Origin of the sequence: Streptomyces sp. NPDC050658 (genome assembly GCF_044457025.1) — a bacterium.
In the GTDB taxonomy this organism is placed as follows: domain Bacteria; phylum Actinomycetota; class Actinomycetes; order Streptomycetales; family Streptomycetaceae; genus Streptomyces.
In genome coordinates this window covers 1306686-1418106 of the sequence record NZ_JBITGM010000001.1, presented here as the reverse complement: position 1 = coordinate 1418106, position 111421 = coordinate 1306686, and the positions used below count along the sequence as shown (strand labels likewise).

The 111421-nt window shown below is 70.6% G+C and carries 108 protein-coding genes, 4 tRNA genes, 3 pseudogenes and 2 riboswitches (2 of these 117 only partly in view); of the genes and pseudogenes, 65 read left to right on the top strand and 50 right to left on the bottom strand.

Translation table 11 applies throughout. From position 1 onward, the window contains the following. From ACIBKX_RS06335 to ACIBKX_RS06300, 8 genes are all read left to right on the top strand, one after another. On the top strand, nucleotides 1-743 hold the 3' portion of the coding sequence (locus tag ACIBKX_RS06335) for an amino acid permease (protein WP_363271969.1). The gene continues 727 nt to the left of window position 1, outside the view; 743 of the gene's 1470 nt are visible here — the last part of the coding sequence; its start codon lies off the left edge, out of view; it ends in the stop codon at nucleotides 741-743. A 101-nt stretch (nucleotides 744-844) separates the two neighbouring features. Further along, complete coding sequence (locus tag ACIBKX_RS06330) at nucleotides 845-1267, top strand: M67 family metallopeptidase (RefSeq protein ID WP_363271968.1); 423 nt, start codon at nucleotides 845-847, stop codon at nucleotides 1265-1267. After that, a riboswitch (cobalamin riboswitch) is annotated at nucleotides 1231-1388 on the top strand. Its footprint overlaps the gene before it by 37 nt. A gap of 66 nt (nucleotides 1389-1454) precedes the next feature. Continuing rightward, nucleotides 1455-2423: an ABC transporter substrate-binding protein gene (locus tag ACIBKX_RS06325; RefSeq protein ID WP_363272057.1), complete on the top strand. Its 969-nt coding sequence runs from the start codon at nucleotides 1455-1457 to the stop codon at nucleotides 2421-2423. Continuing rightward, on the top strand, nucleotides 2420-3448 hold the full coding sequence (locus ACIBKX_RS06320) for an iron ABC transporter permease (RefSeq protein ID WP_363271967.1): 1029 nt from the start codon (nucleotides 2420-2422) through the stop codon (nucleotides 3446-3448). The genes ACIBKX_RS06325 and ACIBKX_RS06320 overlap by 4 nt, the downstream gene beginning before the upstream one ends. Continuing rightward, nucleotides 3445-4263: an ABC transporter ATP-binding protein gene (locus ACIBKX_RS06315; protein WP_363271966.1), complete on the top strand. Its 819-nt coding sequence runs from the start codon at nucleotides 3445-3447 to the stop codon at nucleotides 4261-4263. The genes ACIBKX_RS06320 and ACIBKX_RS06315 overlap by 4 nt, the downstream gene beginning before the upstream one ends. 69 nt (nucleotides 4264-4332) lie before the next feature. Continuing rightward, nucleotides 4333-4434: a putative leader peptide gene (locus tag ACIBKX_RS06310; protein WP_336605789.1), complete on the top strand. Its 102-nt coding sequence runs from the start codon at nucleotides 4333-4335 to the stop codon at nucleotides 4432-4434. A 154-nt stretch (nucleotides 4435-4588) separates the two neighbouring features. After that, nucleotides 4589-4867, top strand: coding sequence for a MoaD/ThiS family protein (locus ACIBKX_RS06305; RefSeq protein WP_363271965.1), 279 nt, complete (start codon nucleotides 4589-4591; stop codon nucleotides 4865-4867). A gap of 6 nt (nucleotides 4868-4873) precedes the next feature. Then, on the top strand, nucleotides 4874-5827 hold the full coding sequence (locus ACIBKX_RS06300) for a cysteine synthase (protein WP_363271964.1): 954 nt from the start codon (nucleotides 4874-4876) through the stop codon (nucleotides 5825-5827). Nucleotides 5828-6041: 214 nt separating this feature from the next. Here ACIBKX_RS06300 and ACIBKX_RS06295 read toward each other — a convergent pair whose 3' ends face one another. Further along, nucleotides 6042-6488 (bottom strand): type II toxin-antitoxin system PemK/MazF family toxin, encoded by a 447-nt coding sequence (locus ACIBKX_RS06295; RefSeq protein WP_363271963.1) that lies wholly within the window; start codon nucleotides 6486-6488, stop codon nucleotides 6042-6044. 259 nt (nucleotides 6489-6747) lie between these two features. On the opposite strand from ACIBKX_RS06295, the gene ACIBKX_RS06290 reads away from it, so the two are divergent. Next, on the top strand, nucleotides 6748-7500 hold the full coding sequence (locus tag ACIBKX_RS06290) for an MBL fold metallo-hydrolase (RefSeq protein WP_363271962.1): 753 nt from the start codon (nucleotides 6748-6750) through the stop codon (nucleotides 7498-7500). A gap of 73 nt (nucleotides 7501-7573) precedes the next feature. Here the strand turns inward: ACIBKX_RS06290 and ACIBKX_RS06285 are convergent, their stop codons facing one another. Next, entirely contained in the window at nucleotides 7574-8839 is a 1266-nt protein-coding gene (locus ACIBKX_RS06285) for a PTS transporter subunit EIIC (RefSeq protein WP_363271961.1), read from the bottom strand. A gap of 255 nt (nucleotides 8840-9094) precedes the next feature. Further along, a complete protein-coding gene (locus ACIBKX_RS06280; protein ID WP_363271960.1) occupies nucleotides 9095-10381 on the bottom strand; it encodes a PTS transporter subunit EIIC in 1287 nt (428 codons plus the stop codon). A gap of 224 nt (nucleotides 10382-10605) precedes the next feature. Between ACIBKX_RS06280 and ACIBKX_RS06275 the strand changes: the two genes are divergently transcribed. The 5 genes from ACIBKX_RS06275 to rdgB all read left to right on the top strand — a co-directional run bounded on the left by ACIBKX_RS06275 (nucleotide 10606) and on the right by rdgB (nucleotide 13420). Next, nucleotides 10606-10839, top strand: coding sequence for a PTS glucose/sucrose transporter subunit IIB (locus ACIBKX_RS06275; RefSeq protein WP_363271959.1), 234 nt, complete (start codon nucleotides 10606-10608; stop codon nucleotides 10837-10839). Nucleotides 10840-10944: 105 nt separating this feature from the next. Beyond that, nucleotides 10945-11694: a ribonuclease PH gene (rph, locus tag ACIBKX_RS06270; protein ID WP_363271958.1), complete on the top strand. Its 750-nt coding sequence runs from the start codon at nucleotides 10945-10947 to the stop codon at nucleotides 11692-11694. A 126-nt stretch (nucleotides 11695-11820) separates the two neighbouring features. Continuing rightward, a complete protein-coding gene (locus tag ACIBKX_RS06265; protein ID WP_363271957.1) occupies nucleotides 11821-12213 on the top strand; it encodes a hypothetical protein in 393 nt (130 codons plus the stop codon). A 177-nt stretch (nucleotides 12214-12390) separates the two neighbouring features. After that, the gene (locus ACIBKX_RS06260; RefSeq protein WP_363271956.1) at nucleotides 12391-12786 is read left to right on the top strand and encodes a hypothetical protein; all 396 of its coding nucleotides are present in this window, start codon (nucleotides 12391-12393) and stop codon (nucleotides 12784-12786) included. 28 nt (nucleotides 12787-12814) lie between these two features. Beyond that, a complete protein-coding gene (gene rdgB / locus ACIBKX_RS06255) occupies nucleotides 12815-13420 on the top strand; it encodes an RdgB/HAM1 family non-canonical purine NTP pyrophosphatase (RefSeq protein WP_363271955.1) in 606 nt (201 codons plus the stop codon). A gap of 50 nt (nucleotides 13421-13470) precedes the next feature. On the opposite strand, the gene ACIBKX_RS06250 is transcribed toward rdgB, so the two are convergent. From ACIBKX_RS06250 to bcp, 4 genes are all read right to left on the bottom strand, one after another. Continuing rightward, nucleotides 13471-13558 (bottom strand) — tRNA-Leu (locus ACIBKX_RS06250). A gap of 52 nt (nucleotides 13559-13610) precedes the next feature. Further along, a complete protein-coding gene (locus ACIBKX_RS06245) occupies nucleotides 13611-14285 on the bottom strand; it encodes an HNH endonuclease (protein WP_399375651.1) in 675 nt (224 codons plus the stop codon). Next, nucleotides 14282-14929 carry an HNH endonuclease signature motif containing protein gene (locus tag ACIBKX_RS06240; RefSeq protein WP_363271953.1) on the bottom strand — a complete coding sequence of 216 codons (648 nt, stop codon included), beginning with the start codon at nucleotides 14927-14929 and terminating at the stop codon, nucleotides 14282-14284. The genes ACIBKX_RS06245 and ACIBKX_RS06240 overlap by 4 nt, the downstream gene beginning before the upstream one ends. Before the next feature lie 137 nt (nucleotides 14930-15066). Further along, a complete protein-coding gene (bcp, locus tag ACIBKX_RS06235; RefSeq protein ID WP_363271952.1) occupies nucleotides 15067-15534 on the bottom strand; it encodes a thioredoxin-dependent thiol peroxidase in 468 nt (155 codons plus the stop codon). Nucleotides 15535-15700: 166 nt separating this feature from the next. On the opposite strand from bcp, the gene ACIBKX_RS06230 reads away from it, so the two are divergent. The 3 genes from ACIBKX_RS06230 to ACIBKX_RS06220 all read left to right on the top strand — a co-directional run bounded on the left by ACIBKX_RS06230 (nucleotide 15701) and on the right by ACIBKX_RS06220 (nucleotide 16936). Further along, on the top strand, nucleotides 15701-16030 hold the full coding sequence (locus ACIBKX_RS06230) for a DUF3618 domain-containing protein (RefSeq protein ID WP_363271951.1): 330 nt from the start codon (nucleotides 15701-15703) through the stop codon (nucleotides 16028-16030). 97 nt (nucleotides 16031-16127) lie between these two features. Next, nucleotides 16128-16430, top strand: a complete 303-nt coding sequence (locus ACIBKX_RS06225; protein ID WP_361186964.1) for a co-chaperone GroES — start codon at nucleotides 16128-16130, stop codon at nucleotides 16428-16430. 69 nt (nucleotides 16431-16499) lie between these two features. Further along, a riboswitch (guanidine-III (ykkC-III) riboswitch) is annotated at nucleotides 16500-16568 on the top strand. Nucleotides 16569-16615: 47 nt separating this feature from the next. Next, entirely contained in the window at nucleotides 16616-16936 is a 321-nt protein-coding gene (locus ACIBKX_RS06220; RefSeq protein WP_363271950.1) for a multidrug efflux SMR transporter, read from the top strand. A 15-nt stretch (nucleotides 16937-16951) separates the two neighbouring features. Here ACIBKX_RS06220 and ACIBKX_RS06215 read toward each other — a convergent pair whose 3' ends face one another. Beyond that, nucleotides 16952-19342 (bottom strand): transglycosylase domain-containing protein, encoded by a 2391-nt coding sequence (locus ACIBKX_RS06215; protein ID WP_363271949.1) that lies wholly within the window; start codon nucleotides 19340-19342, stop codon nucleotides 16952-16954. Between the two features lie 217 nt (nucleotides 19343-19559). Here ACIBKX_RS06215 and ACIBKX_RS06210 point away from each other — a divergent pair, with 217 nt between their 5' ends. From ACIBKX_RS06210 to ACIBKX_RS06195, 4 genes are read left to right on the top strand one after another with little or no spacing between them, the layout of a single operon-like run. Further along, nucleotides 19560-20381, top strand: coding sequence for an ABC-2 family transporter protein (locus tag ACIBKX_RS06210; RefSeq protein WP_363271948.1), 822 nt, complete (start codon nucleotides 19560-19562; stop codon nucleotides 20379-20381). 49 nt (nucleotides 20382-20430) lie between these two features. Further along, on the top strand, nucleotides 20431-21195 hold the full coding sequence (locus ACIBKX_RS06205) for an ABC transporter permease (protein ID WP_363272056.1): 765 nt from the start codon (nucleotides 20431-20433) through the stop codon (nucleotides 21193-21195). Nucleotides 21196-21204: 9 nt separating this feature from the next. Beyond that, the gene (locus ACIBKX_RS06200) at nucleotides 21205-22170 is read left to right on the top strand and encodes an ATP-binding cassette domain-containing protein (RefSeq protein WP_363271947.1); all 966 of its coding nucleotides are present in this window, start codon (nucleotides 21205-21207) and stop codon (nucleotides 22168-22170) included. A gap of 10 nt (nucleotides 22171-22180) precedes the next feature. Beyond that, the gene (locus ACIBKX_RS06195; protein ID WP_363271946.1) at nucleotides 22181-22921 is read left to right on the top strand and encodes a DUF1707 domain-containing protein; all 741 of its coding nucleotides are present in this window, start codon (nucleotides 22181-22183) and stop codon (nucleotides 22919-22921) included. 22 nt (nucleotides 22922-22943) lie between these two features. Here the strand turns inward: ACIBKX_RS06195 and ACIBKX_RS06190 are convergent, their stop codons facing one another. Further along, nucleotides 22944-24266, bottom strand: coding sequence for an SGNH/GDSL hydrolase family protein (locus ACIBKX_RS06190; protein ID WP_363271945.1), 1323 nt, complete (start codon nucleotides 24264-24266; stop codon nucleotides 22944-22946). A 443-nt stretch (nucleotides 24267-24709) separates the two neighbouring features. Between ACIBKX_RS06190 and ACIBKX_RS06185 the strand changes: the two genes are divergently transcribed. The 3 genes from ACIBKX_RS06185 (at nucleotide 24710) to ACIBKX_RS06175 (ending at nucleotide 27475) form a co-directional block, all read left to right on the top strand. After that, nucleotides 24710-25921, top strand: a complete 1212-nt coding sequence (locus tag ACIBKX_RS06185; RefSeq protein ID WP_363271944.1) for a DUF445 domain-containing protein — start codon at nucleotides 24710-24712, stop codon at nucleotides 25919-25921. A gap of 18 nt (nucleotides 25922-25939) precedes the next feature. Continuing rightward, a complete protein-coding gene (locus ACIBKX_RS06180; RefSeq protein ID WP_363271943.1) occupies nucleotides 25940-26929 on the top strand; it encodes a helix-turn-helix domain-containing protein in 990 nt (329 codons plus the stop codon). A 69-nt stretch (nucleotides 26930-26998) separates the two neighbouring features. Continuing rightward, nucleotides 26999-27475: a hypothetical protein gene (locus tag ACIBKX_RS06175; protein ID WP_363271942.1), complete on the top strand. Its 477-nt coding sequence runs from the start codon at nucleotides 26999-27001 to the stop codon at nucleotides 27473-27475. Between the two features lie 15 nt (nucleotides 27476-27490). On the opposite strand, the gene ACIBKX_RS06170 is transcribed toward ACIBKX_RS06175, so the two are convergent. Further along, nucleotides 27491-27793, bottom strand: a complete 303-nt coding sequence (locus tag ACIBKX_RS06170) for a hypothetical protein (RefSeq protein WP_363271941.1) — start codon at nucleotides 27791-27793, stop codon at nucleotides 27491-27493. 199 nt (nucleotides 27794-27992) lie between these two features. On the opposite strand from ACIBKX_RS06170, the gene ACIBKX_RS06165 reads away from it, so the two are divergent. Continuing rightward, on the top strand, nucleotides 27993-29240 hold the full coding sequence (locus ACIBKX_RS06165; RefSeq protein WP_363271940.1) for an NAD(P)/FAD-dependent oxidoreductase: 1248 nt from the start codon (nucleotides 27993-27995) through the stop codon (nucleotides 29238-29240). 26 nt (nucleotides 29241-29266) lie between these two features. Here ACIBKX_RS06165 and ACIBKX_RS06160 read toward each other — a convergent pair whose 3' ends face one another. After that, nucleotides 29267-29869, bottom strand: a complete 603-nt coding sequence (locus ACIBKX_RS06160) for a TetR family transcriptional regulator (protein ID WP_363271939.1) — start codon at nucleotides 29867-29869, stop codon at nucleotides 29267-29269. A gap of 99 nt (nucleotides 29870-29968) precedes the next feature. Here ACIBKX_RS06160 and ACIBKX_RS06155 point away from each other — a divergent pair, with 99 nt between their 5' ends. Both ACIBKX_RS06155 and ACIBKX_RS06150 read left to right on the top strand, forming a co-directional pair. Then, complete coding sequence (locus ACIBKX_RS06155; RefSeq protein WP_363271938.1) at nucleotides 29969-30661, top strand: nitroreductase; 693 nt, start codon at nucleotides 29969-29971, stop codon at nucleotides 30659-30661. A gap of 132 nt (nucleotides 30662-30793) precedes the next feature. Further along, nucleotides 30794-32347: an oxidoreductase gene (locus ACIBKX_RS06150; protein ID WP_363271937.1), complete on the top strand. Its 1554-nt coding sequence runs from the start codon at nucleotides 30794-30796 to the stop codon at nucleotides 32345-32347. 147 nt (nucleotides 32348-32494) lie between these two features. On the opposite strand, the pseudogene ACIBKX_RS06145 reads toward ACIBKX_RS06150, so the two are convergent. Beyond that, nucleotides 32495-32983, bottom strand: a pseudogene (locus ACIBKX_RS06145) (zinc-binding dehydrogenase); the annotation flags it as partial. On the opposite strand from ACIBKX_RS06145, the gene ACIBKX_RS06140 reads away from it, so the two are divergent. After that, nucleotides 32928-33056, top strand: a complete 129-nt coding sequence (locus ACIBKX_RS06140) for a hypothetical protein (protein ID WP_363271936.1) — start codon at nucleotides 32928-32930, stop codon at nucleotides 33054-33056. The pseudogene ACIBKX_RS06145 and the gene ACIBKX_RS06140 overlap by 56 nt on opposite strands. A 17-nt stretch (nucleotides 33057-33073) precedes the next feature. On the opposite strand, the pseudogene ACIBKX_RS06135 reads toward ACIBKX_RS06140, so the two are convergent. The 10 genes and pseudogenes from ACIBKX_RS06135 to ACIBKX_RS06090 form a co-directional block, all read right to left on the bottom strand. Then, nucleotides 33074-33208 (bottom strand): annotated as a pseudogene (locus tag ACIBKX_RS06135) (alcohol dehydrogenase catalytic domain-containing protein); the annotation flags it as partial. Nucleotides 33209-33464: 256 nt separating this feature from the next. Next, the gene (locus ACIBKX_RS06130) at nucleotides 33465-33854 is read right to left on the bottom strand and encodes a MerR family transcriptional regulator (protein ID WP_363271935.1); all 390 of its coding nucleotides are present in this window, start codon (nucleotides 33852-33854) and stop codon (nucleotides 33465-33467) included. A 98-nt stretch (nucleotides 33855-33952) separates the two neighbouring features. Continuing rightward, on the bottom strand, nucleotides 33953-34408 hold the full coding sequence (locus ACIBKX_RS06125) for a very short patch repair endonuclease (protein ID WP_363271934.1): 456 nt from the start codon (nucleotides 34406-34408) through the stop codon (nucleotides 33953-33955). A gap of 4 nt (nucleotides 34409-34412) precedes the next feature. Continuing rightward, nucleotides 34413-35528 carry a DNA cytosine methyltransferase gene (locus ACIBKX_RS06120; protein ID WP_363271933.1) on the bottom strand — a complete coding sequence of 372 codons (1116 nt, stop codon included), beginning with the start codon at nucleotides 35526-35528 and terminating at the stop codon, nucleotides 34413-34415. A 57-nt stretch (nucleotides 35529-35585) separates the two neighbouring features. Further along, on the bottom strand, nucleotides 35586-37484 hold the full coding sequence (locus ACIBKX_RS06115) for a DUF6339 family protein (RefSeq protein ID WP_363271932.1): 1899 nt from the start codon (nucleotides 37482-37484) through the stop codon (nucleotides 35586-35588). Between the two features lie 3 nt (nucleotides 37485-37487). Continuing rightward, on the bottom strand, nucleotides 37488-38384 hold the full coding sequence (locus ACIBKX_RS06110; RefSeq protein ID WP_363271931.1) for a hypothetical protein: 897 nt from the start codon (nucleotides 38382-38384) through the stop codon (nucleotides 37488-37490). Beyond that, nucleotides 38381-40327: a hypothetical protein gene (locus ACIBKX_RS06105; RefSeq protein ID WP_363271930.1), complete on the bottom strand. Its 1947-nt coding sequence runs from the start codon at nucleotides 40325-40327 to the stop codon at nucleotides 38381-38383. The genes ACIBKX_RS06110 and ACIBKX_RS06105 overlap by 4 nt, the downstream gene beginning before the upstream one ends. A 5-nt stretch (nucleotides 40328-40332) precedes the next feature. After that, nucleotides 40333-41376 (bottom strand): PD-(D/E)XK motif protein, encoded by a 1044-nt coding sequence (locus ACIBKX_RS06100; RefSeq protein ID WP_363271929.1) that lies wholly within the window; start codon nucleotides 41374-41376, stop codon nucleotides 40333-40335. Next, nucleotides 41373-43955, bottom strand: coding sequence for a Z1 domain-containing protein (locus ACIBKX_RS06095; RefSeq protein ID WP_363271928.1), 2583 nt, complete (start codon nucleotides 43953-43955; stop codon nucleotides 41373-41375). The genes ACIBKX_RS06100 and ACIBKX_RS06095 overlap by 4 nt, the downstream gene beginning before the upstream one ends. A gap of 445 nt (nucleotides 43956-44400) precedes the next feature. Beyond that, on the bottom strand, nucleotides 44401-45411 hold the full coding sequence (locus tag ACIBKX_RS06090; RefSeq protein WP_363271927.1) for an SEC-C metal-binding domain-containing protein: 1011 nt from the start codon (nucleotides 45409-45411) through the stop codon (nucleotides 44401-44403). 156 nt (nucleotides 45412-45567) lie between these two features. On the opposite strand from ACIBKX_RS06090, the gene ACIBKX_RS06085 reads away from it, so the two are divergent. The 5 genes and pseudogenes from ACIBKX_RS06085 (at nucleotide 45568) to ACIBKX_RS06065 (ending at nucleotide 49201) form a co-directional block, all read left to right on the top strand. Continuing rightward, entirely contained in the window at nucleotides 45568-46389 is an 822-nt protein-coding gene (locus ACIBKX_RS06085) for a class E sortase (protein ID WP_399375650.1), read from the top strand. Between the two features lie 195 nt (nucleotides 46390-46584). Beyond that, a pseudogene (locus tag ACIBKX_RS06080) lies at nucleotides 46585-46936 on the top strand (transcriptional regulator); the annotation flags it as partial. Between the two features lie 43 nt (nucleotides 46937-46979). Then, on the top strand, nucleotides 46980-47300 hold the full coding sequence (locus ACIBKX_RS06075; RefSeq protein ID WP_363271926.1) for a DUF6412 domain-containing protein: 321 nt from the start codon (nucleotides 46980-46982) through the stop codon (nucleotides 47298-47300). 105 nt (nucleotides 47301-47405) lie between these two features. Then, a complete protein-coding gene (locus tag ACIBKX_RS06070; protein ID WP_363272054.1) occupies nucleotides 47406-48179 on the top strand; it encodes a YidC/Oxa1 family membrane protein insertase in 774 nt (257 codons plus the stop codon). Between the two features lie 164 nt (nucleotides 48180-48343). Beyond that, nucleotides 48344-49201, top strand: a complete 858-nt coding sequence (locus ACIBKX_RS06065) for a fumarylacetoacetate hydrolase family protein (protein ID WP_363271925.1) — start codon at nucleotides 48344-48346, stop codon at nucleotides 49199-49201. Nucleotides 49202-49303: 102 nt separating this feature from the next. Here ACIBKX_RS06065 and ACIBKX_RS06060 read toward each other — a convergent pair whose 3' ends face one another. Further along, nucleotides 49304-49765, bottom strand: coding sequence for a heme-degrading domain-containing protein (locus ACIBKX_RS06060; protein WP_363271924.1), 462 nt, complete (start codon nucleotides 49763-49765; stop codon nucleotides 49304-49306). Beyond that, nucleotides 49762-50871, bottom strand: a complete 1110-nt coding sequence (locus ACIBKX_RS06055) for a Gfo/Idh/MocA family oxidoreductase (protein ID WP_363271923.1) — start codon at nucleotides 50869-50871, stop codon at nucleotides 49762-49764. The genes ACIBKX_RS06060 and ACIBKX_RS06055 overlap by 4 nt, the downstream gene beginning before the upstream one ends. A gap of 71 nt (nucleotides 50872-50942) precedes the next feature. On the opposite strand from ACIBKX_RS06055, the gene ACIBKX_RS06050 reads away from it, so the two are divergent. The 13 genes from ACIBKX_RS06050 (at nucleotide 50943) to ACIBKX_RS05990 (ending at nucleotide 63740) form a co-directional block, all read left to right on the top strand. Continuing rightward, nucleotides 50943-52058: an ROK family transcriptional regulator gene (locus ACIBKX_RS06050; protein WP_363271922.1), complete on the top strand. Its 1116-nt coding sequence runs from the start codon at nucleotides 50943-50945 to the stop codon at nucleotides 52056-52058. 209 nt (nucleotides 52059-52267) lie between these two features. After that, the gene (locus ACIBKX_RS06045; RefSeq protein ID WP_363271921.1) at nucleotides 52268-53056 is read left to right on the top strand and encodes a hypothetical protein; all 789 of its coding nucleotides are present in this window, start codon (nucleotides 52268-52270) and stop codon (nucleotides 53054-53056) included. 183 nt (nucleotides 53057-53239) lie between these two features. Then, nucleotides 53240-54040 carry a GntR family transcriptional regulator gene (locus ACIBKX_RS06040; RefSeq protein WP_363271920.1) on the top strand — a complete coding sequence of 267 codons (801 nt, stop codon included), beginning with the start codon at nucleotides 53240-53242 and terminating at the stop codon, nucleotides 54038-54040. Between the two features lie 139 nt (nucleotides 54041-54179). Further along, entirely contained in the window at nucleotides 54180-55304 is a 1125-nt protein-coding gene (locus ACIBKX_RS06035; protein ID WP_363271919.1) for a TIGR03364 family FAD-dependent oxidoreductase, read from the top strand. A gap of 5 nt (nucleotides 55305-55309) precedes the next feature. Continuing rightward, the gene (locus tag ACIBKX_RS06030; protein WP_399375649.1) at nucleotides 55310-56011 is read left to right on the top strand and encodes a phosphonatase-like hydrolase; all 702 of its coding nucleotides are present in this window, start codon (nucleotides 55310-55312) and stop codon (nucleotides 56009-56011) included. Beyond that, entirely contained in the window at nucleotides 56008-57084 is a 1077-nt protein-coding gene (locus tag ACIBKX_RS06025) for an ABC transporter ATP-binding protein (protein ID WP_363271917.1), read from the top strand. The genes ACIBKX_RS06030 and ACIBKX_RS06025 overlap by 4 nt, the downstream gene beginning before the upstream one ends. Beyond that, entirely contained in the window at nucleotides 57077-57946 is an 870-nt protein-coding gene (locus tag ACIBKX_RS06020) for a 2-aminoethylphosphonate ABC transporter permease subunit (protein ID WP_363271916.1), read from the top strand. The genes ACIBKX_RS06025 and ACIBKX_RS06020 overlap by 8 nt, the downstream gene beginning before the upstream one ends. Further along, on the top strand, nucleotides 57933-58760 hold the full coding sequence (locus ACIBKX_RS06015) for an ABC transporter permease subunit (RefSeq protein WP_363271915.1): 828 nt from the start codon (nucleotides 57933-57935) through the stop codon (nucleotides 58758-58760). Before ACIBKX_RS06020 ends, ACIBKX_RS06015 begins: the two co-directional genes overlap by 14 nt. Before the next feature lie 59 nt (nucleotides 58761-58819). After that, nucleotides 58820-59890 carry a 2-aminoethylphosphonate ABC transporter substrate-binding protein gene (locus tag ACIBKX_RS06010; protein ID WP_363271914.1) on the top strand — a complete coding sequence of 357 codons (1071 nt, stop codon included), beginning with the start codon at nucleotides 58820-58822 and terminating at the stop codon, nucleotides 59888-59890. A 124-nt stretch (nucleotides 59891-60014) separates the two neighbouring features. After that, a complete protein-coding gene (locus ACIBKX_RS06005; RefSeq protein ID WP_363271913.1) occupies nucleotides 60015-61568 on the top strand; it encodes an alkaline phosphatase family protein in 1554 nt (517 codons plus the stop codon). Nucleotides 61569-61639: 71 nt separating this feature from the next. Continuing rightward, nucleotides 61640-62419 carry an HAD-IIA family hydrolase gene (locus ACIBKX_RS06000; protein ID WP_363271912.1) on the top strand — a complete coding sequence of 260 codons (780 nt, stop codon included), beginning with the start codon at nucleotides 61640-61642 and terminating at the stop codon, nucleotides 62417-62419. A 103-nt stretch (nucleotides 62420-62522) separates the two neighbouring features. Then, nucleotides 62523-63059 carry a hypothetical protein gene (locus ACIBKX_RS05995; protein ID WP_363271911.1) on the top strand — a complete coding sequence of 179 codons (537 nt, stop codon included), beginning with the start codon at nucleotides 62523-62525 and terminating at the stop codon, nucleotides 63057-63059. A 15-nt stretch (nucleotides 63060-63074) separates the two neighbouring features. Further along, entirely contained in the window at nucleotides 63075-63740 is a 666-nt protein-coding gene (locus ACIBKX_RS05990; protein ID WP_363271910.1) for a class F sortase, read from the top strand. 305 nt (nucleotides 63741-64045) lie between these two features. On the opposite strand, the gene ACIBKX_RS05985 is transcribed toward ACIBKX_RS05990, so the two are convergent. Continuing rightward, complete coding sequence (locus ACIBKX_RS05985; protein WP_363271909.1) at nucleotides 64046-64813, bottom strand: GAF and ANTAR domain-containing protein; 768 nt, start codon at nucleotides 64811-64813, stop codon at nucleotides 64046-64048. Between the two features lie 162 nt (nucleotides 64814-64975). On the opposite strand from ACIBKX_RS05985, the gene ACIBKX_RS05980 reads away from it, so the two are divergent. Continuing rightward, nucleotides 64976-66010, top strand: coding sequence for a glycoside hydrolase family 6 protein (locus tag ACIBKX_RS05980; RefSeq protein WP_363271908.1), 1035 nt, complete (start codon nucleotides 64976-64978; stop codon nucleotides 66008-66010). A gap of 150 nt (nucleotides 66011-66160) precedes the next feature. Here the strand turns inward: ACIBKX_RS05980 and ACIBKX_RS05975 are convergent, their stop codons facing one another. From ACIBKX_RS05975 to ACIBKX_RS05960, 4 genes are all read right to left on the bottom strand, one after another. Continuing rightward, on the bottom strand, nucleotides 66161-68101 hold the full coding sequence (locus ACIBKX_RS05975; RefSeq protein ID WP_363271907.1) for a kelch motif-containing protein: 1941 nt from the start codon (nucleotides 68099-68101) through the stop codon (nucleotides 66161-66163). Continuing rightward, on the bottom strand, nucleotides 68098-70107 hold the full coding sequence (locus ACIBKX_RS05970) for a glycosyltransferase family 2 protein (RefSeq protein ID WP_363271906.1): 2010 nt from the start codon (nucleotides 70105-70107) through the stop codon (nucleotides 68098-68100). The genes ACIBKX_RS05975 and ACIBKX_RS05970 overlap by 4 nt, the downstream gene beginning before the upstream one ends. A gap of 301 nt (nucleotides 70108-70408) precedes the next feature. After that, nucleotides 70409-71140, bottom strand: a complete 732-nt coding sequence (locus tag ACIBKX_RS05965) for a FadR/GntR family transcriptional regulator (protein ID WP_363271905.1) — start codon at nucleotides 71138-71140, stop codon at nucleotides 70409-70411. 99 nt (nucleotides 71141-71239) lie between these two features. Next, nucleotides 71240-71313, bottom strand: a tRNA-Lys gene (locus ACIBKX_RS05960). 245 nt (nucleotides 71314-71558) lie between these two features. On the opposite strand from ACIBKX_RS05960, the gene ACIBKX_RS05955 reads away from it, so the two are divergent. From ACIBKX_RS05955 to ACIBKX_RS05915, 9 genes are all read left to right on the top strand, one after another. Next, nucleotides 71559-72890, top strand: a complete 1332-nt coding sequence (locus ACIBKX_RS05955) for a peptidoglycan-binding protein (RefSeq protein ID WP_363271904.1) — start codon at nucleotides 71559-71561, stop codon at nucleotides 72888-72890. 862 nt (nucleotides 72891-73752) lie between these two features. Further along, complete coding sequence (locus tag ACIBKX_RS05950) at nucleotides 73753-74901, top strand: SPFH domain-containing protein (RefSeq protein WP_363272053.1); 1149 nt, start codon at nucleotides 73753-73755, stop codon at nucleotides 74899-74901. Further along, nucleotides 74885-75553, top strand: coding sequence for a nucleoside/nucleotide kinase family protein (locus tag ACIBKX_RS05945; protein WP_363271903.1), 669 nt, complete (start codon nucleotides 74885-74887; stop codon nucleotides 75551-75553). The genes ACIBKX_RS05950 and ACIBKX_RS05945 overlap by 17 nt, the downstream gene beginning before the upstream one ends. 148 nt (nucleotides 75554-75701) lie before the next feature. After that, complete coding sequence (locus ACIBKX_RS05940) at nucleotides 75702-76304, top strand: lytic polysaccharide monooxygenase (RefSeq protein ID WP_363271902.1); 603 nt, start codon at nucleotides 75702-75704, stop codon at nucleotides 76302-76304. A gap of 127 nt (nucleotides 76305-76431) precedes the next feature. Next, complete coding sequence (locus ACIBKX_RS05935) at nucleotides 76432-76887, top strand: DUF3592 domain-containing protein (RefSeq protein WP_363271901.1); 456 nt, start codon at nucleotides 76432-76434, stop codon at nucleotides 76885-76887. A gap of 42 nt (nucleotides 76888-76929) precedes the next feature. Next, on the top strand, nucleotides 76930-78600 hold the full coding sequence (locus ACIBKX_RS05930) for an AMP-binding protein (RefSeq protein WP_363271900.1): 1671 nt from the start codon (nucleotides 76930-76932) through the stop codon (nucleotides 78598-78600). 247 nt (nucleotides 78601-78847) lie between these two features. Continuing rightward, on the top strand, nucleotides 78848-80152 hold the full coding sequence (locus tag ACIBKX_RS05925) for a sensor domain-containing protein (RefSeq protein ID WP_363271899.1): 1305 nt from the start codon (nucleotides 78848-78850) through the stop codon (nucleotides 80150-80152). Beyond that, nucleotides 80110-80790: a response regulator transcription factor gene (locus ACIBKX_RS05920; RefSeq protein WP_363271898.1), complete on the top strand. Its 681-nt coding sequence runs from the start codon at nucleotides 80110-80112 to the stop codon at nucleotides 80788-80790. Before ACIBKX_RS05925 ends, ACIBKX_RS05920 begins: the two co-directional genes overlap by 43 nt. A 67-nt stretch (nucleotides 80791-80857) precedes the next feature. Beyond that, on the top strand, nucleotides 80858-81139 hold the full coding sequence (locus tag ACIBKX_RS05915; RefSeq protein WP_363271897.1) for a hypothetical protein: 282 nt from the start codon (nucleotides 80858-80860) through the stop codon (nucleotides 81137-81139). Here the strand turns inward: ACIBKX_RS05915 and ACIBKX_RS05910 are convergent. The 9 genes from ACIBKX_RS05910 to ehuB form a co-directional block, all read right to left on the bottom strand. Continuing rightward, nucleotides 81114-83339 carry an MMPL family transporter gene (locus ACIBKX_RS05910; RefSeq protein WP_363271896.1) on the bottom strand — a complete coding sequence of 742 codons (2226 nt, stop codon included), beginning with the start codon at nucleotides 83337-83339 and terminating at the stop codon, nucleotides 81114-81116. The two genes, ACIBKX_RS05915 and ACIBKX_RS05910, sit on opposite strands and share 26 nt — an antisense overlap. A 192-nt stretch (nucleotides 83340-83531) precedes the next feature. Then, entirely contained in the window at nucleotides 83532-84215 is a 684-nt protein-coding gene (locus ACIBKX_RS05905; RefSeq protein ID WP_363271895.1) for a response regulator transcription factor, read from the bottom strand. Next, on the bottom strand, nucleotides 84148-85410 hold the full coding sequence (locus ACIBKX_RS05900) for a sensor histidine kinase (RefSeq protein WP_363271894.1): 1263 nt from the start codon (nucleotides 85408-85410) through the stop codon (nucleotides 84148-84150). Before ACIBKX_RS05900 ends, ACIBKX_RS05905 begins: the two co-directional genes overlap by 68 nt. A gap of 134 nt (nucleotides 85411-85544) precedes the next feature. After that, a tRNA-Lys gene (locus ACIBKX_RS05895) sits at nucleotides 85545-85618 on the bottom strand. An 81-nt stretch (nucleotides 85619-85699) separates the two neighbouring features. After that, nucleotides 85700-86458: an IclR family transcriptional regulator C-terminal domain-containing protein gene (locus ACIBKX_RS05890; protein ID WP_363271893.1), complete on the bottom strand. Its 759-nt coding sequence runs from the start codon at nucleotides 86456-86458 to the stop codon at nucleotides 85700-85702. A 188-nt stretch (nucleotides 86459-86646) separates the two neighbouring features. Then, nucleotides 86647-87462, bottom strand: coding sequence for an ectoine/hydroxyectoine ABC transporter ATP-binding protein EhuA (ehuA, locus tag ACIBKX_RS05885; RefSeq protein ID WP_363271892.1), 816 nt, complete (start codon nucleotides 87460-87462; stop codon nucleotides 86647-86649). Further along, entirely contained in the window at nucleotides 87452-88069 is a 618-nt protein-coding gene (gene ehuD, locus ACIBKX_RS05880; protein ID WP_363272052.1) for an ectoine/hydroxyectoine ABC transporter permease subunit EhuD, read from the bottom strand. Before ehuD ends, ehuA begins: the two co-directional genes overlap by 11 nt. Nucleotides 88070-88113: 44 nt before the next feature. Further along, entirely contained in the window at nucleotides 88114-88863 is a 750-nt protein-coding gene (gene ehuC / locus ACIBKX_RS05875) for an ectoine/hydroxyectoine ABC transporter permease subunit EhuC (RefSeq protein ID WP_363271891.1), read from the bottom strand. After that, the gene (ehuB, locus tag ACIBKX_RS05870; protein ID WP_399375648.1) at nucleotides 88860-89810 is read right to left on the bottom strand and encodes an ectoine/hydroxyectoine ABC transporter substrate-binding protein EhuB; all 951 of its coding nucleotides are present in this window, start codon (nucleotides 89808-89810) and stop codon (nucleotides 88860-88862) included. The genes ehuC and ehuB overlap by 4 nt, the downstream gene beginning before the upstream one ends. A 97-nt stretch (nucleotides 89811-89907) precedes the next feature. On the opposite strand from ehuB, the gene ACIBKX_RS05865 reads away from it, so the two are divergent. Next, nucleotides 89908-90408, top strand: a complete 501-nt coding sequence (locus tag ACIBKX_RS05865; RefSeq protein WP_363271889.1) for a DUF3830 family protein — start codon at nucleotides 89908-89910, stop codon at nucleotides 90406-90408. Between the two features lie 7 nt (nucleotides 90409-90415). On the opposite strand, the gene ACIBKX_RS05860 is transcribed toward ACIBKX_RS05865, so the two are convergent. Next, a complete protein-coding gene (locus ACIBKX_RS05860; protein ID WP_363271888.1) occupies nucleotides 90416-91819 on the bottom strand; it encodes an amidase in 1404 nt (467 codons plus the stop codon). A gap of 36 nt (nucleotides 91820-91855) precedes the next feature. After that, entirely contained in the window at nucleotides 91856-92857 is a 1002-nt protein-coding gene (locus ACIBKX_RS05855) for a D-2-hydroxyacid dehydrogenase (protein ID WP_363271887.1), read from the bottom strand. A gap of 297 nt (nucleotides 92858-93154) precedes the next feature. Between ACIBKX_RS05855 and ACIBKX_RS05850 the strand changes: the two genes are divergently transcribed. The 3 genes from ACIBKX_RS05850 to ACIBKX_RS05840 all read left to right on the top strand — a co-directional run bounded on the left by ACIBKX_RS05850 (nucleotide 93155) and on the right by ACIBKX_RS05840 (nucleotide 96228). Next, entirely contained in the window at nucleotides 93155-93991 is an 837-nt protein-coding gene (locus ACIBKX_RS05850; RefSeq protein WP_363271886.1) for a decarboxylase, read from the top strand. A 21-nt stretch (nucleotides 93992-94012) separates the two neighbouring features. Continuing rightward, nucleotides 94013-94750 carry an aspartate/glutamate racemase family protein gene (locus ACIBKX_RS05845; RefSeq protein WP_363271885.1) on the top strand — a complete coding sequence of 246 codons (738 nt, stop codon included), beginning with the start codon at nucleotides 94013-94015 and terminating at the stop codon, nucleotides 94748-94750. Nucleotides 94751-95130: 380 nt separating this feature from the next. Continuing rightward, the gene (locus ACIBKX_RS05840) at nucleotides 95131-96228 is read left to right on the top strand and encodes an LLM class flavin-dependent oxidoreductase (RefSeq protein ID WP_399375647.1); all 1098 of its coding nucleotides are present in this window, start codon (nucleotides 95131-95133) and stop codon (nucleotides 96226-96228) included. 16 nt (nucleotides 96229-96244) lie between these two features. On the opposite strand, the gene ACIBKX_RS05835 is transcribed toward ACIBKX_RS05840, so the two are convergent. Beyond that, a complete protein-coding gene (locus ACIBKX_RS05835; protein WP_363271884.1) occupies nucleotides 96245-98089 on the bottom strand; it encodes an EAL domain-containing protein in 1845 nt (614 codons plus the stop codon). A 339-nt stretch (nucleotides 98090-98428) separates the two neighbouring features. Between ACIBKX_RS05835 and ACIBKX_RS05830 the strand changes: the two genes are divergently transcribed. Continuing rightward, entirely contained in the window at nucleotides 98429-99709 is a 1281-nt protein-coding gene (locus ACIBKX_RS05830; protein WP_363271883.1) for a M6 family metalloprotease domain-containing protein, read from the top strand. Between the two features lie 57 nt (nucleotides 99710-99766). On the opposite strand, the gene ACIBKX_RS05825 is transcribed toward ACIBKX_RS05830, so the two are convergent. The 7 genes from ACIBKX_RS05825 to ACIBKX_RS05795 form a co-directional block, all read right to left on the bottom strand. After that, a tRNA-Lys gene (locus ACIBKX_RS05825) sits at nucleotides 99767-99840 on the bottom strand. Then, nucleotides 99831-100475: a bifunctional DNA primase/polymerase gene (locus tag ACIBKX_RS05820; protein WP_363271882.1), complete on the bottom strand. Its 645-nt coding sequence runs from the start codon at nucleotides 100473-100475 to the stop codon at nucleotides 99831-99833. The genes ACIBKX_RS05825 and ACIBKX_RS05820 overlap by 10 nt, the downstream gene beginning before the upstream one ends. Nucleotides 100476-100597: 122 nt before the next feature. After that, entirely contained in the window at nucleotides 100598-100951 is a 354-nt protein-coding gene (locus ACIBKX_RS05815; RefSeq protein ID WP_363271881.1) for a hypothetical protein, read from the bottom strand. Nucleotides 100952-101105: 154 nt separating this feature from the next. Next, complete coding sequence (locus tag ACIBKX_RS05810) at nucleotides 101106-102458, bottom strand: AAA domain-containing protein (RefSeq protein ID WP_363271880.1); 1353 nt, start codon at nucleotides 102456-102458, stop codon at nucleotides 101106-101108. Then, complete coding sequence (locus ACIBKX_RS05805; protein WP_363271879.1) at nucleotides 102455-104041, bottom strand: hypothetical protein; 1587 nt, start codon at nucleotides 104039-104041, stop codon at nucleotides 102455-102457. Before ACIBKX_RS05805 ends, ACIBKX_RS05810 begins: the two co-directional genes overlap by 4 nt. Beyond that, a complete protein-coding gene (locus ACIBKX_RS05800) occupies nucleotides 104032-105204 on the bottom strand; it encodes a hypothetical protein (protein ID WP_363272050.1) in 1173 nt (390 codons plus the stop codon). Before ACIBKX_RS05800 ends, ACIBKX_RS05805 begins: the two co-directional genes overlap by 10 nt. Next, nucleotides 105155-106141, bottom strand: a complete 987-nt coding sequence (locus ACIBKX_RS05795; RefSeq protein ID WP_363271878.1) for a phosphatase PAP2 family protein — start codon at nucleotides 106139-106141, stop codon at nucleotides 105155-105157. The genes ACIBKX_RS05800 and ACIBKX_RS05795 overlap by 50 nt, the downstream gene beginning before the upstream one ends. A 253-nt stretch (nucleotides 106142-106394) precedes the next feature. Here ACIBKX_RS05795 and ACIBKX_RS05790 point away from each other — a divergent pair, with 253 nt between their 5' ends. Then, nucleotides 106395-106988: a histidine phosphatase family protein gene (locus tag ACIBKX_RS05790; protein ID WP_363271877.1), complete on the top strand. Its 594-nt coding sequence runs from the start codon at nucleotides 106395-106397 to the stop codon at nucleotides 106986-106988. A gap of 123 nt (nucleotides 106989-107111) precedes the next feature. Here ACIBKX_RS05790 and ACIBKX_RS05785 read toward each other — a convergent pair whose 3' ends face one another. Next, the gene (locus tag ACIBKX_RS05785) at nucleotides 107112-108563 is read right to left on the bottom strand and encodes a tetratricopeptide repeat protein (protein ID WP_363271876.1); all 1452 of its coding nucleotides are present in this window, start codon (nucleotides 108561-108563) and stop codon (nucleotides 107112-107114) included. 266 nt (nucleotides 108564-108829) lie between these two features. On the opposite strand from ACIBKX_RS05785, the gene ACIBKX_RS05780 reads away from it, so the two are divergent. After that, a complete protein-coding gene (locus ACIBKX_RS05780; RefSeq protein WP_363271875.1) occupies nucleotides 108830-109297 on the top strand; it encodes a hypothetical protein in 468 nt (155 codons plus the stop codon). Nucleotides 109298-109526: 229 nt separating this feature from the next. Next, nucleotides 109527-110387 (top strand): fused MFS/spermidine synthase, encoded by an 861-nt coding sequence (locus tag ACIBKX_RS05775; RefSeq protein WP_363271874.1) that lies wholly within the window; start codon nucleotides 109527-109529, stop codon nucleotides 110385-110387. Between the two features lie 13 nt (nucleotides 110388-110400). Here the strand turns inward: ACIBKX_RS05775 and ACIBKX_RS05770 are convergent, their stop codons facing one another. Next, nucleotides 110401-110928 carry a hypothetical protein gene (locus ACIBKX_RS05770; RefSeq protein WP_363272049.1) on the bottom strand — a complete coding sequence of 176 codons (528 nt, stop codon included), beginning with the start codon at nucleotides 110926-110928 and terminating at the stop codon, nucleotides 110401-110403. 78 nt (nucleotides 110929-111006) lie between these two features. On the opposite strand from ACIBKX_RS05770, the gene ACIBKX_RS05765 reads away from it, so the two are divergent. Continuing rightward, on the top strand, nucleotides 111007-111421 hold the 5' portion of the coding sequence (locus ACIBKX_RS05765; protein WP_363271873.1) for a response regulator transcription factor. Its footprint extends 290 nt past the window's final position; only the first 415 of its 705 coding nucleotides appear in the window; its start codon is at nucleotides 111007-111009; its stop codon lies beyond the right edge, outside the window.

Genomic DNA, 111421 nt, shown 5'->3' with positions numbered 1-111421 from the left:
CCGCGGGCGAGTCCAAGGACCCGAAGACCGTCCTGCCCAAGGCCATCAACACCGTGCCGTGGCGCATCGCCGTCTTCTACGTCGGCGCGCTGATCATGATCCTGTCGGTCGTGCCGTGGACGAGCTTCGTGCCGGGCGTCTCCCCGTTCGTCGCCGCCTTCGACAAGATGGGCCTCGGCGTCGGCGCCGCGATCGTCAACTTCGTCGTCCTGACGGCCGCGCTCTCGTCCTGCAACTCCGGCATGTACTCCACCGGCCGCATGCTGCGCGACCTGGCGCTGAACGGCCAGGGCCCGCAGTTCTTCACCAAGCTCACGAAGAACGGCCTGCCGCTGGTCGGCACCACCTTCTCCGCCGCGCTGATGCTCGTCGGCGTGTGGATCAACTACCAGTGGCCGGGCGAGGCGTTCAACTACGTCGTCTCCTTCGCGACCATCTCCGGCATGTGGGCCTGGATCATGATCCTGGTCTGCCAGATCAAGTACCGCCGCAAGTCGGACCGCGGCGAGCTGCCGAAGTCGACCTTCCGGGCGCCGGGAGCTCCGTTCACCAGCTGGTTCGCGCTGCTCTTCATCGGCATGGTGATCGTGATGATGGGCATCGACAAGGACGCCCGCATCTCGCTCTACGCGGCCCCGGTCTGGGCGCTGATCCTGGGCGTCGGCTACCTGGTCATGAACAGGCGCAACGGTCAGGCGACGGGCGGCGGCGAGTCCGCGCCGCAGGACGCGATCAAGTCCTGACGCTCGCCTGATGCGGGCCGGACTGCGGCCCGGTCCCAGCATGTGGGCCCACCCGTACCACTCCTCGGTACGGGTGGGCCCCTCTGCTTATCCTGGCTCCCATGCTGACCCTGACCCAGGCCCTCCACGACCAGATCGTCGCGCACGCGCGCCAGGACCACCCCGACGAGGCCTGCGGCGTGGTCGCGGGTCCCGCGGGCAGCGGACGCCCCGAGCGGTTCATCCCGATGCTGAACGCGGCCCGCTCGCCCACGTTCTACGAGTTCGACTCGACCGACCTGCTCAAGCTCTACCGCGAGATGGACGACCGCGACGAGGAGCCGGTGATCGTCTACCACTCGCACACGGCGACCGAGGCCTACCCCTCGCGCACCGACATCACGTATGCGAACGAACCCGGCGCGCACTACGTCCTGGTCTCCACGGCGGACACCGACGGCGCCGGCGAGTTCCAGTTCCGCTCGTACCGGATCGTCGAGGGCGAGGTCACCGAAGAAGAGGTGAAGGTCGTCCAGGCATACTGAGCCTCACCTTTGAGGCGGCAGGACCCAGGAAGCCGGTGCGAATCCGGCGCGGTCCCGCCACTGTGACCCCGCCCTCCCCGGGCGGGTCAGTCAGGAACTGACCTGCCGCCTTCTCCCACGGATACAAGGGACGCGGAATCCCTTGGAGGAGGCAAGCCCGGTCATGCCCATACCCATGTCCATGCCCATGTCCCACCGCCTGCGCGCGCTCACCGCCGCGGCCCTGCTGGTCCCGCTCGCCGCGTGCTCGTCGTCCGCGGACTCCGGGAAGGACGGCTCCGGAGCGGGCCCGAAGGCCGCGGGATTCCCGTACACCGTCACCAACTGCGGCGTGAAGACGACGTACGACGCACCCCCGAAGCGCGCCGTGACGATGAACCAGCACGCCACGGAAGTGATGCTGGAGCTGGGCCTCGCCGACCGCATGGCGGGCACGGCCTATCTGGACGACAAGGTCCTCCCGAAGTACGCGAAGGCGTACGGGGACATCCCGGTCGTCGCCAAGGAGTACCCCTCCTACGAGAAGCTCCTGGCCGCGAACCCCGACTATGTCTACGGCGGTTACGCGAGCGCCTTCCAGGCGGGCGAGGGCCGCAGCCGCACCGCACTCGCCAAGTCCGGCATCGACAGCCGCCTCAACGTGGAGGGCTGCGCGAAGCGGCCGGTGTCGATGGACGACGTGTACCGCGAGGTGCGGGAGGTCGGCAGCACGTTCGGGGTGCGGGAGCGGGCGGACCGGTGGGTGAGCGCGGCGAAGCGCGAACTGGCCGCGACGGAAGGCAGGTCGAAGGACCGCGACCCCGTCCCGGTCTTCGTGTACGACAGCGGGGACAAGTCGGCGTTCACCCTGGGCGGCCGGGGGATCGGCAACGACATCATCAAGCGTGCGGGCGGCCGCAACGTCTTCGAGGACCTGGACAGGTCCTTCGGCGACGCCTCCTGGGAGTCGGTCGTCGACCGCAGGCCGGAACTGATCGTGATCCTCGACTACGGCGGCACGACCGTGGCCCAGAAGAAGCGCCGCCTTCTGGACGACCCGGTCCTGGCGGACGTCCCCGCCATCAGGCACAAGCGCTTCGCGGTGCTGCCCCTGTCGGACGCGGTGACGGGGGTGCGGGCACCGGCGGCGGTGAAGAAGCTGGCGGACCAGCTGTGAGGTTCTCTTTCGGGGCGGTCGTCGCCGGGCTCCTCCTGGCCCTCGCGGCGGCGGCGACCGCCGGACTGGCCCTGGGCTCGGTCCGTATCCCCGTGGCCGACGTCCTGGAGATCCTCGGCGGCGGAGCCGACCCCTCCCCGTTCCGCACGATCGTCCTGGACGTGAGACTCCCCAGAGTCCTGCTCGGCGCGGTCGTCGGCGCGGGCCTGGCCGTCATAGGCACGGTCCTCCAGGCGCTGGTGCGAAACCCCCTGGCGGACCCCTTCCTCCTGGGTGTCTCCTCCGGCGCCTCGGCCGGGGCCGTGGTGGTGATCGTCCTCGGCAGCGCCTTCGGCCTGGGCGCGGGCCTCGCCACCACCGTCACGATCCCGGCGGCAGCCTTCGCCGGGGCCCTGTTCTCCCTGGCCCTCGTCTACGCCCTGGCCCGCGCGGGGGGAAACTTCGCCACCGGCCGGCTGATCCTCGCCGGAGTCGCCGTCTCGTACATCCTCTCCGCCCTGACCAGCCTGATCCTGGTCACCGCGGACAGCGCGGACCACCTCAAGGAAGTCCTGTACTGGACGCTCGGCGGGCTCGGCAGCGCCCGCTGGGACATGCTGGCGCTGCCCGCGGGCGTACTGCTCGTCGGCACGGCGCTGCTCGTCGCCCTGGCCCGCCCGCTGGACCTGCTCCTCGTCGGCGAGGAGGGCGCCACGGTGCTCGGCCTGGACACGGCCCGGTTCCGGGCGGCCGTCTTCGTCCTGGCGTCGCTGCTGACCGGCGTACTCGTCGCGTACAGCGGAGCGATCGGCTTCGTCGGCCTGATGGTGCCGCACGCCGCCCGGATGCTGGTCGGCGCCGCGCATCGCGCGCTGCTTCCGGTGGCGGCGCTGATGGGCGCGGTGTTCCTGGTGGCGGCGGACCTCGCGGCACGCACGGTCGCCGCACCGCAGGACATCCCGGTGGGGGTGCTCACGGCGCTGACCGGCGGCCCGTTCTTCCTGTGGCTGCTGCGCGGGAGCCGGAGCGGGGAGGCCGTCATATGACCGTCCTGCGTACGGAGAACCTCTCCTACCGGGTACCGGGGCCGGGCGGCCGCCTCCTCGTCGACGACGTCACCCTGCACGCCGCCGATGGCGAGACCATCGGCATCGTCGGCCCCAACGGCAGCGGCAAGACGACCCTGCTGCGCTGCGTGTACGGCACCCTCGCGCCCACCGGCGGCCGCGTCCTCCTGGACGGCGACGACCTGGCGGGCCGGTCGGCGAAGGAACGGGCCCGCAAGATCGCCACGGTCCCGCAGGACGGCCAGGGCGGATTCGAGCTCACCGTCCGGCAGATCGTCGCGATGGGCCGCTCCCCGCACAAGCGCTTCTGGGAGGCGGACACGGCGCGGGACGATCGACTGGTCGACGCGGCGCTGCGCCGGGTCGGCGCGGACGGCCTCGCCCACCGCACGTTCGCCCGTCTCTCCGGCGGCGAGCGGCAACGCGCCCTGGTGGCAAGGGCGTTGGTGCAGGATCCGGCCGTGGTCGTCCTGGACGAGCCGACCAATCACCTGGACATCCGCCACCAGCTGGAGATCCTCGGCCTGGTCCGCGATCTGGGCACGACGAATCTGCTGGCCCTGCACGACCTCAATCTGGCGGCGTACTACTGCGACCGTCTGTACGTCCTGCGGGACGGCCGCCTGGCCGCGTCGGGCGCCCCGAAGGAGGTCCTGACCGGCCAGCTGCTCGCGGAGGTGTACGGGGTGGCGGCGGAGGTGGCGGTGCATCCGGCGACGGGGGCGCCGACGGTGACGTATCTGCCGTCGCGCGGACTGCCGGCCACGGGCGCCGACGGCCCGGCATCCACGTGATGGACGTAAATCGTCCGCGATGTGAGATCACATTCCAGAACCCGGACCGGGAATCGATACGATGACCGCATGGTTCCCCACGACGTGAGCGACAAGATGCCGGGCATGCTGCTCGTTGCGCGTCTGCACGTCGATTTGTGCAGGCTCTCGAGCGCGATCTGTTCGCGCTGACCGCTGCCGCCGTACGGCCGTGAGCCGCGGCGCACCCGTGCGTACCGGGCACCCGCACATACGCACCCGCACCGAAGCACCCGCACTGACGCACCCGCACGACCGGGCCGCCGCGCGCCCACCCACGTGACTTCTTCCGACAGGAGCCCCAGCCATGGCCATCGAGGTCCGCATCCCGACCATCCTCCGCACCTACACCGACGGCGCCAAGGCCGTCGAGGGCAGCGGGGACACCCTTGCCGCGCTCTTCGCCGACCTCGACTCGCGGCACGCGGGCATCGCCGAGCGCATCGTGGACGGCGACAAACTGCGCCGCTTCGTGAACGTGTACCTGAACGACGAGGACGTCCGCTTCCTGGACGGCATCTCCACCAAGCTCACCGACGGCGACAACGTCACGATCCTGCCGGCCGTGGCCGGCGGCATGGTCTGATCCCGGATGCCCCGCTACGACTCCCCGCTGGCGGCGGTGGGCAATACGCCCCTCGTCCGCCTGCCGCGGCTCTCCCCCTCCGACGACGTCCGCATCTGGGCGAAGCTGGAGGACCGTAACCCGACCGGTTCCATCAAGGACCGCCCGGCGCTCCACATGGTGGAACAGGCCGAGAAGGACGGCCGGTTGACGCCCGGCTGCACGATCCTGGAGCCGACCTCCGGCAACACCGGCATCTCGCTGGCGATGGCGGCGAAGCTCAAGGGCTACCGCATCGTGTGCGTCATGCCGGAGAACACCTCGCAGGAGCGGCGCGACCTGCTCGCCATGTGGGGCGCGGAGATCATCTCGTCCCCCGCGGCGGGCGGCTCCAACACCGCCGTCCGGGTCGCGAAGGAGCTGGCGGCGGAGCACCCGGACTGGGTGATGCTCTACCAGTACGGGAACCCGGACAACGCGGGGGCGCACTACGCGACGACGGGCCCGGAGATCCTCGCGGACCTCCCCTCCGTCACCCACTTCGTGGCGGGGCTCGGCACGACGGGCACGCTGATGGGCGTGGGCCGCTATCTGCGCGAGCAGAAGCCGGACATCAAGATCGTCGCGGCGGAGCCGCGCTACGACGACCTGGTCTACGGCCTGCGCAACCTGGACGAGGGCTTCGTCCCCGAGCTGTACGACGCCTCGGTCCTGACGACCCGCTTCTCGGTCGGCTCGGCGGACGCGGTGACGCGTACGCGCGAGCTGCTCCAGCAGGAGGGGATCTTCGCGGGTGTCTCCACGGGCGCCGCGCTGCACGCCGCGATCGGCGTCGGCAAGAAGGCCGTGGCGGCGGGGGAGACGGCGGACATCGTCTTCGTGGTCGCGGACGGCGGCTGGAAGTACCTCTCGACGGGCGTCTACACGGCCCCGACCACAGAGGCGGCCATCGAGACCCTCCAGGGCCAGCTCTGGGCGTGACTCCGCGGGGCTAGCTCTGGGGGTGACCCTGCCGCGCAGGTTCTGGGCGTGACATTCCGCGGCTCCGCCGTGTGACGGGCTCCGCCCCAGACCTCGCTCCTCGAACGCCGGACGCCGGACGTGCTGAATCTTCCAGCCCGTCCGGCGTTCGAGGACGAACTCGGCGGAGCCGCGACATGCCTCAGCCAGGACGGGGGCGGGGGCGGGGAATCGCCTACCCCGCCAGGTACCGCACCTGGTCCCACAGCGTCGGATCCACGACGCCGGCTCGTCTGCGGAACTCCCACACGGGTACGTCCCTCAGCTCGTCCGTCTCCAGGAAGCTGGGGCGGCCGTGCGTGTCCCCGACCGAGCCGGGCGGCAGCGGGATCACCCCGGGCCGCTCGTCGTGGTACTTGCTGGTGATCTTCGCGACCACCGCCGTCTCGCCCCGCACGGAGAGCACCAGGCACGGCCGGTCCTTGCCGCCGGGCCCGTCCTCGTACGGCACCCGCGCCCACCAGATCTCCGCGGGCCGCGGCCCGGGCATCGGCCCGCGGGCCCCGCGCGGCCGCGTCGCCGTGGTCCGCCCGCGCGGCCCGCGACCCCAGCCGTCCACCAGCACGGCGACCACGGCAAGCACCACCACAGCGCCGAGCGCGAGCCACCATGACGTATCCATACCGCTGACGGTACCGGCGCCCACCCGCTCCCGCGCTCCGCCCCCGTGAGCCCCCCGAACCGGTGACAGCGCAGGTGAGTTCCCCCACAACGGCCCGCGACGGAGGAGCGACCGGCACTTTTGCGCCTTACGCTCGACGGATCGAAGGTTCGAGGGTTCGAAGGCTCTTCGAGGGTTCGGAGGACTGACGGACCCCGCGCGGTCTCCCTCCCGCACGCCCCCGCACAACCCCCGTTTCGCCCCCGGAGGTTCCAGCTCCATGAAGCTCACCGTCGTCGGCTGCTCGGGGTCGTTTCCCTCCGCGGACTCGGCCTGCTCGAGCTACCTCGTCGAGGCCGACGGCTTCCGGCTGCTGCTCGACATGGGCAATGGCGCCCTGGGCGAGCTGCAGCGCCATGTCGGTCTCTACGACCTCGACGCGATCTTCCTCAGCCATCTGCACGCCGACCACTGCATCGACATGTGCGCCTATTTCGTGGCGCGCTACTACCGCCACGAGGGCGGCCGCTGCGCCCCCATCCCGGTCTACGGCCCGGAGGGCACGGAACAGCGCCTGACGACGGCGTACGCGGACACGCCGTCGGCCTCCTCGATGAGCGAGGTCTTCGACTTCCACACGGTCAAGCCGGCCTCCTTCGACATCGGCCCCTTCACGGTCCGCACGGAGAAGATGCGGCACCCCGTGGAGGCGTACGGCATCCGTGTCGAACACGGCGGTACGTCCCTGACGTACTCGGGAGACACCGGCCCCTGCGACGGCCTGGACGAACTCGCTCACGACACCGATCTGTTCCTCTGCGAGGCGGCCTTCACGCACGGCAAGGAGAACATCCCCGACCTGCACCTCAACGGCCGCGAGGCGGGCGACTCGGCCCGGCGTGCGGGCGCCCGGCGGCTGCTGCTCACGCACATCCCGCCGTGGACGGACCCGCAGGTGAACCTGGCGGACGCACGGGCGGTGTACGACGGCCCGACGGAGATCGCGGCGCCGGGCAGGTCGTACGAGATCTAGGCCGGTCCTCAGGGACAGCGAGGGCCCCGCACCGTGGAGACGGTGCGGGGCCCTCTGCGTCGAGCGAGGCGTGCTACTTCGACTCGGCCTTCAGGAGCTCGGCCAGCTCCTCGTCGGACTCGCGGCCCGGCGTCGGCAGGTTCCACTTGGTGATCGCGAAGCGGAACACCGCGTAGTAGACCGCGGCGAAGCAGAGGCCGACGAGGACGAGCATCCAGGGCTTGGTCGCGATGCCCAGGTTGAGGAAGAAGTCGATCGCACCGGCCGAGAAGCCGAAGCCGTCCTTCATGCCGAGGGCCCAGGTCAGGGCCATGGAGATACCGGTGAGCACCGCGTGGACCGCGTACAGGACCGGAGCGATGAACATGAAGGTGAACTCGATCGGCTCGGTCACACCGGTCACGAACGCGGTGAGCGCGAGCGAGAACATCATGCCGCCGACGACCTTGCGGCGCTCGGGGCGGGCGCAGTGCACGATCGCGAGGCAGGCCGCCGGGAGGGCGAACATCATGATCGGGAAGAAGCCGGTCATGAACTGTCCCGCGGACGGGTCGCCCTGGAGGAAGCGGGCGATGTCACCGCTCTTGCCCTCGTACGAACCGGCCTGGAACCACGGGAAGGAGTTCAGCAGGTGGTGCATGCCGACGGGGATCAGCGCGCGGTTGACGACACCGAAGATGCCCGCGCCCACGGCGCCGGAACCGACGAGCCACTCGCCGAAGTTGTGCAGACCCGTGCCGAGGACCGGCCAGATGTAGCCGAAGATGATGCCGATGAACAGACCCGCGAAGGCGGAGAGGATCGGGACCAGGCGGCGGCCGCCGAAGAAGCCCGCCCAGTCGGGCAGCTTCGTCCGGTAGAACTTCTGGTACAGCAGTGCCACGACGATGCCCATGACCACACCGCCGAGGACCTTGGCGTCCACGGGTGCGTCCACCATGACGACCTTGCCGTCGACGGCGGTGGCGACCTTCGGCAGGTTCTTGTCCGTGAAGGTGCCGAGCACCTTCTGGAACACCAGGTAGCCGGTGACGGCCGCGAGGGCGGTCGAGCCGTCGGACTTCTTGGCGAAGCCGATCGCGATGCCGACGGCGAACAGCAGCGCCATGTTGTCGATGATCGCGCTGCCACCGGCCGCCATGAAGGTGGCGATCTTGGTGATGAACTCAGGGAAGGACTCGCGCCCCAGCATGTCGGGCTGGCCGAGGCGGATGAGCAGGGCACCTGCGGGCAGCACGGCGACCGGCAGCATCAGGCTGCGGCCGATGCGCTGCATGACAGCCATCGCGCCGGCGCCCTTCTTCTTGTCGGCCGCGGGGGCGGCACTGGCCGTGGACACAACTTCCTCCAGTGGGCAAGGCGCCGCCTGGGGACATGGAAGTGGGGGACGGCGGCGTCTCCGGGGGCCGCGGCGGGACGGCCGCGTGGTCTACACCAGTAGTGGTGTAGACCTGTTGTAGCACGGTGAAGGTGACGTAAGGAACCCACGAGGTTTGTGGGGTCGGCCATAACGCGAAATGAACGGGAATAGACCCCGGGAAGGCAGGCGAAAGGCCCCCGGACCGTGGGTCCGAGGGCCTTGGTGAGCCGGTGGTCAGGCCTTGGTGATGTCCTCGACCTCGTCCTCCGGCTCGCGTCCCGGGGTCTTCAGGTCGAACTTGGTGATCGCGAAGCGGAAGATGACGTAGTACACCACCGCGAAGCACAGACCGATCGGAATGATCAGCCATGGCTTGGTGGCCAGGCCCCAGTTGATCACGTAGTCGATGAGGCCCGCGGAGAAGCTGAAGCCGTCCTTGACGCCCAGGCCCCAGGTGACCGCCATCGAGACGCCGGTGAGCACCGCGTGCACCGCGTACAGCAGGGGCGCGATGAAGACGAAGGAGTACTCGATCGGCTCGGTGATGCCCGTGACGAACGAGGTCAGCGCCAGCGAGACCATCATGCCGCCGACCGCCTTGCGCCGCTCGGGCCGCGCGCAGTGGTACATCGCGAGGCAGGCCGCGGGCAGGGCGAACATCATGATCGGGAAGAAGCCGGTCTGGTAGATGCCGGCGCTCGGGTCCCCGCTGAGGAACATGTTGATGTCGCCGTGCACGGTGGTGCCGTCCGGCTTGGTGTACGAGCCGAACTGGAACCACAGCGGGACGTTCAGGAACTGGTGCAGGCCGATCACCAGCAGCGCGCGGTTGGCGACGCCGAAGATGCCCGAGCCCCAGGCGCCCAGGTCCTGCAGCCAGTTGGAGAAGCTCTCCAGGCCGTCACCGATCGGCGGCCAGATCCACAGGCACAGCGCCGCGAAGACGATGCCGATGAACGCCATGATGATCGGGACGAGCCGGCGGCCGTTGAAGAAGCCGAGCCAGGAGACCAGCTTGGTGCGGTGGAAGCGGACCCAGAAGAACGACGCGAGCAGGCCCATGATGATGCCGCCGAAGACGCCCGGGTTCTGGTACGTGAAGGCGGTGACGGTGTTGTCCGCCGCCTGACAGCCCGTCGCCACCGCCTTCGCCCCGTCGGCGCAGTCCACCGGGAACTGGTGCAGCACGCCCCGGTAGACGAGGAAGCCGGCCACCGCCGCGAGCGCCGTCGAGCCGTCCGCCTTCTTGGCCATGCCGATCGCGACGCCGATGCAGAACAGCAGCGGAAGCCCCAGGTCGGCGTCGAGCAGGGCGCCGCCCGCGCCCGCGAACACCTTGGCGACATCGGTCCAGCCGAGGCCGTCGTCACCGAACACGTCGGGCTGGCCGAGGCGGTTGACGATGCCCGCTGCGGGGAGCACGGCGATGGGCAACTGCAGGCTGCGCCCCATTTTCTGGAGCCCCTGGAAGAAGTTGTTCCAGGGGCTCGGCCGGGGTACTGCGGCAGCGTTCGCGCTCATGGGCGTCCTCCCGGAACAAAGCCAGGTTTGGCGGTCGTTGAAAACTGGTGTAGACCAGTTGCGGAACGGGCGGAGGTGGCGTCCCGAGCGGGGGCGACACCTTGATCGTCATCATTGGGCACGACTGCCGTAACCGCCCGCGAAGATGCTCCAACCGTGCGTTACCGTGACAAAGCGGACCTACGGTGTGGTGAGGCCGCGTCCTTAAGAACAGGGAGAACACCATGGCCAGCAAGGCTGAGAAGATCGTTGCCGGGCTCGGCGGCATCGACAACATCGAAGAGGTCGAGGGCTGCATCACCCGCCTCCGCACCGAGGTCCACGACCCGAGCAAGGTCGACGACGCCGCCCTGAAGGCCGCCGGCGCCCACGGTGTCGTCAAAATGGGTACGGCCGTCCAGGTCGTCATCGGCACGGACGCGGACCCGATCGCCGCGGACATCGAAGACATGATGTGAGTTCCTGAACCCTGAGTTCCTGAACTGCCGCCGAGGGGCCCTTCCCCGACCATGACCCGACCAGGGGGAAGGGCCCCTCAGCCATGTCCGGATAGGCTCAGCCCCATGTCCTCTACGCCCCGCATCGACGGCCGCACCCCCGAACAGCTCCGCCCGATCACCATCGAACGCGGCTGGAGCAAGCACGCCGAGGGCTCGGTCCTCATCTCCTTCGGCGACACCAAGGTCTTCTGCACCGCCTCGGTCACCGAGGGCGTGCCGCGCTGGCGCAAGGGCAGCGGCGAGGGCTGGGTCACCGCCGAGTACTCGATGCTGCCGCGCTCCACCAACACCCGCGGCGACCGCGAGTCCGTACGCGGCAAGATCGGCGGCCGTACGCACGAGATCAGCCGGCTCATCGGCCGCTCGCTGCGCGCCGTCATCGACTACAAGGCGCTCGGCGAGAACACCATCGTCCTGGACTGCGACGTCCTCCAGGCCGACGGCGGCACCCGCACCGCCGCCATCACCGGCGCGTACGTCGCCCTCGCCGACGCCGTCGCCTGGGCCCAGGGCAAGAAGCTGATCAAGCACGGCCGCAAGCCGCTCACCGACACCGTCAGCGCCGTCTCCGTCGGCATCGTCGGCGGCGTACCGATGCTCGACCTGCGCTACGAGGAGGACGTGAAGGCCGACACCGACATGAACGTCGTGTGCACCGGCGACGGCCGCTTCGTCGAGGTCCAGGGCACCGCCGAGGCCGAGCCGTTCGACCGCAAGGAACTGAACGCGCTGCTCGACCTCGCGGTCGCCGGCTGCGACGAACTCGCCGCCCTGCAGCGCCAGGCGCTCGAGGCGACGCTCCAGAACGGCTGAATCACGTTGCCCGCGCCGCCCGTTGACGGCGGCCGGTCAACCCTCTGATCCCCGGCGGCGTTCACGGATACGACGGGCGCGCGGGCTAGGCCGCGCGCTCACCCGTGTCCCGGGAGGGCTTCACCCATGGCCGTGCGTCACCGCCGTCTCGTCGTCGCCACCGTCACGACCCTGCTCGTCGTCCCAGGAGCGCTGGGGCTCGCCGCCTGCGAGCCGGGCGACGCCGTGGACTGCGTCCGCGCGGCCGACGCGGTCTCCGACAGCGCCGACGCGCTGCGCAAGGCCGCCCAGGAGGCGGCCCTCTACCCGGAGAAGGCCGACGAATCCTTCGGCAACATCAAGTCGGACCTCGACGAGATCCGCGACAAGAACGACGACCAGGACATCCGTGACGCCGTCGACGAGATGAAGAAGGCCGTGGACAACGTCGAGGAAGCGGTCGACGAAGGCGACAGGACCCCGGACCTCGGCCCCGTGGTGACCGCGGCCCGTAAGGTCACCAAGGCCTGCACCCCGTAGGGTCACCCACAAGGTCCGGCCCAGACCCGACGCGACCGGGATCCGCAAGTGATCAAGTAAATGCACGGGTCACGGACCTGACAGGCAACCATCAGCCCCCTCGGGGGCGTTCTAACGAGTACGGGCGCGCGGGCCAAGCCGTGCGTCCGTCCGTACCCCCTGGGGAGGGACCGAACCATGGCCGCGCGCCACCGCCGTATCGCCACCGCCGTCGCCGCCGTCCTGATCGCCGTGCCGGCGGGCGTCGGGCTTGTCGGCTGCGACGCCGTCAACAAGGCGCTCGACTGCGTCCAGACCGCCGACGCCATCGCCGAGAGCGTCACCGACCTGCAGACGGCCGTCGAGAAGGCGGCCGATGACCCGACGCAGGCCGACAAGGCGCTCGACGACATCGGCAAGAACCTCGACGAGATCGGCGACAAGACCGACGACGCCGACGTCAACAAGGCCGTCGACGACGTGGACAAGGCCGTGGACAACGTCCGCCAGGCCATCAAGGACGGCGACGCCACGCCGGACATCTCTCCGGTGGTCGACGCCTCCGGCGAACTGACCAAGGTCTGCACGCCGTAGCGGAAACCGGGTGCGGATACTGGTGGGCATGACCCGCCTCATCCTCGCCACCCGCAACACCGGCAAGATCACGGAACTCAGGTCGATCCTCGCCGACGCAGGTCTGCCTCACGACCTCGTCGGCGCGGACGCCTACCCCGAGATCCCCGACGTCAGGGAAACCGGCGTCACCTTCGCCGAGAACGCCCTCCTCAAGGCCCACGCACTCGCCCAGGCCACCGGCCTGCCCGCGGTCGCCGACGACTCCGGCCTCTGCGTCGACGTGCTCGGCGGCGCCCCCGGCATCTTCTCCGCCCGCTGGGCGGGCAAGCACGGTGACGACAGCGCCAACCTGGAACTCCTCCTGGCCCAGCTCGGCGACATCGACTCCGACACCCACCGCGGCGCCCACTTCGCCTGCGCCGCCGCCCTCGCCCTGCCGGACGGCACGGAGCGAGTGGTCGAGGGCCAACTCAGGGGAGTGCTGCGCCACACCCCGTCCGGCACGAACGGCTTCGGCTACGACCCGATCCTCCAGCCGGAGGGCGAGACGCGGACGTGCGCGGAGCTCTCCCCGGAGGAAAAGAACGCGATCAGCCATCGGGGGAAGGCGTTCCGGGCGCTGGTGCCGGTGGTTCGGGAGTTGTTGGGCTGACTGGGCATAGGAACGGCCTGCGCATCGATCCGTCGATTCGCAGGCCGTTTTGGTGCGGCGGAAGGGATTCGAACCCTCAAGCCCGATCAAGGGCCACAGATCCTAAGTCTGCTGCGTCGCCTGTTGCGCCACCGCCGCTAGCCGCCTGCCATCGTACCGGGCAGGCGGCTGGGGCTGACGGAGGGCTTAGTTACCGGGCTGCTCGTTGCCTCCGGTTGCCACCTCTGCACCACGTGCTGGTGACCGCATGGCAGTTGGGGCACAGCAGCCGCAGATTCTCGCGGCGGTCGTCGCTCCAGTCGCCGGTCACGTGGTCGATCTCCAGTGTGATGGGCTGTCCGTTCCATTCGGGCGGGGTCCCGCACTCGTCGCAGCGCTCAGGGACGCCGACTTCACGTAGAGCCCGGCGTAGGAGAGCGCTCGTGGTGCGGCGTTGACCATCGTGCTGGACCAGGATCTTCGCAGCCGTCTTCTTCGGGAGCGTGCCTGGCTTGCCCCGTTGGTGCGCTTGGCCGAGAAAGTGGGACGTGCCTATGTCTTCCTCCGCGATCCAGTCCCGCAGCATGCTTCGCTGGCATTGGTTGTCCGGCCGCTTGAGGTGCCGGAGTGTCTCAGCCACGGACTTGGACTCCGCCACCGCTCTGCGCAGGACGGCCGACTCAGGCCGTGTCCGATGTCTGGTGAACCTGCCGCAGTGATCGAAGTGCGATACATCGATCCCGAAGTGGTCGAATCGCTTGAGCAGATAGCGGCGGAGGTACCCGTAGGGTTGCGTACCCAGGACAGCGATGACCTCATCGATGGTCGAGCAGCTCTCAGCAGCCTCCGCGAGCAGCTCGCGGGTGTAGCGGACTGATTCGCTCATAGTTGCCGCCCCTTCGCGCGGCCGCGGTAATTGTCCGTGGCCGAATGGCAGTTGGGGCACAGCAATCGCAGGTTCTCGATCCGGTTGTTGCGCCAGTTGCCGTCCATGTGGTCTACCTCGAGCGGTAGCCGGTGCCCTCGCCACGTCGGTTCAGTTCCGCACAACGCACACAGCTCGACCACGCCCAGCTCGGTCATGGCCCGCTTGGGCCGGGCGCCGGGTACGCGGCTGGCGGAGTCTGCGACCAAGATCTCCGAAGGTGTGCGCCGTCTGCGGATGTCCCGCATCATGGCGCCGGTGCGAGTCGAAGGGGTGAAGTGTGATGTGTCGATGCCGTAGGCCTTGATGCGACGGCTGATGTTCGTGTGATGGCCGCCCACGAGCTCGATCCCCAGATACCGCAGCACGTCGTTCACACTCTGCGATGCCGCCACCGCAGGCTCCAGCACTTCCCTCGTCCACCGAGCACCGGTCTCGCGCACGAAGTGCGACGTGTCGATCCGCATTTTCTTCATCCGCTCGCGGATGTAGTTGCGCCGCGAACTCTTGGGATCAACCCCCAACTTCCCCAGTGCCTCCGACAGGCTCTGTGAAGTCTTCGCTGCCTCGGCCAGCCGCTCCTGTGTGTACGGGCTCACCCTCATCGTTCCCCCCCCGTATCCGGCCGCGCGTTCGCAGCCTCGTACAGATCAACGAACCGATAATCGGACGGTCACGCCCGGGATGCGGAGGGGGTGCTTCAGGATGGGCGGCTCAGAGTCGACGCCTCAGGGTCGGCGCCTCAGATCTTCAGGTCCTTGATGATCTTGGCCACGTGGCCCGTCGCCTTCACGTTGTAGAAGGCGTGCTCCACCTTGCCCTCCTCGTCGACCACGATCGTCGAGCGGATCACGCCCGTCACCGTCTTGCCGTACAGCTTCTTCTCGCCGAACGCGCCGTACGACTCCAGGACCTCCTTCGACGGGTCGCCGACCAGCGTGACCTTGAGGTTCTCCTTCTCGCGGAACTTCGCCAGCTTCTCCGGCTTGTCGGGGGATACGCCGATCACGTCGTAGCCCGCCGCAGCCAGCACGTCCAGGTTGTCCGTGAAGTCGCAGGCCTGCTTGGTGCAGCCGGGGGTCAGGGCGGCCGGGTAGAAGTACACGATGACCTTGCGGCCCTTGTGGTCGGCGAGGGAGACGTCCTTGCCGTCGGCGTCGGGCAGGGTGAAGGCGGGTGCGGTGTCGCCGGGCTGCAGTCGCTCGCTCATCTTCGGGTCTCCTCGTACAGGATCTTCGTCAAAACGTGTGGTGACGGAGTCGAGCGTAATAGGGGTGCCGTGGGGTGCGGTGCGCGGAGAGCTGACAGACTGTCGAGGGTACGTACGGAAAAGACCAAAGACACGGACAGCTGGACACGACCACGGAGGCAGCGCGGTGGCGGACACGTCGGACAGCAGGACCCCGGCGCAGATCGAGGCGGACATCAAGCGCCGCCGCGAGACGCTGGCCGAGACGCTCGACGAGATCGGGGTGCGGGTCCACCCGAAGACGATCGTCGGGGACGCCAGGGCCAAGGTCGTGGCGAACATCGACCACTCCCTCGGGCGGGCGTACGTCGGGGCGAATCGGATCGTGTCCGACGTGCGCGGGCAGCTCGTCAGGGAGGACGGGGCGCCGCGCCTCGAACGCATCGTGCCGGTGGCACTGGTGGTCGTGGGGCTCGTGGGGCTGCTCACGGTGTCGTCCCGCCGCCGCAAGGGCTGACCCGGGATCGTACGGGCGTGCCCGTGGCAGGTAGGTTCGGGGCGTGAGCGCCAACAGCCAGGGACGCGGTTCCCACGACGACAAGCTGCCCATCCGGATGCTGCACGACCGAGTGCTCGTGCGGCAGGACACCGCGGAGGGCGAGCGCAAGTCGGGCGGCGGCATCCTGATCCCCGCGACCGCCGCCGTAGGCAGGCGTCTGGCCTGGGCGGAAGTGGTCGCCGTCGGGCAGAACGTGCGGGCCGTGGAGCCTGGTGACCGGGTTCTGTACGACCCCGAGGACCGGGCCGAGGTGGAGGTGCGGGGCGTGTCGTACGTGCTGATGCGCGAGCGCGACCTGCACGCCGTGGCCGCCGACCGCTTCGAGGGCTCCGAGGACTCGACGGGGCTGTACCTGTAAAGCGCGTCAGCCTGTACCTGTAAAGCGCGTCAGAAGGGGCTGGTGACCATCGTCACCAGCCCCTTTTGCGTGTTCTTTGCTACCTTTGAAGCACCCGACGAGACGCGCCGTACCGGGTTTCCGCAAAGACGACGCACCCCATCGAAAGAACGCTGAACGCGTTCCTGCGTCTCGGAGGTGCCGTCATGGCCTGGGTTCTGTTGATCGTCGCCGGTCTGCTCGAAGTGGGCTGGTCGATCGGGATGAAGTTCACCGAGGGGTTCACCCGGCTGTGGCCGAGCGTGTTCACCGGCCTCGGGATCGTCGCCAGCATGCTGCTGCTCTCGCAGGCCGCCAAGACGCTGCCCATCGGCACCGCGTACGGCGTCTGGGTCGGCATTGGCGCCGCCGGCGCGGCGGTGGTCGGGATGATGGTGCTCGGTGAGCCGGCCACCGCCGCCCGGATCTTCTTCGTCGTGCTGCTGCTCGTCGCCGTCGTGGGCCTGAAGGCCACCTCGGGCCACTAGGACCTGCCCGCCGGATCAGTCGGCGGGGGCGCCCTGCCGTCTCGTCGCCGAGTTGTCCGTGAGCCCGCCCAGGGCGCCCCCGTCGTCCGTGCCGCCGTCCGCGGCGCCGCCGTCGGTCTGGCCGCCCTGGGCCGCCCCGCCGTCCGTCTGCCCGCCGTCGACCGCCCCGCCGCCGGTGGCGCCGCCGTCCGTCTGGCCCTGCGTCTGCCCCTGGTCCTGCCCTTGCGTCTGGCCCTGGTCCTGGCCCTGGTCCTGACCCTGGGTCTGCCCCTGGTCCTGGCCCTGCGTCTGGCCCTGGTCCTGGCCGGGGGTCTCCTCGCCGCCGGGAGTCTCCCCGCCGGTGGTCTCGCCGCCCGTGGTCAGGTCGTCGCCGGTGTCCGTCGGGTCCGGCACCACCGGGATGTCGGCGCCCTCCTCCAGTACGAGATCGAAGTCCCGCACCGGCTCGCCCTCCAGCGCCGCCTTGGTGAACTGCGCCCAGATCTGCGCCGGATAGCCGCCGCCGTTGATGCGCGCCTGGCCGAGCGCCCCGTACAGCGGGGTGTGCGCGCCCGTGTCCGGGTCCTGGCCCATCACGGCGACCACAGTGGCCAGTTCGGGTGTGTAGCCCGCGAACCAGGCAGCCTTGTCCTCCTCGGCGGTGCCCGTCTTGCCCGCCGCCGGGCGGCCCGCGGCCTGCGCCGCCGTGCCGGTGCCGCCGTCCACGACGCTCTGCAGGATCGACGTGGTGGTGTCGGCCGCCTCGCGGCTCACCGCCTGCTCGGTGTCCTGCTCCGGCAGCTCGATCTCCTGGCCGTCCTTGGTTACCTTCGCGACCATCGTGTACGTGCCGTGCCTGCCGTGGTTGGCCAGCGTCGCGTACGCCTCCGTCATGTCCAGGACGGAGGCCGTGGACGGGCCGAGCGCGATGGACGGGGACGCGGTCAGGTCGGGCGTGGACTCCGGGACGCCGAGGGCGACCGCCGTGTCCTTGACCTTGTCCGAGCCGACGTCCACGGCCATCTGCGCGTACACCGAGTTGACGGACTTGTCGGTGGCGGTGCGGACGGTGATGTTGCCGTAGTCGACGTTGTCCTCGTTCTCGGGGGCGTAGTAGCCGCCGTCCCAGCCCTGCACCGGGCGCTTGTTCGTGCCGTCGTAGATCGTGTTCGGGGTGATGAGCCGGCCGTCCTGGGTGACCGAGCCGTTCTCCACGGCCGAGGTGAAGACGAACGGCTTGAAGGTCGAGCCCACCTGGTAGTCACGGCGGGTCGCGTTGTTCACGTACTGCTTCGTGTAGTCGATGCCGCCGTACATCGCGACGACCTTGCCGGTGTGCGGGTCGATCGCCGCGCCGCCCGCCCGCACGTTCCGGTCGACCTTCCGGGCGTCCTTGTCGACCCTCGACATCACCTGGTCGTCGACCGCCTCCTTGAAGGCGTCCTGCTTGTCCTTCTGGAGCGTGGTGGTGATGCGGTAGCCGCCCTTGGCCAGGGTGTCCTCGTCGACGATCTTGTTGGTCGTCAGATAGTCCTCGACGGCCTGCACGAGATAGCCGCGCTGCCCGGACAGGCCGGAGGCGCCCTTGGCCTCCTTGGGCATCGGGAACTTCGTCTCCGCCCGCTCGGCCCGGCTGAGCCAGCCCTCCTTGACCATGCCGTCCAGGACGTAGTTCCAGCGGCCCTCGGCGCGCGCCTTGTTCTCGGGGTGCGTCGCCACGTCGTAGGCGTTGGGGGAGTTGAGGAGCGTCGCGAGATAGGCGCCCTGGGCGGTGTTCAGCTTCTCGACGTCCTTGCCGAAGTACGCCTGGGCCGCGGCCTGCACGCCGTACGCGTTGCGCCCGAAGTAGCTGGTGTTGAGATAGCCCGCCAGGATGTCGTCCTTGCTCACCTCGCGGTCCAGCTTGATCGAGATGAAGAACTCCTTCACCTTGCGGGTGACGGTCTGCTCCTGGCCCAGGTAGTAGTTCTTCACGAACTGCTGGGTGATCGTGGAGCCGGACTGCTTGCCCTTGCCGGTGACGGTGTTCCAGGCCGCGCGGATCATCGCCTTCGGGTCGATCGCCGACTCGCTGTAGAAGTCCCGGTCCTCCGCGGCGAGCGCCGCGTGCTGGACGTCCTTGGGGATCTGGCTCAGCGGCACGTTCTCCCGGTTGACCTCGCCGTCACGGGCGAGCTGGGTGCCGTCGGCGTACAGATAGACGTTGCTCTGCGCGGTGGCCGCCGCGTTGGCCGGCGGGATGTCGACGATCAGATAGCCCGCGACGAAGCCGCCGACGCAGAGCAGGACGAACAGCGTCAGCCCGGCCAGCACCATGCGCCAGGTGGGGAAGATCCGCCGCCACCCCTTGCGCTTGGGGCGCTTGGGCTTCTTGGCCTTCCCGGCCTGCTCGCCCTCACCCTGCTGCTGCGGCTCGTCGCTGCTCATGTCTGGTGGAACTCCCCGTTCGCGTCGTACGTCACGCACGCCTCGTACGACCCATTGCACACTGTCGCTTCCCGCGTTCCGCGCCAGGCACGCGTCGGGCGCGGAAAATGCCTGGCACGGGCGACGCCGACCGCACTAGGCTCCATCCCTTTGGCCCGGAGCAGGTGGCCCGGAACAGGGCAGGACTCCCGATGGACAAGGACTCTCGCTTAAGGGGATGCGTGTGCGCACAGGACGGTTCCGTTTGTACGCGGCCGTCGCCGGGGGAGGGTTCAGGCGGTACGCCACGTACCGGGTGGCGACCCTGGCGGGCGTGTTCACGAACACGGTCTTCGGGCTGATCCTCGCCTACACCTACATCGCTCTTTGGGATGAGCGTCCGGGGCTCGGCGGTTACGACCAGGCGCAGGCGCTGACCTTCGTGTGGCTGGGGCAGGCGCTGCTCACCGTGATGACGCTGATGGGCGGCGGCTTCGAGGGCGAGCTGATCGAGCGGATCCGCACCGGTGACATCGCGATCGACCTCTACCGGCCCGCCGACCTCCAGGCCTGGTGGCTGGCGAGCGATCTGGGGCGGGCCCTGTTCCAGCTGCTCGGGCGCGGAGTCGTACCGATGGTGGTCGGCGCCGTCATCTTCGACCTGGCGCTCCCGGCGGACGTGCTGACCTGGCTGGCGTTCCTGCCGGCCGTGCTGTTCGGCGTGGTGGTGAGCTTCGCGATCCGCTTCCTGGTGGCGCTCTGCGCGTTCTGGCTGATGGACGGCGCGGGCGTGACACAGCTCGCGATGCTCGCGGGCACCTTCTTCTCGGGGATGCTGCTCCCGCTGAACGTCTTCCCGGGCGCGCTCGGCGAGTTCGCCCGCGCGCTGCCGTGGTCGGCGCTGCTGCAGGTGCCGGTGGACGTGTTCCTCGGCAGGCACACCGGTGTCGACCTGCTGTCGACGTACGCCTTCCAGATCGGCTGGGCGGCGGCGCTGCTCATGGCCGGACGGCTGTTGCAGGCGGTCGCGACGCGCCGGGTGGTGGTCCAGGGTGGCTGAGCCGACCCAGGTGCGGGACGGGCTGCGCGCCTACCGGCTGATCTCCGCCATGTGGATCCGTTCCCTGATGGCCTACCGGCTGTCCTTCGCGATGACCGCGCTGGGCAACTTCGCGGTGACCGCCTTCGACTTCGCGGCGATCCTGCTGATGTTCTCCCAGGTGGACCGGCTGGGCGGCTACTCGCTCGCCGAGATCGCCTTCCTGTACGGCGTCTCGTGCACCGCGTTCGGTGTCGCGGACCTCGCCATGGGGTCCATGGACCGGCTCGGCAGGCGGGTGCGGGACGGCACCCTGGACACGCTCCTGGTGCGGCCCGCGCCGGTGATCGCGCAGGTCGCGGCCGACCGCTTCGGGCTGCACCGGATCGGGCGGATCACCCAGGGGGCGCTGGTCCTGGCGTACGCGCTCGTGGTCCTGGACATCACCTGGACCCCGCTGAAGGTCCTGATGGTGCCGCTGATGCTGGTCTGCGGCGCGGTCATCTTCGGGTCCGTGTTCGTGGCGGGCGGGGCCTTCCAGTTCGTGGCGCAGGACGCGTCCGAGGTGCAGAACGCGTTCACGTACGGCGGTACGACGCTGCTCCAGTACCCGCCGTCCGTCTTCGCCAAGGACCTGCTGCGCGGCGTGACCTTCGTCCTGCCGCTCGCCTTCGTCAACTGGCTGCCCGCGCTGTATGTGCTCGGGCGGCCCTATCCGCTGGACCTGCCGGAGTGGCTGGCGTTCGCGCCGCCGCTGGTCGCCGCGGTGTGCATGGCCCTGGCCGGCCTCGCCTGGCGCACCGGGCTCCGTTCGTACCGCAGCACAGGGAGCTGAGCAACCGCCGTGGAAACAGACCTCATCGAGCTCGACGCCGTGGAGAAGGTCTTCGACGTACGCAAGAAGACCGGTTTCCTGCGGCGCGAGCGGCACGAGGTGCGGGCCGTCGACGGGATCTCCTTCACCGTGCCGCGCGGCGAGATGGTCGGCTACATCGGGCCGAACGGCGCGGGCAAGTCGACGACGATCAAGATGCTGACGGGAATCCTGACGCCGAGCGGGGGCCGGCTGCGGGTCGCGGGCATCGATCCCTCGCGGGAGCGGACGAGACTCGCCCGCCGGATCGGCGTGGTCTTCGGCCAGCGCACGACGCTCTGGTGGGACCTGCCGCTGATCGACTCGTACCGCCTGATGCACCGGATGTACCGGATCCCGGACGCCCGCTTCAAGGAGAACCTCGACCGCTGTGTCGAACTCCTGGAACTGGCCGAGCTGTTGGACGTGCCGGTGCGCCAGCTCTCCCTCGGCCAGCGGATGCGCGGCGACATCGCGGCGGCCCTGCTCCACGACCCGGAGGTGCTCTACCTGGACGAGCCGACGATCGGCCTCGACGTGATCAGCAAGGCCAAGGTCCGTGGTTTCCTGCGGGACTTGAACGCCGAATCGGGTACGACGGTGCTGCTGACCACGCACGACCTCACCGACATCGAGCAGCTCTGCAAGCGGGTGATGGTCATCGACCACGGGCGGCTGATGTACGACGGCGCGCTGGCCGGACTGCACGAGGTGGGGGAGAGCGAGCGCACTCTGGTGGTGGACCTGGAACGTGAACTTCCGCCCATCGAGGTCGAGTCGGCGCGCGTGGTGAAGGTGGCGGGCCCGCGCCAGTGGCTCGCCTTCCCGGCTGCGGAGTCGGCAGCTCCGCTTGTCGCGCGGATCGCGGCCGAGTATCCGCTGGCCGACCTCTCCGTCAGGGAACCCGACATCGAGGCGGTCATCGCCAAGATGTACGCGGACAGGACGACCTCGTAGGCTGCCTCTCATGAGTGACGAACTCCCCGACATGCGGGCCTCAGACGCCGACCGCGAGCGGGTCGCCGAGCAACTCCGGGACGCGATGGCCGAGGGCCGGCTCGACATGACGGAGTTCGAGGAGCGCCTCGACGCCACGTACAAGGCACGTACGTACGGCGAGCTCGCGCCCATCACCCGGGACCTCCCGGCGCACGGCGCCAAGGTCTCCATGGTGAAGCGGCCGGCGGGCGACGACCCGGACGTCTTCGACTGGTCGCAGCGGATGGGCGGCGAGCCCACGTCGACCGGCGGCTTCGCCTTCTGGAGCGGCTTCAGCCGCAAGGGCGGCTGGACCATCGGGCGGGTGTTCACCGCGTTCAGCATGTGGGGCGGCGGCGAGATCGACCTGCGCGAGGCGCGGTTCGCCTCCCACGACGTGGAGATCCGCTGCTACACGATCATGGGCGGACTGCAGGTCACCGTGCCGCCGGAGCTGAACGTCGTGGTCAAGGGCTTCGGCATCATGGGCGGCTTCGACGACAGGGCGACGGGCATCGGCACTCCCGACTCGCCGCGCGTGGTCGTCAAGGGCTTCGCCCTGATGGGCGGCGTCGGCGTGGACCGCAAGCTCCGCAGGGCGGAGAAGCTGCGGATCAAGGAGGAGCGCCGCGCCGAGCGCCTGGTGCGCAGGGAGGAGCGGCGGGCCGAGCAGATCGGGCGGCGGGAGGAACGGCGGGAGTTGCAGCGGCGCAGGCGCGAGGAGCGCTGAGGCTTCTCGCGCCGGACAGGCCCTAGAGCTCGGCGGCCGCGGAGCCCTTCAGGTGGGACAGGTTGAACGTCTCCGCCATCCGCCGGTAGCCGGAGTCGCTCGGGTGCAGATGGTCGCCCGAGTCGTACTCGCCGCGCAGCTTGCGGGGGTCGTAGGGATCGCGCAGGGCCTTGTCGAAGTCGACGAACTCGTCGAAGACCTTGCCGTCGCGGATCTCCTTGTTCACCGCCTGCCGCACGTTCTCCAGCTCCGGCTCGTACCCCCGGTGGCCGCCGAACGGCATGAGCGTCGCGCCGACCACCCGCAGCCCGCGGGTGTGTGCCTGCCGGGTCAGCTCGCGCAGGCCCTCGACGATCCGGTCGGGGTCGTTCTGGTGCGGGTTGCGCAGGATGTCGTTGACGCCGAGCGCGATGACGACGGCCTTGACGCCCGTCCGGTTCAGTACGTCGCGGTCGAAGCGGGAGAGGCCGCTCGGGTTGTCCGCCGGGGTGCCGTTCCCGTCGGACAGGACGCGGTTGCCGCTGATGCCCTGGTTCACGACGCCGTAGCGCGGGGCGCCCGACTCGTCGCGCAGCCGGTCGGCGAGGGTGTCGGTCCAGCGGGCGTTGGCGCCCATGGTGGAGGAGATGCCGTCGGTGAGCGAGTCGCCGAAGACGACGACGGTGCCGTCCGACTCGTGGCTGAGCACGTCCACCGCCGACAGATAGCGCCAGGAGGTGCTCTGCTGGTTGTACGCCTCGCCGTTCGGGTCCTCCGTGCGGTCGCCCTCGGCGACGAAGCTGACCTGGCGGGCGTGCGGGTGGAAGGTGACGGGGCCCGACGGGGTCGGCGAGAAGGTCGTGACGAGCAGCTCGGCGTCCTGCGGCACCCGCAGCCGGACCGCGTCGCTCATCACCTGCTGGCCGGCCGGGATCACCACCGACGTGTTGCCGTTGAAGTTCAGCCGGCGCAGGGTGCCCTGCACCGCCGCCGGGTTGTTCGAGCCCGCGGCCACCGCGATCGAGGCGTGCGTGATGCTCAGCGGCTGGCGGCCGTACAGGTTCGACAGGGTGATGCGGGCGCTGTCGCCGCCGACGCTGGTGTGCACCACGTTGCGGATCGAGCGGCCCGCGAAGCCGCGCTGGTGCGTGTTCGGTTCGGCGGCCGCGGGGGACGCCGACCAGGTGCCGACCCAGGTGCCGGCGGAGGCGGGCGCCGCGGAGTTGCGCGGAGAGCGCGGACCGGCGCTGATGGTGTCCTGCGACCCGTCGCCGGTGCGCGTGACACCGACGTATATGGCGGCGGAAATCACCACTATCACCGCGAGGACCGCGGCTAGCAGGGCATAACCGTGACGCTTGGTCATGCGGGCTGTGTCTCCTCGAGCAGGGGGAGCCCGAGGCTCCGATGTGATCACCCCATGATGCGTCATGGGCCGTGAGGCGGCCGACACTGCCCCCCTCCGTCCATTCAGACGCCGGGAACTTGTGGACCGTTCCAGGAGTCGTCAGGAAGAGACGCACGGAGATGGGGACAATGCGGATGAGGGCGACGCGAACGGGCCAGGTGGATTGAGTGGATCGAACGGAACCGTCGGATCCGGTTGAGGCGGGGGCTGAGGCCGGGGCTGCGACGAGGGCTGAGGCCGGGACTGCGACGGGGGCTGAGGCCGGGACTGCGACGGGGGCTGAGGCGGGCCAAGGGCAGCATGCCCGCGGGCCGCGCCCTTCACGCGCGCCCTCCGGACCGGCCCGGGGCGGCTTCACCTACAGCGCCGCCGACGAGGAGAAGCGCCGCGGCGTCCGCCGGATGAAGATCACGGCGACGGGCCTGCTGCTTTTCGTCGCCCTCGTCTACGTCCTGGCGAAGTGGGCGCAGAACTCCGGCGCCGGAGCGTGGGCGGGCTATGTCGCGGCGGCGGCCGAGGCGGGCATGGTCGGCGCCCTCGCCGACTGGTTCGCGGTGACGGCGCTCTTCCGCCACCCCCTGGGCATCCCGATCCCGCACACGGCGATCATCCCGAACAAGAAGGACCAGCTGGGCGCCTCCCTGGGCGACTTCGTGGGCGAGAACTTCCTCTCCTCGGACGTCGTACGGGCCCGACTGCACTCGGTGGGCATCGGCAGCCGCCTCGGCGCCTGGCTCGCGGACCCGGACCACGCCGACCGGGTGACGGCCGAACTGGCGACGGCGCTGCGCGGAGCGTTGACCGTGCTGCGCGACTCGGACGTACAGGCGGTGGTCGGCGAGGCCATCACGCGCCGGGCCGACGCCCAGGAGATCGCGCCGGGCATCGGGAAGATGCTGGAGAAGATCGTCGCGGACGGCGGCCACAAGCGGGTCGTCGACCTGGTCTGCGTACGGGCCCACGACTGGCTGGTCGAGCACGACGAGTCCGTCATGGACGCCGTCCAGGGCGGCGCCCCCGGCTGGACCCCGAGGTTCGTCGACAGGAAGGTCGGCGAGCGCGTCTACAAGGAACTCCTCCGCTTCCTCGCCGAGATGCGCGACATGCCGGAGCACCCGGCACGCGGCGCCGTCGACCGCTTCCTCGCCGACTTCGCCGCCGACCTCCAGTCCGACTCGGACACCCGCGAGCGCGTGGAGCGCCTGAAGCGGGAGGTCCTCGGCCGGGGCGAGGTCCAGGACCTGATCGCCTCCGCCTGGTCGGCGGTCCGCCAGATGATCGTGGCCGCGGCGGAGGACGAACGCAGCGAACTGCGCCTGCGCGTCCGCGCGTCCCTGCTCTCCCTCGGCGCCCGCATGTCGACGGACGCGCGCCTCCAGGCGAAGGTGGACGGCTGGGTGGAGGGCGCGGCGGTGTACGTGGTGACGACGTACCGGGCGGAGATCACGTCCCTGATCACGGACACGGTGGCGGGCTGGGACGCGGAGCACACGTCCAAGAAGATCGAGGCGCACATCGGCCGTGACCTGCAGTTCATCCGGATCAACGGCACGGTGGTGGGGTCGTTGGCGGGGTTGGTGATCTATACGGTGTCGCATGCGTTGGGGGGCTGAGGGCGGGAGGATCACTCCATGAGCGGCGCCGAGACACCCCACACGGTGGCAGTCCTGGTCAGGGACGGCGTACTCCCCATGGAGCTGGGCCTGGTCCACCAGCTGTTCGGCAACGCGCGCTCGGCCGACGGCACCCCCCTCTATCAGCCCCTGACCTGCGCCCTCGCCCCCGGCCGCATCCGCACCGACGCCGACTTCCCCATCTACGCCGAACACGGCCCCGACACCATCGCGACCGCCGACACGGTGATCGTCCCGGCCTCCCACGAGGAGGACGAGTCCCTGGCACCGGGCACCCTCCCGCCCGCGCTCGCCGAAACGCTCGCGTCCGCCACCGGCGCCCGCATCGCCTCCATCTGCACGGGAGCCTTCGTCCTCGCGGCAGCGGGCCTCCTGGACGGCCGCAGGGCGACGACGCACTGGCTCTCGGCGGGCCTCTTCGCACGGACGTTCCCGGCGGTGACCGTTGATCCGGATGTCTTGTACGTCGACGAGGCCGACGGCAGGGTCCTCACCTCGGCGGGGGAGGCGGCGGGCATCGACCTCTGCCTGCACATGATCCGTCGCGACCACGGCGCGGCGGTGGCGGCGGACGTGGCCCGCCGCAACGTCGTACCCCCGCACCGCGAGGGCGGCCAGGCCCAGTACATCCAACGCCCGGTGACGGAGCGGGGGTTGACGTCCACGGGCCGCGCCCGCTCCTGGGCCCTGACACGGCTGGCCGACCCACTGACGCTGGCCGAGCTGGCCGAACGGGAGTCCATGAGCGTCCGCACCTTCAGCCGCCGCTTCCGCGAGGAGACCGGCCTGACTCCGATGCAGTGGCTGACGCAGCGCAGGATCGACCGGGCAAGGGCGCTGCTGGAGGAGACGGACCACACGGTCGACCGCATCGCGACGGACGCGGGCTTCGGGACGGGGGCGTCGCTGCGGCAGCATTTCCAGGCGGGGCTCGGGGTGTCGCCGGGGGCGTACAGGATGACGTTCAGGGGGACTCGGGGTCACTAGGGCACACCCGGCGTATCTGAGTACGCGTACTCTGTCCGCCCCACCGCCCCGCCCGGCAGCCTCGTACCCATGACGGCAAACGCGATGCACTCGACGCACATGGGCGCGGCACCTCACCGCGCGGCGAGGCTGCTGACCCCGCTGCCCCGGCGCCCGCACCTGGAGCGCTGGACGACGAGGGCGCTGGGCGCCGGGCTGGCGGCAGCGGCGTACCTGCTCTGCCTCCCCTGGGACCTGCGCAACCGCCCCGAGACACCGGGAGCGCTCGACGAGACGTCCCCGGTGTCGGCGCTCGGCATAACGTTCCTCGCCGTGTCGATGCTGGCCCTGGCCGCCTACTTCGGCTTCCGTGACCGCCTCGGCTGGGCGCTGCTCCTGGTGGCGGGCCCGCCCGCGGCGCTGATGTTCGCCTCGTTCGACGGCCACCCGCAGCCGGACGCGGCGGTGTGGCCGGTGGCGTGGGCGTTCTTCGTGCTGGTGATGGGGGCGGGGGTACTGGCGGTGGCGGGCTTCGCGCGGCTGTTCAGGGACAGCGAGGCTGCCTAGGCCCGGAGGCGGACCTCAGCCCCGTCGGTCGGCAAGCACCCAGCTGGCAACCCCCACCCCGCCCGCGACTCCGAAGACCGCGGGCCAGGCCCCGACCTTCTTGGCGAGCGGATGGGACCCGGCGAAGGCGGCGACGTAGGTGGCGCTGAGCGCGACGGCGGTCTTCGCGCCGGCGCTCTGCCGCCACTGCCGCGCGGCGACGGCTCCCGCGGCGGCGAGTACGACACCGCCCAGCGGCCGCTTCTTGGTCCACCGGGCGACGGCGTACCCACCCACAAGTCCACTGGCGGCCACCGCGGCTGCCGGTACCTTCGCCATACCCGTGCCTCGCTTCCGTTGCTTCCATTGCTTCCGGCTTCCGGCCGGTACGTCCTCAATGCATCCCCGACACGTTCCAGCCCGAGGCTAACGCGCGGCCCGGAAAGCCTTGCGGCGAGGGGGCGTGCCGCACATAGGTTGGTGACGGCGCGTGCCCCCAGGCGCGCGCAAGCGATCCGACGAGGGACCAACACCAGAGATGACCGCCCGAACCCCTGCCCGTGTCCGTACCGCCCTGGTCATAGGGGGTGGCATCGCGGGCCCGGTGGCGGCGATGGCGCTGCGCAAGGCGGGCATCGAGGCGACGGTGTACGAGGCGGGCGCCGCCGGCTCCGCGAAGAGCGCGGGCCCGAGCCCCGCCCTGACGATCGCACCGAACGGTCAGCAGGCGCTGTCGGCGATCGACGCGTCGGACGTCATCGACGACATCGGCACGCCGCTCGCTTCGACGACCCTGCGCAGCTGGACGGACCGGCAACTGGCCGAACTGACGCCACCCGCAGACCTCCCGCCCACCCGCTTCGTCTGGCGCACGGAGCTGCACGAGGCGATGGCACAGGAGGCGGCGAGCCGCTCGATCGAGATCCGTTCGGGCAAGCGACTGCTGGACGCGACGGACACCGGGACGGGCGTCACGGCCCGTTTCGCGGACGGCTCGCAGGCGAGGGCGGACATCCTGATCGGCGCGGACGGCCTCCGCTCGACGGTCCGCCGCCTGATCGACGCGTCGGCGCCAACTCCGCACTACGCGGGAACACTTACGTTCACGGGGAGGGTGGAAGGAACTGAACTCTCCTCCACGTCCGGTGTCTTGCACCAATGCCTGGGCAGGCGCGCGTACTTGACGTACCAGATAGGCGACGACGGCGCGGCGGTGTGGTCCGCGACGCTCCCGCACCGCGAACCGATGACGACGGCGGAGGCGCAGTCGGTGGGCGCGGCGAAGTGGCTGACCCGCTTGCGGGAGGCCTTCGCCGAGGACCGGACGGCGGCCGCGTCCCTCCTCGGTTCCACGTCCCCCCGATCCCTCCTGATCACGGGCCCGACCGAGAGCATGCCCCCGGTCCCGACCTGGACGCGCGGCCGGATGGCCCTGATAGGCGACGCGGCCCACGCGACTCCGCCGGCATCGGGCCAGGGCGCGTCCCTGGCGTCGGAGAGCGCGGTCCAACTGGCCCGCTGTCTGCGCGACTTGCCCCATGCGGGGGCCTTCAAGGCGTACGAGTCCCTGCGCCGCCCCCGAGTCACCCGCATCCTGAAGCACGCGACGACGACCCCGACGGCGACATCGGCGGCGGCCCGCACGGCGGCGGCCAGGCCGGCGGGCGTGCTGGGCCGCACGTTGCGGGACGCGGTGCTGCCGGTGGCGATGAAGGTGGGGAGCGGATCGCTGTGGGGGACGTGGCAGTTCGCCCACCACATCGACTGGGACGAGCGGGTCGGCTAGAGCTCACTAGGACTCGCTAGGGCACGCTAGGACTCGCTCGCGACGAGGGCGTGCTCGATCAGGACCTCGGCGGCGGCGCGGGCGTACCGACCGTAGTCCGCGTCGTCCAGCACCATGGCGCGACTGGCTGCCCCGTCGGCAAGGGTGACCAACTGCTCGGCGAGCAGGCGTGGTTGACGACACCCCAGGACGGTCACGAGGGCGGTCACGATGTCGGCCATCCGCAGCTTCTGCTCACGGGCGCAGGAGTGAACGCTGCTCTCCGGGTCGGGAAACTCGACGGCGGCGTCAATGAACGGACACCCGCGCACGGGGGCGCCGCCCCCCGACGACGGCTGCTCGAAGAGCCGCAGGACCCGCTCACGCGGAGGGATGTCCTCGCGGGTCAACACGCTCTCCAGGGTGTTCCCTGAGGCGGCGAGGCCCCGCAGGTGGGCGACGACGAGATCGCTCTTGGTCCGGAAGTGCGCGTAGAGGGTGCGCTTGGAGACGGGCGCTTCGTCGGCGACCTGTTCCATGCCGGTCGCGTTGATCCCCTGGGCCGCGAAGAGCCGCCCGGCGGCCTCGAGAATCCGCTCGCGCGCACCGCGGCCGCGCCGCCGCTGGGCGGTGGTCGTGTCCGTACTCATGCGCAAAGTATACGTGTGCGTTTACTTAAGGGGGGTGAGGTTGCTAGGGTCCTCGTAGGTAAACGTTTCCGTTTACATACAGGTCTGGAGGGGCACCACGTGGAACCGACTGTCTGTGTCGAGCCGACTGGCTGCGCGGAGAGGCTGATACGCGACCGTCACGCGACCCGGGCGTTCCGCCGGGAGGCGACCGTGCCGCGGCACACGATGCGCGAGTTCTTCTCCCTGGCGGGCACGGCGCCCTCCAACTCCAATACGCAGCCGTGGCGGGTGGAGGTGGCGAGCGGCGCGGCACGGGACCGGGTGGCGAAGGCGCTGCGGGCGGCCCACGCGGAGCGGCGTACGTCGCTGGACTACCCCTACTCCGAGGACATGTACGCGCAGGTGCACCGGGACCGCCGATCGGCATTCGGCGCGGACTTGTACGGAGCGCTGGGGATAGCCCGTGACGATCCGGCGGCACACGAGGCGTACGACGCGGAGAGCCTGAACTTCTACGACGCGCCGCACGCCGCGTTCCTGTTCGTCACGGGCGACGGCGGCCCACGCCTGACGGCGGACGCGGGCGCGTACCTGCAGACGCTGCTCCTGGCGATGCGGGCGTACGGGGTGGACAGCTGCCCGCAGGGATTGCTGAGCTTCTACGCGGACACGATCCGCACGGAACTGGGCGTGACGGAGGGGCGGTTGCTGGTGGGGGTGTCTTTCGGGTACGCGGACGAATCGGCGCCGGTGAATCGGGTGAGGACGGCGAGGGCGGCTCTGGAGTCGACGACGAGGTTCCACGACTGAGGACCGGTGCGGCCATGACTGTCATGACTGAGGACGGTGCGGTCATGACTGTCATGACTGCCATGACTGAGGACGGTGCGGTCATGACCGAGAGGCATGCGAGGGAAGATCGATGATCCCTACCCTGAACGGGTGTTCTCTTACGACGAGTTGACTGCGCCGGAGCGTGCGCTGTGGGACGCGTTTCCCGAGGGGCGACGCGTGGATCTGCGTACCGGAGTGCCCGAGGACGACTGCGTGGACGAAGGCGGGCGGTGGGGCGCCGGGCGGACGGTGCGGGCCGCCGTGATCGTGGCGCTCCTGCTGGGCGCGAACACCGCGGAACCAGGCGCCGTCGCGTGTCTGAAACTCGCGGGGGCGCGAATATCGGGGCGCCTCAACCTCGGCGGCGCGCGGATCGAGCGTGACCTGTGGCTGGAGGACTGCTGGTTCGAGGAATCGGTGGACCTTCTGGGGGCGACGGCGCAGACACTGGTGATCACGGGCTGCCGGGTGTCGGGTATCGAAGCCGACGCGGCCCGCTTCGAGGGCAACATCGACCTGCGGCGATCCGTCGTGCGGGCCGGCGCCACCTCGCCCTTCAACCACGAGAACACCGCGCTGTCGCTCAGCAACGCCCATGTGACCGGCGGCATGCTCCTTACCGACGCCGAGTTCAACGCACCCGGAGGGTGGGCCGTGTCCGCCGGCGGCCTGGTCATGGAAGGGGGCGTCTTCTGCAAGGGCGGTTTCGTGGCGCACGGTGAAGTCCGGTTGCTGGGAGCGCAGTTGCCGGGTGGGCTGTTCATGCGGGGCGCGAGGCTGGCGGGCCCGGGACGGCGCGGGGTGGCGCTCGCGCTGGACAACGCGGTGGCTTCGACGCTCGATTTCTCCGACGGGTTCACGGCGAACGGGACGGTCCGGCTGCGGGGCACGCAGATCTCGGACAACGTGTCTTTTGAGGGAGCGGTGTTGAACGGCCCGCCGGGCGGCGGGCCTGCCCTGATCGCCCAACGGATGCAGGCAGTCGACTTCCGCTTCACCCCGGCTCAAGTCCCCGCAGGCCCGCTGGACTTGCGGGGCGCACAGGTGTCGTATCTGCACGAGAACCGGCACAGCTGGCCGGAGGTGGTGGAGCTGGACGGTTTCGTGTACGGCTCGATCAAGGTGGAGGAGGCGGGTGAGGGGCAGGAAGTCGCGGGGTACCGGGAGTCGGCGGCGCACCGCGTGGCGTGGCTGCGCCGGAGCCCGGGGTACAGCCCGCAGCCGTACGAGCAGTTGGCGAGCTGGTACCGGACGATCGGCCACGACGACGAAGCCCGCCGGGTACTCCTGGCGAAACAGCGCCACCGACGCCGAGCCCTTTCCGCGCCGACGCGAGCCTGGGGCCACCTGCTTGACGCGACGGTTGGCTACGGTTACCGCCCCTGGCTGGCCGGTGTCTGGCTCCTGATCCTTGCCCTGCTGGGCACCCTGATGTTCGCCGCGCACACTCCCGCCCGGGTGAAACCGGGCGAGGGCGCCCCGTTCCAGCCGCTCGTCTACACGCTGGACCTCTTGATCCCCATCGGCGGCCTGGGCCAACGCTCGGCGTGGTACTGGACGGACGACGGCCCCCAAGCCCTGTCCTACCTGCTGATAGCCCTGGGCTGGGTGCTGACGACGGCGGTGATCGCGGGCGTGACGCGGACGCTGCAGAAGAACTAGGTGCGGCGGGGCGCTCCTAGCGCCAGGGATCAAGGGCGAGCTTGCCCAGGGTCTGCCCCGCTTCGAGTTGCCGCAGCACGTCCGCCCCTCACTGAGGGGGTGAACTTGAGGCGTGCCGGGCGCGTACACGCCATGGTCGACAAGGGCCTCGATCTCGCGGAGCACCGACTGATAGAGGGCCGGTGCCGCGACGGCAAGGGCCCCGATGTGCAGACCCTTGATCTGCACCGGGTGGGTGAAGACCAGGTCGTGCGTGGTGAGGCTGGCGTCGCCGGAAGCGGCGCCGAAGACGACGACGCGTCCGGTGAAGGGCTTGGTGACCGACAGACTGGTCTTGAAGGTGGCCTGCCCCACGGACTCCAGAACCAGGTCGACGCCGCCCCCGGTCAGCCGGATGATCTCCTCGGCCAGATCAGGACGCCGACTGTCCAACACATGTTGCACACCAAGGGCTTTGACGGTGTCGTGCTTCGCCGGTGAAGCCGTGGCGACGACGCGCGCACCGTAGTGCCGGGCGAGCCGAACGGCAGCCTGCCCGACCCCGCCGGCGGCGGCATGGACGAGGACGGTCTCACCGCCCTTGACCTCGCCCAGCGGCTTCAAGGCGGCCAGGGCGGTGGCCCAGTTCAACACCATGCCGAGGGCGGCGGCGTCGCTCCATCCGACCGGCACGGGAAGCACACCGGCGGCCGGCATCGTCATGTACTGAGCGAAGGCCCCGGGCCCGACCCCGACGACGTGGGTACCGAGCGGCAACGGACGCTCGACATCCGGGCCGACCCCCACAATCTCCCCGGCAGCCTCGAAGCCCGCGACGTAAGGGGCCTCCGGTCCTCCCCCGTACGCCCCACGGGTCTGCATGACGTCGGCGAAGTTGACCCCGGCGGCACCGACGCGGATCAGGTACTCGTCGGCTCCGGGAGCGGGGAGGCGCTGATCGGTGGCGAGGGCAAGGTCTTGCGGCCCCAGGTACGACTGCTGGACGAGCGCCACCATGGCCTGCGGAGCAGCGATGTTCTGCTGCCCGTCGTTCTGCTGCCCGTCGTTCTTCTGCTTGCTGATCTCCATGGCCAGAACGTAGGAGCCTGACACTTACGTCAAGGTCAAGAGACAGTCCTCAGGAATCAGTACGGCGGGCCTCGCGCAGGTAGCTGTCGAGCGCCGCCTGCTGATCGCTGAGAACGGCGATACGAGAGGCGAGCCGATCGCGATAGCTCTGCACTTCGTGCAGGAACTCCGCGCATACGACGTCGGTGCCGACATCGGAACCGTGATCGGAGCTGTGATCGGAGCCGTCGGTGAGGCGGGGCAGAAGCTCCCGGATCAACCGGACGGGCAGCCCGGACTCCAGCAGAGTGCGGATGACGAGCACGCGGTCGATAGTGGACTGGCAGTAGTCCCGGAACCCGTTGCTGAATCGGCCGGGAACGATCAACCCCTCATCCTCATAGTGCCGCAACGACCTCGCACTCACCCCGCTGATCCGGGAAGCCTCACTGATCTTCATGCTTGGAGGCAACGTTCGGGAGCACGGCGATCTTCCGGCGGTCGTACCCTCTCCCGCACTTTGAGGCCGAGACCACCGGTGGATGAGCCTTAGACAGATCATCGGCTCCCGGGCTTCGGGCGGCGCCCGTCGCCTTTCGTCGATCGCAGCGCCGCAGTTACCTGGGCGGTCACCTGTTCCGGCGTCTCGTGCTCCCAGAAGCGGAGGACGGTCCAGCCGAGCGATTCGAGATGGGCGGTGGTCCTGGTGTCGCGCATGGCGTTCTTGGTGATCTTTTCGCGCCAGAACGTGGGGTTCGTCTTCGGGTAGGTGGCGTGCTCGGGGCAGCCGTGCCAGAAGCAGCCGTCGATGAAGACCGCGACGTGAGGGCCGGGGAAGGCGATGTCGATCGTGTTGCGGGCCATTCCGGGGACCGGGCGTTGCAGCCGATAGCGGAGACCCGCGGCGTGGAGCAACCGCCGGACGGCCACCTCCGGTTTGGTGTCCCGCGAGCGCTGCCTGCTCATGCGGGCGGAGACGGCACGGGACGTGGGAGTTGATCGTGAAGCGGGCACGGGCTCAGTGTGGTGCGTCTGCCTTGTCTTCGTCACGGACCCCAGGGGACCAGTCCGCGAGGGCGCTCCACACGTCCTCGCCGGGTGCCGCCAGGCCGAGCGCGGCGCTGAGGACGTGGATACCGAGGCGGGGCGGAACGGCGTTGCCGATCTGTTGGGATTTGTCGCCGCCGGACCAAGGGAACTGCTTTGGGAAGGTCTGGAGCTGCCCTGCTTCGCTCTCGTTCAGCCGGCGTAGCTCTTCCTCCGCAGGGTCGTCGGTGACGATGCGATTGCGGGAGACCTTGCCGGTCACTGTGGCGGCGGGCTCGCAAGAGCGGCGTCTGCCGCGCAGCTTGGGATCGCCGCCGGTGCCGTAGTTGGAGATGACCCGGAAGGGGTCGGTGCGCTCTGTCAGCACGTCCTCCATTGCCACCCAGCTCTGAAGGACGAAATCGCCCTCCGGCCGTGGGACGCCCTTGCGGTATCGGTGGTGTGTGGGCGTGGGAAGGGCCGCCGTACGCCCGTCGCGGCGGGCGACGAGGATCGCGCGACGGCGGGTCTGCGGGACGCCGAACTCCTCGGTGTGCAGGATGCCGTGGGCCACCGAATAGCCCTCCTGGGCCAGGGCGTCGCCGTACGCCTTCCATACGGGCAGGGCCGCGGGCACCTGCTCAAGGACGATGGCGTCATACGGGCGGAGCTCGGCGTCGTCGATGGCATTCAACGCCCAGCGCAACGGCTCCAGGACGAGCCCGGTGCGCTCGTCGTCCATCTCGGCGAGGTCGGCGTCGATGTTGTCGCGTGTGTCGCGGTCGACGAGCCGTTGCACGAACTTCAGCACGTCGTCCAGGGCGCGGCGACCGGCCCCGGAGCCGGCGACGGTGAAGCTCTGACAGGGCGGGCCACCGGCGAGGACATTGGCCTCGGGGAAGTCCGCCGGACCGTACTTCCGCACATCTGCGTGGATCGTGTGGAGACCTGCCTTGTCACGCGTCATGACCGCGTTCGCGTCCCATTCGATCCCTACCGACGGGATGCCCAGGACCGTCGCGGCCATGTCCAGTCCGCCGGGGCCGGCGAAAAGGTCCACGATGTGGAAACCCGCAGGCGGGCGCTGGTGAGGCAGAGCGACGGTCATGGTGAGCGAGTTTATCGGTGATGGTGGTGTGTGGGGGCAGGCGGAGTACCGGTCGCGTCAGGCGGTCCGCAGCGCGGCATGGATCGCGCGCCCCAGTGCCTCGCCGACGGGAGGCGGGGAGGCATGGCCGACCTGACGGTAGCGGGCTGTCTTGCGTCCCGCGAAGGCCCAGTCCTTGGGGAAGCCCTGGAGCAGGGCCGCCTGCTCGACGGTGAGTGCCATCATGCCTTCGCGGCCCAGGGCCGGGTTCCACTTGAAGTAGGGACCCGGCGCCTCGTCGGCGACCGTGCCGCCGTCCACGCCGATGCGGGCCCAGGCCTTCTTGGAGCCGGTCGGTCCCAGGTCGGCGCCACCGCGCTCCCAGGAACCTCCGACGAGGGTGGGGGCGACGTCGGTGGCCTGTGCCGCCCACTCGGCGGCACGGGGCCAGCCACGGGCAGCCATGGACGGGCCGAGCGCCTGGCCGACACTCATCGGGGGTTCGGGTGCCGGTGACGGGATCCGGAACGCCTCGGCCGCCGCGGGGTCGGCGAAGGCCAGGAGGATGCCCTGTCTCCGGTCCTGCGGCACACCGTGCTGAGCGGCGTTGAGAACGAACCAGTGCAAGGAGTAGCCACTCGCGGACAACTCCCGCTCCACGGTCTCCCTGAGCGGTGCGTATGCATCGCTCGTGACCAGATCAGGCACGTTCTCGATCAGGAGGGCGTGGGGACGCAGCACCTGTGTGAGCGTGAGGGTGGCGTGGAAGACGGCCAGCTCGTGGTCGTTCCCGCGTTCGCGGGCGACGGCCGCTGCGGCCTTCACGCGGGGCAGACCGCCGGAGATCAGGTCGAGCCCCGACATGCCCGGCTGCTGCAGGACCGAGGCTGGGTCCAGCGTGCTCAGGTCCGCCAGGTGCACGCGCCAGTCGGGTCGGTTGAGACGCAGCGTGTCGAGGGTGATGGGGCGGTTGTCGATCAGCAGCGCGGGGTCGAAGCCCGCGCTTTCCAGGCCCAGCGCGAGGCCGCCGGCACCGGCGCACAGTTCCAGGGAGGTGAGGCGTCGGGTGGGCGTGGGTTCGGGCGTGGCCGGCCGTGGCGCATCGCGCCTCGATCTCAACGCGGCGGCAGCCGCTTCAAACGGGGCGAGGAGATCGTGGTCGGGGTTGTACGTGGGCTCTGGCGGCGTCTGGTGTGCGGGTTCCGGCGCGATCGGCTGTGCTTCCTCGGGCCTCAACGCGGCCACGGACTCCTCGGCCACGGCGAGCAGTTCAGTCCGCAACTCGGTGTCGTCCAGGGCCTCGAAGATGACGAAGGGGGCGAGCCTGAGGAGCCGCTTGAGGAAGTCCCGCAGCACATCGCGCTCGGCGAGACCGTGCAGGTCGACGGCTGCCCACGCGTGCAGGATGTTGCGTACGAGATGGGGGCTGCCGCCGAGGGACTTGCGACGGGCGTAGATCTGGTCGAACGCGGCCTCGCCGAGGATGTCGAGTGCCGCGTACGGCTCGGGGGCCGACGGATCGCGGACGAGGTGCGCGCGCCACCACAGGCGTCCGAAGACGTGCCGGGTGAGGTCGCTGGCCACCACACGGTCGCCTGGCGGGCGCGGGTAGCGCCAGTGTGCGACGTCCGGGAGCAGCACGAGAGCGAGAAAGGCCCAGACATCGCCGGACGCGGCTTCCGCCGGCATCAGGTCCATCTCGGTGTGCAGGAGCGAGGCCAGGTCGAGGTCGAAGCGGGCTCGGGCCGCACGGGAGGGCTCATCGGGGAAGCCCGCGCGTTCGGCGACGCCCAGGACGCGGGCCCGTAGGTCGCGGAGTTGCCCCTCGGTGATCCGGTCGCCGCCGGTGGCGACGTAGACCGCGGACTCGTGGCGGTACGCGACATGCTCGGCCAGGTCGCGGGGGGCCATTTCCTTGTACTGCCGGTGGAGAGGTCTGGCCTGTCCGGCGAGGAGGCGGGGGTAGAGGAGAGCCATGAATCACGCCTCCTGGAGGATTCGGGTCGCGGCCTGGAGCTCGGAGGCGAAGAGGCTCGGCGAGTTCTGCCGGAGCTGGCGCAGGTCCTGGATCGTGCGGCCGGGAAAGAGCCGGTGGAAGAGATTGACGAGGGTGGCGCCCAACGAGTCCTCAAGGAAGTCCGCGTCATCGGCGAACTCCTCCTTGAGCAGGGCATGTTCCACCATGATCCGGGCGCAGTCGGAGTACACCATCGAGAGGACGACGCGATCCACCGGTCCGGGCCTGGCGGCGTGGGCGAACGCGGCGGACACCTCCTCGGCCTTCTCGTTGACGAGGAGAAGCATGGAGCCCATCGCGGCGGCGTTCAGGTCCGAGCCGAGCTGCAGGTGCCAGGCCGCGCCGTCCCTGAACGAGGTATGGGCGAAGTCGATCACCGTCATGGGGAAGAGCGGCGCGTCGCCCTGGAGGCGCAGTGCCGCCGCGTCGTCCCAGAGCAGGGACCCGGCACGGCGTGGCGCGAAGGGGGCAGCCGTCCCGGCCGTACGGGAGAGGACGAGCACCGTCTCCAGGGAGAGCACGCCCCCGAGCTGGGCACCCGGCAGGACGGCGTGCAGGTTCACGGTGCGTACGCCGTCACCGGTCAGCGGAACCCGCTGAACGGAACCGCGGAGGTTGGAACCGGAGGCGGTCCAGATGGCCGCGAGGGTGAGTACCGCCCCGTCGGCGAGGGCCGCCCCTGTGCGTGCCGCCGACAGATCGACACGCACGGTGCGGCTCAGTTCGACGTCCATACGGTAGTCCCAGAAGTCCAGGGACTCGGGAAGGTCGGTGGTGGCACCGTCGAGGACGAGCTGCCACGGCTCGGCCCGGACACAGGAGGCGGCGGGAGAGCGGTAGGGGAGGGCGAGCCTGCTCACGAGACGATCACCGCCTGGGTCTTCACGGTGATCTCCGTGATGGTGTCCGGCGCAGGCCGGACCACGGCACGCCAGACCGTGTCGTCGCCGCCCTCGATGACGAAGGTGGGTGTGGTGTGGAGCTTGCCGGTCGGGTCCTCCCAACCGACGAGGCCGGGCATGGCGGCGCCCGCCGGTGGGTCGGTCTCGCGGTTGCCGGTGCCGGGAAGGGCCACGGCCAGCTCGACGCGGACGCGCTGCACCATTGGAGCCGGCAGGGTGAATGCCTGGACGAGGACGGAGTGCCCGAAGCGCTCCTCGTACGTGGTCTCGCCCGCGTACTTCACACGGGGGCGGGGAGCCCGGGCCGTACCGTCCGCCGGGGGCGAGGTGTCGGCCGAGCCCGTGCCGCGGCCGCCGCGCCGGGAGCCCGCCCGGGCGCGCCGCTCCGGCAACTCCTCGTCGTCGTCCGGTGCCGCGGTGGCGCGGCCCGTGGACGAGGTGCCGTAGTCCGTGGCGCCCCCGGTTCCCCAGGCGCCGCCGACCAGTGGGGAGAAGCGGGCGCTGGCCGCGCCGAGCGCCACGTTCGCCGAGCCTTCCCGAGTGGATCCGCCCAACTGGAGGAGCTCGTCGACCGCTTCTTTGAGACGGGTGAAGGTGGTGCGGACGAACGTCTGGCCCTGGCCCTCCATGCCTTGGTGGTTCCACGCGTCATGTGTTGGCGGCTCGGCCTCGGCGTAAGTGTCGTCCATCTCCTCGCAGGCGCGGAACACACCCGCGTACGAGAGGAGTTCGGCACCGGTCTCGCGTCCCGGCCAGTAGGTGACCACCAGCTCCGCGGGGCGCATCAGCGCCACGTGGTGCACGGACCGCTCGACCTGAACCATCTCCATGGCCCGGCGCGCGGCCGGGGAAGGCTCGAGGGGGATGACGGGGCGCTGGATGAGCCCCAGCCGCCCCAACTCCCTGACGGGCCGGTGGCACGACAGGGTGCGGCCCTCGTCCGTGCCCAACTGGCGGTAGGCGTCCACGAAGAGGTTGAGCGGGGACGTGGTGCGCGGGTCGGGGACGGGGAAGTCACGCCCTTCACAGGTGACGGCGAACCGCATGGGCAGGGTGCCGTCGGTGCGCTCCAACATCTTGGGCCACAGGTGCCAGGCCACGGTCTCGGCGAGGTAGGCCGCGGCCTCCCTCGGTTCCAGGCCGTCGAGTTGGGGGTCGAGGACGACGACGCTGGTGCCGGTCTCGTCCTCGCCGAAGGGGGTGAGGCCCAGGCGACGGGCCGTCTCCTCCGCATCGGCGTCGATGAGGGGGTCGATCACGTCCCCGGACGCGTCGCCCCACCAGTGCCGTCCGGTGTAGCGCGTCTCGACTCCCCCCGCATCCCTCGCCCGATAGCTCTGCCCCAGGGCGCAGCCCATCAGGCGGGTCTCCAACTTCCCGTGTTCATTGCGGCAGCGGGTGTGCACGAGCACCGTGCCGAGGCTGGACAGGAGGTAGAAGATGGCCTTGCCGAAGCCGTAGGTGCCGCCGCCGAGCTTGGTGTCGCGGGGCTCCCCGACGTTCCGCACGAAGGCGATGAAGTCCTGTCGGCCCCTGGAAATCTCGTGGGCGCGGACGGGGCCGCCGAGCCCGTTGGTGCCCCGGTCGGAGACCGTCATGATCCGAATGCCCGCGCGAAGCGCGTCACGCAGGGCGAGGTGCTCGTTCGAGGGGGCGCCGTTCAGCAGGAGCCTGCGCCAGGTGTCGGCATAGGCCGGGCCGACGTACCCCAGGTCAATGCCGAATCGGACCGGTCCGCTGTGCTCGGGATCTCTGGCGTCCCAACTGTTCTGTGCGGCTTCGCGAACAAGGACGGTGAGCAGGTCCAACTCGGGGCGGCCGAGCTGGTTGAGAATTCCCTCGGCCGCGCTCGCGCCTTCCGGCGGATAGGGGTGGGAGTACCACTGTGGTTCGGCGCGCACGTCTGTCACTCGCTTCCCCCGAGCATGGCGGTCAGATGCCTCTCCACCTCGGTCATCGGGAGAGGGCTGGGCGTGGGCACGGTGAGATCCACCGTGTACTCGACGTCGATGACGTTGCCCGGCACTTCGGCGACGGCGAGGTCGGCCGTTGTTATGCGCGGAAACCCTTCCTCCACCGCGTACCAGCGCTCGTCGCGCACGAGGAATCGGGTCGAGCGATAGCGCTCCGCGTCGACGGTGTGGTACCCGGCCGAGGCAAGGAGACCGAGCAGCGTGCTCTCGTCGTCGCACAGGCGCAGGGCATGTTCCACCAGGTCGACGACGCTTGTCCCCGCACTGCCCTCGGGGGCGCTCTCTACGCGCAGGCAGGCGAGTCGGAGGGCGCCTCCCTCCGGCGGCTCCAATTGGCGCAGGCCGTGGACGCGTATACGCAGTGCGTCGCTGGTGGTGGTCTTCACCTCGACGGCGTCGGTTCCGGAGGTGAAGTCGTGCGGACGGCCGCTCGGGCCCGTCCACAGCCTGTGGGCGCTGGGGGTCTCGGCGAGAAGTCGCAGCAGTATCTGCAACTCTCCGTACAGGCCCGCGAGTTGTTCGGGTCCGAGCAGTGCGCCGTGGGCGCGGAAGAGGGCACGCCAGCGGTCCAGGACCCGGTGTAGGGCCTTGAGGGCCTGTGAGGAGGAGGTGGGTCGCCCGTCCTCGGCGAGCAGGGTGATCTCCCGCAGTATGTTCTCGCCGAGCCCGGTGAACACGTCGTCGAGGTCGCGGTGCAGGCAGCCGAGGTCGGCGTAGTACTGGTAGACCTCTTCGTCCTCGAGGGGGCGCTTGCGCAGGCGCAGGACCTGGCCGTCGCGGATCTCGCGGAGGTGCTGGTTGCCGGCGACGGGTATCAGCAGATGCCGATGCCCTTCGTGGTCGACGGCTGCGAGAAGCGGCCCGCGCGACGTGGGGACCGGCAGCGGTGCGGTGCGGAGCCGGTTGTCCGCGGACACGGGGGCGAGCGCGAGGTCGCGCCAGCTCTCCTCCAATGCCTGCCGAAACTTCTCGCTCACGCGGCGTCCTCGCCCTCGACCGTGCGCTGGTCCTCGTCGTCGGTGTCCTCCAGCCGGATGCCGGAGAGGTCCGCCGAGATGTAGCTGCCGTCCCAGTGGACCTCGCTGTCCTCGTCCTCCTTGGGGTCCGGGAAGACCAGGCCGACGCCGATCACATGTTCCTCGGCGCCGAGTGGCTCACGGGAGTCCTTGCGGCGTTCGGAGGGACGGGAGTCCTTGTCGATCGGGTACAGCACGAGCAGTCCGGTGTCCGGGAGCTGCTCGCGACGCTTCCCCTTGATCTCCTCTTCCGTCAGACCGCGGGAGACGTCCGTCAGGTCGACGGCGGCGTCGGCGCGGCTCATCAGGGTCTTGATGTCCGCGAAGTCTGGTTCTCCCGTGGGGTTGTGGAGCCGGGAACGAGTGATGCGACCCACGCTGACGCCCGGGGCGAAGGCGAAGTCCGCTTCGTTGCCACTCGCGGGGTTGCCGATGATCGCGATGTTCCAGCGGAGAAGGGAGCCTTGCCGGACGCGGCGCCGGATGTACGAGGAGATCAGTTTGGCGTCGCATTCCTGGGAGTTCTCGTGGAAGCGATACCGACTCAGGAATCCGAGCACATCGGTGTGCGGCACACCGCGCAGGAGGTGGCGCCCCTCCTCGGGGCGCTGGTCTTGCGTGACGGCTTCCGTGACGGCGCGACGTACCAGGTCGCAGGCGGCGTCCTGGTTGTCGCGCAGCCAGTCGGCGCGGGTGTGGAAGTAGTGGGTCTGTATCCGGCCGCCGCCGTACGCCGTGCTGGCCCTGATCGCGGACTGCATCTTGGCAGCGGCGGTTACCCGCAGCGTCGGATGGGTGCGCACGCGGACCGCGAAGGTCTGCGGAGTCTTGCTCTCGTGGAGGTACACGTCGATGTCGCGGCGCATGTCCGCCTCAACCGTGGCCAAGTGCCGGAACGAGGCGTGTAGTTCGTCAGTCATCCACACGCGGGGGAGATCGGCGTACCCGTGGCGGAATCCGAACCAGCGCCCCATCTGGAGCAGCGTGTCGTATGCCGAGGCGGCGCGCACGAAGTAGGTGACGGCGAGGCCTTCCAGCGTGAGGCCGCGGGAGAACTTGTTGCCGCCGACGGCGATTGCGACCACCGGGCCGTTGTCGTAGTCGAGGGTGTCCTCGCTCTCGGAGTTGTCCATGATGATCCGGCAGTCGCCGATCACACCCGGCAGCTCTTTCAGGAGCGCGTCGAAGGGAACCTTCGTTTCCCCGAAGTCCTCGGCGGGCACCCGTGAGGTCTCCTTGTCCCAAAGGGTGCGAAGCCGCTGCAGGGTGTCCGGGTCGTCCAGGCGGCCCAGGGTGTGTGCGCGAAGGTGCTTGAGCGGCGCGCGGAAGCTGTTGTGGACCTGGATGCGCATGCTGGTGTGGATCAGCATGGTGGAGTGCTTGTTGCCGCTGCCGCGCACTCGTCGGGCGGCGGTGGTGAGCCAGAAGTACTGGACGGCCTCTTCGAGGGTGTCGGTGATCTCGGGCGTGAACCCGTCGGCGTCCGCTCGTGTCGCGGGGCTGACCAGGGGGACGTCTTCCCTGGGGACGCTGCGGATCATGTCGTACCCGTCGTCCACGTCCTCCGGGTCCTCGCCGTCGAGGGCGTACCGGCCGAAGAGCACCTCCGTGCCGAAGTGTGCCTTGGGCTGCGGCAGGTTGACGATGAAGTCGCCGGGATAGAGGTCCTTCGCCGCCGGGTCGATGAGGACGTTGGCGAAGGGCGTCGCGGTGTACCCGACGTATGCCGCCTTCGGCAGGGTGTCGAGGATGCGGAGGATCAGCGGGTTGATCGAGGCGGTGGCGACGCTGGCCTGGTCGGCCTCGTCGTCGATCACCAGCGCGGGGGCCTGCTGCAGATGGTCGGAGGCGGACTCCAGCCAGCGCGCGAACTTGCGGAGCACGGTGGCGTTCTTCTTCACCACGCACAGCACGCGGGTGCGGTTGCTGCCGCCGAAGAAGGACGCGGCGTTCTCCGTCGGGACAAAGTCACGGTCAAGACCGGTGAGCTGCGACCAGTTCGTGGGATCGGACTCCACCAGCTGCTGGGCGAGACGGGCCTGGGTCTGACGGCGGAGGCCGTTGTGGATTCCGGCGAGCACGATGAAGAGCTTGTAGCCGCGGTCCGCCGCCTTGGCCATCACCGAGGTGAAGTTGGTGGTCTTGCCGGACTGCACGTAGCCCACGACGAGGCCGCGGGTGGAGAAGTCGGGTTCCTTGGGGTGGTTGAGCAGGGAGACGACGCGCGTGGACGAAGCGTCCAGGTCGCCGATCGCGTCCGGGGTCCAGCCCGACCGTTCCAACTCGCGCTGGATCGCGGGCCAGGCGCGGTCGTTCTCGCGCGGACCGGTGTACCAGGTCTCCCGGTTGCCGTTGACGGCTACCCGCGGCTCCTCCATCTCCTTGATCGAGAGCAGCTGCTGCTCGTGGAACTCACGGATGCGCTGGATCCGGCCGTCGTCGACGCCCAGAATCTCCAGCTGCTTCACGGCTTCCGCAGGCGTGCTGGTGTCCAGGAGATTGCGGAAGACGCCGTACATCTGGTCGAGTTCGCTGCTCAATTTGATTCCTTATGGGGCGGCGCCTGGCATTGACATCCCGAATACTTCCCTGACTCGACGCGGTTGGCGGAGCCATGGAATTCCAGGATGCGAAATTTACGCTTGGTGCTGATTCGGGTCGCGCGATGACCGGACTTTGCCGGTGACGCCACACAGCCGAGAACGGGGATCCCTTGAGGCGGGCGCCGACGCGCCGCCGGTGGTGGGCACGGCGTTGCGCCGGTCGGCGGAGGGCGCATAAATGCATCGGCTGTTGTGTTCCTCGGGTGCGCAGGGCTGGAATCTGCGCAAGCGAGAGAAGACGGCTCGGCAGTTTCAGTGTTCCAATATGACGGTATCGCACACGAGTTTCATAGTGGCCGGGGGTGCGGAAGTACAGGACTCGAGGCTCGGTCAAAGATCCCGAAAGGGCCGGCGGGCGAGAAACCGGAGATACGCCCCGTTGTCACGGCCTCCCGTGGCACTCCTCATATGTCACTCCAGACCCACACCAACAATCAACCCCCGCCTGGGGAGGCCACCCCACAGCCCGCCCCCGCGCAGCCAACGTCGTCGCGTACTGCGGCAGCAGCGACGCGTCCGTCGGCTGGGAGCCCTCTGAAGCCGCGAAGGCCTCGTAGGACGGGACCGTTCCCGTCACGATGCCCAGGTTGGGGGTGCCCGACGCCGACAGTTCCCTCAACGACGACTCTATGGTCGACAAGTGGGCCTCGTGGGACGGGTACTCCGTTCCCAACTCCGGGTACGCCGTCAGGAGTTCCTCCAGTTCCGACGCCGGCCAGTGCAGGACCGCCACCGGGAACGGGCGGGACAGTGCCTCCCTGTACGAGCCCAACTCCGCCTGGATGCGGGAGATTTCCGCCCTCAGTTCCGCCGGGTTGTTCGAGCCCAGGGACCAGATGCGCTTCGGGTCGTGGAGTTCGTCCAGGGGGACCGGGGACGTCGAGACCTCGTCCGCCAGCGTGTCCCACGCATCGTGCTCCGCGCCCAGCAGACGGCGTACCCGGTGGCGACCGAAGAGCAGGGGGCGTTGGTCGTAGGTCGGGGTCGTTCCCGATGACTGCGGGAGCAGGAGTTCCAGTGCTTGCGTGAAGGTTTCCTGCGCCTGGGTCAGTTCGTCGTGGGACTCCAGTGACTCCGCCACGATGACCCACGGGGCCGGGTCCCTCGGAGACGCCGCCCTTACGCCGTCGATGATCGCCCTTGCCTCCGCCTCATGGCCGTACTCCCAGAGGTTCGCCGCCTTCAGCGCCCGGATCAGGGTCGGGGCCGAAGGGCGGGCCGCCGGGGCGAGCAGGCGGTCGTACAGGGTGGTCGCGCGGTCTCGTTCGCCGGCTAGTTCCAGGTGGGCTGCGGCCTGGAGCAGGAGCTGCTCGGCGTCCTCGGGGTACAGGCCGGCCGTGCGCTCCAGGCGCTCGGCTTCGGCGATGTGGTCGGCAGGCGTGTCGGGGCGCATACGGGACACCGTACTGCCGAGAAGGGGGATTGCAGGAGGGGTGCCGTGCCCGGCAGGCAGGGATCGGCGCGGCTCGGGGCCAGGGGCCTGCCGTCGTACGCATGGATTGTTCGCGGGCGTGGGCCTATCGTGCGGGCGGCCTGAGAGGAGGTGCTCGTGCGCGAGCGGGTTCCTGTTGTCGTGCAGGGGAGGAAGGGGAACAGGCGGGGGCGGCGGGGCTTGCTGCGGTGGCTCTGGAGCGGTGCCGAAATTGCCGTGACCCTCGGGCTCGTACTCCTCCTCCTCGTCGCCCATCAGCTCTGGTGGACCAACCGGCAGGCCCGCGAAGGCGCCGAGCGCAAGGTCCACGCCCTTGAGGAGGAGTGGGAGGAGGAGGGGGGTGGCTCTCGAGGATCTGGCGACTCCAGTGGTTCTCCCGACTCGGGCACACAGCAGCCCGATCCCTCCGCGCCCGCCGAGGACTCCGACGACTCGTCCCCCCGACGCCGGCCCCAGGCAGATGAAGCCCCAGCCCCCGCCCCCCGCTGGGACCAGGCCTACGCCGTCCTCCGCATCCCCCGCATCGGCATCCGCGTCCCCGTCGCCGAAGGCGTCAGCAAGAGCGGGGTGCTCAACAAGGGGTATGTCGGGCACTACCCCCGCACCGCCCAGCCCGGCCGCAGCGGCAACTTCGCGCTCGCCGGGCATCGCAATACCCACGGTGAGCCGTTCCGGCGGATCGATCGGCTGAGGAGCGGCGACGAGGTGGTCGTCGAGACACGGGACGCCGTTTATACGTACGTCGTCGGCAAGACGCTTCCCCAGACCTCCGCCCGGGACGGTGGGGTCATCGCGCCTGTCCCGCGCAGCAGCGTCAAGGCCGGCCACGGCTACAGCTCGCCCGGTTACTACATCACCCTCACCACCTGCACCCCGGAGTACACCTCCAAGTACCGGCTCATCGTGTGGGGGACGCTGCAGTCCATGCGGCCCCGCTAGCCACCGTCAGCCACTCTTCCGCAGCAGCAGTACGCTCGCCGCCCCCAGCACACCGAGGCCCGCCGACACCACCACCGCCACCTGTGCGCCCCCGAACCCATCGCCGCCCGCTCGGCTGGGACCGACGAGACCGCCAGTGCGGGCAGCGCCGCGTTCAGGAAGCCGCTGCCCGCGCCGGAGACGAGGAGACCGGGCCGCTACAACGACGTCCTCGCCCACCTCGGCCCCCCGCGCCTTCCTCGCCCACCTCGCCCCCCCCGCGCCGTCCTCGCCGCCCGCCTCCAGACGCTCACCGCCGCCGGGGGCCTGCAGCTGGGGCAGGGAGAACTTCTCGGAGTCGAAGCCGTGCCGGTACTTCCGGCACGCGCGGTGCGGCACCGAACTCGGGGCCGTCAGCGACTGCCCCGCCTGCGGCATCCTCGTACCCGTCGAGGACGTCGAGATGGTGCCGGGTCCCGGACTCGATCCGGACCCCGCCGATCCGGTCAGCCGGGCGCTGCTCGCGCCCCGGAGGCTCCTTACGCCCGTCGTGACTGATCCTGTATAACGGCAGTACATGCCATTGGTGCGCAGTTGGGGAGGAGGGGACCGTGCAGGACGCATTCCGTAGCTGGAAGGCCGCCCTCCGCCCGACCGGGCTTCTTCTCTTCCTCCTCGTCGAGGTCGTTCTCCTCGACGCGAGCAGCCTCACCGCCGCCGTCGCGCTCGCCGCGACCGCCGCCGCGGGCTCCGCGCTCGCCCTCTGCTCGCTGATCGCCGCGCGCTGCGCGCCCGCCGTGCCGCGCACGCGGGTGCGCACGGCCATCCGCGACCGCGAGAAGCGCACGGCCTTTCTGCCGCAGCGCGACCCCGACGCCCGTGGGCGCAGGCGCCCCCGAGCACCGGGCCGTCTCGTCCTGACGGCCGCGTAGGGGAACCACTCAAGAAGCGGAAACCCCCGCTGTCCGTCACGCCGAACACGCACATCTCACCTCGGCACGACGAGACCCCCGGAGGGCTTCTCCATGTCCGCAATGCTGTCCGACTTCATGTCCCTGTTCGCCGACCTGGTCGGCTCCCTCGCCGATCTGCTCCAGCCGGTCTTCCAGGCCTCCGCGATGGCCGCCGCCATCGTGCTCTTCACCGCCTGTGTACGACTGCTCGTGCACCCCTTGTCGCGGGCGTCGGCCCGTGGCCAGAAGGCCCGCGCCAAGCTGTCGCCGCAGATCGCCCAGCTGCGCAAGAAGCATGCCAAGAACCCCGAGAAGCTGCAGAAGGCGATCCTCGAACTGCACGCGAAGGAGAAGGTCTCGCCGCTCTCCGGATGCCTGCCCAGCCTCTTCCAGCTGCCGGCGTTCTTCCTGCTCTACCACCTCTTCTCCAGCTCGAGCATCGGCGGAGAGGCCAACGCGCTGCTCGACCACAAGCTCTTCGCGGCGCCGCTCGGCGGGCGCTGGGCGGACGCGCTCTCCGACGGCGGGGTCTTCGGGGCGCAGGGGCTCGTCTATCTCGGGCTCTTCGCGATCGTCGCCGCCGTCGCGACCTTCAATTTCCTGCGTACGAAGAAGCAGATGGCCGCCGCCGCGGACGCGCCCGGCGGTGCCGGTGACCCGGCCCAGCAGATGCCCGGCATGGCGGCGATGACCAAGGTCATGCCGTTCATGTCCTTCATGACGCTGTTCACCGTGGCGTTCGTCCCGCTGGCCGCCGCGCTGTACGTCGTCACCAGCACGACCTGGAGCGCGGTCGAGCGGGCGGTGCTCTACCGGGACATGCCGTACGGGCCGGGCGCGCTGGCCGCGGCGTCCTGACCGGAGCTACCGCCGGGTAACGGTCCGGTCCGTGAACAGGGTCTTGCGGAGTGGACGCCGACCTTGGACGATCGACCAATCCTCCGATGGCCGCAACCCGTCGGAGGCCTGGCCACGCGGCCGGTCGGAGCAGACCGATCGCGCTCGACCAAGGGAGATTGACCATGAAGCTGCTCCGAGTCGGTACGGCGGGGGCCGAGCGCCCGGCGCTGCTCGACGCCGAAGGCACCCTGCGGGACCTGTCAGGCACCGTCACGGACATCGACGGGACGCTGCTCGCCGACCCGGCGGCCCTCGACCGGATCAGGGCCGCCGCCGAATCGGGCGAGCTGCCCGCCCTTGACGCGGCGGGGCTGCGGGTCGGACCGCCGGTGGGCCGGATCGGCAAGGTCGTGTGCATCGGGCTCAACTACCACGACCACGCGGCCGAGACGGGGGCCGCGACGCCCGCCGAACCCGTCGTCTTCTTCAAGGCGGCCGACACGGTCGTCGGACCCGACGACACCGTCCTGGTGCCGCGCAAGTCGGTCAAGACCGACTGGGAGGTCGAGCTCGCGATCGTCGTCGGGCGCACCGCGCGCTACCTGGAGTCGGACGAGGAGGCGCTCGCACACGTCGCCGGGTACGCGGTGTCGCACGACGTCTCGGAACGCGAGTTCCAGATCGAGCGCGGCGGCACCTGGGACAAGGGCAAGAACTGCGAGACGTTCAACCCGCTGGGCCCCTGGCTCGTGACGGCGGACGAGGTCGCCGACCCGCAGGACCTGTCCCTCAAGCTCTGGGTCAACGGAGAGCTGAAGCAGGACGGCAGCACGTCGCAGCAGATCTTCCCGGTGGCGGAAGTGGTGCGCTACGTAAGCCAGTTCATGACGCTGTACCCGGGCGATGTCATCAACACCGGTACACCGGCGGGTGTCGCCATGGGGCAGCCCGAGCCGAAGCCGTATCTGCGGGCCGGGGACGTCGTGGAACTGGAGATCGAGGGTCTCGGTCGGCAGCGGCAGGAGTTGAAGCAGGCGTAGGGCTTCGGGGGCTGCCACCACGGGCAGCCCCCTTCAGGACCACCGCGGGCAGCCCCCCTTGCAGGACCGCTGCAGGCAGCCCCTTTCAGGACCGCCTCAGGGTTACTTGAACCGCTCCAGCGCCTCCACCACCAGCGCATGGTCCTCCAGCTGCGGCAGCCCGGAGACGACCACCGTGCCGATCACTCCCGCGCCCCGCACCGCGATCGGGAACGCGCCGCCGTGCGCCGCGTAGGTGTCCGGGTCCAGGCGGGACGACTCCTCGAACGTCGTGCCCTTGGCGCGGAAACGCGTGCCGACCAGGAGGGACGAGCAGCCGTAGCGTTCCACCACGCGGCGCTTGCGGGCGATCCAGGCGTCGTTGTCCGGGGTCGAGCCGGGCAGGGCCGCGTGGAAGAGCTGCTGGCCGCCGCGGGTGATGTCGACGGCCACCGGGGCCCGGCGCTCGCGGGCCAGTTCGACCAGAAGGGTGCCGAGTGCCCAGGCGTCCTCGTACGTGAAGTGGGGGAGGGCCAGGCGGAGTTCCTGGGCCTCCAGCTCCTCGACCGTGGGGGCCGTCTTCATACGACCACCGTCACGCCGTCGCGCGCCGAGCGGCGGGCCGCCTCCAGGACGTCGAGCGCGGCCGCGGCCTCGTAGGCGGAGACCGGGTTGGTGCCGGTGCCGCGGAGTGCGGCGGCGACGGCCGCGTAGTACGCCGGGTAGTCGCCCGGCAGCGTCTCGACCGGGTTGCCGCCGCCGGTCAGCGGGGACTCGCCGGAGCCGACGCGGCCCCACATCGACTCGGGCTCGACGCCCCAGTCGCCCTCGCCCGTGGGGCGCTCGCCCTCGCGCAGGGCCGCCTCCTGCGGGTCGAGGCCGTACTTCACATAGCCGGCCGCGGAGCCCAGGACACGGAAGCGCGGTCCGAGTTGGGCGGTGGTGGCGCTGACGTACAGATGCGAGCGGACGCCGCTGGCGTGCGTGATGGCGATGAACGTGTCGTCGTCCGCCTCCGCGCCGGGGCGGCGCACGTCCGACTCGGCGTACACGGACATCGCCGGGCCGAAGAGGACCAGCGCCTGGTCGACGACGTGGCTCCCGAGGTCGTAGAGGAGACCTCCGATCTCTTCCGGGTCTCCGGACTCGCGCCAGCCGCCCTTGGGCTGTGGACGCCAGCGCTCGAAGCGGGACTCGAAGCGCCATACGTCCCCCAGCTCGCCGTCGGCGACGAGCTTCTGGAGCGTACGGAAGTCGTTGTCCCAGCGGCGGTTCTGGAAGACGGAGAGGAGCAGTCCGCGGTCGTCCGCGAGCGCGGCGAGCTCGCGCGCCTCGGCGGCGGTGCCCGCGATCGGCTTGTCCACGACGACCGGGAGACCCGCCTTGACGGCGGCGGTGGCGAGCGCGACATGCGTCTTGTTCGGCGACGCGATCACGACCAGGTCCAGCTCGTCCGCCCGGTCCCAGAGCTCGTCCGCCGAGGCGGCGACGCGCAGCCCGTCGCCGAACGCGGCCCGGGCCTGCGCCTGGCGCTCGGGGTTCGACGTGACGACCGTGTCGAGGGCGAGGCCCTCGGTGGCGGCGATCAGCGGGGCGTGGAAGACGGAGCCCGCGAGGCCGTAGCCGATGAGGGCCACGCGGAGAGGGGCGGAGCCGGACGGGGCGGGGGAGCCCGAGCCTGTACCAGTCATGCGTTCCACAGTCATGCGTTCCACTTAAGCAACGCTGTTGCTAAAGCGCAAGCGCGGGCGACAATGGGGGTGTGAACAGGACTGATACGAAGGTCGGCGGGGGCAGGCCAGGCGCCGGCGTGAATCTGCTCGCGCTGCGCGGGCACAACGCCGCGCTCGTCCTCGACCTGCTGCGCACGGCGGACGAGGACGGCATAAGCCGCCTGGAGCTCGCCGAGCGCACCGGCCTCACCCCGCAGGCCGTCAGCAAGATCACCGCACGGTTGCGTACGGAGGGACTGGCGACGGAGGCGGGACGCCGGGCGTCCACCGGGGGCAAGCCGCGGACGCTGCTGCGGCTGGTCCCGGAGGCGGGGCACGCGGTGGGCCTGCACCTGGACCGCGACGAACTGACGGCGGTGCTCGCCGATCTGACGGGGCGGGTGGTGGCGGAGCGCCGGGCCCCGCTGGACTTCGGGGCCGGCGCGGACGCGGTGGTCGACGCGGCGGCGGGGGCGGTGCGGGAGCTGCTGCGTCCGCTGGGGGAGGCGGGGCTGCTGGGTGTCGGGGTCGCGCTGCCGGGGCCGCTCGACCACTCGGACGGGGTGCTGCACCGGGTGACCGGGTTCCCCGCGTGGGACGGGTTCGAGCTGCGCGACGTCCTCGCGGAACGCCTCGGCCTGCCGGTCGTCGTGGACAAGGACACGAATGCGGCGGCGCTGGGCCTCGCGCTCGGCGGGGTCGCCGATTCCTTCGCGTATCTGCACCTCGGCACCGGGCTCGGGGCGGGGCTCGTCCTCGGCGGCGGTCTCTACCGGGGGGCCAGGACGGGCGCGGGCGAGTTCGGCCACCAGGTGATCCAGCTGGACGGTCCGCCATGCGGCTGCGGCGAGCGGGGGTGCGTCGAGGCGCTGTGCCTCGCGGCGGTCGCGCGGGACGATGTCGACTCGGCGGCGCGTGCGCTGGGCGTGGCGGCGGCGAATCTCGTGAGCCTCCTGGACATCGACCTGGTGCTGCTGGGCGGGCGGGCGGTGTTCGCCGCCGAGGAGAGCTTTGTGGGCGGGGTGGGTGCGGTGGTGGGGGCGCGGGTCCGGCGGGGCGGCGGCGAGCGGGAGGTGCCGGTCGCGGTGGCGGCGGGCGGGGAGCGGGCGGTGGCGGAGGGCGCGGCGCAGTTGGTGCTTGCGCCGGTGTTCGGGAGGGCGGGGTAGACGAAGGGGGAGGGGGGCAGGGGGCTGTGCGGTGCGTGATTCCTGGGTCAATCGGACTTGACGGAAAATCCGCCGAATCAGGGGAGCTGCTGCCGCCACTCGGCGCAGGGGGCTGTGGCGGGGCGGGGCCGGGGCGGGCCCGCGTGGCAGGGTTTCGGGCCATGGCCAGTGGCTTCCGCACGCCCGATCCCGGCTCAGCAAAGGCCCCTATGCGACTCCGCCGCTTCCTCGCCTCCGGCGCCACCGCAGCCGCCCTGGTCGTCGCCGGGGCGGTGCCGTCCGCGGTGGGTGCGGTGGCTTCCGGGCAGCCCACCTGCTTCTCCGCGACGCGCGGGGAGTTTCCGATCGGGGCGCGGATCGAGGGGGGTCCTGACACCTACGTATCCGGCGGTGGTTTCCGGAGCTGGACCGTCGAGCTGAAGAACGGTACGCGGGGGAGGTGCGGGGAGATCCATCCCGTGGTCGTCCTCGTCGACCGGGAGCGGGAGTTGCGGCCGGGGCAGATTCGGCTGGAGTTCCACGACGGGGAGCGGTGGCGGCCGGTGCGGTTCGAACGTACCGACCGGGACGAGAACGTGGGTGTCTTCGGGGAGGGCGGCGCTGAGGGCTCTGACGGCTCTGACGGCTTCGGCGGTTTCACGGTGGGGGCGGGCCGGACTCGCGCGGTGAAGGTGCGGATGGCGTTCACGTCCGATGCGAGGTCCGAGCGGGCGGTGGTGTCGGCGGCCGTGGTGCAGCGGAGGGCTGATGACGGGGAGTGGGTGGGGGAGTCGGGGGAGTACGCGTTCGCGATCGGGGCCGGTGAGGACGGGGATGCGGGGCGGGTCGGGGGCGAGGAGAGGGAGGGCGGTAGGTCCGAGGATCCGGATGCTTCTTCGTACGCCGATGAACTTGCCGCTACGGGGCCGGGGTTGTTGCTGGGCGTGGGGGCCGGGGCGGTCGGGCTGTTCGTCGGTGGGTGGGGGCTGATGGTGGTGACCCGGCGGCTGCGGGGCTGAGACTCTGCTGGACCCCGGACCTTGTTGCGCAGCCGGCCCGGCACTGGGGCTGTGCCCACCCGTTCCGCCCCGCGGAACGCCTGCCCACAGCCAAAGGGAGGCAACGGGTGGGGCGCGGAGGGAGAGGGCGTCGCACACCCCGCGTTCACCCCCACGTTCACCAACGTCTGCGAACATCCCCCTGTGAACAACCCGAAACCGCCGCGCTCCTCGAATCCGCCCGCTCATCTCCTCGCGCAGGCGCCCGGAGCGCCCATCCGTTCGGGGATTCCCGAGCACGGGCGGATCCCGAAGTACTACGCCGTCAAGGCCGAAATCGCCGTACTGATAGAGGAGTTGGGGGACGGGCAGACGCTGCCCACCGAGCGGGATCTCGCCGTGCGGTACGAAGTCGCGCGGGAGACCGTACGGCAGGCGCTGCGGGAGCTGCTGCTCGAAGGGCGGCTGCGCAGGCAGGGGCGCGGCACGGTCGTCGCCGGGCCCAAGCTGGAGCAGCCGCTGTCCCTGGCGAGCTACACCGAAGGGGTCCGCAGGCAAGGACGTACCCCCGGGCGAAATCTCATCTCGCTCGACCGATTCCCCGCCCCAGAAGCCCTCGCCGCCGAGATCGGCGTCGAGCGGGGCGAGCCCGTCTGGCACATGGAGCGCGTACTGCTCGCCGACGACGAGCGGGTGGGGCTGGAGAGTACCTATGTGGCAGTGGACCGCGTGCCCGGCCTGGACCGCGAGTTCGAGCCCGACTCCTCCTTCTACGCCTACCTCCGCGACCGCCTCGGCATCTCCTTCGGCGACGCCGACGAACGCATCGAGACCGTGCTCGCCACACCCCGCGAGGCGCTCCTCATCGGTACGCCGCCCGCCCTGCCCATGCTCCTGATCCACCGCGTCTCGCGCGACACCTCCGGTCACCCGCTGGAGCGCGTACGCACCCTCTACCGCGGTGACCGGTTCTCCTTCACCACGCACCTGGGCAACGGCGGCTAGAAGTACCCACGCGTGCCCTTCGGTCGACCCACGTCGATAACGAGAACGTAACGGGTCTAGGCCAACCTTGGGTGCCCGTTCACCGTCCCGTTGCCATCCGGCCCCATGCGGGACACCCGTCCCCAGGAGCGTTGCCGCCGTGAGAGTCATCGTCGTAGGAGCCGGCGTGGTGGGAACCATGCACGCCTGGCACGCAGTGGAACGCGGCCACGAGGTCGTACAGATCGAGCGCGAGACCGAGGCCCGAGGAGCCTCGCTGCGGAACTTCGGACAGATATGGGTGAGCGGCCGCGCCGGCGGCGAGGAGCTCGACACCGCCCTGCGCGCCCGCGAGCTGTGGGAAGGCATCGGCGAGCGCGTGCCGGGCCTCGGCTTCCGGGCCAACGGCTCCCTCACCCTCGTACGCAACGAGCGCGAGCACGCCGTCGCCGAAGCGGCCCTCGCCCGGCCCGACGCGGCCGCGCGCGGCTACAAGCTGCTGACCGCGGGGGAGGCCCGCGCGGTCAACCCCGCCCTGCGGGGCGAGTTCCGCGCCGCGCTGTGGTGCGAGCGGGACGCGGCGGTGGAGCCGCGCACCGCCCAACTCCGCCTCCGGGAGGCCCTCTTGGCCTCGCCGAACTACACCTTCCTGCCGGGCCGCGAGGTCCGCGAGGTCGTCGGTGAGAGTGCGGTGCGGGACGACCACGGCGATGTGCACACCGGTGACGTCGTCGTGCTCGCCACCGGCGCCTGGCTCGGCGGGCTCGTGCGCGAGCTGGCCGGACCCGAGCTGCCCGTGCGGCGCGTACGGCTGCAGATGATGCAGACGGAGCCCCTCGGCGAGACGCTCACCACGTCCGTCGCCGACGCCGACAGCTTCCGCTACTACCCGGCGTACAAGTCGGACGCCCTCGACGCGCTCAACGCCGGGCAGGCGCAGGCACCGACCGCCGCCGCGCACAAGATGCAGCTCCTGATGGTGCAGCGCGAGGACGGCGGACTGACCATCGGCGACACCCACGAGTACGAGCACCCCTTCGCCTTCGACACCCTCGAAGACCCCTACGACCACCTCACCGAGGTCGTCGAGGGCTTCCTGGGCCGCCCGCTGCCGAAGATCAGGCGGCGCTGGGCCGGGGTGTACGCGCAGTGCGTCGACACGAGCCGTGTCGTGCACCGCCAGCAGGTGCGCGACGGTGTGTGGCTGGTCACCGGGCCCGGCGGGCGCGGCATGACCTGCTCGCCCGCGATCGCCGAGACGACCGCGAACGAACTGGGATGGTGAGGGAGTTGACGTCGACCACGGACCACATCGGTCTCGTCGTACTGGACATGGCGGGGACCACGGTCGCCGACGGCGGCCTGGTGGAGCAGGCCTTCGCCGTCGCCGCACAGCAGCTCGGCGTCGAGCCGGGCTCGGCCGACCACGAGACGAAGCTGGACTATGTGCGCGCCACGATGGGCGAGTCCAAGATCTCCGTCTTCCGGCATCTGTTCGGCGACGAGACGCTCGCCCAGCAGGCCAACACGGCCTTCGAGAAGGCGTACGGCGAGCTGGTCGACGCCGGCCGCATCGCGCCGATCGCCGGGGCGCGGGAAGCCATCGAGGAGCTCAAGTCCGCAGGGCTGACCGTGGTGTTGACCACCGGCTTCGCGCGGGTCACGCAGGACGCGATCCTCGACGCGCTCGGCTGGCGCGACCTGGTCGAGCTGACCCTGTGCCCCGCCGACGCGGGCGGTCGCGGGCGGCCCTACCCGGACATGGTGCTCAGCGCGTTCCTGCGCACGGGTGCCGTGGACGGGGTCCGGCGGATCGCGGTCGTGGGCGACACGGCGTACGACATGAAGAGCGGGGTGCGGGCCGGGGCCGGGGTGGTCGCCGGTGTGCTCACCGGGGCGCATGACGCCGCCGCGCTGACGGACGCCGGGGCCACTCATGTGCTCGGCTCGGTCGCCGAACTCCCCGCGATACTCAGGGGTGTCGGCGCATGAGTGACAGCACCCCCGGCGCCGTACGCAGCGGGATCCGCTTCGACGGTGTCTCGGTCGCCTACGGCAAGAACGTCGTCCTCGACTCCCTCGACCTGACCGTCGAACCCGGTGAGGTCATGGCGCTGCTCGGCCCCTCCGGCTCGGGAAAGACGACCGCGCTGCGGGCCGTCGCCGGGTTCGTGCGGCCCGCATCCGGGCGGGTGTTCATCGGGGAGCGCGATGTCACCGGTCTGCCGCCGCATCAGCGGGGGATCGGGATGGTCGTCCAGCAGTACGCGCTCTTTCCGCATATGCGGGTCGCGGACAATGTCGCCTTCGGCATGAAGGCGCAGAAGGTGGCCAAGTCCGAGATTCCGGGGCGGGTCGCCGAGGCGCTGGAGATGACGGGGATGGCGGCCTACGCGCAACGCTTTCCACGCGAGTTGTCCGGTGGGCAGCAGCAGCGGGTCGCGATCGCGCGGGCGTTGGCCATTCGGCCGGGGGTGCTGTTGCTGGACGAGCCGCTTTCCGCGCTGGACGCGCAGTTGCGGTCGGGGATGCTGGCGGAACTTGCCCGGCTGCACCGGGAGTTGCCCGACGTCTCCATTCTGTACGTCACCCATGACCAGGTGGAGGCCTTGACCCTGGCGGACCGGATTGCCGTCATGGACCGGGCCCGGTTGCAGGACTGCGGGACGCCGCAGGAGCTTTATCGGGCTCCGCGTACGGAGTTCACGGCGTCCTTTGTGGGCAATGCGAATTTGCTGCCGGTGACCGTGGGCTCGGGCGGTGTCGCTTTTGGCGGGGCCGAGTTGAAGGTCGACACCGGGAGTGCCGCGAAGGGGGCCACCGCCACGCTGTGCGTGCGGCCGCATCTGGTCGGGCTCGGGGAAGGCCCCAACCCTCTGAAGGGGCGGGTCGCCGAGGTCCAGTGGCGTGGGGCCACACATCGGTTGTACGTCGATGTCGCCGGGCAGCGGGTGAAGGCTGACCTTCGGGAGCTGCGGACCCCGCCGGGCATCGGTGACGACGTCACGTTGCATTTCGCGCCCGAGGACGCGGTGCTTCTTTCCGCGGGGGTGACCGATGGCTAGCGCCACGCTGACCGCGCCCGCGCGGAAGGAGAAGCCGCCCCTGAAGACACCGAGGTGGGTGTGGGCCCTGCCTCCCCTCGCCCTGCTCGCCCTCTTCTTTCTCTATCCCCTCGCCCTGGTGGTCCAGCAGTCCGTTCAGCCCGACACCGGTGGGACCTCCCTCCAGCCCTACTCCGACGTCTTCGCCTCCGAGGCGTTTCGGGAGGCGCTCGGCACCACCGTCTGGCTGGCCGTCGGGGCCACCGTCGGGTGTCTCGTGCTGGGGTTCGCGCTCGCGTTGGTCATCGCCTTTGTGCCGTTCCCCGGCGGGAAAGCCGTGTCGAAGTTCATCGACGTCTTTCTCTCCTTCCCGTCCTTCCTCATCACCCTCGCCCTGCTGTTCATCTACGGCACCAGGGGCATGGCGAACGGGATATGGACGGATGCGACCGGGGCGGCCGAGGGGCCCTTCCAGTTCCTCACCACGCCGTGGGGTGTGCTGCTCGCGGAGATCACGTACTTCACGCCCTTCGTGATGCGCCCGCTCCTCGCCGCGTTCTCGCAGATCGACACCGCGCAGCTCGAGGTCGCCTCCAGCCTGGGCGCCAAGCCCGCCCGTATCGTCCGGCGGGTCATCCTGCCCGAGGCGCTGCCCGCCCTCGCGGCCGGCGGCAGCCTCGTACTCGTCATGTGCCTGAACGAGTTCGGGATCGTGCTCTTCACGGGCGCGAAGGGGGTCACCACCCTTCCGATGCTCGTCTACGGCAAGGCCATTCTCGAATCCGACTATCCGGCGGCCTGTGTCGTCGCCGTGGTCAACATCGCGATCTCCGTGGGTCTCTACGGCCTCTACCGGGTGGTGAGCCGTCGTGTTGGTGCATAGCCGCAAGGGGAAGTGGGCCACCTGGGTTCTCTTCTTCGTCCTCTTCCTGCCGCTGTTCGCGCTGCCGCTCCTCGTCATCCTCGCGGCGTCGTTCTCGTCCCACTGGTCGGGGGCCTTTCCGTCCGGATTCACCGCCGAGCACTATGAGTCGGCCACCCGCGGGGAATCGCTCCAGGCCCTCACCACCAGCCTGCTCACTGCGGTCGGCGCCAGTCTGCTCGCGCTGACCGTCGGGTCCTGGGCGGCGCTCGCCGCGGCCTCGCTGAAGAAGGGCGGAGGGGGCACCCCCAGGCTGTCCAGGCTCTGGGGGAGGGTGCTCGACACGCTCTTCGTGCTGCCCGTCGCCGTGCCGTCCGTCGTGATCGGGCTCGCGATCCTCGTCGCGTTCTCCAAGCCGCCGATGATCCTCAACGGCACGCGCTGGATCGTGATCCTCGCGCACACGATTCTTGTCACCGCGTTTGCCTACCAGTCGGTTTCGGCTGCCATCGTGCGTCTCGACCCGGCGTACGAACAGGCCGCGGCATCGCTCGGTGCCCGGCCCTCGTACGTCCTGTGGAAGGTGAAGCTGCCCCTCCTGCTGCCGTCCCTGAACGCGGCCGCCGGTCTCTGCTTCGCGCTCTCCATGGGCGAGTTGAGCGCCACGATGATGCTCTACCCGCCGGACTGGATGCCGCTTCCCGTGCAGATCTACGCGGCCACCGACCGCGGCTCCCTCTTCACCGGTGCCGCCCTCGCGGTGGTCCTGATGGCGGCGACGCTGCTCGTCCTCTTCGCCGTCTCGCGCGTCCGTACACGGGCCTCCTACCGATGAACATCCGCACTCGCTGAACTGCCCGTCCCCGCAAGGTTCTTCAAGGAGTACGAAACGTCATGTCACGCCTCACCCGAAACCGCACGCTCGCCGCCCTCTCCGGCAGCCTCGTCCTCGCCGGTTCGCTCACCGCGTGCGGCGGCGAATCCAACGCCTCCGACGCCAAGGAGGTCACCGTCTACAGCGCCGACGGCCTCAAGGGCGAGAACGGCGACGGCTGGTACGACAAGGTCTTCAAGGACTTCGAGAAGAAGACCGGCATCAAGGTGAACTACGTCGAGGGCGGCTCCGGCGAGATGGTGCAGCGCGCCGTCCGCGAGAAGTCCAACACCCAGGCCGACGTCATCATCACGCTCCCGCCGTTCATCCAGCAGGCCGACGAGAAGGGGCTGTTGCAGGCGTACAAGCCCAAGGGATCGGAGGAGGTCGACGGTGCCGACAAGGCGCCCGACGGCAAGTGGACCTCCGTCGTGAACAACTACTTCGGCTTCATCTACAACAAGAAGGAGCTGACCGGCGCCAAGGCCCCCAAGACCTGGGAGGACCTCACCGACTCCTCGTACAAGGACAAGGTCCAGTACTCCACGCCCGGCGTCGCAGGTGACGGAACCGCCGTACTCATCAAGGCGATGCACGACTTCGGCGGCAAGAAGCCCGCCATGGAGTACCTGAAGAAGCTGCAGACCAACAACGTCGGTCCCTCCGCCTCCACCGGCAAGCTCGCGCCGAAGGTCGACAAGGGCGAGCTGCTCGCCGCCAACGGTGACGTGCAGATGAACTACGCGCAGTCCAAGGACATGCCGAACCTGGGCATCTGGTTCCCCGCCAAGGAAGGCGGCAAGCCGACCACCTTCGCGCTGCCCTACGCGGCCGGTCTCGTCAGCAAGGCCCCGCACAACGCCAACGCGAAGAAGTTCCTCGACTATCTGCTCAGCCAGGAGGCGCAGCAGCAGGTCAGCGAGATCGGCGGCGGCTTCGCTGCGCGCAAGGACATCAAGGCGACCGACGCCAACGCGGTCGCGCTCGACAAGATCGTCGAAGGCGTCGAGGTCTTCGAGCCGGACTGGGCCGATATCTCCGAGAACCTCCAGACGTACGTCGAGGACTGGAAGTCGGCCACGGGAAGCTGAGCGTTCACCCTTCGGTCCAAGAGTTCATCGCGAGAGTCCTGGTGCCCGTCCCGTCACGTGCGCCAAGATAGCGAAAAGATAACAGGTCTGGTCCCAACGCCCCTGGATTTCCGGGGGCGTTGGCATGCGCTGCCCCCAACGCACCCTCTCCGTACGCCCTTTGGAGGAACACGTGTCGTCGCACGGCATGTCCCGTCGCTCGCTCCTCGTCTCCGCCGCGGCCCTCGCGGTCTCCGCCCCGCTCGTCGGCGCCACGTCGGCCGCCGCCAAGGGGCGGGCCAAGGCCCCCAAGGTCCTGGTCATAGGCCTCGACGGCGCCCTGCTCGAAAGAATCAAGGCTGCCGACGCGCCCGCGCTCAAAACGCTGATGTCCGCCGGTCTCACCGCGCCGAGCGCCATCTACGCCAACCCGCTCGCGCCCACCTCGTCGGGCCCCGGCTGGTCGACGCTGATCACCGGCGTCTGGCCCGACAAGCACAAGGTCGTGAACAACGAGTTCACCGGCCACCAGCTCGCGAAGTACCCGGACTTCATGACCCGCGTCGAGGCCGCGAAGCCCGCCCTGCGGACGTACGCGGTCTCGTCCTGGGCCCCGATCACCGACATCATCTTCTCCGCGAAGGTCGATACGCGGGTCTCCACCCCGTCCGCCGAGTACGACGCGGGCACCACGAGCCGGGCCGTCGCCGAGGTCAAGGGCGGCAACCCCGACGCCGTCTTCGTGCAGCTCGACAACATCGACCACGCGGGCCACGACAGCGGCGCCGCGAGCCAGGCCTATCTCGACGCGATCCACGGTGCCGACAGCCAGGTCGGCCAGATCGTCGACGCCGTCAAGTCCCGTGCCACGTACGGCGAGGAGGACTGGCTCATCATGGTCACCGCCGACCACGGGCACACCGATCCGGGCGGTCACGGCGGCTCCAGCTGGGCCGAGCGTCAGACCTTCATGATCGCCGCGGGCGGTACGGTCACCGCGGGCTCGGTCCGGCACGACGTACGCATGCCGGACATCGCCGCCAGCGCCCTCGCCCATCTGGGCGTGGCGATCGACCCGGCCTGGGGTCTGGACGGCCGCCCGATCCAGCAGCCGACGCCGGACGACTTCGACGCCCTGCGGGCCAAGCTGACGGGCCCGGTCGACGAGACGGGCATCGGCTCGGACGTCGTCGGGTTCACGCACACGCCGCCGAGCGGCTGGTCCGTCGACAACACCGCGATGGGCACCGGCGGCATCACCGAGTGGCGCGGCTGGACCTTCACGACGGATGAGTTCTGGACCAAGACCGAGCGCGACCAGCAGCGCGAGAACAACATCCGGGCCCGAGGCGTCTTCGCGGTCGCCGACGGTGACGAGTGGAGCGACAAGACCTTCTCCGGCACCTTCGACTCGACGCTCGTCAGCCCCGCGTACGCCGTGACCGGCGGCCGTACCGCCACCCTCACGTACACGACGTACTACCGCCAGGAGGCCCCGCAGAAGGGCGAGGTCCTCGTCTCGTACGACGGCGGCGCCCCGGTCGCGGTGAAGACGTACACGGCGGACACGCCCTCGGTCGTGGAGAACATCGCGCTCAAGGTGCCGGCGGGCGCCAGGAAGGCCCAGGTGCGGTTCCGCTACACCGGCGGCAACAACTGGTACTGGGTGATCGACGGGGTCAAGATCGCGGCTTCCTGATTATGGTGGGGGCGTCGGCACAGCGCTGTCCCGGCGCCCCAGCCAACCCGTACACCGCAGGAGTGCACCCCATGGCAGAGCGCAAGCCCATCGAATCGTGGCTCACCGACATGGACGGCGTGCTCATCCACGAAGGTGTGCCGATCCCCGGCGCCGCCGAGTTCATCAAGAAGCTCCGGGACTCGGGCAAGCCCTTCCTGGTCCTGACGAACAACTCGATCTACACCGCCCGCGACCTCCAGGCCCGGCTGACCCGCATGGGCCTCGAAGTGCCGGTCGAGAACATCTGGACCTCCGCGCTGGCCACCGCCAAGTTCCTCGACGACCAGCGCCCCGGCGGCACGGCCTACGTCATCGGCGAGGCGGGGCTCACCACCGCCCTGCACGACATCGGGTACGTCCTGACCGACCACGACCCGGACTACGTGGTGCTCGGCGAGACCCGTACGTACTCCTTCGAGGCCATGACCAAGGCCGTACGGCTCATCAACGGCGGGGCCCGCTTCATCTGCACCAACCCGGACGAGACCGGGCCGTCGACCGAGGGGCCGCTGCCCGCGACCGGTGCCGTCGCGGCGCTGATCACCAAGGCCACGGGGAAGACGCCCTACTTCGCGGGAAAGCCGAATCCGCTGATGATGCGGACCGGGCTGAACGCGATCGGGGCGCATTCGGAGACGAGCGCGATGATCGGTGACCGTATGGACACGGATGTCCTCGCCGGCCTTGAGGCGGGGATGGAGACGTTTCTGGTGCTGACGGGGCTCACCGGGCGGGGGGACATCGACCGGTATCCCTTCCGGCCGTCCAATGTCGTGGACTCCATCGCCGATCTCGTGGATCGGGTCTAGGCCGCCGTTTCGCGGCGGATTCTTCCCGCGCACCCACCCGTTTACCCCGCATCGAGATGCGGAGGCGGCCCATCCGCGTGAACCTCGTTAGAGGAGGTTCACGATGCGTATCGGTTCACTCACTTTGCGTGGTATAGCCGCGGCGGCCGCACTCGGCGTGCTTCCCGTCGCCGCGGTGCCCGCGTACGCCCATGACCAGGGCAAGGTGCACGCCACCGTCACCCCGTCCAGCGCCCCGCCCGGCAGCCGGGTGGAAGTGAGCGTCACCGGCTGTGAGGGGACCACCGGAAGTGCCGGGTCCGGGGCCTTCACCGACGACGCGAAGCTCACCGGGCGCGACGGCGACAAGTACAGCCTCAACGGCTCGGCCATGATCAAGCAGGGCGTCAGCGGTACGTACGACATCACCGTCACCTGCGACGGCCACCCCCACCAGGGCGTCGGCACCGTCCGGGTCATCAGCCACAACCCCGAGCCGGTCTCGCCGGTCCGCGCGGGCGGCGGCGGCACCGCACAGCTCGCCGGCACCGCCGAGGAGGCGGGACCCGGCACCCGGCACGCGGTGATCGGCCTGGTCCTCGCGGGCGTCGCGGCCGTCGCCGTGGCGTTCCGCAGCGTCCGCCGGCGCCGCTCCGAGTGACGGGCCCGGAACGACATGTCCGGCGGTGAACGGGCGTCCGGCACCAGCAGGCTCCTGACCGGGGTCGCCTGGGCGGTACTGCTCGTCGGGCTCTGGCTGTGGGGCAGCGACCTCACCGACGGGCACGGCGGGACCTCGGCGCCCACCACCGGCGACGTCGCGGCGGTCGGCCGGCCCTTCGGCGTCGAACTCCCCGACGCGCACAAGCCGTTGGCCCCCGCGAAGCCGCAGCGCGTCGACGTGCCCTCGCTCGACGTACGCGCACCCGTGGTGGCCCGCGGCCTCGACCAGGACGGTGCGATCGACCCGCCACCCTTCGAACAGGCGGGCACGGTCGGCTGGTACGGCGGCGGGACGCGCCCCGGCGCGGTGGGCACGTCCCTGTTCGTCGGCCACGTCGACACCGAGACGCGCCCCGCGGTCTTCTACGACCTCAGCGCGGTGCGCCCCGGCGAGAAGATCCGGGTGACCCGCGACGACGGCACCGTCGCCGAGTTCACCGTGGACGACGTCCAGGTGCTCAGCCGGGACCGCTTCGACGCGAAGAAGGCCTACGGCCCGCACGAGAAGGGCCGCGCCGAACTCCGCCTGATCACCTGCGGCGGCACCTTCGACCGGGCGACCAGGACCTACTCGGCGAACGTGGTGGTGTCCGCCTATCTCACCGACGCGGTGCGGTAGGGCAGTTCCGGGACATCCGGGGCAACCCGGCCCGGTCGGCGGCCCGCTCCCCCCGGAGCCGTCGACCGGGCTGGTCCTCGACCGCGCGCGCACGAGCTGCGGGAGTAACCCGGCGCCGGCGCGGGAGGTTCAGAGGCCATTCCAGCTGTGCGGAATGGGTCTCACTTATGCGAGACGGTCGATCTGGCCGGGGGCTTGGGCCGTTGAGACGACTCTAGAACGGATGAGCCCAAGAACCTAGAGGCGGATTGACGCCATGTCGTGATCCGCTTTCCCTCCGTGATCGCCGCAGGTGGCAGCGGTGATCAGTGTGAAGGATGGGAAGGTTTGGACCAGCTCTTGCGCAGCGTCGCGTCGTCGATCGACCCCTTGATCACTTCGGTGGCCACCCGCTCCATGACCAGCCGTTCTCGACGTGCGTACCGTCGCAAAGCGGCAAAGGCCTCGTCCACATCCGTGTGCCAGCGCTCGGCGAGTATGCCTTTGGCCTGTTCGATTCGAATCCGGCTGGTCAGAGCCGATTGCAGCTGACCGACGAGCGTTCGATACTCCGTGTAAGTACGGTGGTTGCGCAGCCCCACCGCGGCCACGTCGGCGATAGCCTGCGCAAGGCGCAATTCGCCGTCCGCCCGCCCGCCCCGCGGGCCGTCCGGCACGAAGACGTTGAGCGCGCCCAGCGTCCCCTCGCGCTGCCGCAGCGGAACCGCGAACGTCGACTCGACCCCGTACGCCCGGGCCCTGGCCGTGAACTCCGGCCAGCGGTGCGCCGCTTCGGCCGCCCCGAGCCGGACGTGCGGCACGGGCCGCCCTGTTCCGAGGCTCTCCACACAAGGGCCGCCGCTCTGCTGGTCCATCAGCAGATCGAGTGCCAGAGGGCGGGGATGGCCGCCCGCGACGAGGGAGGGGGCGAGATTGCCGTTGACCATCACGCCGGCCGCGGTCGCGTCGAGCAGCTCCACGCAGCGGCCCGCGACACGGGTCAGGTAGTACTCGGGGTCGAAGTCGTCGGCGAGGGTGTCCGAGGCTTCCACCAGGACTTCGGCCAGCCGTAGTTCAGTGGTGAGGTCCTGCATGATCTCCTCCCCGGGAAGGGCGCCCCGCAGCCCATCGCCTACCCCTCGGCGCCGCGCTGTAACAGGTCACCTACAGGTCTCCGCAGCGGACGGGCGGGCCTCGTGGGCAGGGAGTGTGTATGTCAGGATTGAGAAACGGACAGTGCACCCAAGGGGGAGTGGATGTACCACAAAGGCACCGGCCGCGGTCAGGGATTCGCGGCCAGGGGGGTGAAGGCTGCGGCGGCGCTTGCGGGGGCTGCGCTGCTGCTGTCGGGGTGCTCCTCCGATGACTCCGGCAAGGACAACGAGTCGTCGGGACAGCCGGTCAAGCAGCAGCCCAAGGGCACCGACCCGTACTGGGTCAACCCGGACGGCAACGCGGCCAAGCAGGTCGCCTCGTACGACAAGGACGGCAAGAAGGACGACGCGAAGCTGATCCGGAAGATCGCGGAGCAGCCGGTCGCGGAGTGGATCGTCCCGGAGAACGCGGAGGACCAGGCGCGCGGCTTCACCGAGGCCGCTCAGAAGGCGGACCGGGACGCGCTCCTGGTCGTCTACAACATCCCGCACCGCGACTGCGGACAGTACTCGGGCGGCGGCGCGGCCGACGGCAACGAGTACCGGAAGTTCATCGACCAGGTCGCCGCCGGCATCGGCGACCGCAGGGCCACGGTCATCCTGGAGCCGGACGCCGTGCTCCACATGGTCGACAACTGCACGCCCGAGGAGTTCCACGAGGAGCGGTACGACCTCCTCAAGGGCGCCATAGGGAAGCTCAAGTCCCTGAAGAACACCAAGGTCTACCTGGACGCGGGCAACGCGGGCTGGAAGAACCCGGACTCGCTCTGGGAGCCCTTGAAGTGGTCCGGCGTCGAGCAGGCCGACGGCTTCTCGGTGAACGTCTCCAACTTCCAGACCACCGAGGCGAGCACGGAGTTCGGCAAGAAGCTGTCGGCGAAGATCGGCGACAAGCCGTTCGTCATCGACACCGCGCGCAACGGCAACGGCCCGTACACCAAGGGCAAGGACACGTGGTGCAACCCGCCGGGCCGCGCTTTGGGCGAGGCGCCCACCACCAAGACCGACGACCCGCTGGTCGACGCGTACCTCTGGGTCAAGCGGCCCGGTGAGTCCGATGGGACGTGCAGGGGTGGCCCCAAAGCCGGTGAATGGTGGCCCGAATACGCGCTGAAGCTGGCCGAAGCGGCTAAGTAGCGCCCCGTCAGGAGCCCCCTAAGGGGCGCGGGGAACTGCGAGAGCAACCAACGAAAAGCCGCAGTCGCGTCTGCCGGGTTACCTGGCAGACGCGACTGCGGCTTTTGTGTGGCTGAGCGCGCAGTTCCCCGCGTCCCTACGTGGCGCTCCTTACGGAACGTGAACCCACTGCGCCTTGCTCGGAGTCCCCTGATCGTCCGTCACGAAGAGCATGTACCACCCGGACTCCACCAGGCTCCGCTCCTTGGGGATCGTCACCGTCACCCCGTCCGCGGACTTCTTCAGGTCCAGGGCCACAGACGTCTGGTCGATGTCCGTCACATGCGTAGACGCGCTCGGCCGGATGAGCCGGGCCGTCTTGATGGACGAGGCATGCTTCGACTTGAAGGTGCCGGAACCGCCCCGCTTGATCTCCTTGGGACCGTCGCTCAGCGTCGGCTGCGAGCCGTGGTACAGATACGGCGGCGTGTAGATCTCGATGCGCTGCTCGAACTCTCCGGGCTTGGTGTTGGCCTTGTCGGAGTAGAGCGAGTCGGAGCCGAAGAACATCACACGGCCGTCGGGCAGCAGGATCGAGCCCGAGTGGTAGTTGCGGCCGACCTCCGGGTCCGCGACCCGCCGCATCTCGCCGGTCTTCGCGTCGTAGATCCGCGCCTCCTTGATGTTGGAGTCGCTGCGCCCGCGGTAGTCCTCCGAGCCGCCGGAGATCAGCACGGAGTCGTCGGGCAGGGTCGAGGCCTGCGGGTAGCGGGTGCCCTTGTCCAGCTCGGGCCCGTCGACGAACTTCGGGTTGTCGTCCAGGAGGTCGACGATGCGGGTCTTCTTGCTGGACTTCTTCGACTCGCCGACACCGCCGCCGCCGACCACCATGTACTTCTGGTCCTGCGCGGGCGGCAGCTCCACCGTGTTGGACGTCTCCAGCATGTCCGGGTCGCTCATGCCGGGGATCGTCTTCCAGCTGCCCTTGGTCTCCAGGTCCCAGGTGCCGGGCTTGCGGCCGACGTCGTCAGGGCCGTAGCCCGCGTTGGAACCCGAGTAGAAGAGCCGACCGCTCTCCAGCTGGAACACCGCCGGGTAGGTGGGGAACTGGCGGACCTCCTTGGTGTAGGTCCACTTCTTGGTCTTCGGGTCGTAGATCTCGTTCTTGCCCGGCACCAGCTGGCCGATCTCGTCCAGGCCGGAGAGGCTGAGCACCTTGCCGTCCGAGAGCGTGGTCAGCGTCGGGTACCAGCGCGCCTCGTTCATCGGGTCGACCTTGATGTACTTCTCGGCGACCGGGTCGAACTCGAAGGCGTCCTTGATCCCCTGGAAGTCCTTCTTGTCCAGGGCGAGCTTCTGCGCGATGCCGTACGTGTTGCGGGTCGCGGCGCCCTTGAGGCCCTGCACGCGGTAGTTGTCCTGCGTGCCCGTCTCGTACTTGCTGCCGCTCTTCTGCGCCTCGACGTACACCCGGCCGAGGCCCGGTTCGTTGCGTATGAACGCGCCGGTCTGCTTGTTGAAGACCTTCTTCGCGCGCTCGACGACGACCGGATCCTTGGAGACGAACGTCTTGCCGTTCTTCTTGCCGGTGAACTTCGTGCCCGCCGGCAGCGTGATCGGCTTGTCCGGGTCCTCGTTGTGCACCACCATCAGGCCGCCGGCCTTGGTGATGTCCCCCTTGAGCTTCTCGTAGCGCTGGGTGCCGCCGGCGATCAGGAGATTGCCGTTGGCGAGCTGGGTGTGGCCGGTGCAGAACAGGTCGACGGGCGTGTCGATCTTCTTGATCGTGTTCTTGACCGGGTCCCACAGGCGCGTGTCGAACTTCTTCGCGTCGAAGTTCTTCTGGTTGTTGCCGCTGCCCGCGACCAGGAGGATCTTGCCGGTGTGCAGGAGGGCCGCGTGGATGGTGTTCTGGCGGTACTCCTCGGGGAAGTTCACGACCTGCCAGTGACCGTTGTCGGCCTTGTACTCCGGCTTGTTGATCTTGTAGTCGTGGTACTTCTCCGAACCCACGCGCCAGAGCCAGGGCCCGTTCATCCCGGCCAGCGCTATGACCACCGCCGCGCCTATCGCGATGCGGCGGGCGCGGCGGCGGCTGGAACGGTCTTTCATTTCTTACGTCCCCCAAGGGCGATCTGCATGGTCTGGTCGGTCGCTGCCCAGCTGGGCTTCTGCTGCGGCGCGTGCGGTGCCTGCGGCCCCTGCGGGCCCTGAGGCGGCTGCCCCGCCTGCGGCAGCCGTGCCGTGGCATCGGCGTCGCGTTGCTGCGGCACCATCGGCTCCCCGTCGCCCGAAGGCGGCCCCGAAGGCCCGGCGCCCTGCTGGGTCTTGCGCTTCTTCTTGTCCTGCCGCATGCCCCAGCGCCAGGCGAAGATCGGCGCGGCCGTGATCAGCAGGGCGAACGTGGCCCACGTGATCATCGCCGGGTGGGAGTGCCCGTACACGAACGAGGCGGCCATCGAGGCGCCGAAGACCAGGATGAAGAACAGGTGGATGCGGAATGTGCCGAACAGCGTGTCCGGGCTCGCCGAATCGCCCTTGGGGGTCACCACGAACTTGCTCTTGCGGCGCAGCACGGTGTCGAGCAGCGAGCGCGCGTACACCGGCGCGGAGAGCGCGGACATGATCATGCCGGCCACACCGCCGGAGCCCTCGGGCTCGTGCGGCGAGACGTTGTGGCGGCGGTTCCAGATGTAGAGGCCGATCTGCAGCGCCGAGGCGTTGCCGTACAGCATCAGCCAGATCGTCGGGTCGATGTTCACGCCCGAGGCGCCCATGCCCAGGAACAGCGCACAACTCAGCGCGGCCAGGATCCAGTTCATGGCGGACATCGGGTAGAAGATGACCATCATCGTGTAGTTGAAGAGCCGGCCGGGCGGCAGCGAGAACGGCGCCTTCCAGAACTGCTTCAGGATGGTCTCGTACGTGCCGCGCGACCACCGCAGCTGCTGCGTGAAGAAGTCCGTCCAGGCGTTGGGGCCCTCGCCGACCGCCAGCACGTCCGGGGTGTAGACCGACTTCCACTTCTTGCCGGTCGCCGGGTTCGTGGCGCGGTGGATCTCGAAGCCCGTCGCCATGTCCTCGGTGATCGAGTCGTACAGACCGCCGATCTGCTTCAGCGCCCTGATGCGTACGGCGTTGCTCGTGCCGACGAACATCGGGGCGCCGTAGGCGTTTCCGGCCCGCTGGATCAGGGCGTGGAAGAGGAACTGCTGGGACTCGGCGGCCTTGGTGATGAAGTTGTCGTAGTTGCCGTAGACCTGCGGGCCGATGACGAAGCCGACGTTCTCGTCGCGGAAGAAGCCGAGCATCCGCTCCAGGTAGTTCGGCATCGGGACGTGGTCGGTGTCGACCGAGGCGAAGTAGTCGTAGTCGTCGCCGTGCGCGTCCAGCCAGGCGTTGTAGTTGCCGTGCTTGGTCTTGGCGCGGTGCGGGCCCTTCGCCAGGTTCCACTTGGCGACGCCCTTGCGGGAGAAGTGGTGCACGCCGAGCCGCGCGCAGACTTCCTTGACGGCGGGGTCGTCGCCCTCGTCGAGGAGCCAGACGTGCATCAGACCCCGGTGCCGGATCTTGACCGCGGCCTCCAGGGTCTTCGTCACCATCTCCAGCGGCTCCTTGCCGGGCACGAAGGAGGTGAGGAAGGCGACCCTGGTGCCGGTCTCCGGCACGACGGGGATCGGGTCACGGGCGACGAGCGTGGCGTGCGCGTTCGAGAGCACGTTCATGCAGCGGAAGAACTCGATCAGACCGATCGATATGAGCATGACGACGTCGAGCACCGGCAGCCAGTCGTTGGCCACGTAGTCGCGCTCGGTCCAGTGGGTCGGCTGCAGCAGCCAGGCGAGGAGCACGAGGGAGAGCAGCGGTGCGGCGCCCAGCATGAGGGCGGCCCGGATCCGGTGCGGCTCCTGCGAGAGCAGGGAGCGGTACTGCACCTTGTACGGCTTGTTCGGATCGGGCTGCGTGAGCGGGCCCGCGAGACGGCTGTAATGCTCGTAGTCGTATCTCGGCAGCGTCTTCTTGATACGTCGGAACCCGCCCGTCCGGTGCGACGGCACCCGCAGTTGGGTCGTCTGTGACGGGTCGTTCGGCCGCGCGCCCGTCGGCGTCGACGTCATGAGTCATCCCCCCGCACGCGGTCGCCCGCGTGTTCGTTGGTCCTTCCGTCCGCCCGGTCCCCCTCGACCTCACGGACGCATCAGTGGCAGGCCACCGTCCCCTTAGACGGGGACGACAACCTTCCGGTTGCATGATGCCCCCCTAGGCATCCGTCAATGAACGGGACCCCCGTCCCCGCAGCTCTTCCCGGCGTTCGGTATGGGCCCCCAACTGCCCCGTACCGCCTGCCTCATGAGAGCCAGTGGCTCCAGCACAAGGTTCTACGCCCCTAGCCATGATCGCAAGAGCGAAACAAGGTGTTTACCGGTCATACGAGCGATTTGGGGAGACCTCTGGGGCAGGAGAGCTCAATCGCGTTCGAATATTACCGAAGTGTTCCCGTATCGCCCGCTCGGCCCGGACCGCGTCCCCGGAGCGGACCGCGTCGAGGATGTCACGGTGCTGGCGGCAGGTGACCTTGGGATCCTGCGGTACGTCCACCAGATCGGTGCGCACCCGATGGAAGGCGTCCCAGAACGCCTCGAGCACCTCGCCGAGGAGCGGGTTGCGCAGACATCGGTAGAGGGTGGCGTGAAACGCTCGGTCGGTCTCGGCGTGTACGGCGGCGTCCGGGCTCTCCCGGCCGTCGTGCGCGGCCGCCTCGGTGTCCATCTGATCCACGAGGGCGTCCAGTTCGGCCAGGTCGGCGGCCGGGATGCGGCCCGCGAGGCGCGCGATGAGCCCGGTCTCCACGGCCTCCCTGAGCTCCAGGAGCTGGAGCAGGCTGTCCTCGCCCCGATAGTGACCGGCCACCGTGCGGAAGGTGAGGCCCTCGATCATGGGCGCCATCGACATCGGACCGACATACGTACCGAATCCATGCCGGATCTCCACGATTCCCATCGCCTGGAGGGCCTTGAGCGCCTCCCGGACGGAGTTCCGGCTGACGCCGAGGCGTTCCATCAGCTCGGGCTCGGTGGGCAGCGAGGCTCCGGAGGGCAGCCGCTGGTCGATGATGAGCTTCTTGATCCGCTCCTGTATGTCGCGCGCCATGGCGCAACGGTAGCGGTACGGGGCCCGGCGGGAGCATGCCCGAAGGCTTCCGGGAACGCGAGAAGCCCCCCGCTTCCGCGAGGGGCTTCCCACCGTCTGTGCGCCGCCAGGGACTCGAACCCCGGACCCGCTGATTAAGAGTCAGCTGCTCTAACCAACTGAGCTAGCGGCGCCTGCTGACCTGGAGAACTCTACCGGATGCCGAAGGGTGCTCCGGACCACCGGCGGCCCCGGGGGTGGCGCGGCGGGCATTCTCCGGGGCGGTACGGGATCGGGTGCGAACCCCGAATGGAAGGCGACGGCGGGGGTCGGATCCACCTTTCGGACCGTCAACATGCGATATCCCCGGACAGTTGAGAAACTGACGATCGTGCAGATGCGACGCGGACATTCTTGTCCGGAGTGTGAGGGGAATCGCATGGAGGGTGCGCCGGTATTCGAGGAATTCGAGCCCGAGAGCGACTGCGGCTGCCCCGGATGTGTTGACCGGCGACGAGCCATGGCATGGGGACTTCCGGTACGGCTCGGGGGTCACCCCGCGGCGCACGGGGCACGCCGGGCCCTGGTGCTCGCCGCGGCGGCGGGCACGGTGATCGGCGGCGGGCAGGCGCTGCCGGCGGTGGCTGCGCCGCAGGTGCCGGGTGCGCCCCAGGTGCCGGGTGCTCCCGCGGGTCCGGCCGTTCCCGCCGTCCCCGGAGGCGACGGGCCGGGGCCGCAGGGCGGCACCAGCGCGCTGCACGGGGCGCCGGGCGAGGTGGCCGCGGTGCCTTCGGCGGCGTCGGCGGTGCGGGCGACGACCCGGGCGGAGATCGTCCGGCGGGCGAAGCTGTGGGTCGCCGCGAAGGTGCCGTACAGCATGAACACGTTCTGGTCCGACGGTTACCGGCAGGACTGCTCGGGCTTTGTCTCGATGGCGTGGAATCTCGGCGGAAATGAATGGACGGGCAGCCTTTCGGCGTATGCGGTCCGCATTACGAAGGCGCAGCTGAAGCCCGGCGACATCCTTCTCTTCCACAATCCGGCGAACCCGGAGAAGGGCTCGCACGTCACCATTTTCGGCGGCTGGACGGACGCGTCGCGCACGCGGTACATCGCATACGAACAGGCCCGTCCGCACGCGCGGAAACAGACAACTCCCTATGCCTACTGGAGCAATGCGGGCCGCTATCTGGCCTACCGCTACAAGGGGGTGACGGACGGCACTCCGGGCGGCTCGGGCCCGAGCACCGGGACGCGCTACCCCGGAGCGGGCTCGTTCGGCCCCGGCGCGAACAACAAGTACGTCACCCAGCTCGGCAAGGCCCTGGTCGGCCGGGGCGGCGGCCGCTACTACCGCACGGGTCCGGGCCCGCGCTGGACCGACGCGGACCGCAGGGCGACGCAGGCGTTCCAGCGGGCGCAGGGCTGGCGGGGCGCGGACGCGGACGGTCTGCCGGGGCCGACGACGTGGTCGTACCTGATGAAGGGGAAGGGCCGGGACATCCCGCCGACGACGGGAGCCCAGGACAAGGCGCCGGCGTATCCCGGCAGGGGAGTGTTCCGCCCCGGCCAGTCGAGCCCGTCGATCGAGAAGCTCGGCAGGCAGCTGGTGAAGAAGGGCTTCGGCAAGCACTACGCCAAGGGTCCCGGCCCGCGCTGGACCGAGAGCGACCGCCGCAACGTGGAGGCGTTCCAGCGGGCCCAGGGCTGGCGGGGCGCGGCGGCGGACGGCTATCCGGGGCCCGAGACGTGGCGGCGGTTGTTCTCGTGAGGGGCGGACAGCGGCTGCTGGGACCGGGGCACAAACGTGACTCGGTCACGTATGAGATCGAGGGACGAATGAAGCGGAGGCAAGGATGAGTGCAACGGCGGCATCAGACCCCCAGACCCCGCAGCCCCCGGAGCCGCCGCTGACCTTGGAGCCCCGGGGGGCGTCGCGGCTCCCGGAGACCGCGCGGCTCCCGGAGACCGCGCGAGGTCCGGAGACCTCGCGGGATGCGGAGGCCTTGGGGGACCGGGAGGGCGTGCGAGTCCCGGAGTTCTTGGGGGACGGGGAGGCTGTCCGGGACCGGGAGAGGGAGCGAGGCCGGGAGGGCGTGTGGGAACGGGAGATCTTGCGCGACGCGGGGACTTTGCGGGCCCCAGAGGCCGCGCAGCAGGTAGAGCGCCCCGACGGGGCCGAGCACGCGCACGCCGCTGCTCGCCCCGACCTCGCCGCCCGCTCCGACGCCGCTCCCCGCTCCGATGCTGCCCCGTGCTCCGATGCTGCCCCGCGCAACGACGCCGTCCCGCGCCCCGACTTCGTCCTTAGCCCCGACGCTGTCCCGGGCCCTGACCTCGCCCCCAGCCCCGGCCTCGCCGCACGTTCCGACGCCGCTCCGCGCTCCGACGCCGTCCCGCGCCCCGACTTCGTCCTTAGCCCCGACGCTGTCCCGGGCCCTGACCTCGCCCTCGGCCCCGGTCTCGCCGCACGTTCCGACGCCGTCCCGCGCCCCGACTTCGTCCTCAGCCCCGACGCTGTCCCGGGCCCTGACCTCGCCCCCAGCCCCGGCCTCGCCGCACGTTCCGACGCCGCTCCATGCTCCGATGCTGCCCCGCGCTCCGACGCCGTCCCGCGCCCCGACCTCGCCCCCATCCCTGACCCGGCCCCGCGCCCCGAAGCCCCCTCGCCAGACCCCGTCACCCGCACCCCGCGCCTCATCCACAGCGAAGCCACCACCGAGATTCCCCTCCATCTCCTCTTTCGGGATGACCCGGATGATCCCGGGCTTTCGTTGGCGCCCGCTGTGGTGCGGCGGCGGCAGGGGACGGGGGAGTTGCCGCGGGCCACTGCCCGTCGGGCCGCCGGGCGGCCTGTGGGTGCGCGGCCCGTGCCCAGTGTTGATCCCGCGCTTGCCGAGCGGACCGCGCGGGTGTTGCCCGGTGTGGTCGGGGTGCTCGGTGGGGTCGCGGGGGTGGCGGGGTGTGCCGCGGCGATGTGGTGGGCGGGTGTGGTGCCCGAGGCGGTCGTGGCGGCGGCCGGGGTGCCGGAGGCCGCCCCGTACTCCGGGATCGGCCTCACGCAGTGGGCCTCGCTCGCCGGGTCCGGGGCGCTCGCCCTCTTCGGCTTCGGGGGCCTCGCCCGCGGCCGGGTCGGCAGGGCCTGGGTGCTCACGCTCTTCGGGAGGTACCGCGGCAGCGTCCGCAGGACCGGGCTCATGTGGGTCAACCCGCTCCTCCTGCGCCGCCGTGTCGACGTACGCCTGAGGCACTGGCGCAGTGAACCGATGCCGGTCGTGGACCGGGGCGGGGTCGCGCTGCGGGTCGTCGTGCTCGTCGTGTGGCGGGTCAAGGACGCGGCGCGGGCCACCCTCGGCGTCGCCGACCACCAGGAGTATCTGCGGGAGTGCGTCGAGGCGGCGACGGCCCGCGTGCTCTCCCGGCTGCCCGCCGACGCCTTCCACGACGACACCCCGACCCTGCGCGACGCGGACGCGGTCGGCGACATGCTGACCAGGATGCTCGCGGCGGAGGCCGAGCCGGTCGGCATCGAGGTCTTCTCGGCCCAGCCGACCCGGATCGAGTACGCCCCTGAGGTCGCCGAGACCATGCGCCGCCGTCGGGTCGCCGCCCTGGACGCCCGGCACCGGGACAGCGTCCTCACCTCGGTGGTGGACTCCGTGGAGGACACGGTGACCCGGCTGACCACCCGTGGCCTGGTCGAGCTCGACGACTACGAGCGCAAGGCCTTGGTCAAGGACCTGACCGTGGCGTTCTATACGGGGCATGGAGACGCCCGATGACACCGCGACGCCCGCGCTGACCGCTCTCGCCGACGACGCCTGGAAGCTGACCGCCGACCGGCCCCGCACCCTCCTCGGGATCGCGGGGCCGCCGGGTGCCGGGAAGTCGACGCTCGCGCGGGCGCTGGTCGCGGCGATCGGGGACGGTGCCGCCTATCTGCCGCTCGACGGATTCCATCTCTCGAACGTCCAGCTGGAGCGGCTCGCCCTGAGCTCCCGCAAGGGCTCCGAGCCGAGCTTCGACGTCCGGGGATACGTCGCCCTGCTGGCCCGAGTCCTCGAAGACACCGGCGACGACATCTACGTACCCGATTACGACCGCTCGCTCCACGAGCCGGTCGCCGCCCGCCATCGCGTGCCGCTGGCCGCCCGCCTGGTCGTCACCGAGGGGAACTATCTCGCCTGCGATCTTCCCGGCTGGCGCACGGCGCGGGCGCTGCTCGCGGAGTGCTGGTACGTGGGGACACCTGCGGAGGTACGTCAACCACGCCTGGTGGAACGGCAGTTGGCGGGCGGCAGGACGCCCGACGAGGCGCGCGCCTGGGTGGCGACGAACGACGACCCGAACGGCGAACTCGTCGAGAAGTCCCGCCTCCGCTGCGACCGAACCGTCTCCACGATTGGTATGGACATGTTCAACTACCGGCAATAACCTGAGCTTGGTCTAGACCGCAGAACGCACCCGCAGCACCCGCAGCACCCGCAGCACCCGCAGCACCCGTAACACCCGTAACACCCACAGCACCCGCAGCGCGCGCACCCCTCACGAAACTCCCCACGTTTCCCCCTGGAGCGGCAGCATGCGAAAGAAGAAGTTGTACGCGGCCATGCTCGGCGTCACCACGGTCGGGGCCCTCGCGCTCTCGTCCGGCGGCGCCAGCGGCCACGGCTACACGGATTTGCCGGCCAGCCGCCAGATCAACTGTGCCAACGGCACGGTCAGCGGCTGCGGTTCCATCCAGTACGAACCACAGAGCGTCGAGGGCCCCAAGGGCTTCCCCGCGGCCGGCCCCGCCGACGGCAAGATCTGCTCCGCCGGCGTCAGCGGCTTCGACACGCTCAACCAGCCGAAGGCACCCGGCGGCGGCGCCTGGCCGACGACGAGCGTCAGCGCGGGCCAGAACTACAGCTTCCGCTGGCAGTTCACGGCACGGCACCGCACGACGGACTTCAAGTACTACATCACCAAGCAGGGCTGGGACGAGAGCAAGCCGATCACCCGGGCCGCGCTCGAGACCACCCCGTTCCTCGACGTCCCCTACGGCGGCCAGCAGCCGCCCGCCACGCTCTCGCACTCCGGGACGATCCCCGGCGGCAGGAGCGGCCACCACGTGATCGTCGCGGTCTGGACGGTCCACGACACGGCGAACGCCTTCTACGCCTGCTCGGACGTCAAATTCTGAGCCTTCCTTGAGGCTCCATGACCCTCCCCACGGGTAGGTTCCGCGTACGCCGTCCCAGACCACGACGGCGTACGCGGAACAGCACTGCCGCCGCCCCACGGCGACGCGGCAACACCGGGGGAAATCAATGGACTTCATGTTCTACGCCATACCGACCGTGATCGCGGTCGTGGTGATCGCGACGGCGGTCAAGGTGATCAGGCGCGCCCTGGAGCTGAGGCAGGCCTGGAACAGCGGCCTCACGGCGGAGGCGCGCTGTCTGCGCACCTACACGACGACGAGCCGCAACAGCGACAGCGGCCATACGACCACGACGCTGCACCACGTCTACGAGTTCACGCCGAGCGGCGGCACGGCCGTCCGCTTCGAGGAGGAACACGGCCCCGCGACGACCGTCGAGGGCGACTTCGTCACCGTGCACTACACGGCGGACCGCCCCGAGCGGGCGACGGCGCACGCGCCGAGCCCCGTCAAGAACGCGGCGAGCACCATCGGCCTGCTCTGCTTCCTCGGCGTCATGCTCGCCTTCTGCGTCTTCTTCATGGTGACGGCGAACACCGACTTCGGGTCAGAACTCCCTTAGCGCTCTCCTCATCTGACGGCGCATCAATTATGGTGCGCGACCATGGCGAACGCTGGGAGCGCTGAGGGTACGGTCGCGGAACTCGTGCAGGCCCGGTGGGGTGACCACCGCACCGGCCTGCGCTTCGAGCAGGGAGAGCTGACCCACCACCAGGTGGCGGCGGGCGCGGCGGCGAGAGCGGCGCTCCTCGCGGACCTGCTGCCCAGAGGGGCCGAACCGCACATCGGCGTACTGCTCGACAACACCCCCGAATACCCGCTGTGGCTGAGCGCGGCGGCGCTGGCCGGGGCGGCGGTGGCGGGCATCAACCCCACCCGCAGGGGAGCGGAACTTGCGCGGGACATCGTCCACACGGACTGCCGGGTCCTGATCACGGAACGCGCGCATCTGCCGCTCCTGGCCGGGCTCCAACTGCCGGACGTGCGGGTGCTGGTGACGGATGATCCGGCGTACGACGAACTCCTGGCGCCCTACAAGAACGCGACCCCGGAGGCAGCCGCTGCCGCGACGCCCGAGGCCCGCATGCTCCTCTATTTCACGTCCGGCTCGACCGGCGCGCCCAAGGCGGCGATCTGCAGCCAGGGCCGTCTTGCGGCGGCGGGCAACTCCCTGGTCACGCACTTCCGGATCGACCCCGCCGACGTGCACTACGTCTGCATGCCCATGTTCCACGGCAACGCGGTGATCGCGGACTGGGCGCCGGCGTTGGCGGCCGGTGCGGGGGTGGCGCTGCGGCGCCGCTTCTCCGCCTCCGCGTTCCTGGACGACGTACGGGCGTACGGGGCGACGTACTTCACGTACGTGGGACGCGCGATCCAGTACATTCTCGCGACCCCGGAGCGCGCCGACGACACCAGGAACCCGCTCCGCATGGGCTTCGGCACGGAGGCCGGGGCGGTGGACGCGGGGCGGTTCGAGAAGCGGTTCGGGGTGCGGCTCGTGGAGGGGTACGGGTCGTCGGAGGGCGGTGCGGCGATCCAGCGGGCGCCCGGGACGCCGGAGGGGGCGATCGGGCGGGCGGCGCCGGGGGACGAGCTGTGTGTGGTGGACCCCGTGACGCTGCGGGAGTGCCCGGCGGCGGTCTTCGCCTCGGACGGGCGGCTGCTCAACGGGGATGCGGCGATAGGGGAGTTGGTGAACAAGGGGCGCAGTCCCTTCGAGGGGTACTGGCGCAATGCGGAGGCGGATGCGGCGCGGCTGCGGGGCGGGTGGTACTGGACGGGGGACCTCTTCTACCGGGACGCGGAGGGGTTCCTCTACTTCGCGGGGCGTACGGACGACCGGCTGCGGGTGGACAGCGAGAACCTGGCGGCGGCGATGATCGAGAACATTCTGGCGCGGTATGCGGGGGCGGCGGCGGTGGCCGTCTACGCGGTGCCGGATCCGGTGGCGGGGGATCAGGTGATGGCGGCGGTGTCGCCTCCCGCCGGGGTGGAGTTCGATGCGCTCTCCTTCGCTGAATTCCTCCTCGCCCAGGGGGATCTGGGGACGAAGATGGCGCCTCGGTTTGTGCGGGTGGTGCGGAGGATGCCGGTTACGGCGACGAACAAGGTGGCGCGGAGTGTGCTGCGCGGGGAGGGTTTCCGCTGCGCGGACCCTGTGTGGTGGCGGCCTCCGGGGTCGGGGGCGTACCGTCCCCTGACCCCGCCGGACCTGGAGTCCCTCCTGGCCGAGTACCGGGCTCATGCGCGGGCGCATCTGCTTCCGTCCTGACCGGGGTGTTCCTTGCTACTCGACCCTGACCCCCTACTGCATCGCTGACCGGCGCTGCGGGCTGTGCCCACCCGTTCCGCCCTGCGGAACGCCTGCCCACAGCGGGGGGTGACGAGGGGGGGGCTGGGAGGTTGGGGTGGGGGGCTCGCCTGCCCACAGCAGGGACGCCAGCAGGGACGGCAGCGGGGGCGGCAGCAGGGGTGACAGGGGGCCGTCGGGGGCGGCAGGGCCGCCTACCGTGTAGGCCATGGTCCAGCAGAGCGTATGGCCCCCGGCGCGGATCTGGCGGCGCGGTTACCTGGGGAGCAGTGCGCCCTGGCGTGCCGCCTGGTATCTCGGCGGAGGTGTCCTCGTCGGGGTCGTGACCCTTCTCGGTGGCGTTGCCGCAGTCCTCGTCGGTGTCGCGCTCAGTCTTGTGCTCATCGGGCTGCCCCTCCTCGCGCTGCTGCCCTTCGGTGCCATTCCGCTCGCCGCGCTGGAGCGCCGTCGGCTCCGTCTCGTCGACCCCGGCCCGGCGCCGACGCCCCACCGCACCCCGCTATCCCCCGGCATCCCCGCCTGGTTCACCCTCCGGATCAAGGAACAGGCCACCTGGCGCGAGCTCGCCTACGCCGCGCTGCTCGCCCTGATTCTCTGGCCCCTGGACCTCCTCGTCCTGGCCTGCACCCTCGGCGTCCCCGCCGTGCTCATCGCCTCCCCCGCCCAACTGGCCCTGGACGGCGGCGAGATCCGTGCCGCCAAGCTCTGGCTCGTCGGCGACTACCCGACCGCCTTCGCCACCGCCCTCCTCGGCCTCGCCCTGCTCGCCCCGCTCCTCTACCCCCTCGGCGCGTACGCCACGGCCCGAGCCGCCCTCGCCCGCCTCCTCCTGACGCCCCGCGAGGCCGAACTCGCCGCCCTCCTCGACGAAGTCACCCGCTCCCGTGCCCGTCTCGTCGACGCCTTCGAGGCCGAACGCCGCCGCATCGAGCGGGACCTGCACGACGGTGCCCAGCAGCGGCTCGTCGCCCTGACGATGACCCTCGGCCTCGCCGGGCTCGACGCCGAACCCGGCAGCCCGCTCGCCGGGCAACTGGCGAAGGCGCACGAGGAAGCGGGCAACGTACTCACCGAACTCCGCGAACTCATCCGGGGCATCCACCCCCAGGTCCTCGCCGACTACGGCCTCGCCGCAGCGATCGAGGACGCCGCCGACCGCTCACCGGTCCCCGTGGACACCGACCTGGACCTGCCCCGCCTGCCCGAACCGGTCGAGTCCGCCGGGTACTTCACCGCACGCGAGGCCCTCACGAACATCGCCCGCCACAGCGAGGCCCCCCGCGCCGGCATCAGGGCACGGCACCGGCAGGGCGTGCTGCGTATCGACGTACGCGACGAAGGGAAGGGCGGCGCGGACCCGGAGCGCGGCACCGGCCTGACCGGCCTCGCGGACCGGATCGCGGTGCTCGATGGCACACTGACGGTCACCAGCCCGCCCGGCGGCCCGACCGTACTGTCCGTGGAGATCCCGTGCCGAGCCCTGCAGCACCCCGTGGCGAAGGCCGCCGACTGAAGATCGTCCTCGCCGAGGACAGCGTGCTGCTGCGCGAGGGCCTGATCGGCCTGCTGACCCGATTCGGCCACGAGGTCCCCGCGGCCCTCGGCGACGCGGACGAACTGCGCGCGGCGGTCGAGCGGCACGATCCCGACCTGGTCCTGACCGACGTACGGATGCCGCCGGGATTCCAGGACGAGGGCCTGCGCGCCGCACTCGCCCTGCGGGCCGAGCGCCCGCGGCTACCGGTCCTGGTGCTCAGCCAGTACGTGCAACGCGCGTACGCGGCCGAGCTGCTGGACACGGGAGACGGCACCGGCGTCGGCTATCTGCTCAAGGACCGGGTGGGCCAGGTGGAACAGTTCGCCGAGGCGGTCGAGCGGGTCGCGGCGGGCGGCACGGTCGTGGACCCGGAAGTCGTACGCCAGTTGCTGCGCCGCCGCAGGGACCCGCTGGAGCAACTGACCCCGCGTGAGCGGGAGGTGCTCGCTCTCGTGGCCGAGGGCCGGTCGAACGCGGCGATCGCCGCGGAGCTGGTCGTGAGCGAGGCGGCGGTGGGGAAACACATCGGCAACATCCTCGGGAAGTTGGGGCTGCCGCCCGGGGAAGGCACGCACCGCAGGGTGCTTGCCGTACTGGCGTACCTGCGGGCCTAGGCCCAGCAACCCCGGATGTCCAGATCCTTGCACTGGCCATCGGCCCGGTCGATTACGATCCACAACCATGAGCACGTCAGACCAGATACGCGCAGGCCTCACGCCGAGCCAGGCCCGGCGCATACGGATCGCCGCGGCCTCGGTGCTGATGGCCGCGGCGGCCGTGGTGCTCGCCGTGCGCCTGGCGAGCCGGTCGTCGGTCCTGGTCGTGGGGGTGTACGGGCTGCTGCTCGTCCTCTGCGGACTGGTGATCGAACTCAGCAGGCGGGGCAGGACCAGGCTCGGCAGCTATCTGCTGGCCGCCGGCCTGGTCGCGGCGCTCGTCATGGACTGGGTGGTGCTTGCCTGACCGCCTCCTGACCGCCCTCGGGGGACGGCGCCTCGCGCACCCCGTACCGCTGATGGATCCTTCGCAGGTCCTCCGGCGCCCACCAGGCCCGGCGCCCGAGCAGCGTCATCGTCGCCGGTACGAGGAACATCCGTACGACCGTGGCATCGATGAGGACGGCCAGCGTCAGACCGAGCCCGATCTGCAGGATCGGCGAGAAGCCGCCGGTCATGAACCCGCCGAAGACGATCGCGAGCAGCAGCGCCGCACAGCTGACGACACGGCCCGAGCGGCGCAGGCCCTCGATGACGGCGGCCCGGTGGTCGCCGGTCTCCAGCCAGGTCTCCCGCATCCGGGACAGGATGAACAGCTCGTAGTCCATGGCGAGTCCGAACGCGATGGCGATGATCAGCGGCGGCGCGGTCAGGCTCAACGATCCGAGCCCCTCGCCGCCGAGCAGCCCCGCCCCGTGCCCGTCCTGGAACACCCACACCACGACGCCGAGCGCGGCGCCCAGGCTGAGCAGGGTGGTCAGGAGCGTACGGATCGGGATGAGCAGTGAACCGGTGAAGGCGAAGAGCAGGGCGAACAGGCCGATCAGGACGGTGAGTACGGCCGAGGGGGCGCGCTCGGCGAGCATCGCGCGGAAGTCGACGAGGCTCGCGGCGTTCCCGGTGACCTCGACGGGATCGCCGCCGCGCATCTCGCGGATGCGCTCCACGAGTGCGGTGGCGGTGGGGCCGTCGACGGAACCGTCCGGGGTGAGTTCGAGCAGTACGGTCCCGTCGGGCAGCCGCTCGCTCTCGGCGGCGGCGACACCGGGCAGGGCGCGGATCGCACCGTCGTAGCCCGGCTCCGCGCCCGGCCGGATGAGGACCTGCACGGGATCGGTGCCGGTCCCCGCCGGATAGTGCTCGCGCACGGAGTCGTAGAGCTGCCGCGCCTCGGTGCTGTCCGGCAGCTGCCGGGCGTCGCCGATGTTGATGCGCATCCCGAAGACGGGCAGCGCGAGGAAGGCGAGCACGGCGACGACCGCGGTGGCGACGGCGAGGGGGCGGCGGGCGGAGAAGCGGGCGATGCGGGCGAAGAGCAAGCCGGGTTCGGACTTCTCTGACCGCCGTCCGGACTTCCCCGACGGCCCTTCGGACTTCCCCGACCGCCGTCCGGACTTCCCCGGCCGCCCCCAAATCCCCTTCCACCTACGGGACTTGCTCCCGCCAGCTGGCGCCATCTTGCCGCCGAACAGGGCGAGGAGCGCCGGCAGCAGGGTCAGCGCGGCCAGCATGTCGACCACGACGACCGCGCCGGCGGCGAGGCCCATGCTGCGCAGGAACGGGCTGGGGAACCAGACGAGCCCGGAGAGACAGATCGCGACGGTGAGCCCGGAGAAGAGCACGGTGCGTCCGGCGCGGGCGACGGTCGCGTGTACCGCCTCGGCCACATCGGCGGTCTTCCCGCGTTCCTCCCTGAACCGGATGACGACGAGAAGGGCGTAGTCGACGGCGAGGCCGAGGCCGAGCATCGTGACGATCTGGACGGCGTAGACGGAGATCTCGGTGAACTGGCTGAAGCCGTAGAGGGTGAGGAAGGCTCCGGCGACGCCGCTGATGGTCACCAGGAGCGGGAGCCCGGCGGCCCGCAGCCCGCCGAAGATGAGCAGCAGCACGATCAGTACGGCGGGCAGGGTGATCAACTCGGCCCGTGCGACGTCCTCCTGGGCCCTGCCGCCGAGCTGCTCGCCGAGCAGCGGGCCGCCGCTGACGGCGACATCGGCGACGCTGATCTCGCGCAGCCGGTCGGCGGCGTCGCCGACGGCCTCCTCCTCGGCGTCGTCGTCGAGCCCGCCCTTGAGGGTGACCGGGATCAGCAGGGCCTTGCCGTCCTCGGCGACGAGACCGCGGGTGGCGTAGGGGTCCGGCACGCTCGCGATGCCGGGTTGTTTCCGTACGTCGCTGACGGCGTCCGCGACTTGTTCGCGGACGGCGGCGGACTCGGCGTCGCCCGCGGTGAGCACGGCGTTGATGGAGTCGCCGTCCGGGGTGAGCCTGCCGAGCAGTTCGTCCGCGACGACGGACTCGCTGCCGGGGACGTCCTCGACGGTGGACTCGAGCTCGCCGAAGACTCGGGTGCCGATGCCGAGGCCCACGACGAGGAGGAGTAGCCACGTGAGGACCACTGTGCGGGGGTGCCGGGTGGCGGTGCGGGCGAGGATGGCGAGCATGGCGGCTGCCTCCTTCTCCTGGGCGGTTTCGGGTTGCCGTCTCTCAGGGTCCCGGCCGCACGCCCGCCACGGATCGCCGTGGGGAGCGGTCTTGGGGGCTCCCTCGCGGGGGTGAGGGATGGGTCGGGCGGGGGAGGAATCCCGGTGGCCCGGTGGCCCGGTTGCCCGGCGAGCGGGGGCGGGGCGGGGGGGCTACCCCTCGCCCGCCACCACAAGCCCCGTCTCGTACGCGCAGATCACCGCCTGCACCCGGTCCCGCAGCCCCAGCTTCGACAGGACGTTGCTGACGTGTGTCTTCACGGTGTGCTCGCTCACCACGAACGCCGCCGCGATCTCCGCGTTGGACAGCCCCCGCGCCAGCAGCCGCAGCGTCTCCTCCTCCCGCGCGGTGAGGACCGCGAGCCGCTCCGACGGCGACACCGGCGACACCGGCGGCGCCCCGAGCGCGGTGCGGCGCCGCTGCACGACATCCGCCACAAGCCGCCGCGTCACCGAGGGGGCGAGCAGCGAGTCCCCCGCCGCCACGACCCGCACCGCGTGTACGAGGTCGTCCCGGCGCACGTCCTTGAGGAGGAAGCCGCTCGCTCCCGCGTACAGCGCCTCGTACACGTACTCGTCCAGGTCGAACGTGGTCAGCATGACCACCCGGCAGCTGGTCCGCGCGCACACCAGCCGCGCCGCCTCGATGCCGTCGACGCCAGGCATGCGGATGTCCAACAGTGCGACGTCGGGGGCGTGTTGTTCCACGGCGGCCACCGCCTCCGCACCGTCCCCCGCCTCGGCCACCACCTCGATGTCCTGCTGCGCCTCAAGGATCATCGAGAAGCCGCTGCGCACCAGCTCCTGGTCGTCGGCGACCACCACCCGGATGCTCATGCCCCCAGGATGCCGTGGGCAGCCGTACGGCGACGCGGAATCCGCCTTCGGGTCCGTTCCCGGCCTCGGCGGAGCCTCCGCAGGCGGCGGCGCGCTCACGGATGCCGATGAGCCCGTGCCCCGATCCGTGCGGGGGGAGGCCGACCCCCACCCCGTCGTCGATGACGGTGACCAGCAACTCACCGTCATGCCACCCCAGTTGGACCGTGACGCGCCCGGCCCCCGCATGCTTGACGCAGTTGGTCAGCGCCTCCTGGACGATCCGGTACGCCGCCACCTCCACGTCCGGCGGCAACGGCCGAGGAGTCCCCTCGGTCCTCAACTCGACCCGCACACCGGCCTGTTCGACCCACTCCGCCAGCTCGGGCAGCGCGGCCAGCGTGGGCTGCGGCAACCGCCCGCCGCCGTCGTCATCGCCGGAGGGCTCCCGCAGCACCCCCAGAATCCGCCGCAACTGCACCATCGCATCGCGCCCCGCCCCGGCGATCGCGTCGAACGCCCCTTCCGCGCGGGCGGGATCGCTCCGTACGACGACGGGCCCCGCCTCGGCCTGGACCACCATGAGGCTCACCGCGTGGGCGAGGATGTCGTGCATGTCGCGCGCGATCCTGGCCCGCTCCTGTCCGACCGCCCGCGCCGTCTCGCTCGCCCGCTCCCGCTCCAGGCGCCGGGCCCGGTCCTCGATCGCGGCGGTGTACGCGCGCTGCACACGGGCGAAGGCCCCGAGGGCGTACGCGCTGATGAGGGTGAACAGATGGAAGGGGTACTCGTACGGCTCGGCGTGCTCCTTGAAGGTCATGGTGACGGCGGCCCCCGTCAGCCAGCCGGCGAGCATGACGCGCCGCTTCAGCGGGGTGCTCAGCGCGGCCACGGTGTAGAGGGCGACCATCCCGCCGAAGCACACGTCGGGCGGCGGCCGGTGGTACAGCGCCATGGCGGGCGTGAAGAACGCGACCGCGGTCGCGCAGCCGAACGGCGCCCGCCGCCGCCACACCAGCGGCACCGCGGTCCCGGCGCCGAGCAGGAACCCGGCAAGGCTCAGCTCGTCGCCGCCCTCCTCGGGGAAGAGGAACTGCAGCGAGACGGCACAGAGCACCACGGCGGCGAGCGCGGCGTCGACGACGTACGGATGACGGGATCCGTACGGATGGCGGGAGCGGAGCAGCCTGAGGCGCTCGGCCGGGCGGTTCGGCATGACGGACTCCTCGGGGCAGGAGGCGGTGCCAGTATCCGGGCGCGCCAGGCGGGATGTCCTCACCGGTGCGAGGGATATCCGCGACCGGAAACGCGAGAAGCCCCCCGCTTCCGCGAGGGGCTTCCCACCGTCTGTGCGCCGCCAGGGACTCGAACCCCGGACCCGCTGATTAAGAGTCAGCTGCTCTAACCAACTGAGCTAGCGGCGCCTGCTGACTCGAAAATAATACCTGGTCCCGGGGGGTGCTCAGGACCACCCGCCGGGACCCCGCCGGGCACCCCGGATGGAGCTAGATCGCCAGGGACAGCAGCACCGGCGCCGCCCCGCGGTTCAGCGTGTTCGCCGCTTCCCGCAGCCGGTGGGCGTGCTCCACCGGCAGGGAGAGGGCCAGGCAGCCGACCGCCGAGCCCGCGGTGATCGGGACGGCGGCGCAGACCGTGCCCACCGCGTACTCCTGGAGGTCGAGGACGGGGACCGTCGCGGGCTGGGCGGCGAGGCGGTTGAGCAGCACCCGCTCGTTCGTGATCGTCCGGGAGGTGAGGCGGGCCATCTTGTGCCGGGAGAGATGATCGCGCCGGCCGTTCAGGTCGAGCTGGGTCAGCAGGCTCTTGCCGACCGCGCTGGCGTGCGCGGAGGAGCGGAAGTCCACCCACTCGTTGACCTTGGGGGTGCGGGGGCCGTCCGCGAAGTCGGTGATCTTGATTTCGCCGTCCTCGTACCGGCTGACGTAGACCGCGGCGCCGATCGAGTCGCGCAGCCCGTCCAGGGTCTCCTTCAGCTTGTCCCGCAGGGCCTGGTCGCGGTGGTGGGCCGAGCCGAGGCGGGTGAGCGACTCCCCGGTGACGTACGCCCCGTCGGTGGTCTGCTCGACGTACCCCTCGCGGCGGAGCATGCGGAGGAGGGCGGACAGCTGTGGGGCGGGAAGGCGGGTCTGGCGGGCGAGCTCGGTGTCGGTCACGCCGGCTCCCCGCCGGGCGACGATCTCCAGTACGCGCAGTGCGCTCTGTACCGAGTGCTGCGGCGTGGTCGGCTCATGCTTCAGCGCCACGGCTTCCCCCTGCGTGGAACGGTTCCGGACAGCTGGGCTCCGTCCCACGATAGCCGCCAAGAGGCCGATTAGGAGCGGCTGTTGGGAAGATTGGTGGCGCGCTCCGGCCCTCTCAGCAGGAGCGCGCCACTCTGGCATATGCCAGGGTCACCACCCAAGGCCATAGCCTGGGCGATTACAGCGGGGAGTCAGAGGACTGCGCTGAGGAACTCCCGGGTCCGCTCGTGCTCCGGTTCCGTGAAGATCTTCTCCGGGGTCCCGGACTCGATGACCCGGCCGGAATCAAACATCAGGACCTGGTCTGAAATGTCACGGGCGAAGTTCATCTCGTGGGTCACGCAGAGCATCGTGATGTCCGTGGTGTGCGCGATGTCCCTGAGCACATCGAGAACACCGGCGACCAGCTCCGGGTCGAGCGCGGAGGTGACCTCGTCGAGGAGCAGCACCTGGGGGCGCATGGCGAGGGCGCGGGCGATGGCCACGCGTTGCTGCTGGCCGCCGGAGAGCTGGTTCGGGTACTTGTCGATGTGCTCGGTGAGCCCGACCAGCTCCAGGAGCTCGCGGGCGCGCTGCTCGGCCTCGTCCTTGGACAGGCCGAGGACGGTGACCGGGGCCTCCGTGATGTTCCGCAGGACCTTCATGTTCGGGAAGAGGTTGAACTGCTGGAACACCATCCCGATGTTCTTGCGGACCTCACGGACGTACTTCTCGCTCGCCGGGACGAGCTTGCCGTTCTTCTCCTCGTGCGTCAGATAGCGGCCGCCGACCTTGATCGTGCCTTCCTCGGGCTTCATCAGGGTCATGAGCAGCCGCAGGATCGTGGTCTTGCCGGATCCGGAGGGGCCGATCAGCGTGACGTGCTTGCCCGAGGCCACGGAGAAGTCGAGCTGGTCGAGGACCGTGTTCGAGCCGAACCGCTTGGTGACCTTGTCGAACCGGATCAGCTCGCTGCCGTCGACCGCCGGGTTGGCCGTTTCCTTGTTGGGGGTGCTTTCAGACGACAAGACGACGCTCCAGGGCTCGGAGGAGGAGGGAGGACGGATAGGCGATGACGATGAAGGCGACACCGACGACGGTCAGCGCCTCGGTGTACTGGAAGGTCTGCGCCGCCTCCAGGCGCGAGCGCTGCAGCAGCTCCAGTACGCCGATGCTGGCGAGCAGCGGGGTGTCCTTCAGCATCGCGATGACGTAGTTGCCGAGCGCGGGGACCACGCGGCGGATGGCCTGCGGCAGGATCACCGCGGTCCAGGTGTGCCGGTAGGGCAGGCTCAGCGCGGTGGCCGCCTCCCACTGCCCGGCGGGCACGGCCTCGATGCCCGCGCGGTAGACCTGTGCGGTGTACGTCGAGTAGTGCAGGCCGATCGCGATGATGCCGGTCGTCAGCGCGGAGAACTGGATGTCCCACTCCGGCAGCACGAAGAACAGGAAGAACAGCTGCACCAGCAGCGGGGTGTTGCGGATGAACTCGGTGATGATCCCGACCGGCCACCGCACGAAGCGGCTCGGCGCGCGGAACGCGAGCGCCCAGACCAGGCCGACGGAGAAGGAGATCAGTGAGCCGAGGACGAGGATCTGCAGGGTGGTGAGGACGCCGTCCCAGAAGTGCGGCATGAAGTCGGCGACGGCACCCCAGTCCCACTTGTCAGTACCGTTGTTCACGAGGCACCGCCCTTGGTTCCGAGGCCCATATTGCTGGTCTCCGCCGTCGTCTGTCGGATGTTGAGCCGGCGCATGATGCCGACGCCCTTCTCGGGCCGCTGGCCGATCCCGGCCTTGGTCTTGGCCTCAAGCGCCCGCATCCCCCGCGTCAGCAGGAACGCGATCACGAAGTAGATGACCAGGGAGATCGTGTAGATCTCCGCGCTCTCGGTGGTCGCGAGGCGCACCAGGTACGCGGCGAACGACACGTCGCCGATGCCGAGCAGCGACACCAGGGCGGTGCCCTTGAGCAGCTCGACCAGCAGGTTCGAGAACGGCGGGATCATCTCCGGGACCGCCTGCGGCAGCAGGATGAGCCGCATCCGCTGCCACGGGCTGAAGCTCAGCGCGACCCCCGCCTCGCGCTGTGCCGGTGCCACCGAGTTGAGCGCGCCGCGCACGATCTCGGCGCCGTACGCACCGTAGGAGAGCCCCAGGGCGAGCACCGCCGCCCACATCGGGACCAGCGCCCAGCCGATCAGCTGCGGCAGGACGAAGAAGATCCAGAACATCAGCACCAGCGAAGAGGTGCCGCGGAAGACCTCGGTGTAGAAACCGGCCAGGAAGCGCACCGTGCGCAGCCGGTGGGTGCGGGCCATGCCGACGCCGAAGGCGACCACGGTGGCAAGGGCCGCGCTGTAGATCGTCAGCTGGATCGTGATCCAGATGCCGGGCAGTACCCAGTGTTCCCACAGTCCCGCTGTCATTTGCACAGCTCCTCTGCGGTCAGCTTCGTCATCTCGTCCTTGGTGAAGCCGAACGGCTTCAGGATCCGGAAGAGCTCACCGCTCTTCTTCATCTTGTGGATCTCCACGTTGAAGGCGTCGCGCAGTTCCGTGTCCGTCGGCCGGAAGGTGAAGCCACCGCCGTCGATCTGCTTCTCGCCGTCGACGATCGGCGCGAAGGCCTCGGTGGCCTCCGCCTTCGTGCTCTTGCGTACGACGTCACGGCCGGTCAGCGCCGTACCCGCGAAGAAGTCGATGCGGCCGGCCTCGACGGCGTTCATGCCGGCGACCGGGTCCTGGAAGATCGAGATCTCGTCCCGCTTGTAGCCCGCGGCGATCCCGTAGTCGATCTCCGCGTAGGCGGGGCCCGTGCCCATCTTCGCCTTGGCCTTGAAGGCGTCCTGGTAGTTGAAGAGCTTCTTCGGGTTGCCCTTGCGGACGATGAAGGAGTCGAGCATCTGGTACTCGGGGTCGGAGAAGATGACCTCCTGGCACCGCTCGTTGTTGATGTACATCCCGGCCGAGACCACGTCGAACTGCTGGGTCTTCAGGCCGGGGATGAGCGAGCCGAACTCGGTGGCCACGGGCTGCACACTGTCGACGCCCAGGCGCTTGAAGATCACCTTGGCCAGTTCCACCGCCTCGCCCGTGAACGCCCCGTCCTCGTCGATGAACCCGTACGGCGCCTCACCGGCGATTCCGAGCCGCACCGTGCCCTGTGACTTCAGGCGCGCCAGGGTGTCACCGGTGGGCACCTTGCTGCAGCCCGCGGCGCCCAGCGCGCCCACCGCGCCGACCGCCGCCGCTCCGAACAGGAGGGAGCGCCGCCGGACCAGGGCGTTCTTGGGCACCGCGCTCGATCCCGTGCCCTGGGTCCTGGCGCTCGCTGTCTCTTTGCTCTCTGCGTCGTTCCAAAGTGGTGGAGCCATGGGCGCGCGGCTACCCGACTCGACACGAGATATGCGGGCGAGTTTCGGCCCCTGATGCAATCGTTGTCCTCTTGACCCAGGGAGGAGCATGGGACCCATGGCAGACCGATACATCGAAGTCTCCCTCGCCAAGCGGGGAGTTCAGTGCACGGCCAGACTGCTCGACGACCGCGCCCCCATCACCTGCGACGCGGTATGGCAGGCGCTCCCGCTGAGCGAGGACGTCTACCACGCCAAGTACGCCCGCAACGAGATCTACGCCCTCTTCCCGGCGTTCGCCGACCGCGAGCCGCCGCTGGAGAATCCGACCGTCACGCCCATCCCCGGCGACCTCTGCTATTTCTCCTTCAACGGTACGCAGCTGGGCACTCCGGCCTATGGGTACGAACCGGCCGCCGACGTCAAGGCCGGCGCCACCGTCGTCGACCTCGCCCTCTTCTACGAGCGCAACAACCTGCTGCTCAACGGCGATGTCGGCTGGGTCCCGGGCATCGTCTGGGGCCAGGTCGTCGACGGCCTCGACCGGATGGCCGAGGCCTGCAACGACCTGTGGCGCGCCGGCGCACAGGGGGAGACGCTGAGCTTCCGCAGGGCCTAGGAGCGGCTCAGCCCACCGCGGGCGGCGCGATCCCCGCGCTGCCCGCCTCGTACAGCGCGTGCGCCGCCCGCAGCACCAACGCGTCCGCATGCCGCGCCGCGACGATCTGCACCCCGATCGGCAGCCCGTCCTCGTCCACTCCGCAGGGCACCGTCGCCGCCGGCTGCTGCGTCATGTTGAAGGGGTACGTGAACGGGGTCCAGCCCGTCCACCGACGGTGGCCGGAACCCTTCGGTACCTCCACGCCCGCCTCGAACGCCGTGATCGGCAGCGTCGGGGTGACCAGCAGGTCGTACGTCGCGTGGAACCGACCCATCCGGCGGCCCAGCTCCATCCGGACGTCGACCGCGGCGAGATAGTCCAGGGCGCTGTACCGCGCGCCCTGCGCACAGATCTCCCGCAGCCCCGGATCCAGCAACTCCCGCTGGGCGGGCGGCAGATGCTGCGCAACGCGCGCCGCGCCGCTGAACCACAGGGTGTGGAAGGCCTCCACCGGGTCCGAGAAGTCGGGGTCGGTCTCCTCCACGTACGCGCCCTGCGCGGCAAGCGACTCCACCGCGCGCCGAACCGCCGCCGCGACCCCGGGCCGCACCGCCACCTGCCCGCCGAGCGAGGGCGAATAGGCGATGCGCAGACCGCGTACGCCGCCCTCGACGCCCGTGCGGAAACTGCCCGCCACCGGACCCAGCTGCGACCAGTCGCGCCCGTCGGGGCCGCTGATCACATCCATCAGGAGCGCCGCGTCCGCCGCGTCCCGCGTCATCGGCCCGACGTGCGAGAGCGTGCCGAACGCCGAAGCCGGGTACAGCGGCACCCTCCCGTACGTCGGCTTCAGCGCGAAGATCCCGCAGAACGCGCCCGGAATCCGCACCGAGCCCCCGCCGTCCGTGCCGAGCGACACCGGCGCCGCGCCCAGCGCGACGGCGGCCGCGCTGCCGCCGCTCGACCCGCCCGCGGTGCGCGTCGGGTCGTACGGATTGCGCGTCACACCGCTCTGCGGGCTGTCCGTGACGCCCTTCCAGCCGAACTCCGGAGTCGTCGTCTTGCCGATGAACACCGCTCCGTGCTCGCGCAGCCGCGCCACCGAGGGCGCGTCCTCGTCCCATTTCCCGTCCGTACGCACGGTCCTGGAGCCCCGCAGGGTCGGCGCGCCCCGCTGCAGCAGGATGTCCTTGACCGACACCGGCACCCCGTCGACCAGGCCCCTCGGCTCACCCCGCCGCCAGCGCTCCGCACTGGCCTCGGCCCCCGCGAGGGCCCCCTCGGCGTCGACGCGCACGAAGGCGTTCACGGCCGGCTGCACCTCCTCGGCCCTGCGCAGCACCGCCCTTGCCGCGTCCACCGGGCTGAATTCGCCCTTGCGATAGCCGTCGACGAGTTGTACGGCCGTGAGATCCGTGAGCTCGGTCATGCACGCTCCTCGGGAGAGAGGGGATGGGGCCTTGGATCAATGCCCGGGTACATACCCACGTTTCTTGTCGACCACGTTGGCCAGCGGCCTCCCGGCCGCCCACTCCTCGTACAACTCGACGAACTGCGTGCCCAGTTCATCGCGCCAGCCGACCGTGTCCCCGCTCATGTGCGGCGACACGATCAGCCCCGGAGCCGTCCACAGCGGGCTGTCCGCCGGCAGCGGCTCGTGCTCGAAGACGTCGAGCGCCGCGCCCGCGATCCACCGCTTCGCCAGCGCCTGCGCGAGATCGTCCTCGACGACGAGCGCGCCGCGACCGATGTTGATGAAGCGCGCGGACGGCTGCATCATCCCGAAGCGCCGCGCGTCGAACATGCCGCGCGTGGCGTCCGTGAGCGGCGCCGCGCAGACCACCCAGTCGGCGCGCGCCATCAGCCGGTCGAGCTCCTCGGGGCCGTGCACACCCTTGCCCGCCTTGCGGCCCACGAGCGCCGTGATGATCCCCAGCGCCTTCAGCGTGCGGACGATCGCGTGCCCGATCGGGCCCGAACCCACCACGCACGCGCGCGTGCGGGCGATCCGCTGGGTCTCGCGGTGCCGCCAGGTCCGCTCGCCCTGGAGCCGCAGGGTCAGCGGCAGATCCTTGGCCATCGCCAGGACCAGCGCGGCGACGTACTCGGCGATCGGCTGGTCGAAGACGCCGCGCGCGTTGGTGACCACCGTGTCCGACGCGGCGAGTTCGGGGCACATGAGACGGTCCACGCCCGCGCTCGCCGTGTGCACCCAGCGCGGTCTGGGACCCTCGCCCGGCCACGCCGCGCGCACCGCGTCCGAGAGGAAGTCCCAGACGAGCAGCACATCCGCGTGCGGCAGTTGCTCCGCCAGGGTGTCCGCGTCGGCGTGCAGGATCCGGGCCTGGCCGGTGAGGCTGCCGAGGCGCGGTGGCGGGGCGGGCGCGGGGGCGTCGAGGACGAGAACGGTGCGGCCGGTCGCATCGGCCCTCGCGTCAGTCGTCGCGGCGGGCGTCGAATCGGACATCGGGGAGAAACCGTTTCGCAATGAGAGTCCGCTTCCCTGAGATGTGTGTCGGCCAGAGCCGTCTGAGATGCGCGGATTGACCACGCTCGCACCTGAAACTACCTTCGTCAACAGAGGTGCTCTATCACAAGCACCGCACAACTGAGTACTCTCCGTACGGGGTCTTAGTACCCTCTGTAGCGCTTTCTTGGCGCTTCTGCCCCGTCCCGACGTCCCGGCGCGTCGCCGGTTCCACACCATCTCCCGGCCCCCGGCCGGTCCCTCCAATGCACGTACGCACGAACTTGGGGCCTGCTCATGGACGTCTCCTTCCTCGGCGGACCACACCCTCAACGCGGTGTAGGTGTCGTCGCCCCTTTCGACTTCGCCCTCGACCGGGAACTCTGGCGCTGGGTTCCCGACGAGGTCTCCCTCCATCTGACCCGCACTCCGTACGTCCCCGTCGAGGTCAGCCTCGACCTGGCGCGCCTGGTCAGCGAGCACGAAACACTGGGTGAGGCGGTGCGCGCGCTGAGTGCCGCCGAGCCGGAGGTCCTGGCGTACGCCTGTACGTCGGGCAGTTTCGTCGGCGGCATCGCCGGTGAGCGGGCGATGTGCGAGGCGATGACCCGCGAAGGCGCGGTCACCTCCGTCACCACGTCGGGCGCACTGCTCGAAGCCCTCGACGACCTGGACGCCCGGCGTATCGCCCTGGTCACGCCGTACACCTGGTCGGTGACCCAGTCCCTGGAGCACTATCTCGCCGAGGCCGGGGTGTCCGTCATCGGGCGCGCCTATCTGGGGCTGACCCGGCACATCTGGAAGGTGCCGTACCGGGACGTGGCCGACATGGCGCGGCGGGCCGTGCGGGGCGGCGTCGACGCGCTGTTCATCAGCTGCACCAACCTCCCTACGTACGACGTGATCCCACAGCTCGAGGCCGAGCTGCGGATGCCGGTGATCTCCGCGAACCAGGTGACGATGTGGTCCGCGCTGCGTCGGCTGGGTACCCATGCGGTAGGGCCCTACCAGGCGCTGATCGACGTGACCGCGCGGCCGGGCGCGGGTCCGGTCCCCGGTCCCGGCGCGGTGCCGGACACCATGCCGCTCGATCCGCCCCAGGGGCTGCCCGACGGGCCGCCACCGCTGCCCTGACTGCCTTTAAGGAGGCTGGAAGTGACCGCACTTGGTTTCCTCTACCCGGGTCACTCGGCTGAGGACGACTATCCGCGCATGGAGCAGATGCTGGGCAGCGACGTCCGGCTGCAGGTCGTCCACACCGACATCGGCGAGGACGCCCACCGGGTCGACGCGCTCCTGGAGATGGGCTCGCCGAAACGGCTCGCCGCCGGGGTCGAGGAGCTGCGGCTCTCCGGTGCGGAGGCGGTGGTGTGGGCCTGCACCAGCGCGAGCTTCGTCTTCGGCTGGCAGGGGGCGCACGACCAGGTCCGCGCGCTGGCGCGTGCTGCCGGGCTTCCGGCGTCCAGTACCTCGTTCGCCTTCGCCCATGCCGTACGTGAGGTGGGGGCGACGCGGGTCGCGATCGCGGCGACGTACCCGGAGGATGTGGCCTCCCATTTCGCCGAGTTCCTGAAGGCGGCGGGGATCGAGGTGGTCTTCACGCGGGGGAGCGGCATCATCACGGCGGCGGAGGTCGGGACGTGGGGGTGGCCGGAGGTCAGGGAGCTGGCCCGGGCGGGCGACGACCCCGCGGCGGAGGCGGTGCTCCTGCCGGACACGGCACTGCACACGGCGGCGTTCGTCCGAGCCCTGGAGCAGGAACTGGGCAAGCCGGTCCTGACGGCGAACCAGGTGACGGTATGGGAGGCACTCCGCCTGGCAACGAGGCGAGTGAACGCCCCGACACTGGGTTCCTTGTTCACGAAGGAGCCGGTGGTGCAGGTACGGGAGTAGCACCCCCCCGGCGGGCACCGCGCCACGCTGCCGCGGTTTCCCCCACCCGTCGCCCCCTGCTGTGGGCGGGCGAGCTGCCGCCACTTCCCCCACCCGTCGCCCTTTGCTGTGGGCGGGCGAGCTGCCGCGGTTTCCCCCACCCGTCGCCCCCTGCTGTGGGCAGGCGAGCTGCGCGGTTTTCCCCCACCCGTCGCCCCCTGCTGTGGGCAGGCGTTCCGCAAGGCGGAACGGGTGGGCACAGCGCCAGGCGCCGGGTCACCGGAAAAGCAGGGGTCCAGGCCCATGACGGTGCCGGGGGAATAAAGCGGAGCCAGCCTCCTGTTCACGCCTGCGGAGCAAGAAGCAACCGCCAAAGGCACGCGCAGCAGGAGGCAGGACCCGTGACGGAAACAGTGGACCCGAGGGACGACATCCGCGGCGAGCGAAAGGGCTCGGCCCCCGTCCCGCTCTCCGTCCTCGACCTCGTCACCGTAGGCGCAGGCCGCACCGCCACCGAAGCCCTGCGCACCAGCGTGGACATCGCGGGCCTCGCGGAGAACCGGGGCTACCACCGCTACTGGGTGGCCGAGCACCACTCCATGCCCGGAGTCGCCTCCTCCTCGCCGGCCGTCATCCTCGCCCACCTCGCCGCCCACACCCGCAGGATCCGCCTCGGCTCCGGCGGCGTCATGCTGCCCAACCACGCCCCGCTCGTCATCGCGGAGCAGTTCGGCACCCTGGAGGCGATGGCCCCGGGCCGCGTGGACCTGGGCCTGGGCCGCGCCCCCGGCACCGACGGCGCGACCGCGGCCGCCCTGCGCAGGACGGACCGCCTGAACGAAGGCGCCGACGACTTCCCGCAGCAGCTCGCCGAGCTCACCCGCTTCCTGGACGACGACTTCCCCGACGGCCACCCCTACGCCCGCATCCACGCCGTACCCGGCCCCGTCCAGGCCACCTCGCCCGGCGGCGTCCAGTCCCCGCACCGCCCGCCGATCTGGCTGCTCGGCTCCTCCGGCTTCAGCGCCCGCCTCGCCGGAGTCCTCGGCCTGCCCTTCGCCTTCGCGCACCACTTCTCCGCGCAGAACACGATCCCGGCGCTCGACCTCTACCGCGAGTCGTTCAAGCCTTCCGCGGTCCTGGACGCCCCGTACGCCCTCATCGGCGTATCCGCGCTCGCGACGGACGAGGAGAAGGAGGCCCGCAGGCAGGTCATGGCGGCGGCCCTGAACATGGTCCGGCTCCGCACCGGCCGGCCGGGACTCGTCCCGACGCCGGAGGAGGCCGAGGCGTACGAGTTCAGCGCGATGGAGCGGGAGTTCGTCGACAGCTGGAACTCCAACGTCATCCACGGCACCGCCGACCAGGTCCGCACCGGCCTCGACGACCTCGCCAAGCGCACCGGCGCCGACGAGCTGATGATCACGGCCAACGCGCACAGCGGCGAACTGCGGCTGCGCAGCTACGAGCTGATCGCGGACGCGTACGACCTGCGATGACCGGTGGGTGGGCGGTCTAGTCCTCCCCGCCCTCCACCTCCCCGCCCGCCAGCAGAGCGGAGATACGATCCGGCGCCACGGGCCGGGAGTAGAGCCACCCCTGACCCGTGTCGCACCCGATCCCCCGCAGCCGCGAGGCCTGGGACGCGGTCTCCACGCACTCCGCGGTCACGGTGAGCCCGAGCCGGTGGGCGAGCTGCACCAGCGCCTCGACGATCACCTCGTCGGCGGGGCTGATGTGCGCCTCGCCCGCATCCGCGTCGTACTGGAACCCTCGTACGAAGGACCCGTCCAGCTTGAGGACGGACACCGGAAGCCGGCTCAGGTACGCCAGGTTCGAGTACCCGGTGCCGAAGTCGTCGATGGCGATCCGCACCCCCATGTCGCTGAGCGCCTGCAAGGCCTGCAGCGGACGGCCCGCCGAGCCCATCACGGCGGACTCGGTGAGCTCCAGTTGTACGAGCTCGGGGGCGAGCCCGGTCTCGGCCAGGATCTCGGCGACATCGGCCACCAGGTCGGAGTCCCACACCTGGCGTACGGCGACGTTGACGCTCACGAAGACCGGCGGCCGGTCCGGATGGTCGAGCTGCCACTGCCGGGCCTGGCGGCACGCCGTGCGAAGCACCCAGCGGCCCAGCTGCACGATCGAACCGTCTTCCTCCGCCAATCCGATGAACCGATTCGGCGTGAGCAGTCCGAACTGCGGATGCTGCCACCGCACGAGCGCCTCCACCCCGTGCACCCGGCCGTCGTCGAGGCCGACGAGGGGCTGGTAGTCCAGGACGAACTCGCCCCGGTCGACCGCGGGGCGCAGTGAACTCGACAGGGCCTGGCGGGTCATGCGGTGGGCGTTGCGCTCGGGGTCGAAGAGCGTCCAGCGGGCCTTGCCGTCGGCCTTCGCCCAGTACAGCGTCGTGTCGGCGGCCTGCATCAGGCCGGTCGCAGTGGTCCCCGCGGCGCGCCGCTCGACGACGCCGATGGACGCGGAGACCGAGAGCCGCTGGCCGGACAGGTCGAAGGGCGCCTGCAGCGCCTTGAGCGCCGCGTCGGCGAGGTCGGCCAGCTGGTCGGTGCCCGTCGAGTCCTCCACGAGCAGCGCGAACTCGTCGCCGCCGAGCCGCGCCACCAGCGGTGCCACCGCCCTGCCGTAACCGGCCTCGTCCGCGCAGCGCGTGAGCCGCTCGGCGACCGCCGCGAGCAGCCGGTCGCCGACCCGGTGGCCGAGCGTGTCGTTGACCGCCTTGAACCCGTCGAGGTCGAGATAGCAGAGGCCGACCCGGCCGGTGCCCGTGTCGTCGTACGCACCCGATTCGAGCGCGGCGGCCAGCCGCTCGAAGAACAGGCTGCGGTTGGGCAGCCGCGTCACCGGGTCGTGCATCTGGAGGTGGCGCAGGCGCGCCTGGAGCTCGCGGCGCGCGCTGATGTCCGCGGCGGCGAGCAGCACCGTGCGCCCGCCCGGCATCGGCGAGACGGTGAGCTGCACCCACAGGGAGTGCCCGTCGGGGTGTTTCAGGCGCCGGGTGCAGCGCAGTTTCGCCTGCCGGCCGCGGAGCACCTCGCGGTACGCGTGCCAGGTGCGGGCGTCCGACGCGAGGTCCACCAGATCGGCGGCGAGGCGGCCGGACAGCTCGTCGGGGGTGGCGCCGAGCAGCTCGCAGAGCGCTTCGTTGGCGTCCAGGACGAGGCCCTCGGAGTCGACCACGGCGAGCGCGAGCGGGGCGGCGGCGAAGGCGGCCCGGTGATCGGGCCACGGCTCCGGACGGCCACGTTCCGTGAGGGGCGTCCCGGCGCGGCCGGACGCTGTGACTGCTGCGACCGCTGTGACCGTTGTGGGCAGGGGGCCTTCAGACGTTCCGTTCACCGCTTGCTCCCGCAGTGCTGTTGTTCGGCGAGGCCGGGCAGGCGCAGGGTCGGCGAGGCCGGGCCCGCGCGGGAAAGTGTGCCGATCATAGGGGCTGGCCAGCGGGCGCTTCCAGCCGCGGCACGGTGCCGCGTGGCGGCAGCGGGGCGCGGAGGATCAGTGCGGGGCGGGGGCCGGAACGGGACACACCCTGCGACAGATCGTTTCTGCTCGCCCGTGCACCGCTTCCTTCGTACGCCGACAACTTGTGACGTTCCGTGAGCGCGGGCGGGCCCTTCCTCACTCGGTTGGGCCAGGCAAACAGGGCAAATCTTATTAAAGCGCCACAGGGTGGGTGGGATGCCCCGTATTCCGCACCCGGAGGTGGACGTGCCGCGTCAGCTACCCCCCTGGGGACTCACCCGTGGAGGGGAGAGACCCCGGCTGCGCAGCACGGCCGCCGCCCTCACGTCCCTGACCGCGCTGGCCGCCACGGGTCTGGTCGCGGGCCCCGCCGTCGCCCAGCCCACGGCGGGCCCGTGCGCCCTGGAGCGCACGTCGGCCCACCACTCGGAGGGCCTGGACACCTGGAACGCCGGCTATCCGCGCCCGGACCGGAGCCTCGACGCGGTGATGGTCTTCCTCTCCTTCCCCGACTCCCCGCCCCTGACGGATCCCGCCGAGCTGGCCGCCGACTACTTCCCCGCCACCAGCGACTTCTTCGACCGCGCCTCCTACGGCAAGTTCGCGCTGCGCCCGCATCCGCGCAGCGAGTGGGTCGAGATGCCGGAGGACTCCACCGCGTACGCCATAGAGCGGGACTGGAACGCGGCGCGGCGCAGCGCCTATCTGCGGGACGCGGTCGCCGCGGCCGATCCGCACGTCGACTTCTCCCGCTACGACGTCGTGTACTTCGTCGCCGACCCGGACGCGCGGGGCGTCGACTCCGACGCGACCAAGGTCGTCAACTTCGACCGGCCGATGCGGGCCGACGGCGCCGACATCAAGCGCATCGTCACGGTCTTCGAGCGGCATCCGCCGGACCGCAACGTCCTCGCCCATGAGACGGGCCACGTCTTCGACCTGCCCGATCTCTACCACCGGCCGACGGACGGCAAGGGCGACTGGGACACCTACGTGGGGGACTGGGACGTCATGGGCAGCCAGTTCGGGCTCTCCCCGGACCTCTTCGGCTGGCACAAGTGGAAGCTCGGCTGGCTCGACGCGCGGCAGGTGGTGTGCGTGACGGGCGGCGGGCGGCGGCTGACCCTGGAGCCGCTGTCGGCGCGGCCCGCACGCGGCGGTGTCGGCGGCACCAAGCTGGCGGTCGTCCGCACGGGCCGCGACAGCGTGATCGCCATCGAGGCGCGGGGCGCGGCCGGCAACGACCACGCGACCTGCCGCGAGGGGGTGCTCGCCTATCGGGTACGCAATGCCGCCCCGTCCGGCGGCGGCCCGGTCGAGGTCGTCGACGCCCACCCGGGGTCGGAGGCCTGCTGGGGCGACTCCGTGTATCCGGCGCTCGCGGACGCGCCGGTGGAGGTGGGGGAGAGCTTCACGCTCCCGGACGACGGCGTGCGGATCGAGGTCGAGGGGCGTACGGCGACGGGGGCGTGGACGGTGAAGGTGTCGCCGGGGTGAGGCGTCCCGGCACACGTGAAAGGCCCCTCGCTTCCGCGAGGGGCCTTTCACCGTCTGTGCGCCGCCAGGGACTCGAACCCCGGACCCGCTGATTAAGAGTCAGCTGCTCTAACCAACTGAGCTAGCGGCGCCTGCTGACGTCGTAGACCTTAGCATCCTGATCGCCGCCAGGAAAAATCGATATACGGACCGTGGAGCCCGCCGTGGCACGGGCCGCGCGGACACAGGCCCAGAGCATCACCTCGGGGCCCGGCAGCCAGGGGTGCCGGGCGTCGGGGGCGACCAGCCAGCGGGAATCGAGCCGGTCGGCCGCAGGTGTCTCCCGGCGGCTCGCGGTGATCGGCGGCACGGTGACGGCGTCGCCCGTGCCGTGACAGAGCACGGAGGGGACGGCGGGGCCCCACTCCTCCCAGTCGAGCAGCGAGGGCAGCCGGTGGGCGGTGCCGGGGGCGGCGAAGAGCAGCGTGCGGCCGCGGTGCTCGGCGACGGGGCCGGAGCCGGGGCCCTCGTCCCATAAGCGGTCGAGCATCCGCCGCCCGAAGACCGCGGGGACGCTCACCACGTCGAAGACGGTGCCGCAGGGGAGGACTGCGGGGGCGGTGGGGCGGGACCGCCAGTGGGTGAGGGTGCTGCGCGGATACGTTTCTGCGGAGGCGAGCCAGGCGGCTCCCTCGGTCGTGACGTCGCAGATGCCCTGTACGTCGCAGGAGGCGGGGGCGGGGGCGGGGGCGGGTGTGGGGTTCGGGTGGAGATCTGTGCCGCTCATGACAGATACGTCTACCGGTAGTGGGCATTCCATTTCTGAGAGTTATTAGAAATCGGGACAAGGGTGGGTCGGGGGGAGTACCTTGCCCTCCTGGCATATGCCCCGTGATCTTGTTGGGGCGTTCAGGCGTCCCTCGCCCCGGTCCCCCGCAGCAGGTCCCGGCCGAACTCGACCATCTTCTTCGCGTAGTCCTCGGTCCACTGCGCGCGCTCGGCGATCGCGGCCGTCGTGAGGCGGTCGAAGCGGCGGGGGTCGGCGAGCTGGGCGGCGGCGATGGCCTGGAACTCGATCGACCGGTCCGTGGCGGCACGGAACGCGTGCGTCAGCTCCGTGGCACGGTCGAGGAGCTCGCGCGGGTCCTCCATCGACTCCAGGTCGAAGAAGTGCTCCGGATCGGCGGTGGCCTCCGCGGGCTCGAAGAGCAGGGGCGCGGGGCGCAGGCGCCGTTCGGACCGGGGCCGCTGGGGCTCCGCCATGGTTGTGCCTCCTCGTACGTTTCCGGCCGTGGGCCGTCTTCCATTGTCTCGTGCGGCGCAAGAGGGCGTTTCGCTCCGCGGGATGGGCGGGTTCATCTGCGGGCGCGTCGTGGCTGGTCGCGCAGTTCCCAGCGCCCCTTCGGGGCGCTGCCTCTCAAGGCCGCCAGGGCACCCGGTGCTCCGCCAGCCGCGCCAGCACCGCGTGGTTCGCCTCCCACCCATCCGGGAACTTCACCGTCACGCCCAGTTGGACCGGTTCCGTCGACGGGTGGTCGTCCAGGAGGTCGGTGACGCCCGCGCGGCAGATCACGATGCAGGCGTGGCGGTGGCGGGACGCCAGGACGCAGAGGCGGCCCGTCTCCAGGTGGAAGGCGGTGGCGTCGGGGCGGCCGGAGAGCGGGTGCAGGACCACCGTCACGTCGAACTCGCGGCCCTGCAGCCGGTTCGCCGTGTCCACCGTGACGTCCGCGACCCCCAGCTCCGCGAGCGCCGCCCGCACCGCCGCCGCCTGGTCACGGTGGGCCGTGCCCACGGCGATGCGGTCGGCGGTCAGCGGCGTGGGATCCGGGCCGCGCTCCGACGTGGCCGCGCCGCCCCGGTCCAGCAGGCGGCGGACGACTCGGGCGACCGCACGGACGGCCTCCGGGTCCGTGCGCGGCGTATTCCGCGCGGGCAGCTCAAGCAGGCCCCAGCCCGATTCCGCCGCCTCGTCGATGACCCGGTCCGGCGCCGAACCGTCCGACGGCACACCGAAGTCGAGCCGCCGGTCCCCGTGATCCGTGCCGCTGCGGAACGGCGTGTACGGATAGAACGCCGAGGAGACCAGCGGCGCCGCCGACGCCGGGAGCCGCCACGACACCGGGAGGCGGTGCTGGGGCAGCTCGGGATTGTGGGCCAGCAAGGTCGTCACCGCCGACGCCGACGGGTCGTACGTGAGACCCGCCCACTGCTCGGCGCCGACGATCGAGAACGGGTCCAACTGGCCGGGATCGCCCACGAACAGCGCCCGCTCGAACAGCCCCGCCACGGCGAGCAGCGCGTCCGACCGCATCTGGTACGCCTCGTCCACGATCGCGTGCGGCCACGGCGCGTCGAGCTTTGCGGCCTCGACGTGCGCCCACTTCGCGGCCGTGGAGATGACCACGTCCAGGCCCGCGAGATCGCCCGCCTTCGTCGACGTACGCACCGAGGGCAGGTCGTCGAGCGCCTTGTCGTACGCGTCCGGGTCGCTGCTGTGCAGACGGCCGACCGGCAGCTCCGGGTCCTTCTCGGCGAGCCGCAGGACCAGGTCGTCCACCTGCGCGTTCGTCTGCGCGATGACCATCAACGGGCGCCCCGCCGCGGCCAGTTCACGCGCCGCGCGGACCACGAGCGTCGACTTGCCCGCGCCCGGCGGGGAGTCGACCACGACACCGCGGTGCGCGCCGTGCAGCGTGTCGTGCAGGATCGCGTCCGTGGCCCGCGCCGCTGCCGCGCCGGGGTCGAAGGGTGCTGCTACTGGACTCACAGGGTGTCCTCCGGAGTCACGGGGTCGGGGCTCTCGGCGGCGTCGCCCGGCGGGCCGCCGTGGGTCCAGGGAGTCGCCTCGGGGTCGGGCAGCTTGGGCCCGCCGCGCTGCTCGTGCTCGAAGAGCGTCCAGCAGATCCGGTCGCCCTTCTCCGGCACCGATCCTGCCTCGGGCTCCTTGCCGCGGCCCATCTTGTCGGTGACGCGCAGGATGACGGCGCCTTCACCTTCGTACGCCACGAACTCGGCGGTCTGCGGCTTGCCCTGGAGCGAGCGGTACACCTTCGCGCGCTCGGCCAGGTGCGGGCGGTCGTCCGTGCGGACCGTGATCAGGGGGCGCGGCCTTGGACTCTTGGCCTCGCTGTACGCCATCACGACCTCCGTCACCTCACCGTCGAAGGCCTCTCCCGCGAGCCGGCGGCCCGCCATCACCAGCGGGTCGTCGAGCGCCTCCTGGGCCTCCAGCCTGGCCTGTTCGCGCTCACGGGCCGCCAGCTTGTTCGCCGCCGTGACCGCGTCGTCGACGCGGGGCTGCGGGGGCTCGCCCGCCGTCACCCGGTCCCGGTGGCCGGTGAACGACCAGCGGTCGCGGGTCCAGCGGTCCACGGCGTGCGGCGCCTCGGGGAGCGTGCACAGCGCGTCCAGGCCGCGCCAGACCGCGTCCCAGGTGGGGCGGGTCCTGGAGTCGATCAGGACGCGGATCTCCCGCTCCGCGGAGGCCAGTTCGCCGAGGCGGGTGTCCGCCTCGATGCCGTCCTGCGCGGCGCCGAGGGCGCTGCGCGCGCGGTCGTAGCGCTCGATGGCCGGGGCCAGCAGGTGGTTGTCGAACGCCGGGTCCGTGGCGGGGCCCGCCGGCGGGCAGAGCAGCTGGCCGTCCTTGTCCCGCGCCAGCTCCGCGCGGAGCGCCGCATCGGCTCCACAGGTGCCTTCCCGGGCCTCGATCCAGGCGAGGAGGGCGCCCAGATGCTGGTCCTCCAGGCTGCTCTGGCCGGTCGCCCAGTGCCGGGACAGGAGGTCGGTCATGGCGGTGAGCAGCGACGACCCCGGCACGCGGGCGCGCTCCCCGAAGTGCGTCAGCCAGCGGCCGAGCAGCGGGACGCGCGGCGGCGCAGGGTACGGCGTCTCCGGGTCCTGCTCGGCCGTGCGGCGGAACCGGGTCGACCGGCCGATGAGCCGCACGAAGTCGATGCCCGCGCGGCTGGGGACGATCAACTGCGGGGCGTCCGAGCAGAGTTCGACCTCCACCTTGACGCGCTTGCCGGTCTCCGGGTCCGTCTCGCTGCGCTCCGCCGCCTCGACCTCCCCGGTGAACGAGTCGACGTACTCCAGGACCGTGTCCGCGAGTTGGGCGAGGAACGTGAAGCGGAGGTCGCGGTCGCGGGGCTGCGGCACGGAGATCAGCCGGGGCGAGGTGCGCTCGGTGCCGACCAGGGCGCCGAGCGGTGCGCCGGCCTCGCCCGCGGTGATGAGCGGGACGAGGACGAGGGGCCGCTGGGAGAGATGCCGGTGCCGGACCGTCGCCCTCGGCTGGGCGCGCCCGGTGCTCACGGCCTCGAGCCGGGCCAGATTGTCGATCAGTGACACGGGGCTGCCTCCTTCGCCTGCGCCAGGCCGTCACTGCCCACTGCCCTGCCCGCGCCGGACAGCGCCTCGGACCGCAGCGCCGCCGCCCTGCGCAGCGCGGCCACCGCCGGATCCGCCGCGTCGCCGGACGCGCCGCGCGCCGCCGACAGGACGCCCTCGACCGTCGTCAGACCGCCGAGCTCGCCCCGCACCGCGCGGCCCAGCGTCGTGACCGCGCCCTCGTCGCGGGAGCGCTCGCGGCAGTGGAAGGCCAGCTCGCAGGCGGCCAGGCACTCGGGGGCGTACGTCGCAGGGACCGACTCGACCGCGGCCGTGAGGTCCGCCGCGGGGCGGTTCACGTCGAAGGTCGTGCCCGGCGGCAGCGCCGCCGCGATGTCCTCGATCCGGGTCAGCCGCGCCAACTGGCGTCTGGTCACCGACAGTTGCTTGCGTACGTCGATGGCGGACGCCGCGGGGAGGTTGGAGAAGTCCTTGGGGCAGACCAGCAGGACGTGATGCCGGACGCGGGGCGCGGGCTCCATGCGGGCCGCCACCCGCTCCAGCGCCAGCGCGTACACCGCGGCCTGGCGGGCGGCCGCGCCCACCTTCGCCGCGTCCGCCGAACCGTCGATCATCGGGAAGGACTTGATCTCCACGACCGTCCAGGTGCCGTCCGGGTGGACCACCACCGCGTCCGGCTCCAGGAACGCGGGCGTGCCGGCCACGTCCAGCGCGAGCATGGGGTGGTCGAGGAGCGTCCAGCCGCCCGCCGACGTCGCCTCGCGCAGCGCGAGCGAGGTGCGCGCCGCCCGGCCCTCGGGGCCCACCGCGGCGAGGTCCGGCACCGAGGCCTCGCCCGGCACCGGCTCGGGGCCGCCGCCGAGCCGCCCATGGGCGAGCCGCAGCAGCTCCGCGCCGCCGTCCGCCTTGACCCTGGCCTCGAACGCGTTGCCCCGCATGAAGGCGAACTGGGACTGCCCGAAGGAGCCGGGGGAGCCGAGCGACTGGGCGAGCGTCGCCTTGTCCACCCCCGCGCCGTCGAGCAGCGCACGCCGCTGGCACCCGGGATTCGCCGCGAGGGCGGCAAGGGCCCGGGCGTCCAGCGGCTTCGCGGGGACGTCCGGTCCGCGCAGCTCAGCGAGCCGCTGTCGGAGTGCTGTCCCCCGCGTCGGCGGGGTGGGCACCCGGCTCGGCTCCTGACTCGGCAGGCCGCTGGCGCGGTCGGGGAATTCGCTCACCTGTCGAAGTCTGGCACTCGCCACTGACAATTGAGGATTCCGGGGCGCGTGACGCGACCACCGGCGACGGCCGCACCTCGACCGCCGGCTGTCGCGCCCCCACCGCCGCGAGCCCCAGCCGCGCCCGTACGCGGTCCGCGAGGGCGAGGATCGGCCGGGTGAGCAGCAGGCCCACGCCCATCACCGCGACGCCCGCGACGGCGTCGAGGAAGTAGTGGTTCGCGGTGCCCATCACGACGATCGTGGTGATCAGCGGATAGGCCACCGCCACGGCCTTGGTCAGCGGAGTGCGGCCGTAACGCCACAGGATCACACCGCACCACAGCGCCCACCCGACGTGCAGGCTCGGCATCGCCGCGTACTGGTTGGTCATGCCGCCGAGGCCGCGCGGCGCACTCGCCTCGCCGCCCCACCAGCCGTAGTCGCTGTACTGCGCCATCGTGTCGACGAACCCGTGGCTCTTCTCGAGGAGCCGCGGCGGGCAGGTCGGCAGCAGCGTGAAGCCGACCAGGCCGATCAGGGTGGAGACCATCAGCCAGGTGCGCGCCGCGCGGTAGCGCACCGCACGGCTGCGGAAGAGCCAGACGAGGACCGCGGGCGTCACCAGGTAGTGCAGCGAGGCGTACCAGAAGTCGGCGGGGACACCGATCCACGCGTTCGCCGTGAACAGCCGGTTCAGCGGGCTCTCGGCGTCCAGGCGCAGGAACCGCTCGGCCCGCAGCAGCGCGAGACCGTGGTCGACGGCGCTCGACACATCGCCGCGGGCGAGCAGCCGGCCCGCTGAGTACGCGGCGTATATCAGGGCTATGAGAGGCAGCTCGGTCCACCAGCGAAGCCGGTGCCCGCTGTTCCCCTCGATGCCCGGAGCATCCGTCTGCGGCATCCGGCCGGTCCCCCATCCGTTGTGTTGCTGCGCTCCCGCAGCTGTCTTGGCCGGCCCACTTTACGGCGTACGCGAATACCTCCTGAGGCGACCTCCAGTCGTCATAGACGCTGAGATCGACAGGTGGGTTGCTCCCCGTGGACACAAGTGATCGCGGTCGCGCGCGTGAGTGATGATGGAAGGTGCGGACGAGCACCTGTCCGCAGAATTCGCCCTTTGGCGGCCGATGGCCGCCGGTTCCGAAAGGCTCGTCATGGCACCACGCATCCTGCTGGCCCGGCACGGACAGACCGAGTGGTCACTGTCCGGAAAGCACACCGGCAGGACGGACATCCCGCTCCTGGAAGAGGGCCGCCGCGGCGCGAAGCTCCTGGGGGAGCGGCTGCACCGCGCGCCCTACGACGGCCTCGCAGACGTCGAGGTGCGCACGAGCCCGCTCTCCCGCGCGCGCGAGACCTGCGAGATCGCCGGCTTCGGGGGCCGGGCGACCACCTGGGACACGCTCATGGAGTGGGACTACGGCTCCTACGAGGGGATGACCCCGGCCGAGATCCAGGCGGTGCGCCCCGGCTGGTTCATCTGGCGCGACGGCGTCCCCCGGGGAGAAACCCTGGAGCAGCTCGCCGCCCGCGCGGACGAGGTCGTGGCCTGGGCCCGCGAGGCCGACCGCGACGTCCTGGTCTTCGCGCACGGGCACATCCTGCGCTCCATCGGCGCCCGCTGGCTCGGCCTGGACATCGACTTCGCGGCCCGCATCCGGCTCAACCCGACCTCGCTCTCCACCCTCGGCTGGGCCTACGGAGAACCGGCCATCGAGTCGTGGAACGAGACGGGGCACTTGGCATAGCCCGTAGGCCCGTAGGCCCGTAGGCCCGTAGGCCCGTAGGCCCGTAGGCCCGTAGGGAGTGCCGCTATCCAAAAATAGAGAGCGCGGCTGTCCAGTCGCCGACCGAACAGGGAGTGCCGCTATCTAAACGGCCCTCGGCAGTGACGCGTGGCGCTCCAGGAAGCCGCCCACCCCGGAGGCCCTCCGGTGCGGCAGCAGCACCCGCGCCGTCGTCGCGAGCATCGCCTGGATGCGGGACGACTGCACCTCGTGCAGGAGCCCGAGCACCCGCAGCCCCGCCGTCGCCGCCTCGTCGGGGCGGCCCGCGCGGGCCAGGTCGTCGGCCAGCTCCGCGGTGTAGAGCGCGATGTTCCGGGTGAACTGCGGGGTCTGCGCCGATGCCACGCCCGCCGCCCGGCGCGCGTGCCGGGCCGCCCGCTCCCAGTCGCCGAGCGCCGACCAGCACTGCGCCTCAAGACCGTCGAGTTCGGCCTCTCCGTAGAAGGACATCCACTCCGGGTCGGAGTCCGACGAGCCCCGGTCGAACAGGGCGTGCGCGCGGGCCAGCGCCTGCTCGCAGCCCGCCCGGTCGCCGAGCCCCGCCCAGCCCCCGGCCTCCCGCAGCGCGATCAGCGAGAGCAGCCGCGGCGAGGACAGATGCCGGGCCGCACGGGCCGCCGCCTGCGCCGCCCGCACCGCCTCCCGCGGCCGGCCCGCGTCGCGCGCCAGGAACGCCGTATTGCAGAAGGCGTGCGCCTCAAGGGCCGGATCGCCGGCCATCCGCGCGGTCGCCAGGGCCTCGGCGTAGTGCGAGCGCGCGTCGTCGAAGCGCCCGGAGTCATGGGCCAACCAGCCCACGGAGATGGCCAGTTCACCGGCGCCGGTGTGCAGCCGGTCCGCCGTCGACTGCCGGGTGGTGCCCGCGTCGAGCAGGGCGTACGCGGTCCGCAGCGGCGCCGACGCGCGTCGGTACAGGCCGTCGGCGCCGTGCCGGTCGTCGAGCAGCCGGATCTTACGTACGGCCTCCTCGACCGCGCTCACCTCGGCCTCGCCCGCCCGGCTGCCGCGCTGGGCGGCGGCCTCGGCGGGGTTCTGGGCGGCGGGCCCGAAGGGGCCCAAAGAGGCGGCGGCCATGGTGGCCGTACCGCTCATGAATGCGCGACGCCGCACGTCGCTCTCCTCGTGACTCTGGATCTCGTACGGGTCGCACTCGTGGCACTCGGAGCCGGGCGGCCCTGACGGAGACGGAGGAGACTCATACGGCTGGATCGTGGTGTGTGGCACGGGCGCTTCGGACTCGGCGCGCGCCCCCCTGCCGCGCACGGCGGAGCGGGGGGCGAACCCCAGGTCCGTCAGCGTCCGGCCGGGGAACATGTGCAGGAACACCCGCTCGTACGCATAGTTGGGGCAGCGGATCTCGCCCGCCTCCACGCGCCCGATGTAACGGGCGTCGCAGCTGACGCGCTCGCCGATCTCGCGGGCGGACCGGCGGACCGCGGCGGCGAACTCTCCCGGCGAGCGTTGTCCGCGCAGCTGCCGGAAGAGAAGATTCCGTTGTGGGGACTGAGTTGACGATGCCATCGGTGACGACGCCATGGCTGACCCTCTCGTGCGGATCGTGCCGGAGTGCGCCTGATCCCCTGGATCCGGCGGTGCTGCCCCTGTTCCGGCGGAGCACGAAGGTACCGGCTGTCACCGGGGCGCCACGCGGAGTTTGGCTACAAACGGGATATCTCACCCACGATCTGCCATGAACTGCCATCCTTTGCGGCGGCGTGCCGCCGTAGCTGTTGACGCCGCGCCGCGTTGAACCATGCGGAGAGGGAGCGACGCGGCTTCCGCCCTTGCGAGGAGGGGTCCCCTTGTTGGAGATCGGCACGGAGAACGGCGCTTCGCGGGCGTCGCTGACGACGGCGGCTCATCTGCCGAGCCAGGACCACAGTGCGCCTCCCTCGCCGCCGGGGCCTGCGGCCTGCTGCGATCTGGTGACGGTGCCGGCGCGGCAGGGGCTGGAGGCCGTCGACATCCTGCGGCGGGCCGCGGCGGACGGGGTCGGGCCCGTGTTGCACGACGGGCCGTGCGACACCCTCGGCTTCCTGGTGCCGCCGGGTACGGCGGACGCGTGGGACCTGCCGGGGAGCGCGTGTACGCAGACGTTCGGGCGGGGGGTTGCCGTGCCGGCCGAGCCTGTTCCCGCGCCGCCGGTGGCTGGGACGGGGTGGCTGCTGCCGCCGTCCGGCGAGGCGGACCCGGTTACTGACCCCACGGTGCTGCGGGCCGCGCTGGGCCAGGCCGCGCGGACGATCGAGGCCGCTGACCGCTGCCGCTGAGGCTTGGCCGTGCCGCCCCTGATCATCGGCCCCCCGCGCTTGGCGCTGTGCCCACCCGTTCCGCCCTGCGGAACGCCTGTCCGCGGCGGGGGTGGCTGAGGGTGGGGTCTGCCTTGCGGAAGGCTGCCGCGGCGGGGCGGCCGTGGTCGGGGATCACGCTGAAGACGCCTGCCGCGGCAGAGGGCGGTCGGGGCGGGCGGTACCGGTCCGGCGCGCGGATAATGGGCTGATGGCGAGAAACAGGCGGGTGCGGGAAGCGGCGGAGGCTGTCGTCGAGGAAGTGGACGGTGGGCTGGCCGAGCTGATTCCCGACCGAGACCGGCCGCGTGCGTGGACGCTGCTCGTGGACGGCGCCCCGCAGTCCCACGTCGACCTCGACGACCCGGCGTACCTCGACTTCGAGTACCAGCGCAGGCTCGGGCACGTCGCCGACCTCGTCGCCCCCGCGGGCAAGCCGATCCACGTCCTGCACCTCGGCGGCGGCGCCTTCACCCTCGCCCGGTACATAGCCGCGACCCGCCCCCGCTCCACCCAGCAGGTCATCGAACGCGACACGGCGCTCATCCAACTCGTCCGCAGAGAACTCCCTTTGGACCCGCAGGCCCGCGTGCGGGTACGCGGCACCGACGCCCGCGAAGGCCTCGCGAAGATCGCGGACGACTGGGCGGACCTCGTCGTCGCCGATGTGTTCAGCGGGGCCCGGACGCCCGCGCACCTCACCAGCACCGAGTTCCTCACCGACGTACGCAGAGTCCTGAAGCCCGGTGGGTACTACGCGGCCAACCTCGCCGACGGGCCCCCGCTCGCGCATCTGCGCGGCCAGCTCGCCACCGCCGCCGCGGTCTTCCCGGAGCTGGCGCTCGTCGCCGACCCCGCCGTGCTGCGCGGCAAGCGCTTCGGCAACGCGGTGCTCGTCGGCAGTGCCCTGCCGCTGCCCGTCGCCGAGCTGACCCGGCGCAGCGCGGGGGACTCGCATCCCGCGCGCGTCGAACACGGCAGGGCGCTCGCCGACTTCAGCGGGGGAGCGGCCGCCGTCATGGACGCGGGGGCGGTCGCGTCGCCCGCGCCGCCGCCCTCCGTGTTCCGCTGAGCAGGCAGAGCCGTCAGTACTTGTTGATCTCGACCGCCGGCGGATGGTCGTGCCACGTACAGAACACCGAGAGCTTGTCGGTGCCCGAGGTGAACTCCACCCTGATCCACGTCGACTGCTTCCACACCTGGACCGACCAGCCGGCCGCCGGAGTCGCCGAGACCAGCGTCGCCGACTTCTTGCCGAGGTCGAAGACGACCCGGCCGCCGTCGGTCGAGTAGCTCTTCACGTTGCCCGCCGAGGGGGCGGGCTTCGACGAGGAGCTCGGCGGCGGCTTCGGCGATTCCTTCTCGGGGGACTTCGACGGCTTCTGCGACTTCGAGGGCTTCGTGGAACTCGTCGCCTCGGGAGTGCTCGGCGTCGGATCGGGGCGGTGGGTGGAGGAGGAGACCGGCTCGGCGCCGTCGCCGGCGAGCGGTACGGCGCGCGGCGGGTCGTACGCCGTGCCCGCCATCACCGTGTGGACACCCCACCACGACAGCGTGACCGCGGCCCCGGTGGCCAGCGACCACGCCATGGCGTGTACGAGTCCTCTGCGCATCGCGAGCCATACTGCACCACGCACCGCCCAGGTGTCCCAGGGGGACCGCTGTCGCCCATATGGCGTACGGTGCCGCCCATGGCAAGTGTGCTCGTCGTCGAGGATGACCAGTTCGTACGCTCCGCCCTCATCCGGCACCTGACCGAGGCATCGCACACCGTGCGCAGCGTCGGCACGGCCCTGGAGGCGCTGCGCGAGGTCGCCCATTTCCGCTTTGACGTGGTGATTCTTGACCTCGGTCTGCCCGATCTGGACGGATCCGAGGCATTGAAGATGCTGCGCGGGATCACCGACGTACCCGTGATCATCGCGACCGCGCGGGACGACGAGACCGAGATCGTCCGGCTCCTCAACGACGGTGCCGACGACTACCTGACCAAGCCGTTCTCCGTCGAGCACCTGTCGGCGCGGATGGCCGCCGTGCTGCGCCGCTCGCGCGTCACGGCGGGCGAGGCGCCGCCGAGCCGGGAGATACGGGTGGGCGGGCTCGCCA

Bases quoted from the DNA above. Each gene is read 5' to 3' on its own strand.
- ACIBKX_RS05935 (WP_363271901.1), top strand. From the start codon at position 76,432: ATGGACTTCATGTTCTACGCCATACCGACCGTGATCGCGGTCGTGGTG.
- ACIBKX_RS05785 (WP_363271876.1), bottom strand. From the start codon at position 108,563: ATGGCGTCGTCACCGATGGCATCGTCAACTCAGTCCCCACAACGGAAT.
- ACIBKX_RS05995 (WP_363271911.1), top strand. From the start codon at position 62,523: ATGCGTATCGGTTCACTCACTTTGCGTGGTATAGCCGCGGCGGCCGCA.
- ACIBKX_RS06160 (WP_363271939.1), bottom strand. From the start codon at position 29,869: ATGAGTACGGACACGACCACCGCCCAGCGGCGGCGCGGCCGCGGTGCG.
- ACIBKX_RS05945 (WP_363271903.1), top strand. From the start codon at position 74,885: ATGGAGACGCCCGATGACACCGCGACGCCCGCGCTGACCGCTCTCGCC.
- ACIBKX_RS05830 (WP_363271883.1), top strand. From the start codon at position 98,429: ATGCCCCGTATTCCGCACCCGGAGGTGGACGTGCCGCGTCAGCTACCC.
- ACIBKX_RS06245 (WP_399375651.1), bottom strand. From the start codon at position 14,285: ATGAGCGAATCAGTCCGCTACACCCGCGAGCTGCTCGCGGAGGCTGCT.
- ACIBKX_RS05925 (WP_363271899.1), top strand. From the start codon at position 78,848: ATGGTCCAGCAGAGCGTATGGCCCCCGGCGCGGATCTGGCGGCGCGGT.
- ACIBKX_RS06010 (WP_363271914.1), top strand. From the start codon at position 58,820: ATGTCACGCCTCACCCGAAACCGCACGCTCGCCGCCCTCTCCGGCAGC.
- ACIBKX_RS06210 (WP_363271948.1), top strand. From the start codon at position 19,560: ATGCGTGTGCGCACAGGACGGTTCCGTTTGTACGCGGCCGTCGCCGGG.
- ehuB (WP_399375648.1), bottom strand. From the start codon at position 89,810: ATGGCTCCACCACTTTGGAACGACGCAGAGAGCAAAGAGACAGCGAGC.
- ACIBKX_RS06315 (WP_363271966.1), top strand. From the start codon at position 3,445: ATGACCGTCCTGCGTACGGAGAACCTCTCCTACCGGGTACCGGGGCCG.
- ACIBKX_RS05900 (WP_363271894.1), bottom strand. From the start codon at position 85,410: ATGCCGAACCGCCCGGCCGAGCGCCTCAGGCTGCTCCGCTCCCGCCAT.
- ehuC (WP_363271891.1), bottom strand. From the start codon at position 88,863: ATGACAGCGGGACTGTGGGAACACTGGGTACTGCCCGGCATCTGGATC.
- ACIBKX_RS05850 (WP_363271886.1), top strand. From the start codon at position 93,155: ATGGACGTCTCCTTCCTCGGCGGACCACACCCTCAACGCGGTGTAGGT.
- ACIBKX_RS06060 (WP_363271924.1), bottom strand. From the start codon at position 49,765: ATGAAGACGGCCCCCACGGTCGAGGAGCTGGAGGCCCAGGAACTCCGC.
- ACIBKX_RS05915 (WP_363271897.1), top strand. From the start codon at position 80,858: ATGAGCACGTCAGACCAGATACGCGCAGGCCTCACGCCGAGCCAGGCC.
- ACIBKX_RS05855 (WP_363271887.1), bottom strand. From the start codon at position 92,857: ATGTCCGATTCGACGCCCGCCGCGACGACTGACGCGAGGGCCGATGCG.
- ACIBKX_RS06195 (WP_363271946.1), top strand. From the start codon at position 22,181: ATGAGTGACGAACTCCCCGACATGCGGGCCTCAGACGCCGACCGCGAG.
- ACIBKX_RS06290 (WP_363271962.1), top strand. From the start codon at position 6,748: ATGAAGCTCACCGTCGTCGGCTGCTCGGGGTCGTTTCCCTCCGCGGAC.
- rph (WP_363271958.1), top strand. From the start codon at position 10,945: ATGTCCTCTACGCCCCGCATCGACGGCCGCACCCCCGAACAGCTCCGC.
- ACIBKX_RS06310 (WP_336605789.1), top strand. From the start codon at position 4,333: ATGGTTCCCCACGACGTGAGCGACAAGATGCCGGGCATGCTGCTCGTT.
- ACIBKX_RS05980 (WP_363271908.1), top strand. From the start codon at position 64,976: ATGTACCACAAAGGCACCGGCCGCGGTCAGGGATTCGCGGCCAGGGGG.
- ACIBKX_RS05860 (WP_363271888.1), bottom strand. From the start codon at position 91,819: ATGACCGAGCTCACGGATCTCACGGCCGTACAACTCGTCGACGGCTAT.
- ACIBKX_RS05970 (WP_363271906.1), bottom strand. From the start codon at position 70,107: ATGACGTCGACGCCGACGGGCGCGCGGCCGAACGACCCGTCACAGACG.
- rdgB (WP_363271955.1), top strand. From the start codon at position 12,815: ATGACCCGCCTCATCCTCGCCACCCGCAACACCGGCAAGATCACGGAA.
- ACIBKX_RS06260 (WP_363271956.1), top strand. From the start codon at position 12,391: ATGGCCGCGCGCCACCGCCGTATCGCCACCGCCGTCGCCGCCGTCCTG.
- ACIBKX_RS06130 (WP_363271935.1), bottom strand. From the start codon at position 33,854: ATGAAGATCAGTGAGGCTTCCCGGATCAGCGGGGTGAGTGCGAGGTCG.
- ACIBKX_RS05930 (WP_363271900.1), top strand. From the start codon at position 76,930: ATGGCGAACGCTGGGAGCGCTGAGGGTACGGTCGCGGAACTCGTGCAG.
- ACIBKX_RS06265 (WP_363271957.1), top strand. From the start codon at position 11,821: ATGGCCGTGCGTCACCGCCGTCTCGTCGTCGCCACCGTCACGACCCTG.
- bcp (WP_363271952.1), bottom strand. From the start codon at position 15,534: ATGAGCGAGCGACTGCAGCCCGGCGACACCGCACCCGCCTTCACCCTG.
- ACIBKX_RS06330 (WP_363271968.1), top strand. From the start codon at position 845: ATGCTGACCCTGACCCAGGCCCTCCACGACCAGATCGTCGCGCACGCG.
- ACIBKX_RS06190 (WP_363271945.1), bottom strand. From the start codon at position 24,266: ATGACCAAGCGTCACGGTTATGCCCTGCTAGCCGCGGTCCTCGCGGTG.
- ACIBKX_RS06205 (WP_363272056.1), top strand. From the start codon at position 20,431: ATGTGGATCCGTTCCCTGATGGCCTACCGGCTGTCCTTCGCGATGACC.
- ACIBKX_RS05905 (WP_363271895.1), bottom strand. From the start codon at position 84,215: ATGAGCATCCGGGTGGTGGTCGCCGACGACCAGGAGCTGGTGCGCAGC.
- ACIBKX_RS06065 (WP_363271925.1), top strand. From the start codon at position 48,344: ATGAAGCTGCTCCGAGTCGGTACGGCGGGGGCCGAGCGCCCGGCGCTG.
- ACIBKX_RS06240 (WP_363271953.1), bottom strand. From the start codon at position 14,929: ATGAGGGTGAGCCCGTACACACAGGAGCGGCTGGCCGAGGCAGCGAAG.
- ACIBKX_RS06115 (WP_363271932.1), bottom strand. From the start codon at position 37,484: ATGGCTCTCCTCTACCCCCGCCTCCTCGCCGGACAGGCCAGACCTCTC.
- ACIBKX_RS06295 (WP_363271963.1), bottom strand. From the start codon at position 6,488: ATGGATACGTCATGGTGGCTCGCGCTCGGCGCTGTGGTGGTGCTTGCC.
- ACIBKX_RS06220 (WP_363271950.1), top strand. From the start codon at position 16,616: ATGGCCTGGGTTCTGTTGATCGTCGCCGGTCTGCTCGAAGTGGGCTGG.
- ACIBKX_RS06025 (WP_363271917.1), top strand. From the start codon at position 56,008: ATGAGTGACAGCACCCCCGGCGCCGTACGCAGCGGGATCCGCTTCGAC.
- ACIBKX_RS06215 (WP_363271949.1), bottom strand. From the start codon at position 19,342: ATGAGCAGCGACGAGCCGCAGCAGCAGGGTGAGGGCGAGCAGGCCGGG.
- ACIBKX_RS06275 (WP_363271959.1), top strand. From the start codon at position 10,606: ATGGCCAGCAAGGCTGAGAAGATCGTTGCCGGGCTCGGCGGCATCGAC.
- ACIBKX_RS06300 (WP_363271964.1), top strand. From the start codon at position 4,874: ATGCCCCGCTACGACTCCCCGCTGGCGGCGGTGGGCAATACGCCCCTC.
- ACIBKX_RS05990 (WP_363271910.1), top strand. From the start codon at position 63,075: ATGTCCGGCGGTGAACGGGCGTCCGGCACCAGCAGGCTCCTGACCGGG.
- ACIBKX_RS06165 (WP_363271940.1), top strand. From the start codon at position 27,993: ATGACCGCCCGAACCCCTGCCCGTGTCCGTACCGCCCTGGTCATAGGG.
- ACIBKX_RS06005 (WP_363271913.1), top strand. From the start codon at position 60,015: ATGCGCTGCCCCCAACGCACCCTCTCCGTACGCCCTTTGGAGGAACAC.
- ACIBKX_RS05975 (WP_363271907.1), bottom strand. From the start codon at position 68,101: ATGAAAGACCGTTCCAGCCGCCGCCGCGCCCGCCGCATCGCGATAGGC.
- ACIBKX_RS05775 (WP_363271874.1), top strand. From the start codon at position 109,527: ATGGCGAGAAACAGGCGGGTGCGGGAAGCGGCGGAGGCTGTCGTCGAG.
- ACIBKX_RS06170 (WP_363271941.1), bottom strand. From the start codon at position 27,793: ATGGCGAAGGTACCGGCAGCCGCGGTGGCCGCCAGTGGACTTGTGGGT.
- ACIBKX_RS05910 (WP_363271896.1), bottom strand. From the start codon at position 83,339: ATGCTCGCCATCCTCGCCCGCACCGCCACCCGGCACCCCCGCACAGTG.
- ACIBKX_RS05790 (WP_363271877.1), top strand. From the start codon at position 106,395: ATGGCACCACGCATCCTGCTGGCCCGGCACGGACAGACCGAGTGGTCA.
- ACIBKX_RS06000 (WP_363271912.1), top strand. From the start codon at position 61,640: ATGGCAGAGCGCAAGCCCATCGAATCGTGGCTCACCGACATGGACGGC.
- ACIBKX_RS05940 (WP_363271902.1), top strand. From the start codon at position 75,702: ATGCGAAAGAAGAAGTTGTACGCGGCCATGCTCGGCGTCACCACGGTC.
- ACIBKX_RS06045 (WP_363271921.1), top strand. From the start codon at position 52,268: ATGCGACTCCGCCGCTTCCTCGCCTCCGGCGCCACCGCAGCCGCCCTG.
- ACIBKX_RS06325 (WP_363272057.1), top strand. From the start codon at position 1,455: ATGTCCCACCGCCTGCGCGCGCTCACCGCCGCGGCCCTGCTGGTCCCG.
- ACIBKX_RS06020 (WP_363271916.1), top strand. From the start codon at position 57,077: ATGGCTAGCGCCACGCTGACCGCGCCCGCGCGGAAGGAGAAGCCGCCC.
- ACIBKX_RS06280 (WP_363271960.1), bottom strand. From the start codon at position 10,381: ATGAGCGCGAACGCTGCCGCAGTACCCCGGCCGAGCCCCTGGAACAAC.
- ACIBKX_RS05865 (WP_363271889.1), top strand. From the start codon at position 89,908: ATGGCAGACCGATACATCGAAGTCTCCCTCGCCAAGCGGGGAGTTCAG.
- ACIBKX_RS06120 (WP_363271933.1), bottom strand. From the start codon at position 35,528: ATGACCGTCGCTCTGCCTCACCAGCGCCCGCCTGCGGGTTTCCACATC.
- ehuD (WP_363272052.1), bottom strand. From the start codon at position 88,069: ATGCCGCACTTCTGGGACGGCGTCCTCACCACCCTGCAGATCCTCGTC.
- ACIBKX_RS06090 (WP_363271927.1), bottom strand. From the start codon at position 45,411: ATGCGCCCCGACACGCCTGCCGACCACATCGCCGAAGCCGAGCGCCTG.
- ACIBKX_RS05820 (WP_363271882.1), bottom strand. From the start codon at position 100,475: ATGAGCGGCACAGATCTCCACCCGAACCCCACACCCGCCCCCGCCCCC.
- ACIBKX_RS06305 (WP_363271965.1), top strand. From the start codon at position 4,589: ATGGCCATCGAGGTCCGCATCCCGACCATCCTCCGCACCTACACCGAC.
- ACIBKX_RS05965 (WP_363271905.1), bottom strand. From the start codon at position 71,140: ATGGCGCGCGACATACAGGAGCGGATCAAGAAGCTCATCATCGACCAG.
- ACIBKX_RS05795 (WP_363271878.1), bottom strand. From the start codon at position 106,141: ATGCCGCAGACGGATGCTCCGGGCATCGAGGGGAACAGCGGGCACCGG.
- ACIBKX_RS06175 (WP_363271942.1), top strand. From the start codon at position 26,999: ATGACGGCAAACGCGATGCACTCGACGCACATGGGCGCGGCACCTCAC.
- ACIBKX_RS05770 (WP_363272049.1), bottom strand. From the start codon at position 110,928: ATGCGCAGAGGACTCGTACACGCCATGGCGTGGTCGCTGGCCACCGGG.
- ACIBKX_RS06185 (WP_363271944.1), top strand. From the start codon at position 24,710: ATGAAGATCACGGCGACGGGCCTGCTGCTTTTCGTCGCCCTCGTCTAC.
- ACIBKX_RS06180 (WP_363271943.1), top strand. From the start codon at position 25,940: ATGAGCGGCGCCGAGACACCCCACACGGTGGCAGTCCTGGTCAGGGAC.
- ACIBKX_RS05985 (WP_363271909.1), bottom strand. From the start codon at position 64,813: ATGCAGGACCTCACCACTGAACTACGGCTGGCCGAAGTCCTGGTGGAA.
- ACIBKX_RS05815 (WP_363271881.1), bottom strand. From the start codon at position 100,951: ATGGCGGAGCCCCAGCGGCCCCGGTCCGAACGGCGCCTGCGCCCCGCG.
- ACIBKX_RS05955 (WP_363271904.1), top strand. From the start codon at position 71,559: ATGGAGGGTGCGCCGGTATTCGAGGAATTCGAGCCCGAGAGCGACTGC.
- ACIBKX_RS06225 (WP_361186964.1), top strand. From the start codon at position 16,128: ATGCTGCACGACCGAGTGCTCGTGCGGCAGGACACCGCGGAGGGCGAG.
- ACIBKX_RS06055 (WP_363271923.1), bottom strand. From the start codon at position 50,871: ATGACTGGTACAGGCTCGGGCTCCCCCGCCCCGTCCGGCTCCGCCCCT.